Here is a 115,343-nt window from a genome sequence, read left to right as displayed (position 1 = left end):
AAAATGCTCTATATTGATTTGTGGAAATCAGGTGCGCTTGTAATTGGAGCATACATTTTAGCTTCTGCTATTTACTTTATGATCGCGCAAAGAGGATATTTAAAACACGTAAAAAGCTAGGGGAATCTCTAGCTTTTTGCCTATGTAGTAAGTTACAGGAGGACGATAGATGAACATTCGGCAACTAGCGCTGCAAAATATAAAAGGAAATTGGCGTAATTATAAAGTGTTTTTCTTAAGTAGTTGTTTTGCAATATTTGCTTCTTTTGCATATATGTCTGTCATTGTACATCCGTATATGCAAGAGACGATGTGGTATCAAAACGTACGCTGGGGACTTATCATATGTAATGTTATAATCATTTCTTTTTTCGTCATATTTATTTTGTACTCTACCTCTATTTTCATAGAAGCACGTAAGAAAGAATTAGGGTTATATATGTTAATGGGAGCAACGAAGTCTAACGTAATAGGAGTGATTATGACCGAGCAAATTTTAATCGGGGTCTTCGCGAATATTTTCGGTATTGGGCTTGGTATGATATTTTTAAAACTCTTTTTTATGGTATTTAGTATGTTACTTCGACTTCCGAAAGAACTTCCTGTTATATTTGACGTAAGTGCGATTGGTGTAACATTTATTACATATATGGTCGTTTTTATTCTGTTATCTTTTATAAGTGCTTTACGTATATGGAATATAAAAATCATTCGGTTATTGAAAGAATTTCGAACAGATAAAAAAGAGAAGAAAACATCAAAGTGGCTTTGTATATTCGGCTTTATTTGTTTAGGGATAGGATATGCGTTAGCGCTACAAGTGACGATGGCTACGATAGCAATATACTTTTTCCCTGTGTCTATACTTGTCTTTTTTGGAACGTATTTTTCTTTCGCGCATGGTGCTACCCAAGTGTTAGAGATGATAAAGCGAAATAAAAAGATTATGTATACATATCCGTATTTATTTATAGTGAATCAATTGTCACATCGAATGAAGGAAAATGGTCGCTTTTTCTTTCTGATGTCTATGGCAACGACGTTTGTAGTTACGGCAACAGGTACGGTGTTCTTGTATTTTTCTAGCATGCAAGATATGTGGCGAACTGGAGGGGTACACTCGTTTTCGTACATAGAAAAAGGTATTTCTACTTATGAAGTCTTTGAAGAAGGTGCGGTTGAAAAATTACTGAATCAATATGGGTATGATGATTTTCAATATATGAGTTTTGTTGGAGTGTATGCATCCTTTCAGTCTAATAAAGGAGAAACAACAATAGCACCGCTTATAAAAGAAAGTGATTATAACCAAGAAGCGAGGAAACAAAAACAGAAAACATATCATCCTAAAAAAGGTACAGTGACACTCGTTTATTATAATAAATACAATAATTCGAATGTATATAATCAAAAAGAGATTCAATTGCAAGTAATGAATCAACCATATCAATTCGTATTTAACGGTCAGAAAGAAGGGGTTCAATTTAACTATCACCCTTCGTACATTAATGGTCTGTTCTTCGTTATGAATGATGAAGACTTTGACAATATAGCAAATAAGGTTCCTGATTCTGAAAAGATGATATATAGAGGCTACACATTATCAAATATCGAAAAGACGAAGAAATTGAATGAAGATTTACGGAAACATATGAAACAAGATAATAATAATGCATTTCGAAGTAATATGGAGTTATATGTAAGTATGAAAGAAGGCGGTGATATTACTCTATTTATGGGCTCGTTTATTAGTATATTATTCTTTCTTACTTCATGTAGTATCGTGTATTTTAAATGGTTCCATAATATTGCATCGGACCGAAAGCAGTATGGTGCACTCTCTAAACTTGGAATGACGAAGGAAGAAGTATGGAAAATTTCTCGTTGGCAATTATGTATGCTATTTTTTGCGCCAATTATAGTAGGGAGTATGCATAGTGCAGTTGCGTTATATACGTTTCATAATACTTTCTTTATGGATGGATCATTAAAAAAAGTAGGTTTGTTCATTCTGTTTTATATCGTAGCATGTATCATTTATTTCTTCTTCGCTCAAAGAGAATATAAGAAACATTTAGACTAGCAAATGCTAGTCTTTTTTTAATATTCGAAATTTACATAGAAGAATATAAAAAAGTATGGTATAACAGTAAGAAAACGAAAAAGAGGGGAAAAGACGATGATTCGAGTAGGATATTTAGGACCAGAAGCAACATTTACAAATATGGCGGTGAGTCGTTTTTTTCCGGAAGCAGATCATGTACCGTATCGAACGATTCCAGATTGTATAGATGCAGCTGCAAATGAAAATGTAGACTTCGCAGTCGTACCGTTAGAAAATGCAATAGAAGGTTCAGTGAATATAACGGTTGATTATCTTGTACATGAGCAGCCGCTTTCTATTGTAGGAGAAATTACAGTACCAATTCAGCAGCATTTACTTGTACATCCGCAGTATGCAGAAGTGTGGGATGAAGTATATGCGGTGCATTCTCATCCGCATGCCATTGCACAGTGCCATAAATTTTTAAATGAAGAATTAAAAGGAGTAACTGTTCGAGATATGACATCCACAAGTGCCGCTGCGCAATATGTGAAAGAACATCCTGAAGAAAAAATTGCCGCTATTGCAAATGAAGCAGCTGCAGAAAAATACGGATTAACGATTGTAAGACGTAGCATTCATACGCATAAAAATAATCATACACGCTTCCTCGTGCTCCATAAGAAAAAGAAAGCGATACTTCCAAATAACGGAGAAAACCGCGGAGAGAAAACGACGCTTATGATAACGTTACCTGCTGATTATGCAGGGGCACTATACCAAGTGCTATCAGCTTTCGCATGGAGGAAATTAAATCTATCAAAAATCGAATCTCGCCCGATGAAAACAGGCCTTGGCAATTATTTTTTCTTAATCGATGTCGATAAAGCATACGATGATGTATTATTACCAGGCGTAACGATGGAACTTGAAGCACTCGGCTTTTCTGTTACTGTGCTGGGGAGTTATTCTTCTTATTGGTTGTAAGATGTAGACGGAATGTTGGTATTTGTCTAATCGTCAATATCATTTCATTGCCTAGTATATTTTTTAATAGATTAATAAAATCCCACCTGCAGAAGGTGGGATTCTTTATTTTAACTTCGCAAGACGATCTTCTAACTGACCACGCCAAATATCAGCTAGTTCTGGAAGAGCAAGAATTTTTTCTATGCCATCTTTATCTTTTCTATTATGAAAATAGATTTCGTTAGAGAACAACACAGAAATATTGCTCGGTTGACGTTCTAGTAATGTAATTTTAGAATCTTTACGTACAGTACCTTCTTGAAGAACACGGCATAGGTAGCCAGTAAATCCAGTTGCTACAATGCGCGGTAAAATGCCAGGAATACCGAGGCGTTTTGAAATAGTGCTACAAGGTACTCTTGCTTGTGTCACTTGAATGATTGCTTCACCTAGTTGATATGTATCTCCGATGCAAACATCACGCTCTAACATATTTGTTACGGTAATGTTTTCGCCAAATGTGGAAGCTGGAAGCGTAGTTTGAAATTCCTCTTCCCATAGTGCGTAATGCTCGTGTGGGTATACACAAACAGCGCGATCAGGACCGCCATGATGTTTTAAATCTGCTACGTCATCGCCGAGGAATCCATCTTTTGAGAGGAAAGCTTCTTCTGTAAGTTCCTTACATATACCAGTAATCATTTCTTTATCTTCGCTATATTTCATTTGTTTCGGTTTGCCAATGCTAAAGTGAACGAGTTCAATTCCCATAAGTGATCTCCTTTACGATTGATTACAATATTATAGCATTAAAAAAGCACAGAGAATTATAAAAACTCTGTGCTTTACATTAATAAACGAGAAATCCTGCTTTATCCAGTGCCTCGCAAGCAGCATCTAACTTTTCTTTAGAATCGGCCTCAATTGTATGTAAGTGAATACCATCTGTTAGTTGCGAAAGGTAAGAAGCATTTGTGTTTTCTATTTTTTGTAAATATTGTTCTACATCAAAGCGATTACTTACCATAATAGATGCTGTTAAATCGCCGTATACAGGATGCTCAACTTTTACGTCTTTAATCGTAACGCCGTGATCAACAAGCATTGTAAGTTCTTGACGTACTTCTGCTGGTTTGTGCTGGCATACGATTACGCGTTCAAAAGCTTGTTGTTTCTCTTGTGGCTTTAAATATAAATAGCCTTGAGCAGTCGCAATAATTGGTTCGTTTCGTGCTTTAAGCAAGGAAATATCTTGCACGATAACTTGCCTACTTACGTTTGTCTTCTTCGATAGTTCATTCCCAGATAACGGCTCATTTGCAGCGAGAAGCCACTGAAGGATAAGCTGTCGTCTTTCTTCACCTAAAATCTTTTTTTGTTCATTTTGTTTCATTATGATTTAACACCTCTATAAAATTGATTTCCAATTGTGTGTAGTGCATGAATAGTAGTATCAATTTGATCTTTCGTTGTTTGTTGTCCGAAAGAGAAGCGGACATATTGTTTGGCCTCTTCATACGTTTTTCCAATTGCAAGCATAGTTTTCGAAGGTTCTTGTTTACCGACTTGGCAAGCACTTCCGGTGGAAATGGCAATACCATGACGATTACATTCTAGCATAGTATATTGACCTTCGATTCCTTTTATTGTAACCCCAACAATATGTGGTAAACAAGAAGTAGAATGACCTTCTACTTCAATTTCTAGCGGAAGTGTTTGTATTTGCTCTAAAAAGTAGGATCGTAACTCTTTAAAACGTAAACTTTCTTCCCATTGAGTTTTTAATATATTTTCAGCAGCTGTTAAAAAAGATGCGATGCCGGGAACGTTCACTGTACCTGGGCGAAATCCTTTTTCGTGAGAAGTTCCTGGAAATACTTGTTCCCAGCGAGATTGCGGATTTATGTAGCAAGCGCCGACACCTTTTGGTCCGTATATTTTATGTGCTGAAACAGAAAGACTATCAATCCCCATCTCAAAAACATGGATAGGCAGTTTACCAAACGTTTGCACACAATCCGTATGAAATAAAACATTATATTTTTTCAAAATTGCCCCGATTTCTGTAATGTTTTGAACGGTTCCGATTTCAGAGTTTCCATGCTGTATACTTGCTAGCACAGTATCTTCTGTAATAGATGCCTCTAAATCTACTAAACAAATGAGTCCGCTTTTATCAACAGGAATTTCAGTGATCGTATAGCCTTTTGATTTTAGAGATTGAAAATAACTTCGAATGGATGCATGTTCCATAGGTGTCGTAATAATATGCTTCTTATTTCGGGCATTTAGAAGTGATTGGATCGCAAGATAGTTTGATTCTGAGCCACCGCTTGTGAAGAATACTCCTTGTTCTTTTCCACCAATCATTTCCGCGAATGTTTTTCGGCAAACTTGTAATAAAGAAGAAGCCGTTCCTCCAATGTCATGTAAACTTTGTTCATTTCCGAAGTATTGAGAAGCTGCTTTCATATATGTTTGTAACGCTTCCTCGCTCATAGGTGTAGTAGCTGCATAGTCAAGATATATCATCATGTAAGTTCCTCTCTCTAGTAAGAGTTACATTTCTTTTACTTTTTAAATGGTAGTGAAAATAAGAATTATAAAAAAACTCTTGTCATTATTTTAAAACTATGTAAATATAGGTGTCAAGACAGTTGAAAAGTGTAAAGTAGGAGGCAACAATTATGCCAAGTGCAGATGTCTTAATTATTGGAAGTGGCGTTGCGGCACTTCGTGTTGCAAAAGAGATTTGTCACGAAAAGAATGTGATTATTATCACAAAGGAGACGAAACGTAATAATAATACACATTTAGCTCAAGGTGGAATTGCCGCAGCGGTAGCTACATATGACAATCCTAATGATCATTTTGAAGATACGTTAGTAGCAGGGTGTCATTATAATAATGAAGAAGTGGTCCGTTATTTAGTCGAGGAAGGGCCGAAAGAAATTAATAACCTTATTGAAAGAGGAATGAAATTTGATGGAGATGAAACAGGTCCTCATCTTGGAAAAGAAGGAGCGCATCGAAAACGTCGTATTTTACATGCAGGTGGCGATGCAACAGGAAAGAATTTATTAGAGCATCTTATTCAAGAAGTAGCTCCATACGTTACGGTAGTGGAACAGGAAATGGTGCTCGATTTTATTATAGAAAAAGATAAATGTGTTGGGGCTTTAACTCGTAACAATAAAGGAGAACTGAAACGTTACAATGCAGTTTATACGGTGTTAGCTTCAGGCGGTATTGGCGGTTTATACGCCTTTACTTCTAATGATGAGACAATTACAGGCGATGGACTTGCAATGGTGTACCGTGCAGGCGGAGAACTTGTAGATTTAGAGTTTATACAATTTCATCCGACGATGTTATACGCGGGTGGGCGTTGTTCCGGCCTCGTGTCCGAAGCTGTTCGCGGAGAAGGAGCTGTCCTTATAAATGGCAAAGGGCAGCGTTTTATGATGGATATACATTCCGAACAGGATTTAGCGCCTCGTGATGTAGTCGCAAGGGCTATTCATGAACAGCTACTTGCGGGTGAAAAAGTGTACTTAAACATTGAAATGATTCAAAACTTTGAACAACGCTTTCCGACCGTGTCATCGATATGTAAAACAAATGGAGTCGATATAAATAAAAAGCTTATTCCAGTCGTGCCCGGTACTCATTTTCACATGGGCGGCGTGAAAACGAACTGTGATGGAGAGACGTCTATTCCGAACCTATACGCAGTCGGTGAAGTAGCTTGTAATGGGGTTCATGGTGCAAATAGATTAGCGAGTAATTCATTATTAGAAGGTCTTGTGTTTGGAAAAAGAATCGGACGACACATTTTATCTAGAGAGACAAAAGAAAAGGTGAACATGCTAGCCGAAAAGGAAGCGAAGTTTATCGTTCTGAATCATTTACCGACGAAAGAAGAAATACAAAAATGCATGATGAAATATGTTGGGATTGTGCGAACAGAGCAAAGTTTATCTTATGCGAAGAGATGGCTTAGTAAGTACGGTGTTCGAAATATGATATTACAACATGATGTTCTTACGAATGAAGAGATAACACTTATTAATATGTTAACGGTTTGTGAGCTTATAGTTGTGTCAGCCCTGCAAAGAGAAGAAAGTATTGGTGGGCATTACCGGAGTGATTATCCAGATAGAAATGTAGGAAAGAAAGAGATTGTTCGAGTAAAGAGAAAACTACAACTTGTGTGATGAGGGGAAGAGGGGCTTTATGAACACGATAAAAGTGAAAGAAGCATTAAATCGATTTTTTTTAGAAGATATAGGAGAAAGAGATGTAACATCTCAGCTTATTTTTCCAGATAACTTGCTTTCAAAAGGAACGTTTCTTTCGAAGGATACAGGGGTCTTTGCAGGACGTTTAGTAATTGAATCGGGATTTAAATTAATTGATGAGAGAATTGAAGTAGAGCTTCATAAAAAAGATGGGGATCTTGTAGAAAAAGGCGAAATCATTGCAACTGTGCAAGGTCCAATTGCATCGTTATTAACAGCAGAGCGCGTTATATTAAATGTTATCCAGCGTATGAGCGGAATAGCGACGATGACGCGTAAAGCGGTTCTTGCTTTAGATAGCAGCCATACACGTATTTGTGATACGCGAAAAACAATGCCGGGGCTACGTATGTTTGATAAGTATGCAGTCGTGTGCGGAGGAGGATTTAATCACCGTTTCGGTTTATATGATGGTGTCATGATCAAAGACAATCATATTGCCTTTGCTGGTTCTATTACGAAAGCTGTTACATCGCTGAAAGAAAAATTAGGACATATGGTGAAAGTAGAAGTGGAAACAGAAACGGAGGAGCAAGTGAGAGAGGCTGTAGCGGCTGGTGCGGATATTATTATGTTTGATAACCGTACGCCAGATGAGATTAGAGAGTTTTCAAAGATTGTACCAAGTGCCATCGTTACGGAAGCATCAGGAGGCATTACAATTGAAGATTTATCGAAATACGGAAAAACAGGGGTAGATTATATTTCACTTGGAGCGTTAACACATTCAGTGAAAGCACTTGATATTAGTTTCAATATTGAAGGGTAAGGAAAGTCGCTTAGAGGGGGAGAAAGGAATATGAGTATTTTAGAAAAAGTGCAACCAATTGAAACGATGTTACCGGAGCGTTATCACAAGATGTCAAAAGAAGATATGGAAAAGCGTGTTCATGAAATTAAAGAAAAAATGGGGAAAATGTTATTCATTCCAGGACATCATTACCAAAAAGATGAAGTGGTACAATTTTCAGATGCAGCAGGGGATTCACTTCAGCTTGCGCAAGTTGCAGCGAGCAATAAAGACGCAAAGTATATTGTGTTTTGCGGGGTGCACTTTATGGCGGAAACAGCAGATATGTTAACGACAGATGATCAAATCGTTATTTTGCCAGATATGCGTGCAGGATGTTCGATGGCAGATATGGCAGATATTGAACAAACAGAAAGAGCGTGGAAAGAGCTCACGAAATTATTTGGAGATACGATGATTCCGTTAACGTATGTGAACTCTACAGCTGCAATTAAAGCGTTTTGTGGTCGTAACGGAGGAGCAACAGTAACTTCTTCTAATGCAAAGCAAATGGTATCTTGGGCGTTTACACAAAAAGAACGTCTCGTCTTTTTACCGGATCAACATTTAGGAAGAAATACAGCGTACGACTTAGGTATCGCGTTAGATAAAATGGCAGTATGGGATCCGCATACTGATTCTTTAGAGTACGATGGAGATATAGAAGAAATTCAAGTGATTTTATGGAAAGGTCATTGTTCAGTTCATCAAAACTTTACAGTGAAAAACATAGAGAATGTACGAAAAAATCATCCGGATATGAATATTATTGTACATCCAGAATGTTGCTATGAAGTTGTAGCTGCTTCAGATTATGCAGGGTCAACGAAATATATTATTGATATGATTGAATCAGCGCCATCTGGTAGCAAATGGGCGATTGGTACAGAAATGAATTTAGTGAATCGAATTATTCAGCAACATCCAGATAAAGAAATTGTTTCGCTTAATCCATTTATGTGTCCATGTTTAACGATGAACCGAATTGATCTGCCTCACTTATTATGGGCACTTGAAACGATAGAAAGAGGAGAAGAAATTAATGTTATTAGTGTAGATAAACAAGTAACGGCAGAAGCGGTTCTTGCATTAAATCGTATGTTAGAGCGTGTGTAAAGCAACGGTATTCCCGTTGCTTTTTTTCATGCACATAATCATAACGAGAACGAAATGGGCATACATTGTTGTGAAGAAATCATTGCGATTTTTTTATGCTTATTCCACTTCAAATGATATTGAAAATCGAAGAAGTGATGAAAGTGAAAAGAAGTTAACGTTATTTAGAAAGAGTTACTTCATGAGATTTGTTACTTATAGATAAGTTATACAGGAGGGGGAAAATTTGAAAATTCATATCGTGCAAAAAGGGGATACCCTTTGGAAAATTGCGAAAAAGTACGGAGTGGATTTTGATACACTGAAACAAACAAATACACAACTTAGTAATCCTGATCTAATCATGCCAGGTATGAAAATTAAAGTGCCATCAAAGAGTGTTCATATGAAACAACAGGCTGGAGCAGGCTCAGCGCCTCCAAAGCAATACGTAAAAGAAGTGCAGCAAAAAGAATTTGCAGCAACACCAACTCCGCTTGGAATAGAAGATGAAGAAGAAGTTACGTATCAATCAGCACCAATTACACAGCAGCCAGCTATGCAACAAACACAAAAAGAAGTGCAAGTAAAACCGCAGAAGGAGATGCAAGTAAAGCCGCAAAAAGAAGTACAGGTGAAGCCACAGAAGGAGATGCAGGTAAAGCCGCAGAAAGAGGTGCAAAAAGAACAGCCAATTCAAAAAGAAAAACCAGTTGAAAAACCGTCTGTTATTCAAAAACCACCTGTGATAGAAAAACAAAAACCGGCGGAAAAAGAAAACACGAAGTTTTCGGTAAATGTATTACCGCAGCCGCCACAACCACCAATAAAACCCAAAAAAGAATATAAAATTTCAGATGTAATAAAAAAAGGAAGCGAGTTAATTGCTCCTCAAATTAGTAAAATGAAACCTAACAATATCATTTCTCCGCAAACGAAAAAAAACAATATAATATCGCCGCAAGTGAAGAAAGAGAATGTAGGGAATATAATATCGCCGCAAGTGAAAAAAGAAAATGTAGGGAATATAGTGTCACCGCAAGTGAAGAAAGAAAATGTAGGGAATATAGTGTCACCACAAGTGAAGAAAGAGAATGTAGGAAATATAGTGTCACCACAAGTGAAGAAAGAAAATGTAGGGAATATAGTGTCACCACAAGTGAAGAAAGAGAATGTAGGAAATATAGTGTCACCACAAGTGAAGAAAGAAAACGTAGGGAATATAGTATCGCCAAATGTATCGAAAGAAAATGTAGTTATTCCGCAAGTCATACCGCCAAATATTCAAATGCCAAATATAATGCCAATTATGGATAACAACCAACCACCAAATATGATGCCAATTATGGATAATAATCAAATGCCGAATATGATGCCAATTATGGATAACAACCAACCACCGAATATAATGCCAATTATGGATAACAACCAACCACCAAATATGATGCCAATTATGGATAACAACCAAATGCCGAATATGATGCCAATTATGGATAACAACCAAATGCCGAATATGATGCCAATTATGGATAACAATCAAATGCCGAATATGATGCCAATTATGGATAACAACCAAATGCCGAATATGATGCCAATTATGGATAACAATCAAATGCCGAATATAATGCCAATTATGGATAACAATCAAATGCCGAATATAATGCCAATTATGGATAACAATCAAATGCCGAATATGATGCCAATCATGGATAACAATCAAATGCCGAATATGATGCCAATCATGGATAACAATCAACCACCGAATATGATGCCATATCAAATGCCGTATCAACAGCCTATGATGCCGCCGAATCCGTATTATCAACAACCAAATCCATATCAAATGCCATATCAGCAAGGAGCGCCGTTTGGACCGCAATATACGTCTATGCCAAACCCGAATATGATGCCAATGGATAATAATATGCCGCCGCTTGTGCAGGGTGAGGAAGATTGTGGATGCGGAGGAGAAAGTAGACTATATAGTCCACAACCAGGCGGTCCGCAATATGCGAATCCTTTATATTATCAACCAACTCAATCTGCATATGCACCACAGCCAGGAACGATGTATTATCAACCAGATCCACCAAATGTATTTGGAGAGCCCATTTCAGAAGAAGAGGACGAAGAAGAAGTTTAAAAAGGCGGGAGTATTCCCGCCTTTTTTGCATGCGTGTTAATTAAGGAAATGAAGGGTTTTTATGAAGTGCTAGAAAATTCCCAGTGAAATATTAACAGTGTAAAAACCCTCTCTGTTACTCATCATAAGAGGGAGCTTTTCAGAAGAGAAGCTCATTCTAACAGAGGGGGTTTTTGTATTGAATACGAAAGTAAAAGTGATTGCTGCTTCTTTGTTAGTTACCAGTGCATTAGCTGCATGTGGTACACCAAAAGATAACAATGCAATGGATGGACGTAACTACAATTACGAGCGTACATCTTATAATGATACACACCAGTATCGTGATAATGTAACGCGTAATGATCGCTATACAGATTATGTAACATATAGAAATGGTCGTAACGATACAGGATATAACAATTATTACCGAGATGTAAATTACAACGGTCAAATTGCTAATCCGCATCCAACACGTAATATTACAATGAACAATTCATACATTAACAATGATGGTAAAACAGCAGAAAAAATTACAAATCGTGTGAAACGTATGAATAACGTGGACCGTGTGTCTACAGTTGTATATGGAAACGATGTGGCGATTGCGGTAAAACCGCGTAATACAGTGACAAATGAAACGGCGATGGCGAACGAAATTCGTCAAGCTGTTGTAAATGAAGTTGGAAACAGAAACGTATATGTTTCTGTAAGAAATGATATGTTTACTCGTGTCGATGCAATGAGCACACGTCTACGTAACGGTACAGTTACAAACGATTTTAATCGTGATATAGGAAATATGTTCCGAGACATTCGTTACGGTTTAACTGGTACTATGCGATAGCAAAACAAAAGAGGAAGGGATAGCCCTTCCTCTTCATTCATCGTTGTCTTGTAAACGACGTTTTTTAATAAAATAACTAACGGAGTAAGAAACTAAAAAGCATATGAGGAAAACACTACCTGTTAGAATAGCTTCAAATAGAGGTCTTTCAGGACTGAAAATGATATAAATAATAGTAATAATAATTCCAATAAGAAGAGAGCGTAAAACAAGCTTGTAATAAGGGGTTAATTTTATTTCCTTTTCGCCTTCTTCTACATCGATTGAAACACTTAACTGTAAATAAGCAAGTAAAATACTCGTAAGCATAAATAATAGCCATAATGGAGATTTCGTAATTTGATCAGTTCCTTCAGTGAATCCGATATAGCCTAAAATTCCAACTATCCCAATGTATTGAAAAAGAAAGGCAATACGTATGTTTTTTAACGTTTGAAGAATGAGACGTTCATCCTTTATTTTTTTCACAATATTCATCCCCTGCTTATTATGATTTCGCTTTTACATTAATTGTAACATATATATTACAATTATCAATTTATAATTTACATAAAATAATTTGGATGAAAGAGGAAATAAGATATTTTTATAAACATGTTGCACTTATACTTTATTAATGTTATATTAGCAAAGCGATGAGCTAATTTACGTAAGACGAGAGATATGCTTAAGTGCTAAACACGCGAATGTGGTCGCCTGGTCTCTCGCCGTAAACGCATCAAGACGCCTGCTTTGCAGGCGTCTTTCATTTTATATAAAAGTAAATGATACATGCAGATGAGGTAAATCCCTATCTGCATTTTTTATTTTTTCGAAAGAAATGTAATATGGATAAAACCCCCATTTCCGGAAAAACTACTAATGAAAGTTTGATTTTGCCTAGAAGAGGTGAACGGAAATGAAATGGATACTGATTGCGATGCAAGCTTTCGTTATGATGTTTTGTTTCGTTTATGAAACGAATGTGAAGGCGGAAGGGCCAGTACCAGAAGTAACGAAAAAAGAACCCGAAGTTACAATTTTATTAGAGCGTATGTATGTTGATGGAGAAGTAAGTGAGGAAATACTTACAGAAAAAGTGGTGGATTTAGAAAAGTTTTTACAGCAGTATAAAGAATGGCAGCTCGTTGATCGTGATGATGTACAAATTGTATTGCAAAAGAAAGTTGATGATATTTCTCCGTTATTGAAAACGAGCGGTTATTTTGGCGTGTCAGAGGAAGGGATATTACAAATTTTCAAAGGTGTACCGAAAAGTGATAATGCGATTCATTCCTTCTTCCAAATTGATATGAAAAAGCTTGAGAGTTATGAGCGTGCGAAATTGAAGCGTGGTATTCGGATTAAATCAAAAGAAGGTTTTGTAAAAACGATTGAAAAAATGAAGCAATACGCAGTGCAAAATAAGAAAAAAAGCAGCTCATGGTGAGCTGCTTTTTCTTACTTATTCTTAGCTAAAATTTCTTTTGCGATTTCATCGATTAGCATATCTTTTCCGATTGGATTGAATGCTTTCGTATTGAAGATTTCATTTGATACTTCATATACGTGATTGTTTTTAACCGCTTTATTGTCTTTCCAAACAGCACTGTTTTTGTAGTCTTCGTAAACTTTATCAGCTTCGCCGCCGAAGTTTACAATAAACATTTGGTCAGGCTGGAATGCAACTAGACCTTCTAATGATACTTGCGCCATCGTTTGTTTTAAATCCGTACCTTTTGTTGCTGGAAGCTTTAAGTCATTAAAGATGATGTCACCGTATCCGAAGCTGCCGTATACGCGGAAGTTTTGTGGTGTAACTGCAACGAACATAAAGTTCTCATCTTTTGTTTTGTCTTTAATTTTTTTAGATAAAGAGTCTGCTTTCTTATCGTAGTCTGCAATCCATTTGTCTGCTTTCTTCTCTTCGTCAAATAGCTTACCTACTTCTTTAAATTTACCACGCCAGTCTTCTAAGTTTGTTTCTAGAACAACTGTAGGTGCAACCTTTTCTAGTTGATCATAAATTTTTAATTGACGGTTGTTTAAAATAATTAAGTCTGGTTTTAAAGCAGTAACAGCTTCTAAATCAACTTTAGGTGCCCAGTACCAGCCTACTGCTTTTACTCCATCTAACTTATCTGTTAAGTGATTTTGGATTTTATCTTTATATGTATTTGCTGTACCAACAGGTTTGTGTCCAAGAAGTAATAGTTCTTCTGTTGATCCAGATAAGTCAACAATTCTCTTTGGATTTACTGGAATTGTTGCTTCACCTTTAGCATGTTTTACAACTTTAGTTTTCGGTTGTTCTTTTGCTTTCGATTCTTCTTTTTGAGAAGAGCAGCCAACGATAGAAAGAACAACAAGCATAATAGTAAATAAAATAAATAGCTTACGTTTCATCCTGATGTAACCCCTTTAATTAGTATTGATAATCATTATCGACCTCTGTATATTAAGGTGCTTTAACCTTTCTGTCAATGGAAAATAACAGAAGTTTCAAGTGGAGAACATTTGTTGGGGCAGTCTCGCTTTTCTATCATTAAATATGTTAAAATGGAATACATGATTTAAGAGGGAGAGATCGTATTTTGTTTGAATATGTTACAGGTTACGTGGAGTATGTAGGGCCGGAATATGTCGTAATTGATCATAATGGAATTGGTTATCAAATTTTCACACCGAATCCGTATGTATTTCAAAGAAGTAAGCAAGAAATCCGTGTCTATACATATCATTATGTGAGAGAAGATATTATGGCACTTTACGGGTTTAAAACACGTGAAGAGCGTTTATTATTTACAAAGTTGTTAGGCGTGTCTGGCATTGGGCCAAAAGGCGCTCTTGCAATTTTAGCTTCTGGTCAAACAGGACAGGTCGTTCAAGCGGTTGAGCATGAAGATGAGAAGTTTTTAGTGAAATTCCCAGGCGTCGGAAAGAAAACAGCACGCCAAATGATTTTAGATTTAAAAGGAAAACTAGCAGATGTCGTACCAGATGCATTTGTTGATTTATTCTCAGACACAGAACGTTTTGATGAGAAGAAAGGTTCATCAGCTGAGCTTGATGAGGCACTGGAAGCTCTGCGCGCACTTGGATACGCAGAACGCGAAGTTTCTCGCGTTGTACCAGAGTTATTAAAAGAATCATTAACGACGGATCAGTATATTAAAAAGGCACTTAGTCTTTTACTAAATGGTAAGAGGTGAGTATAATGGACGAACGTCTCCTTTCAGGGGAATCTGCATATGAAGATTCGGATTTAGAATATTCATTACGGCCACAGACGCTCCGTCAGTATATTGGCCAAGATAAAGCGAAACATAATTTAGAAGTATTTATTGAAGCGGCGAAAATGCGTGAAGAAACGTTAGATCATGTGCTTTTATATGGACCACCAGGTCTTGGTAAAACGACGCTTGCAAATATTATTGCAAATGAGATGGGCGTTAATGTTAGAACAACTTCAGGTCCGGCAATTGAAAGACCAGGAGATTTAGCTGCTGTATTAACAGCGCTTCAGCCAGGAGATGTATTATTTATTGATGAAATTCATCGTTTGCATAGATCAATTGAAGAAGTATTGTATCCTGCAATGGAAGACTTTTGCCTTGATATCGTAATTGGAAAAGGGCCTTCAGCACGTTCTGTACGGCTAGATTTACCGCCATTTACACTAGTTGGAGCAACGACCCGCGCCGGAGCATTATCGGCACCGCTTCGGGACCGATTCGGTGTACTTTCAAGGTTAGAGTATTACACAGTAGATCAGCTTTCTGCGATTGTTGAACGTACAGCAGAAGTATTCGAAGTTGAAATTGATTCGTTAGCTGCACTAGAAATTGCAAGGCGTGCTCGTGGTACACCTCGTATTGCAAATCGTCTTTTAAGACGTGTACGTGATTTCGCGCAAGTTCGTGGTAACGGAACGGTTACGATGGAAATTACACAAATGGCATTAGAGCTACTGCAAGTAGATAAATTAGGTTTAGATCATATTGATCATAAATTACTGCTTGGTATTATTGAGAAATTCCGTGGTGGTCCAGTTGGATTAGAAACGGTTTCAGCAACAATTGGAGAAGAATCTCATACGATTGAAGATGTGTATGAGCCGTATTTATTACAAATTGGCTTTTTACAACGAACGCCAAGGGGCCGAATTGTAACGCCGCTTGCGTATGAACATTTCGGAATGGAGATACCAAAAGTATGACGGAGATGCCAAAGCTACTTATTACAGCGGGGATCTTACTCATTGTTGTTGGATTAGCTTGGAAGTTCATTGGAAGGCTTCCAGGCGATATTTTTGTGAAAAAAGGAAACGTTACCTTTTATTTTCCTATCATTACATGTATTGTGTTAAGTATTGTATTATCTTTTATTATGTATATAATAAATCGATTCAAATAAGAAATAGGTGGATATAGCTATGGATATAAATCTGTTTGATTTTCATTTACCAGAAGAACTTATTGCACAAGTCCCGTTAGAAGATCGTGAAACATCAAGATTAATGGTGTTAGACCGTGAAACAGGTGATATTGAGCATAAACATTTTACGGACATTCTTTCCTACTTACATAAGGGGGATTGCTTAGTTTTAAATGAAACGAAAGTTATGCCTGCTCGTTTGCATGGTGTGAAAGAAGATACAGGCGCACACATTGAAGTACTTCTTTTAAAACAAGAAGAGGGCGATAAGTGGGAAACGCTTGTAAAGCCAGCGAAACGTGTAAAAGAAGGAACTGTTATCTCTTTTGGCGAAGGAAAATTAAAAGCAACTTGCACAGGAACTGCAGATCAAGGTGGACGTCAGCTTGAATTTTCATATGACGGCATCTTCTATGAAATTTTAGATGAACTTGGGGAAATGCCACTTCCTCCATATATTAAAGAGACGCTAGAAGATCGCGATCGCTATCAAACAGTATATGCGAAAGAAATCGGTTCAGCAGCAGCGCCGACTGCGGGACTTCACTTTACAGAAGAGTTACTTGAGAAGTTAAAGCAAAAAGGCGTTCAGTTAGCATTCATTACACTTCACGTAGGACTTGGAACATTTAGACCAGTTTCTGCAGACACGATTGAAGAACACCATATGCACGCAGAATATTACCATATGTCTGAAGAGACAGCAGCATTATTAAATCGTGTGAAAGAGAATGGTGGACGTATTATTACTGTAGGTACGACATCAACTCGTACGTTAGAAACAATTGCAACAGATCATGACGGTAAGCTTTGCGCCGCTTCTGGATGGACAGATATTTTCATGTATCCGGGATATGAATTTAAAGCAATTGATGGTTTAATTACAAACTTCCACTTGCCGAAATCAACATTAATCATGCTTGTAAGTGCATTTGCAAATAGAGATAATGTACTTCATGCTTACAATGAAGCAGTAAAAGAAAAATATCGTTTCTTTAGCTTCGGTGATGCAATGTTCGTTGCATCTCACGCTAAAATGAGAAACAAATAAAAGGAGTAAGTTATGACAGCAATTCGTTATGAATTTATTAAGACATGTAAACAAACGGGTGCCCGTTTAGGTCGTGTGCATACACCGCACGGTTCATTTGATACACCAACATTTATGCCAGTTGGTACACTTGCGACAGTTAAGACAATGTCACCAGAAGAATTAAAAGCAATGGATTCTGGCATTATTTTAAGTAATACGTATCATTTATGGCTACGTCCAGGTCATGAAATTATTCGTGAAGCAGGCGGCTTGCATAAATTTATGAACTGGGATCGTGCAATCTTAACAGACTCTGGTGGTTTCCAAGTATTCAGTTTAAGTGACTTCCGTCGTATTGAAGAGGAAGGCGTTCACTTCCGTAATCACTTAAATGGAGATAAATTATTCTTATCACCAGAAAAAGCGATGGAAATCCAAAATGCATTAGGTTCAGATATTATGATGGCATTTGATGAGTGTCCACCATTCCCGGCTACTTTTGAGTATATGAAGAAATCTGTAGAGCGTACAAGCCGCTGGGCAGAACGTTGCTTAAAAGCGCATGAACGTCCGCAAGATCAAGGTTTATTCGGTATTGTACAGGGTGGAGAGTACGAAGAGCTTCGTCGTCAAAGTGCTAAAGACCTTGTTTCAATGGACTTCCCTGGTTACGCTGTAGGTGGTTTATCTGTTGGTGAACCGAAAGATATTATGAACCGCGTGCTTGAGTTTACAACACCACTTCTTCCAGATAATAAGCCTCGTTACTTAATGGGTGTAGGTTCTCCTGACTCGTTAATCGATGGCGCAATTCGTGGTATTGATATGTTTGACTGCGTACTTCCAACTCGTATTGCTCGAAATGGTACATGTATGACAAGTGAAGGTCGCCTCGTTGTAAAAAATGCGAAATTCGCAAGAGACTTCGGTCCGCTTGACCCAAACTGTGATTGCTACACATGTAAAAATTACTCTCGTGCGTACATTCGTCACTTGATGAAATGTGATGAAACGTTCGGAATTCGTTTAACGTCTTATCACAATCTTCATTTTCTGTTAAACTTAATGGAGCAGGTGAGACAAGCTATTCGTGAAGACCGTCTTGGCGATTTCCGCGAAGAGTTCTTTGAACAGTATGGCTTTAATAAACCGAATGCTAAAAACTTCTAATACATAATTTAAAAGGAGGAACAAAAAATGAATGCAGGTATGATGAATATCGTTATGATTGTTGCGATGTTTGCGATTTTCTATTTCTTATTAATTCGCCCGCAACAAAAGCGTCAAAAAGCAGTTGCTCAAATGCAAAACGAATTAGCAAAAGGTGATGCTATCATAACAATTGGTGGCTTACACGGTACAATCGAATCAGTAGATGACACGAAAATTGTTATTAAATCTGGTGGTTCACACTTAACTTTCGATCGCAATGCGATTCGTGAAGTTGTGAAAAACTAATGTGGAAGGCCCTGCATGAAATGTGCAGGGCCTTTTTTAGTTACTTTGCTTTGACATATTTACACCGAAAATACCACCGAGTGTACTCGCACCCATTAATGCTAATTGATAAAGTAATTGTGAGTTCGATAAAGTTTGAGAAAAGCCTAAATAGTTAACTAGAAAAACGAGTATAGTGAACGTGAGACCTGTTGTGAGACCTACTAGCCACCCTTTCCCCTGTGCTTTTTTTCCAGCAATAAAACCAGACATAAGCATAGATAAAAGAGCGAGTATAAAAATAGTAACGGCTAATGTCCCTTCGTTTATATTCGTAAACTTTAATAAAAGAGCCATAATCATGCTAGTAAGAGATGCGAGAATTAATAGTGTAGTAATACCGAATCCGATTGCAGTGGATAATTTTTTCGTTCCATCCATTTATACATTCCCCCTTTTTAATACAAGCATATTTTCCTTTTGTCTAAGTTAGACTAGTTTCTTTTTTATAGGGGAGTCTATACGTAAAAAAGGAGATGTAGAAATGGAATGGATATCAATAATTGGACGGACAACGCTTTTGTATATCATCATCTTAATTATTTTTCGTCTTATGGGTAAACGTGAGATAGGAGAGCTAAGTGTATTAGATTTAGTCGTATTTATTATGCTTGGAGAAATGGCTGTAGTAGCAATTGAAAATACCGATAAATCACTTTGGCATCAATTAGTTCCGATGACTTTTCTTATGTGCATCCAAATTATTTTGTCAGTCATTTCCCTAAAGTATCAACGCTTTCGGCATTTAATAGAAGGTGAGCCGGCTATTCTTGTAAACGCGGGAAAGATTGATGAAAAGAAGATGAGAAAGCAACGTTATAATATAGATGATTTAATGATGCAATTAAGGGAGCAAGGAGTTGGAGATATTCGGGATGTAGAATATGCTATTTTGGAACCGTCTGGGAAGTTATCTGTCTTTCAAAAACAAAAAAATAAACAAGATGTATTGCAGTTTACTCTTCCTCTTATTATTGATGGAGAAATTCAATCTAGTCATTTACAAATGATTGAACATACAGATGAATGGCTTATTGAGAAATTAAAAAACTTAGGTTATAACGATGTAACACAAATTTTATACTGTAGTTTTCAAAACGGAAAATTTTTTGTTGATGTAAAAGAAAATTAGAGATTTATCCTTTGAAAGAGTAAGAATGATTAGTTTAACTAATAATCAGTGGAGATTACCCCACTGATTAAAGTTTCAACTTATTTCAAAAATGAAAGTTTCCGAATGATAGGGAGACGACTTAACTCTTCTTTTCGAATGAGTTTGAAAGTGAAGAGAAGTACGATATAAACAATTGTTGTTAAAGTGATTTCCCATAATGTTTGTATGCCAAGGGAATGAGAGAAAATAATATATTTATGAATATAAAAACCGAAGGCGCCTGCGATACCGATGGCAAGTCCGCCGAAAATATAGTCTTTTGCGTAAATGGTAAATGTAATCTTTTTTAAAACAGTAGCGTAGTGAAGAAATGTTACTGTTACAATATTTGCAGCGATAGCGAGAGCAACTCCCATCATTTGAAATTCTGGCCTTGAGGCTAGTACAAAAATAACAATTAATTTCACGATGGCGCCAATAAATGTATTCATCATTGCAGCTCTTGCTAAGTTTAAAGCTTGCAAAACAGAGGTCAGTGGACTTTGGAAATAATGAAATAAAAAGCAAGGTGCAAGAAGTTGAATGAATGCTGTTGCGCTGTCTGATCCGTACATAAGAGTTAAAACAGGAGAAGCGAATACATATAATATAACGACAGACCATCCGCCGGTAATTAATGAAATTCGAAGTGCTTGTTGTAAGCGGTGCTCCACTAATTTATGTTGTCTTTTTGCCATCGCTTCACTAATAGAAGGGACGAGCGCTGTAGAAAGAGCGTATGTAATAAAGGCGGGTAGTGATAGAAGCGGGAATGCATAACCGTTTAACATGCCGTATTGCTGGGTTGCAACAGAAGCAGCGACACCAGCGATTGCTAAGCTTTGCATAACGACAATAGGTTCAAAAAAATATGAAACGGAGCCGATTAAACGACTTCCTGTAGTGGGAAGAGCTATATCCATAAGGGAATAAAATGTTCCTTTGCTCTCCTTTACAGTAGTGAAAAATCCAGAGCGTATTGATAAATGTTTTTCGCGCTGAAATAACGTGAGTAAAAATAGTAAGGATGCAACTTCACCGAGAACAGCTGATAACATAGCACCGGCTGCAGCATATTCTACGCCGTAAGGTAAAAATAATTGAATGCATATAGCGATAATGGTAATGCGGACAACTTGTTCTAGAACTTGTGCATAAGCGCTAGGTTTCATATTTTGTTTCCCTTGAAAGTAACCGCGCAAAACAGAAGAAATAGCAATAACAGGAACGACGGGCAAAATGGCTATTAATGGATAGTACGTTCTTTCGTCGGTTAATAATGTTTTTGCTAAAATAGGTGTGAGGAACATAATTCCGATTGTTAATATGATACTAATAACGGATGTAACAGCTAGTGATACAGTTAATATTTTTTTAACTCTTTGTTTATCGTTCACAGCTTCCGCTTCTGCTACAAATTTTGCGATTGCGACAGGAAGACCGATTTGTGTTAATGTAATTGCTAAAATGAATGTAGGAACGGCCATCATATAAAGACCAACGCCTTCTTCACCTAAAATACGTGCCATTACTATACGATTGATGAAACCGAGTATTTTTGTAATAAATCCGGCTATCATTAAAATAAATGCGCCTTTTAAAAAGCTTTGTCTCGTCATGTTCTTCTCCTACCTTCTCAAAATCAATGGAATGATTTACAATAATTTATATGCACGTACGAGACAAGAATGACAAGCATTTAAGAGAGTGAACTATGATAGCGCTCTTGAAAGTAGTTATTGCTGTCCATTAGAGCGGGATTAAAGCGACTTTTTCGTGCTGAAATAAGAAGGAGATGTTATAGATGTTAGATAAAGAGGCTTTGGTAGAATCATACCGCGGACAGTTACAAGTCGTTTTAGAAAGTAAAGTAGAAGAGTTTCACATGTTCGGTTACGACCGAGTGACAGATGATGATATTTGGAAGTTTCTCAAAGTGAAAAAGTGGAAAAAGATAGACAGTGATGTTAGATTATATGAATTGGTAAATGATGTATTAAGAGTAAGTGCTAATGAGTATATGACATATTTAACTGTTGAAGCGTACCAAGCGCCACTTTGGTCATTTGATGAGTACGAAAATAAATAACCGACTGCAATTGGTTTGTTCTTCCTTTTGCAGTATAATGATAGGTATTGATAATGAGGAAATAATTATGTCTAAGATCATATATAAAGGGGGTAGTGAAGAGAGAAAATAAATAATGGAAGTGTAGGTATTGTGAAAAGCTTACCGACACAGCTAGTGAGGAGCTAGCAAAATTATAGAAAGGAAGTCTACTAACTAGGCGCATGCACACGTATAAAAGTGAATCGTAAGAGATTTATTTAAAGTGTTAGTAGCAGAAAGAGGGTACATATGGCAAAGCGTGGTACGAGAATTGCCGCCTTTTTCCTCATCGTCTTATTAATCGGTGGAGTAATTGGTGCGGCAGGAAAAGACATAGCAAAAGGAATTAGTCTAGGACTAGACCTTCGCGGTGGTTTTGAAATTCTGTATGAAGTAAAACCAGCCAAAAAAGGTGATAAAATCGATCGAGACGTACTTGTAAGTACAGTAGGTGCTCTTGAAAATCGTGTCAATGTTCTCGGTGTAAGTGAGCCGAACATTCAAATCGAAGGGCAAGATCGAATTCGTGTACAGCTTGCTGGTGTACAAGATCAGCAAAAAGCACGTGAAATGTTATCAACACAAGCGAAATTAACATTCCGTGATGTGGATGATAACCTTCTTATGGATGGAACGGATTTAAAAGGCGGCGGAGCGAAGCAAACATTTGATGAGCAAGGCCGTGCGAGCGTAAGTCTTACACTAAAAAGCGCTGAAAAATTCCGTGAAGTAACTGAAAAGATTTCAAAAATGCCACCACCAACGAATTTAATGGTGATTTGGCTTGACTTTGAAGAAGGAAAAGATTCATATAAAGCAGAATCTGCAAAACCGAATCCGAAGTTCTTATCAGCGGCAACAGTAAGCCAAGTATTTAACCAAGCTGAGGTATCTATTGTAGGTGGAAACTTCACAGTTGAAAGTGCGAAACAACTTTCATCTTTATTAAATGCAGGTGCACTTCCTGTTGATTTAAAAGAAATGTATTCAACATCTGTTGGAGCGAAATTTGGTCAACAAGCGTTAGAGCAAACGATTTTCGCTAGTGCGATTGGTATCGCTCTTATTTTCTTATTTATGCTTGTATTCTACCGTTTACCAGGACTTGTAGCGGTTATTATGTTAGGTCTATACATTTTCGTTACATTACTTGTCTTTAACTGGATGCATGCAGTTCTTACGTTGCCAGGTATTGCGGCGTTAGTGCTCGGGGTAGGTATCGCAGTTGATGCGAATATTATTACGTACGAGAGACTGAAAGAAGAGCTGAAAATTGGTAAGTCCATGATGTCGGCATTTCGTGCTGGTAACCATCGTTCATTAGCAACAATTCTAGATGCAAACGTTACGACTCTTGCAGCAGCTGGTGTATTATTCGTTTATGGTAATAGCTCTGTAAAAGGATTCGCAACAAGTTTAATCGTAAGTATTTTAGTTGGTTTTATTACCAACGTATTCGGTACTCGTTTCTTACTAGGTTTACTTGTAAAGAGCCGTTACTTTGATAAAAAACCAGGATATTTTGGTGTGAAACAAAAGGATATTATTCCATTAACAAAAGGTGTAGTACATCCGCCAACGAGATTTGATCGTATTAACTTCGTAAATATCGGTCATAAATTCCTTATCTTCTCGATTGTAGTTGTGATTGCGGGTGCAATTATCTTACCAATTTTTAAATTGAATCTTGGTATTGACTTTGCAAGTGGTACACGTATTGACTTGCAATCAAAACAAGCCGTTACGGTGTCTGATGTTCATAAAGATTTTAAAGAATTGAACATTGATGTGAAGGAAGAAAATATTGTACCGACTGGAGATGACAATAAAGGTTTCGCAGTTCGTACATTAGGTGTTTTATCAAAAGATGAAATTGCGAAAACAAAAACATTCTTCCACGATAAATATGGTACAGATCCAAACATAAGTACAGTTTCACCGACAATCGGGAAAGAAATTGCACGAAATGCATTTATCGCTGTACTGATTGCTTCTGCAGTTATCATTTTATACGTAAGTATTCGATTCCGATTTACGTATGCGTTATCTGCAGTGCTTGCGTTACTACATGACGCATTCGTTATGGTTGTTATGTTTAGTATTTTCCAATTGGAGGTAGACTTAACGTTTATCGCTGCAGTACTAACAATCATCGGTTATTCTATTAATGACTCGATTGTTACATTTGATAGAAATCGTGAATTATACAAACAGAAAAAACGAGTACGCGATATAAAAGATCTAGAAGAAATCGTAAATGCAAGTATTCGCCAAACGCTTGGTCGCTCGATTAACACCGTATTAACAGTGTTATTCCCAGTAATTGCACTGCTTATCTTCGGTAGTGAGTCACTACGTAACTTCTCGTTTGCGTTACTTGTTGGATTAATTGTAGGTACGTACTCTTCTGTTTTCGTTGCTTCTCAAATTTGGTTAATGCTTGAAAACCGTCGTTTGAAAAGAGGTAAAAACAAGAAGAAGGTTGAGAAAGTAGAATCTGAACCGCAAGTATAGAAAAGATGATGTCTCTTTATGAGGCATCTCTTTTTTCGTTTGTGGATACAATAAGATAGCAACTTTTTAACGGAAATAATATGGAAGAAAGTGGTGGTGTTATCGCTGTTTTTGTTAAAATAAAAAGATAGGTTAAGAAAAGAAGGGATTTTAATTATGGAAAAAGATGAACGTTTTAAACAGGCCGAGTTTGGTGCTATTGTCGGGATCGTTGGTAATATTATATTAGCAATTGTAAAGGCGGTAATTGGTTATATTGGGAACAGTAAAGCACTGTTAGCAGATGCGGTGCATTCTGCATCAGATGTAATTGGTTCGCTAGCTGTACTTTTTGGATTGCGAGCGGCAAAGCAGCCACCTGATGAAGATCATCCGTATGGTCATGGTAAAGCGGAATCGATTTCAGCGATTATTGTTGCGGTATTATTATTTATTGTGGGACTCGAGATAGCGATTTCGTCTATAAAAGCTTTTTCGCAGGAACTAGAACCACCGAAAGGAATTACGATTTTTGCTGTTGTTCTTTCGATTATCGTGAAAGAAGGAATGTTCCAATATAAATTCCGATTAGGGAAGAGGGTAAATAGTGATGCAATTATTGCAAATGCATATGAGCACCGTTCGGATGTATTTTCTTCAATTGCAGCTTTAATCGGTATTTGTGCAGCTATAATCGGTGGTAAGCTTGGTATAGACTGGCTTGTATACGCTGATCCGATTGCAGGATTAGCTGTTTCACTTCTTGTTGTAAAAATGGCATGGAGCATTGGAGCGGAAGCAATTCATGCAACGCTTGACCATGTTCTTCATGAGGAGGATGTTATTCCGCTTAGAGAAGCAGTTCTTCAAGTAGATGGTGTGAAAAAAATTGGTTCTTTATATGCACGGGAGCATGGTCATTATGTTATTGTCGATATTAAAGTGTCTGTAGATCCATACATTACTGTAGAAGAAGGACACCGCATTGGAAAACATGTGAAAGAAATACTTATGAAACAAGATAATGTACAAAATGTATTCGTACATATAAATCCGTATTCTCCAAATTAAACATTATTAACATTTTAGTATATAGATATTGCATCGTAGTTTGCATTATATTGTCACCCCTTAATCTGTCTTGTATAATGAACAGGTTAAGGGGTGATTTCGTGTTACAACCGAAGACGCGTTGGAAAGAAAAAGAATATAATGACGAGCGAGTGAGTGAATTAGCAAGTAAATTACAGTTATCGCCACTTGTCGTTTCATTATTCCTCGGTAGAGGACTAGATACAGAAGATAAGATTTTAGATTTTTTAAATACAGAAAATCAAGAATTTCATGATCCATTTTTATTAGAAGGAATGGATAGAACGGTAGAACGTGTAAATAAGGCGATTCAAAATGGAGAGCAAATATTAATATTTGGTGATTACGATGCGGACGGAGTAAGTAGTACGACGGTTTTATATCTTGCTCTTCAAGAATTAGGTGCAGAAGTAGAATTTTACATTCCAAATCGTTTTACAGAAGGGTATGGACCGAACGAAGAAGCGTTTCGTTGGGCGCATAGCGCAGGTTTCTCACTGATTATTACTGTCGACACTGGCATCGCAGCAGTACATGAAGCGAATGTAGCGAAGGAGCTTGGAATAGATCTAATTATTACAGATCACCATGAGCCACCGCCAGAATTGCCAGAAGCACTTGCCATTATACATCCGAAATTAGAAGGTGGCGTATATCCGTTTCACTATTTAGCTGGTGTAGGTGTTGCGTTTAAAGTTGCGCATGCACTATTAGGCCGTGTACCAGAACATTTATTAGAGATTGCAGTAATCGGTACAGTAGCCGATTTAGTATCACTTCATGGTGAAAATAGGTTGCTAGTGAAACGCGGTTTAAAACATATGCGTATGACGAAAAATATCGGACTAAAGGCGCTATTTAAAGTTGCTAACGTTTCGCAAAGTGAAATTACAGAAGAGAGTATTGGCTTCTCAATTGCACCGCGTATTAATGCGGTCGGACGTTTAGAAGATGCTACGCCGGCTGTACACCTTTTACTATCAGATGATCCAGAGGAAGCGAAAGAGTTGGCCGAAGAAATTGATGAGCTGAATAAACTGCGAAAAGATATTGTAAAGCAAATTACAGAAGAGGCTATCGCTGAAGTTGAAAATAACTTCCCACCAGAAGAAAACAAAGTATTAGTACTTGCAAAAGAAGGCTGGAACCCAGGGGTAATTGGAATTGTTGCTTCTAAATTAGTTGAACGTTTTTATCGTCCGACGATTGTATTAAGCATCGATCCTATAAAAGAAACAGCAAAAGGCTCAGCGCGTAGTATTGCAGGATTTGATTTGTTTGCAAACTTATCAGATTGTAGAGAGTTATTGCCACACTTCGGAGGGCATCCGATGGCAGCGGGAATGACGCTACATATGAATGATGTAGATGAATTACGTCGGCGCTTAAACGAACAAGCAGATGCAATTTTAACAGAAGAAGATTTTATTCCAATTACAGCAGTTGATGTTTTTTGCAAAGTAGAGGATGTAACGCTAGCGGCAATTGAAGATATGCAAAAACTAGCACCGTTTGGTATTGGAAATCCGAAACCACGTATTGCAGTGAAAGATGCAGAGTTAGAAAGTATTCGCGCAATCGGATCAGATGGTTCTCATTTAAAAATGGCTCTTCGTGATGGACAAGCAACACTGGATACAATTGGATTCGGTTTCGGTGCATATGCGAAAGAAATCTCTCCAGTTGCAAAGGTATCTGTAATAGGGGAAGCCTCCATCAATGAATGGAATAATTTTAAGAAGCCACAACTAATGGTACAAGATATTGCTGTAGAGGCGTGGCAATTATTTGATTGGCGTAGTATGCGTAATGCAGAAGCAAATTTAGCAGAACTTCCGAAAGAAAAAATAACAATGGTGTATTTTTCTGAAGAGGTATTGAATAAATTTTCTTTAGAGGACTATAAAGAAAAGCTTATGCATGCGTCAGAAGTAACGCATTTAGATGATCAATACATCGTGTTACTCGATTTGCCAAAAGGAACAGATGAATTACGTGAGTTATTTAAAGTAGGATTCCCAGCGCGAATTTATACGCTGTTTTATCAAGAGAATAACCATTTATTTAGTACAGTTCCTACGAGAGAACACTTTAAATGGTACTATTCTTTCTTAAACCAAAAAACACCATTTTCTTTAAGACAATATGGAGAACAACTATGTCGTCATAAAGGTTGGTCAAAAGATACAGTAAATTTCATGACACAGGTGTTTTTTGAGTTAGAATTTGTTACAATAAAAGATGGCGTCATTTTTATGGCAGACAAAAAACAAAAGCGTGATTTAATTGAATCGAACACATATCGTGAGAAAATGAACCACTTACAATTAGAAAAAGAATTGGTTTATAGCACATATCAGCAACTATATACATGGTTTGAAACGATTCGTAATCATAAAGAAGTAGAACAGTTAGGGTAAAGGATTTGTATTTACAAACCTTTTAGATCTGAGGAGGATTCAGAAATATGGATTTCAAGCAACATATCGCAATTGTACCGGATTATCCGAAAGAAGGTATTGTGTTCAAAGACATTACACCTTTAATGAATGACGGTAAAGCATACAAAGCAGCAACAGATGCAATCGTTGAGTACGCAAAAGAAAGAGATATCGATGTTGTAGTAGGACCAGAAGCTCGTGGTTTCATTATCGGTTGCCCAGTTTCTTATGCGTTAGAAGTAGGATTTGCACCAGTTCGTAAATTAGGAAAATTACCACGTGAAGTAATTACAGTTGACTACGGTAAAGAATATGGTAAAGATGTTTTAACAATCCATAAAGATGCAATTAAGCCAGGTCAACGCGTATTAATTACAGATGATCTATTAGCTACAGGTGGAACAATCGAAGCGACAATTAAGTTAGTTGAAGAGCTAGGCGGAGTTGTAGCAGGGATTGCATTCTTAGTAGAGCTTACTTACTTAGATGGTCGTAAAATGTTAGATGGTTACGATGTATTAGTATTAGAAAAATACTAATCACTATATAGGTAAAACTACGGTGATAAAAAGTACCCGTGAATCTCTTGGAGAGGAGCGGGTACTTTTGTATAATTGAACAAAAAATCATGGTGAAATGTCAGTAAAATCTTTTCCTTTTCACAATTCACAATCATTGGGTTATAATGATAGAATATAATTTATTCTATTAAATAAAGATAAAGTCAATTTTCAATAAAAGGTGATTCGATGGCAAATGAGCAGGTACTAACAGCTGAACAGGTACTCGAGAAAGCAAGTCAATATTTAGCGGATGAAGATATTGAGCTAGTGGCACGTGCCTATGAATATGCACGTGATGCGCATAGCGAACAATATAGAAAATCGGGTGAACCGTATATTATTCATCCGATTCAAGTTGCAGGTATTTTAGTTGATTTACACATGGATCCAGCTACGGTATCAGCAGGTTTCTTACATGATGTAGTGGAAGATACAGAGATTACGTTAGAAGATATTGAACGGGAATTTAACAAAGAAATTGCTATGCTTGTTGATGGTGTTACAAAGCTTGGGAAAATCAAATATAAATCTCACGAACAACAACAAGCAGAAAACCATCGCAAAATGTTTATTGCAATGGCTCAAGATATTCGAGTTATTTTAATTAAACTAGCTGATCGTCTTCATAACATGCGTACATTGAAACATTTGCCTCAAGAGAAGCAGCGTCGCATAGCGAATGAAACGTTAGAAATCTTTGCACCTTTAGCACATAGACTCGGAATTAGTACTATTAAATGGGAGCTAGAGGATACGTCACTTCGCTATTTAAATCCACAGCAATATTATCGTATTGTAAATTTAATGAAGCGTAAACGTGCAGAACGTGAAGAATACTTAGACGAAGTAATGACTGGTATTCGTGAGAAATTAAAAGAAGTTGCAATTCAACCTGAGATTTCTGGAAGACCGAAACATATTTACAGTATTTATCGTAAAATGGCACTGCAAAATAAGCAGTTCAATGAAATTTACGATTTATTAGCTGTACGTGTTGTTGTAAATAGTATTAAAGATTGTTATGCGGTGCTTGGAATTATTCATACGTGCTGGAAGCCGATGCCAGGTCGTTTTAAAGATTATATTGCAATGCCAAAAGCAAATCTATATCAATCTCTTCATACGACCGTAATTGGACCGAAAGGTGATCCACTTGAAGTGCAAATTCGTACGAAAGAAATGCACGAAATTGCAGAATTCGGGATCGCGGCACACTGGGCGTATAAAGAAGGAAAAACAGCAGAAACAACAGGTACATTAGAGAAGAAACTCACATGGTTCCGTCAAATATTAGAATGGCAAAATGAAGCTTCTAATGCAGAAGAATTTATGGAGTCATTAAAAATTGATTTATTCTCTGACATGGTATTCGTCTTTACACCGAAAGGCGATGTAATGGAATTACCACTTGGATCGGTTCCGATTGATTTCGCGTATCGTGTCCATTCGGAAATTGGGAATAAAACAATTGGTGCAAAAGTAAACGGTAAAATGGTGACGCTGGATTATAAATTAAAAACAGGCGACATCATTGAAATTTTAACGTCGAAACATTCGTATGGCCCAAGTCAAGATTGGGTAAAACTTGCTCAAACATCTCATGCAAAAAATAAAATTCGTCAATTCTTTAAGAAACAACGTAGAGACGAAAATATTGAAAAAGGCCGTGAACTTGTTGAAAAGGAAGTACGTGGTCTAGAGTATGAGATGAAAGAAGTATTAGCGCCTGATAACTTAAAACGCGTCGCTGAGAAATTTAACTTTGCAAATGAAGAAGATATGTTTGCAGCAGTTGGATATAGCGGAATTACAGCTTCGCAAATTGTTACGCGACTAACGGACAAGTTCCGCAAACAACGCGAAGAAGAAGAGATTGTTGAAGTTAAAGAAGTTCGTAAACCGATGAAAATTCGAAAATGGGATTCTGGTGTAAAGGTAAGCGGTGCTGATAATTTATTAATCCGTTTATCGAAATGCTGTAACCCAGTTCCGGGCGATGATATCGTTGGGTATATTACAAAAGGCCGAGGCGTATCGATTCACCGCCGTGATTGTGTAAATGTTCATACAGAAGAAGCTGTAGAACGATTATTAGAAGTAGAGTGGGAAGGTAGCCCTGAAAAAGAAATTGAGTATAACGTTGATATTGAAATTTCAGGTTACGATCGCCGTGGTTTATTAAATGAAGTACTGCAAGCTGTTACAGAGACGAAAACGTACATTTCAGCTGTTTCTGGTAGAAGTGACCGTAATAAGATGGCGACAATTAATATGTCAATCTCAATTCGTAACTTACAACATTTGAAAAAAGTAGTAGAACGCATTAAACGTGTTCCGGAAATTTATGCAGTACGACGCATGATGCATTAATAGGGAGTGTAGAAAGATGAGAGTTGTTTTACAACGATCAAAGAAAGCGTCTGTCACGGTAGACGGTGAGATCGTAGGACAAATTCCGTTCGGTTTAACATTACTAGTTGGCATTACGCACGAAGATACAGAAAAAGATGCAACTTACATTGCGGAAAAAATTGCAAACTTACGTATCTTTGAAGATGAGAGCGGAAAGATGAATCATTCTGTACTTGATGTAGAAGGACAAGTTCTATCTATTTCGCAATTCACATTATACGGAGATTGTCGCAAGGGGAGACGTCCAAACTTTATGGATGCTGCGAAACCTGACTATGCAGAGCGTTTATACGATTTCTTTAATGAAGAAGTTCGCAAACAAGGATTGCATGTAGAAACAGGGAAGTTCGGAGCAATGATGGACGTTTCTTTAATCAATGATGGTCCGGTGACCTTAATTGTAGAAAGTAAATAGTGTTGATAAAAAAGAGAGGATTATATAATCCTCTCTTTTTTATACATTGTTGTATGTTTTGTTCATTTATCATAGGATTAATTTGAAGGGGAATAAAAGGAAAAGAAGGTGTAGTATGCTTCAAGAATTTAATATAGCTTTACGTTTTATGCTAGAGTTATGTATTCTTGGGATTGTTGGATACTGGGGGGTTCGAGTAGGAACAACAACAGCTATAAAAATTACACTTGCTATTATTATTCCGATTGTTGTTGCTGCCATTTGGGGGTTATTTGGAGCTCCACATGCAGAATGGGAAATACAAGGTATATTACATGTATTATTAGAAATTATCGTATTTGGAGTAGGTGTTGCAGCGTTATATCATTTGAAGCATCATATGCTAGCAAGTGGACTGGCTATTGTTATTGTTGTAAATCGAATACTAATGTTTATTTGGAATCAATAGCTGTTTCAGTTATGTATAACTCTCTAATTAATATGGAACAATAAAAAGTAAAACATCTATATTGAATGTGAGGGATATACGTATGCGTATGAATGAAAAAGGGCATTCTGTTACAAATGGTGCAAATCAACTGTTTAACGTAAATTTTCATGATTTTATTTCAAAAGAGCAAAACAATACTTCAATGGAGCTTGCTTCTGAGTTTGGGATTTCTCTTCAAGATGTAAAGCGTCTAAAGAAGCAGATTGAACGCTCTTAGAGTACTTGACAATCCTACTCAACAAACGTATAGTAATTTTATATTTACATATGAATATAACCGTTGATAGAGAAGAGTAAATGAGACACACATGGAAAGAGAAGAAATGTCTTAGGCTGAAAACATTTCTGCATGATGACTGATTGAATGACACTCTAGAGGTTTCAACTTGAACGGCATATATGCTTAGTAGGGATGAACGCACATTTAAGCGTTATTAAAAAAGTGGAAGCATACGTGCTTCAATTAGGGTGGCACCACGGGTATAATACTCTCGTCCCTACTGTTCAAACAGTAGAGGCGGGAGTTTTTTTATTTTTATTAAGATTAAAACAATTTGAGGAGGAACTGAATATGTCTATTCAAATCCCACGCGGAACGCAAGATATTCTTCCAGGCACTGTTGAGTTATGGCAGTATATCGAAGGGCAAGCACGCGAAATTTGCCGTCGTTACAACTATAAAGAAATTCGTACACCAATTTTTGAACACACTGAGCTATTTTTACGTGGTGTTGGTGATACGACAGATATCGTACAAAAAGAAATGTACTCATTCCAAGATCGTGGAGAGCGCAGTTTAACATTACGTCCAGAAGGTACTGCACCTGTTGTACGTTCTTACGTTGAAAACAAAATGTTCGGTGATGCAACACAACCAACGAAATTATACTATATCGGTCAAATGTTCCGTTACGAAAGACCACAAGCAGGTCGCTATCGTCAATTCGTACAATTTGGTATTGAAGCAATCGGTAGTAACGATCCTGCAATTGATGCAGAAGTAATCGCACTTGCTGTAGAGTTTTACCGCGGCATGGGCTTGAAAAATATTAAAGTTGTATTAAACAGTTTAGGTGATGCAGCGAGCCGTCAAGCGCACCGTGATGCGTTAATCGCACACTTTGAGCCACGTATCGGCGAGTTCTGTTCTGACTGTCAATCTCGTTTAGAAAAGAACCCTCTTCGTATTTTAGATTGTAAGAAGGACCGTAACCATGAATTAATGGGAACAGCACCATCTATTACAGAATACTTAAACGAAGATTCAGCAGTATACTACGATAAAGTTCAAGAACTATTAACGATGATGGATGTTCCATTTGAAAAAGATCCGAACTTAGTACGTGGTTTAGACTACTATCAACACACTGTTTTTGAAATTATGAGTGAGGCAGAAGGTTTCGGTGCGATCACTACATTAAGCGGTGGTGGCCGTTATAACGGACTTGTACAAGAAATCGGTGGACCAGAAATGCCAGGTATCGGTTTTGCAATGAGTATTGAACGTTTAATTATGGCGCTAAAAGCTGAAAATATTGAATTACCACTTGAACATAGCATTGATTGTTACGTTGTAGCGCTCGGTGAAAAAGCGAAAGACCATGCTGCAAAAGTTGCGTTCAATCTTCGTAAAGCTGGATTGTCAGTTGAAAAAGATTATTTAGATCGCAAAATGAAAGCACAATTTAAATCAGCAGATCGTCTAAAGGCGAAATTTGTAGCTGTATTAGGAGAAGATGAGCTAGATAAAGGCATCATTAACTTAAAAGATATGGCAACAGGTGAACAAGAAGAAGTAGCGTTAGATGTATTTGCTTCATACGTAGCAGAGAAATTAATATAGGGGGAACTTACAGTGGCTGAAAGAACACATGCATGTGGAAAAGTAACAGTAGAAGCTGTTGGACAAACAGTTCAATTAAAAGGTTGGGTACAAAAACGCCGTGACTTAGGTGGATTAATCTTTATCGATTTACGTGACCGTACAGGTATCGTACAAGTTGTATTTAACCCAGAAACATCAAAAGAAGCGTTAGAAGTAGCAGAAACAATTCGTAGTGAATACGTATTACACGTAGAAGGTACAGTTGTTGAACGTGGTGAAGGCGCAATTAATGACAATATGGCAACTGGTCGTATTGAAGTACAAGCAACAAAAGTAAATGTACTAAATGCAGCGAAAACAACGCCAATTATCATTGCTGATGATACAGATGCATCAGAAGATGTGCGTTTAAAATATCGTTATTTAGACTTACGTCGTCCTGTAATGTTCAACACATTCAAAATGCGTCACGACGTAACAAAAACAATTCGTAATTTCTTAGATACAGAAGAGTTTTTAGAAGTCGAAACACCAATTTTAACGAAAAGCACGCCAGAAGGAGCTCGTGACTATTTAGTACCAAGTCGTGTACATGATGGTGAATTCTATGCATTACCACAGTCACCACAGTTATTTAAACAGCTTCTTATGGTCGGCGGATTTGAGCGTTACTATCAAGTAGCACGTTGTTTCCGTGACGAAGATTTACGTGCGGACCGTCAACCAGAATTCACGCAAATCGATATCGAAGCTTCATTCTTAACACAAGATGAAATTTTAGATATGATGGAGCGTATGATGACGAAAGTTATGAAGGATGCAAAAGGTGTAGAAGTTAGTGCACCATTCCCTCGTATGAAATATGCTGATGCAATGGCTCGCTACGGTTCTGATAAGCCAGATACACGCTTTGAAATGGAACTAACAGACTTATCTGAGTTTGCAGCAGGTTGTGGCTTTAAAGTGTTTACAAGTGCTGTAGAAAGCGGCGGACAAGTAAAAGCAATTAATGCAAAAGGTGCTGCAAGCAAATACTCTCGTAAAGACATCGATGCATTAACTGAATTCGTGAAAGTATACGGTGCAAAAGGTCTAGCTTGGCTTAAAGTTGAAGAAGACGGCCTAAAAGGACCGATTGCGAAATTCTTCGGTGAAGAAGATGCAAACGTGTTAATGAGTACATTAGAAGCTACTGCTGGTGACTTATTACTATTCGTAGCAGATAAGAAGAGCGTTGTTGCAGATAGCTTAGGCGCACTTCGTTTACGTCTAGGTAAAGAGCTTGAGTTAATTGACGAAAGTAAATTTAACTTCCTGTGGGTAACTGATTGGCCACTTCTTGAGTACGATGAAGATGCAGATCGTTACTTCGCAGCTCACCACCCATTCACAATGCCATTCCGTGAAGACGTTGAGCTACTAGAAACAGCACCAGAAAAAGCGCGTGCACAAGCATATGACCTTGTATTAAACGGTTATGAGCTTGGTGGCGGATCACTTCGTATTTACGAGCGTGACGTACAAGAAAAAATGTTCAAAGCACTTGGATTCTCACAAGAAGAAGCGCAAGAGCAATTCGGATTCTTATTAGAAGCATTCGAATACGGTACACCACCACACGGCGGAATCGCATTAGGTTTAGACCGTCTTGTTATGTTACTTGCAGGCCGTACGAACCTTCGTGATACAATTGCATTCCCGAAAACAGCAAGCGCAAGCTGCTTATTAACAGAAGCTCCAAGCCCAGTTGCAGAAGCGCAACTTGAAGAACTGAACTTAAAATTAAGCTTGAAAGAAGAGAAGTAAGAATAGGGTCTAGATGGTTATACTATAACCGTCTAGGCTTTTTTTGAGAGGAAGTTTAAAAAAGTCCGGTTCAGATGGAGGTCGCATTTCGTCGTTACTTATGCTAGTCCGGTGTACACTATGTTTTCATTTTCGAAATATGTATTTTTAGGAATTCTATAACTTTTTCTATACAAATAGTCGGAAAAACGCTAGAATACATGGTAGACCATTTTTGTAATAGGAGTGTAGAGCTGAATGTTACATCAATTTTCACGTAATGAATTAGCCTTCGGTAAAGAAGGACTTGAAATATTAAAAAATAGTACAGTTGGTATTTTAGGAATTGGCGGCGTAGGGTCATTTTCGGCAGAAGCGTTAGCACGTTCTGGCGTAGGGCGTCTCGTATTAGTTGATAAAGATGTTGTAGATATTACAAACGTAAACCGTCAAATTCATGCTTTAGTATCTACTGTTGGACGTTCAAAAGTAGAATTAATGAAAGAGCGTATTGCAGACATTAATCCAGAGTGTGAAGTAATTGGACTAGAAATGTTTTATACAGATGAAACATATGAAGAGTTCTTTAAACACGGTTTAGATTTCGTAGTAGATGCATCTGATACAATTACGTTCAAAATCCATTTAATTAAACAATGTTTACGTCGTAAAATTAAAATTATCTCTTGTATGGGTGCTGCAAATAAAATGGACCCAACTCGTTTCCGTATTGCGGATATCTCTAAAACACATACAGATCCAATTGCGAAAGTAATTCGTACGAAGCTTCGTAAAGAGGGTATTAAAAAAGGTGTAAAAGTTGTCTTCTCTGACGAAAATCCAATCGTAATTCGTGAAGAAGTACGTAAAGAGATCGTACCAGACGAAAATGCGAAAATTCGTAAAGCGAAATTACCACCTTCATCAAATGCATTCGTACCATCTGTGGCAGGCTTAATTATGGCAAGTCACGTTGTACGTGAACGTATTAAAAACGTAGAAGTGAAACGTGTGGGGCAAGAATAAAGTGAAAGCATATATCCATTTTGGATATATGCTTTTTTATATGTATTAAAGAAATATAGATATTTGCATTACTACTAGTTCAAATGTGAGCAAGGCTAGTAAGTAATGATTATATTTACCCAATCTATTTTGGGCGTTTCTTTGTATGACAGGGAGGAATGTTATTGTCAATCTTTGTTGTTAAATCGATATCCTTTGTCGAATCGTTGATATATTGCAAGTTGTGATAGATATATTCGAAAAATCGTTGGTATAATTTCATTTACCGATATATATGGTTCACCGAAAACAAACAAGGATGTCACTTAGTTAAAAAAGTGACATCCTTGTTTTTAATTCTCTGCAGAATAAATAATATCTAAATTCCCGTTTTGATCGGTTTTGAAAATCGGGGCAATTTGATCTTCTTGCTCTTCGACTGAAACAAGTTTTCGAGCACGATCCATAATTCTAACAAGCATTGCGTAATCTTCTTCGATTGCTTGTTGTTTTTTTGTGAGTACCGCTAATTTTGCTTCAAGTTCATTATTCGTTTTTTGTAGGGAAGTGAGCTGATCTTGTAATACATCATTTTCAGTTTGCAACTTTTCGATTGAAGGGTTATTATGTTCCATGTTTTGCAAAAATGAGATGACATTTTGCATTGTAAGTTCCTGTTTACTTGGCGTAATATCTTCTGAAAACTCAGCATCGATTACGAGTTGTTTCGTTTTCGTGAACTGATTTTTTTCTATTTTAGCTTCAGAACGCTTTAATTCTTTACGTTGTTTTTTTGCAATCTGCACTGCATCTTCGTAATTCGCTCGTACTTCAGCATTCCATCTAAAGCCACAAGCTGCTGAAGTGCGGTTCAACGCATCGCCGACTTCATCAAATGCTTTTATTTGTGTACTTCCGCTGCGAATATGTCGTAAAACAGTTTCTGCTAAAAGGAGATCATCTTCTTTTGTCCATGCATCTTGACGTGTTTTCATAAGCGAAGCCTCCATAATGGTGACGTTTTCGTTTATGTTACCCTTTATTTTTCGTTTTATTCGAAGTTTGTAATCTTTCATAAACAGTAGAAAGTGCTTGCTCAAATTTTCCTGTCGTTTTCGGTTTATAATATTGCTTGTTTTTTATTTTATCAGGTAAGTATTGTTGCCTTATCCAGCCGTTTGGATGGTCGTGTGGATATAAATATCCAATGCCTCTTCCAAGTGATTCTGCGCCTTTGTAATGACTATCTTTTAAATGGCTTGGAATGTCACCTGTTTGACCGTTACGTAAATCGTGTAATGCAGCATCAAGTGCTTTATAAGCTGAATTTGATTTTGGTGATAAGCATAGCTCGATAACGGCATTTGCAAGTGGGATGCGTGCTTCTGGGAATCCGACTCGTTCAGCTGATTCAATTGCAGCTAGTGTACGCGGTCCAGCTTGTGGGCTAGCAAGTCCAATATCTTCATAAGCCATAATAAGAAGGCGTCTGCCAATACTTTGTAAATCACCTGCTTCAATAAGGCGTGCTAAATAATGGAGCGCTGCATTTACATCACTTCCGCGCACTGATTTTTGAAATGCTGATAATACGTCATAATGAGCATCGCCGCCTTTGTCGTGAACGAAGCTCTTCTTTTGTAAGCATTCTTCTGCAATCTCGAGTGTGATTTCAGCCGCTTGATCGTCTGTAGTAAAGCTGGATAATACAGCAAGCTCAAGTGCGTTATAAGCGGAACGCATATCACCACCAGAGGCGTTTGCAAAGTGATGTAGTGCTTCATCCGTTACCGTTACAGCATATTTTCCAAGGCCTTTTTCTTTATCTTCTAAAGCTCTTTTTAACCCAATTAAAATATCATCTTCTGTTAGTGCGTGTAATTCGAAAATTTGACATCTGCTTCGAATAGCGGAGTTTATTGCATGGAATGGATTACTTGTCGTTGCACCAATTAAAGTAAGAAGTCCGCTTTCTAAATGAGGTAATAGAAAGTCTTGTTTTGCTTTATCTAGACGGTGAACTTCATCTAAAATTAAAACGAGGTGTCGATGCATCTTCGCTTCTTGTACGACAACTTCCATATCTTTTTTATTGTGAGTAACAGCGTTTAATAGACGAAACGGGGTACCGGTACTTCCTGCAATTGCACTGGCAATGGATGTTTTTCCTGTACCTGGAGGACCGTATAAAATCATAGATTGAAAATGATTTGCTTGGACCATTCGCCATAAAATCTTTCCTTCACCAACTAAATGCTGTTGCCCAATAATTTCTTGAATATTTTTAGGGCGCATTCGATGTGCGAGTGGTTGTTTCATTTAGACCGTCTCCCTTAATATATAATCTCGTTCTATCGTATCATTTTTTTCTACGGAGTTTGAAATAGGATGTTGTTTTATGGGAAAAATGAAGGTGAATATTTTCATTTTTCTTTCAATTGTAATAATTTCCGAGTTTTTCAATGTGATTTTATGTTATCATTTTGATACACAAGTTGAAATTTCTTATAATACTATATTATGCTATAATTTCATAGGATTTTAAATTGTGTTCTTTTTATAAATAAGATATAACCAATAGAAGTGAAAATTTGAAAAGAGGTGCAAAATAGATGAAGATTTCAACAAAGGGCCGCTATGGCTTAACAATTATGATCGATCTTGCAAAAAAGTTTGGTGAAGGTCCAATTTCATTAAAATCAATTGCGCAGGCGCATGACTTATCCGAGCATTACTTAGAGCAATTAATTTCACCACTTCGTAACGCTCGTCTTGTAAAGAGTACGCGAGGTGCATATGGTGGATATGTATTATCTGATCAACCAGCTAACATTACAGCTGGGGATGTAATCCGTGTATTAGAGGGACCGATTAGTGTTGTAGAAATGATAGAAGAAGAAGAGCCAGCACAGCGCCAGTTATGGATGCGTGTTCGTGATGCGGTGCAAGAAGTGTTAGATAGTACAACGTTAGAAGATTTAGTACGTTATGAGGAAGAAAATCACGGGGGCTATATGTTTTACATTTAATTCCTTGTGAAACGATTTGGAAAGAAGGAGATTTAATGGAACGCATTTACTTAGATCATGCTGCGACATCTCCGACTCACCCAGAAGTGGTCGAAAAGATGATTCCATATATGACAGAAATATTCGGGAACCCGTCTAGTATTCACTTTTACGGACGTCAAACTCGTCACACAGTAGATGAGGCGAGACGAGTGTGTGCACGCAGTATTCATGCGAATCCGAATGAAATTATATTTACGAGCGGTGGTACAGAAGCTGATAATTTAGCGCTTATAGGTGTAGCACGTGCGAACCGTCATAAAGGTAACCACATTATAACGACGCAAATTGAACATCATGCGATTTTGCATACGTGCGAATTGTTAGAGCGTGAAGGGTTTGAAGTGACATATTTACCTGTCGATGAAACAGGGCGCATTCAAGTTTCTGACATACAAAAGGCATTAACCGAAGAGACGATTCTTGTATCTGTTATGTTTGGGAATAATGAAGTAGGGACAATGCAACCAATTGTGGAAATAGGAAAGCTGCTGAAGGAGCATCAAGCTTATTTCCATACAGATGCGGTACAAGCTTACGGTTTGGTAGAAATTGATGTGAAAGAGTTTGGTATTGATTTATTATCCATTTCAGCCCATAAAATTAACGGACCAAAAGGTGTAGGGTTCTTATACGCTGGTGCAAATGTGAAATTTGAGCCGTTATTAATAGGCGGAGAGCAAGAAAGAAAACGCCGTGCTGGTACGGAAAATGTGCCTAGTATTGCTGGGCTTCAGCATGCAATTCTTATTGCTGAAAAAACTCGTGAGCAAAAAAATGCCCAATATGAAGAGTTTAAAGATATAATGGTATCTGTCTTCAAAAATGAAGGCATTACTTTCGAGGTAAACGGAAACTTAGAACATCACTTACCGCATGTGCTCAATGTAAGTTTTACAGGAATGAACATTGAACCGTTCCTTGTGAACTTAGACCTAGCTGGCATTGCAGTATCAAGTGGTTCTGCTTGTACAGCTGGTTCGATTGATCCATCACATGTATTAGTAGCGATGTTTGGAAAAGACTCCGATCAAATACGTTCATCCGTACGCTTTAGTTTTGGACTTGGAAATACGAAAGAGCAAATTGAAAAAGCGGCGTACGAAACAGTGAAAATCGTGAAGCGATTAACACAAAATTAGTATGGGAGGTGACATGATGAACAAACTACCTCACGAAACACGCGTTGTCATCGGTATGTCCGGTGGCGTCGATTCATCTGTAGCAGCACTTTTATTAAAAGAGCAAGGTTATGATGTAATCGGAATTTTTATGAAAAACTGGGATGATACAGATGAGAATGGTGTCTGTACAGCAACTGAAGATTACAATGATGTAATTGAAGTGTGTAACCAAATCGGTATTCCGTATTATGCAGTAAACTTTGAAAAACAATACTGGGATAAAGTATTTACGTACTTCTTGGATGAGTACCGAGCTGGTCGTACACCAAATCCAGATGTAATGTGTAATAAAGAAATTAAATTTAAAGCATTTTTAGAGCATGCAATTGCGCTTGGTGCTGATTATGTAGCAACAGGCCATTATGCACGCGTTGCTTATATGGACGGCGAATATAAAATGCTTCGCGGCGTTGATGACAATAAAGATCAAACGTACTTCTTAAATCAATTAAGCCAAGAGCAATTATCAAAAACAATGTTCCCGTTAGGTGAATTAAAGAAACCGCAAATTCGTGAAATGGCGAAAGAAGCTGGCTTAGCGACAGCGGCGAAAAAAGATAGTACAGGCATTTGCTTCATTGGTGAGCGTAACTTTAAAGATTTCTTAAGTAACTACTTACCAGCGCAACCAGGTGTGATGCAAACATTATCTGGTGAAGTGAAAGGGAAGCATGACGGTTTAATGTATTATACAATTGGACAACGTCATGGACTTGGAATTGGTGGTAACGGTGATCCATGGTTTGCTGTTGGGAAAAACCTAAAAGAAAACATTTTATATGTTGATCAAGGATTCCATAACGAACTTCTATATGGTGATGAAGTTATTGCTACCAATGTAGGATGGGTAAGTAACAAAGCAAAAGAAACAGAATTTAAGTGCACGGCGAAATTCCGTTATCGTCAAGAAGATAATAAAGTAACGGTTCAAATCGTTGATGAAAATACAGTTCGTATTCTTTGTGATGAGCCAATTCGTGCAATTACACCAGGACAAGCAGTTGTTTTCTATGATGGAGATGAGTGCTTAGGCGGTGCTACAATTGATGAAGTATACCGTAGTGCTAAGAAATTGGATTATTTAGGATAAATGAGAAGCCTCTGCCGATTAGCGGTTAGAGGTTTCTTTTACATAAAGCGAATTTTCGTTCGCTTGGAAAATACATTCTTTGTTATAATTTGTTGTAGAGGTGAAGGACATGTCAAACAAACTTGAAACAGGTATTCAATATATGCAAGAAGGAAATTGGGAAGAAGCAGCTAAAAATTTTACAGAAGCAATCGAAGAAAATCCGAAAGATGCGCTTGGATACATTAATTTTGCAAATTTATTAGACGTATTAGGTGATAGCGAGCGAGCGATTTTATTTTATAAACGTGCACTAGAGTTAGATGATAAATCTGCAGCTGCCTATTATGGTTTAGGAAATGTATATTATGGCCAAGAGCAATTTACTGAGGCGAAAGTTGTATTTGAACAAGCAATGCAAGCTGGATTACAATCAGCTGATGTAACATTTATGTTAGGTATCACACATGTACAGCTTGGAAATGATCGTCTTGCACTACCATTCTTACAAAGAGCAACAGAATTAGATGAAAACGATGTAGAAGCTGTATTCCAGTGCGGACTTTGCTTCGCGCGACTAGAACACATTCCAGAGGCGAAACCTTATTTTGAAAAGGTATTAGAAATGGATGAAGAGCATGCAGATGCGTATTACAATTTAGGTGTTGCGTACGTATTTGAGGAAAATAATGAGAAGGCTCTTGCTTTATTTAAGAGAGCAACTGAAATTCAGCCAGATCACTTTTTAGCTGGTAATGGTGTTCGTTTATTAGAGCAAGAAGTTGAATAAGGTGAAAATATAGTTAATGGGTAGTTATCTCTCATCTAAAGAGGTGGGGGATGTACTGCTCATTAAAGTGAAAATATCGGAAAGGAGAGGCAAGATGGGAAATCAACATGCAATGGATTTGTTTGAGGAAGAGAAAAAGTTTATAAAAGCGCAAGTTCTTCATACCATTTTCCACAACGAAGAAAACCTCTATTCCGTTGTCAGTATGAAAGTCATTGAAACGAATGAAACATATGACGAAAAGAAAGTAATGATAAACGGTCATTTTCCCCGCATGCATGAAGATGAAGTGTTTACATTGACAGGTCACTTTAAGGACCATCCAAAGTATGGAAAACAATATTTGGTTGAAACATTTAAAAAAGAATTGCCGCAAACAAAAGCAGGTATGGTGCAATATTTAGCGAGTGATTTATTTAAAGGGATAGGAAAGCGTACAGCTGAAAAAATTGTGGACCATCTCGGGGAACATGCTATTTCTAAAATTATGGATGACCCTGAGGCGCTAAATGGTGTTGTTAACAAACAAAAATCTCAGGAAATATATGAGACAATTGTTGAACATCAAGGATTAGAGAAAGTAATGAGCTTTTTAAATGGTTACGGTTTTGGAACGAAACTGTCTATTAAGATTTACCAGCAATATAAAGAGATGACATTAGAAGTGATTCGTAATAACCCATATCAGCTTATTGAAGAAGTGGACGGGATTGGATTTGGAAGAGCGGATGATATAGGACGTGCGTTAGGGATATCGGGTAATCATGATGATCGTGTACGTGCGGGATGTTTTTATACGTTAGAAAATGTATCATTACAACTTGGCCACGTTTATATGGGGAAGGATCAACTTGTAAGAGAAACGATGTCACTTTTGAATAACCAAGAAGGAAGAGTGACAGAGGAAGATATTATAGGTTGTATTGAAATGATGCAAAGTGAAGGGAAAGTTATCATAGAAGAAGAACGAGTATATTTGGCCTCGTTGTTCTACTCTGAAAAAGGCGTTGTAAAGTCCATTCGCAGGCTTATGAACCAAGAAGAAACACCTTCATTTCCTGAAGCCGAGGTGTTAAAAACATTAGGTGAAATTGAAGAACAGCTAAACGTGCAGTATGCACCGTTTCAGCAAGAAGCGATTCAAACGGCACTTCATAAGCCGATGATGTTATTAACAGGTGGACCAGGAACGGGGAAAACAACTGTTATTAAAGGGATTGTTGAAATGTATGCATCATTGCACGGATTATCGTTAAATCTGAATGAATATAGTGATGATAATCCATTTCCAATACTATTAACAGCTCCAACAGGAAGAGCAGCGAAGCGGATGAGTGAATCGACAGGACTTCCAGCTTGCACAATTCACCGTTTGCTTGGCTGGACGCCAGAAGGATCTTTCCAGCGTAATGAAACGGATCCTGTCCAAGGTAAGCTCCTTATTATTGATGAATTTTCAATGGTTGATATTTGGCTTGCAAATCAGCTATTTAAGTCGCTACCGACGAACATTCAAGTTATCGTTGTAGGTGATGAAGATCAGTTGCCATCTGTAGGACCTGGACAAGTATTAAAAGATTTATTAAATGCAGGCGCAGTTCCGACAGTGAAGCTTACTGAAATTTATCGTCAAGCAGAAGGCTCATCTGTTATTCAACTTGCCCATGCAATCAAAGACGGCACGCTCCCGCCAGATTTAGCACAAAATAAAAAAGATCGTTCATTTATCAGCTGTACAGGGGCTCAAATTGTTGAGGTTGTGAAAAAAGTTTGCGAAAATGCTAAAACAAAAGGATTTAGTGCAAGGGATGTCCAAGTATTAGCACCGATGTACCGCGGGCCTGCTGGTATTAATGTATTAAACGAAGCATTGCAACAAGTATTTAATCCGAAGAGGGAAAAGAGTAAAGAAATTGCTTACGGTGATGTTGTATACCGAAGAGGCGATAAAGTACTGCAACTCGTTAATCAGCCAGAGAGCCAAGTGTTTAATGGTGATATTGGAGAAATTGTTTCGGTGTTTTATGCGAAAGAAAACGTTGAGCAACAAGATATGATTATCGTTTCATTTGATGGAATTGAGGTAACGTATACAAAGCCCGATTTAAATCAAATTACGCATGCATATTGTTGTTCCATTCATAAATCACAAGGTAGTGAATTTCCGATTGTTATTATGCCGATCGTGAAAAGTTACAACCGTATGTTACGTCGTAATTTAATTTACACGGGCATTACAAGAAGTAAGAAGTTCCTTATTATTTGCGGGGAGGAAGCAGCTTTCAAATCTGGTGTAAATCGGCTTGATGATGCAATGCGTCAAACAACTTTGGCTAGTCGCTTGCAGGAATCACAAGGAGAAGTACAGATGGTCACAGTTAATGGCGAAGAAATGGACGTGGAAAACATTTCACCGTATGATTTCATGTAACAAGGTGAAATTATATAGTGAAACTTTCAAACGCATAGCGTTGAAAGGCTCCAGCAATGTATAAACGAATGCAGTTTGGACATAATGGCGAATAGAATCTGGGAGTCTGTAAGGAGATGAAAGCCATATGTTCATTTGTCCAAATTGCAAAGGGAAAGACATTGGAAAAATAGGTGTCAACCAATTTTATTGCTGGAATTGTTATATCGAATTATCGGTTTCAAAGGGGAAAATCCATACACATCAAGTTGAGGAAGATGGTTCATTAAGCTCTCTTGATGATTTATTTGATGAGAATGAAAGAACGATCGGATAACGAAAAGGGGGATTTACTTTGAATCTACGCAATTCATTAATCGCATTAGGTGTTGGAGCTGCAGCATATCAATATGCTCGTAAGCAAGATGTATTTTCAAAACGCAATATGAAAAAAGCACGTAAGATGATTAAGTCTTACTTATAATCATTTCGATAAAGTGAAAAACTCCCTTATTGACGAGGGAGTTTTTTTATGCGCTCATATGCAAATAAAAAAGTCCGATTTCTGAGAAAAGATAAGATAGACCGTAGCAGCCAACGCCGAGTATTCCATACTGCCATAATTGCTTCGCTTTTTCTTTACGTGAGGAACGAATAAAGAACCCCTTCCAAATACCAAACCCGATACAAATCCATTCAAGAATCATAAAAAGTGTTGATAATCCAAGCATAAACAAAACCATAATTAGCCCTCCTGATTATATTAATTCATGCTGTATTCTCAGGGGTGGTTGTCCTTATTATGTTATTTATATGTACGTCTTTAAAAAACAGTATGGTCCGTATGAAAAGATTTTAAAAGTTTCGCACATAACCTACCCCATTTATTTTCAAAATAAAGGTGGAGGAGGTTTTTCATGTGAAGAATCTTAAAATCATTTGGATATATCGTTTAGGATTATTGTTACTTGTTTTTCTTTGTTTGCTCGTCTTTTTAAAAATTAAGCCACTATGGGCACCGATTATTTTTGTATTTAAAGTAGCAATCACGCCATTTCTTATCGCTTGTTTTATTGCGTATTTATTGCACCCTTTAATTGAAAAAATCCATAAGGAAGGGATGCCCCGTACACTTGCCATTTTGCTCATTTATATCCTTTTCTTTGGCGGAATTGGTTATGGGATTTATAAAGGAACGCCAGTCGTTATTAAACAGCTACAAGAGATTAATGAACAATTTCCGCAGTTTACAAAAATGTACGATTCGTGGATGGATGGCGTTACAGAACAAACAGCGAATTTCCCTTCGTTCATTCATGAAAAGGTGAAACAACTTTTTGTGGGTGTGGAAACGAAGATTCAAGCGCTTTTAAATAAAGTGATGAGTACAGCTCGTGGTGTACTCGATTCATTGCTCATTATTTTCTTAATACCGTTCATTGTATTTTACATATTAAAAGATTATGGTGAGTTTTATCATATCTTTTGGAAACTAGTCCCAAGTAAATGGCGAGGTACGGGGCAAATGCTTGCGAAAGAAATTGATAAGTCACTTGGAAGTTATATTCGAGGACAGTTATTTGTTTGTTTAGTATTAGGGGGAGTATCAGCTCTTTCTTTTTGGTTTATCGGTATGAAATATCCATTATTGCTTGGCATTATTATTGGGGTAACGGATATAATCCCGTACTTCGGTCCTATTTTAGGAGCGATCCCGACGTTAATGATTGCAGCAACAGTATCAACGAGTTTACTTATTAAGGCGGGGATCACGATTGCTATTTTGCAATTTGTGGAGAGTAACATTTTATCGCCTTACATCGTTGGTAAGTCACTTCGTATGCATCCCGTTATTATTATGCTTGCCTTACTAGTTGGGGGAGAGGTAGCTGGGATTGTAGGATTACTAATATCGGTTCCCATTTTAGCAGTTATTCGCACCGTCATTGTTCATGTGAGGCCTCTCTTGAAAAAAGAAGATGTGTAAGTATAGAAGCCCTCTATGTAAGAAATAGAGGGCTAATCGTATATTTATTTAGAAATCTGCTCGTGTATCTTATGAACGAGGGAGCTCACATCATTTGTTTGAATATGTTTTATTTTTTTCCATTCGTTATCATACATAAATACAATTTGATTGTTGAAAAGACGCTTTTGTTCTTTTAAATTAGAAATTTTTGCGAAAGAGTACTCTTCAAATATTGGATTGTTACTTACATCTGGTCCATAAAAGAATAGCCTTTTGTCCGTTAAAATCAATAGGCCTGGTCTCGCGATGGAACGATAAATAAATATGTCTAATGAACATGCTGCGTAAAATAATATCGTTTCGTCAGTCGCTAATATGTTTTTAGCTTTGCTAAGTAAGGTTGTCATTGTGATCGCCCCTTTATTTTATTAACAATAATTTAATTATAGCAAAAAAGTAATATTTAGAAATTTTTAGAAATTATTCTTATAAGGAGATTCCGATTTGTTAATAAACGCATAATATATGAAAAGGCTGTTAAGAATGAATAGTAGAATACTTATGATTAATAAGCAATTAATACAATATAAATGATTATCTACATTGACAAACTTAAGAGAATTCTATTATATTTAGTCATATAATACATTAAATCAATGACGGAACAAGTACGTTACAGTCCATTTATAGAGAGAAGCTTCCATATGGCTGAAAGAAGCTTTAAATGAAGGGTAACAGAAAGCTAATCCTGAGAGCAGCTAATCACTGCCGTCTTGCCACGTTACGGCACCATGAGGTGATGAATTGATTGTTCTTGTAATCAATTCATAATTAGGGTGGTATCGCGAGTTAACTCTCGTCCCTTTTATAGGGACGGGAGTTTTTTATATTTAAGGAGGAAAATACAATGAAACAACTAACAGGCGCACAAATTCGTCAAATGTTTTTAGACTTTTTCCAAGAAAAAGGACATGCAGTAGAACCTAGTGCATCACTAGTTCCACATGAAGATCCATCTCTTCTATGGATTAATAGTGGTGTAGCTACATTAAAAAAATATTTTGATGGACGTGTAATCCCGCAAAATCCACGTATTACAAATGCTCAAAAATCAATTCGTACAAACGATATTGAAAACGTAGGGAAAACAGCTCGTCACCATACATTCTTTGAAATGTTAGGAAACTTCTCAATTGGTGATTACTTCAAAGAAGAAGCAATTACGTGGGCTTGGGAATTCTTAACGAGCGACAAATGGATCGGATTCGATAAAGAATTACTATCAGTTACAATCCATCCAGAAGATGAAGAAGCATTCACAATTTGGAATGAGAAAATGGGCGTTCCAAAAGAGCGTATTATCCGTTTAGAAGAAAACTTCTGGGATATTGGTGAAGGACCAAGTGGACCGAATACAGAGATTTTCTATGACCGCGGGGAAGCTTACGGTAATGACTTTAGTGACCCAGAATTATATCCAGGTGGAGAAAACGAGCGTTACTTAGAAGTATGGAACCTTGTATTCTCTCAATTTAACCATAATCCAGACGGTTCATATACACCACTTCCTAAGAAAAACATTGATACAGGGATGGGTCTAGAGCGTATGACATCTATCGTTCAAGATGTGCCTACGAACTTTGATACAGACTTATTCATGCCGATGATTGGTGCAACAGAATCAATTTCTGGTGAGAAATATCGTAATGGCGATTTAGAAAAAGATATGGCATTTAAAGTAATTGCTGACCATATCCGTACAGTAACATTCGCTGTTGGTGACGGTGCTCTTCCATCTAACGAAGGTCGTGGTTATGTATTACGTCGTTTATTACGCCGCGCTGTTCGTTATTCGAAGAAATTAAACATTAACCGTCCATTCATGTTTGAATTGGTACCGGTTGTTGGAGAAGTAATGAAAGACTTCTATCCAGAAGTACTTGAAAAGAAAGATTTCATTGCGAAAGTTGTGAAAAACGAAGAAGAGCGTTTCCATGAAACACTTCATGATGGTGAAGCAATTTTAGCTGAAGTTATTGCAAAAGCAAAAGAAGAAAAAACAACTGTTATTTCTGGAGTAGATGCGTTCCGTCTATATGACACATACGGTTTCCCAATCGAATTAACAGAAGAATATGCAGAAGAAGCTGGTATGACAGTTGACCAAGAAGGCTTCGAAAATGAAATGGAAAAACAACGTGAGCGTGCACGTGCTGCTCGTCAAGACGTTGACTCAATGCAAGTTCAAGGCGGTGTACTTGGAGAAGTTAAAGTAGCGAGTGAGTTCGTTGGTTACGGTACAGTTGCAACAGAAAGTAACGTTGTTGCACTTGTGAAAAACGGTGAATACACAGACAGCTTACAAGCTGGTGAAGAAGGACAATTAATGCTTGATGTAACACCATTCTATGCTGAGAGCGGTGGACAAATTGCAGACCGTGGTTACCTTCTTGCTGACGGCGTGAAAGTTCTTGTAAAAGACGTACAAAAAGCACCAAATGGTCAAAATTTACACAAAGTAGCTGTGGAAGAAGGCACGTTAACGAAAGATGCAGCTGTGAAAGCTGTTATCGATACGAAAAACCGTAGTAGCGTTGTGAAAAATCATACAGCAACTCACTTACTACACCAAGCATTAAAAGACGTACTTGGAACGCATGTTAATCAAGCAGGTTCTCTTGTAACTTCTGAACGTCTACGCTTTGACTTCTCTCACTTCGGTCAAGTGCAAGCTGACGAATTAGAAAAAATTGAGCGTATGGTAAACGAGAAAATTTGGGAAAGTATTAACGTTGAGATTTCTCAAAAATCAATCGGAGAAGCAAAAGAAATGGGCGCAATGGCATTATTCGGTGAAAAATACGGAGATGTTGTACGCGTTGTACAAGTTGGCGATTACAGCTTAGAGCTTTGCGGTGGTTGTCACGTTGATAATACAGCTTCTATCGGTATTTTCAAAATCGTTGCTGAGTCTGGTATCGGTGCAGGAACTCGTCGTATTGAGGCGGTAACTGGTAAGTCTGCATACGAATTAATGAACGATCAAGTAGGTTTATTAAAAGAAGCAGCAGGAAAAATGAAAACAAATCCGAAAGATATTTTAACAAGAGTTGATGGTCTATTTGCTGAAGTGAAACAACTTCAAAAAGAAAACGAATCTCTTGCTGCGAAATTAAGCAATATCGAAGCTGGAAACTTAACTGATTCTGTAATGACAGTTGATGGTGTGAATGTATTAGCAGCGAAAGTAAATGTTGCAGATATGAACAACTTACGTACGATGATGGATGATCTAAAAAATAAATTAGAGTCAGCAGTTGTTGTATTAGCATCTGTTAATGACGATAAAGTAAACATCCTAGCAGGTGTAACGAAAGACTTAATTAGCCAAGGTTACCATGCTGGTAAACTTGTGAAAGAAGTAGCTTCTCGTTGCGGCGGTGGCGGTGGTGGCCGTCCTGATATGGCACAAGCAGGCGGTAAAAACCCGGCTCAAGTCGAAGAAGCTTTAGCATTTGTACAAGAGTACGTTAAATCTGTTTCAAAATAAAGAGATAGTAGTGTACAATGGTAGGGAGAGGAGAAGTTCTTCTCCCTATACTTACTATATAAGTGAGGTGCTTGAAATGGACGGTTTTGATAAAACAATGAAGTTTAGCATTCAAGATGAAAAACAGAGTGTCCATGTAAATGATGTACTTTTAACTGTGTATGATGCACTTCAAGAAAAAGGCTATAATCCGATTAACCAAATCGTCGGTTATTTATTAAGTGGAGACCCAGCATACATACCTCGCCATAAAGATGCACGAAGCATCGTTCGTAAGCTTGAACGTGATGAAATTATTGAAGAGCTTGTGAAGTCTTACTTGAAACATCATCGTGAGGAGTAGTTTATGCGGATATTAGGTTTAGATGTAGGTACAAAAACAGTCGGAGTTGCAATGAGCGACGAAATGGGCTGGACAGCACAAGGATTAGAAACAATTAAGATTAACGAAGAACGAGGTCACTTTGGTTTTGATCGTATTTCTGAGTTAGTAAAGCAGTACAATGTGGACAAAATAGTAGTAGGTTTACCTAAAAATATGAATGGTACAATTGGCCCACGTGGTGAAGCGTGCCAACAATTTGCAGAAAACCTACGAGAGCTGTTACAATTAGACGTTGTAATGTGGGACGAGCGTTTGTCGACGATGGCAGCGGAACGTCTACTCATTTCAGCGGATGTAAGCCGTAAGAAGCGAAAACAAGTAATCGATAAGATGGCTGCAGTCGTAATCTTACAAGGATTTTTAGATAGTAAATAAGAGGTGACCAAAATGGAAGAAAATCAAATTACAATTGTAGACGAAAAAGGTAACGAACATTTATGTGAAATTATTTTCACTTTTGATGCTGAAAAATTTGGTAAAAAATCATACGTAGTCTTCTCTCCAATCGGTGAAGTAGACGAAGATGGAGACCCAATTTATGATGCAATGGCTTATGAGCAAAATGAAGAAGAGGGCGGAAGTTTACTTCCAATCGAATCTGAAGAAGAGTGGGAAATGGTACAAGAAATGTTCAACACTCTTGCTGATGAGCAAGAAGCTGAATAATAAGTACTGAAAAGATGGACGACATACAGTCCATCTTTTTTTGTATTTATATGTAAAATGAAAGATTTTTTGTCGAAACTGTGTAATCCTTTGTAGTATAATGAGACGGATTGTAGAAAAATAAAATGGATACTAAAAAAGATAGGCGAATTTGTTGTGGCTTTCCATCATGCTGTATAGAAACATATACATATGGTCTACAATTGAATAAGGAGGAAGAGTTTTGATAGAGAATCAAGTGAAAAAGAAGCGTAGACGCATCTTTTTATTTTCGATTATTGCACTGCTTTTAGTTTGTGGTTCAGTCTATGCGTATATTTCATCCGCATTAGGACCAGTTGATAGCGGGAATAAAAAAGAGATTGAAGTAGAAATTCCGAAAGGATCATCTACAAGTAAAATTGGAGAAATTTTAGAAGAAAAAGGCGCTGTGAAAAACGGTACAGTTTTTAGTTTTTATACAAAGGCTAAATCGAAAAGTTTACAAGCAGGTACATATTTATTAAATCCTTCGATGAATGCTAAAGATGTTATCGAACAAATGTCATCTGGCAACGTGCATCGTCCAGCTCTTTATAAAGTGACGATCAAAGAAGGAGCCCAAGTAACTGAAATTGCAGAAACGATTGCGGCAGAACTAAAGTGGAATAAAGATGATGTTACGCGTCAATTAAACGATAAAGCATTTATTCAAAAAATGCAGCAAAAGTATCCGAAGTTATTAACGGATAAAATCTTTGATAGTAATATTAAATACCCATTAGAAGGTTATTTATATCCTGCGACGTATTCATTTTATAAGAAAGATACGACGTTAGAAGAAATCGTAATTCCGATGCTTGAGAAAACAAATGCAATCATTGTTCAAAATGAGGCAAAAATGAAAGCGAAGAACTGGGATGTTCATCAGCTTTTAACATTATCTTCACTTATTGAAGAAGAGGCAACTGGTTTTACAGATCGTCAAAAGATCTCTAGTGTCTTTTATAATCGTTTAGCGAAAGGTATGCCGCTTCAAACGGATCCAACGGTATTATATGCACTTGGAAAGCATAAACAACGTGTATTATACGAAGATTTAAAGGTAAACTCACCGTACAATACGTATGTTGTAAAAGGATTGCCGGTAGGGCCGATCGCAAACTCTGGTAAACATTCAGTGGAAGCTGCGTTAGAACCTGTGCAAACAGATTATTATTATTTCTTAGCTGCACCAAGTGGTGAAGTGTACTATGCCAAAACATTAGAAGAGCATAATGCATTAAAGCAAAAATACATTACGAAAAAACAGTGAAATGGGGAGGGATAGCGAAAAAAGTCGCACATCCCTCTTTTTTGTGGTAAAATATATCGGGTTAAAAACTGGCAGAAGAATCGTTTTTAATATCAAAACGGGACATACAAGCTAAGGGTAAAACTGGCTTGTATTTTTATTGCATTCTATGTGGGAAAAGACGTCATAGAGGCACTTCTCCATGTAAATAAGGAGGACCATTTATGGAGGATGCAGTTAACGAGTACCTATTATCATTTATTGATCCGAAAGATAAATTAATTCTTGAAATGGAAGAATATGCAACAGAAAATCATGTGCCGATTATGGATCGACTTGGAATGGAATTTATGCTGCAATTTTTACGTTTAATTGGACCGAAAAGCATTTTAGAACTTGGAACAGCAATCGGTTATTCTAGTATTCGTATGATGCAAGCTATTCCAAATTCACGTATTGTGACAGTTGAGCGCAATCGTGAGCGATATGAAAAAGCACTTGAATATATAGAACGTTCCCCAGTAACAGATCGTATTTCAGTTATTTACGGTGATGCGTTAGAGACAGGTGAACAAGTAAAAGAACACGGGACATTTGACGTTATTTTTATTGATGCAGCAAAAGGACAGTATCGTCGCTTTTTTGACTTATATGAACCGTTATTAAATCCTGGTGGCGTAATTATTTCAGATAATGTTATGTACCATGGTCTTGTAACGACAAAAGAGAAAATTGAAAACAGACGTACACGTGGTTTAATCCGTCGTATTAAGACGTACAATGAGTGGCTTATGAACCATGAAGGATACGATACAACGATTTTCCCAATTGGTGATGGAGTAGCTGTTAGTAAAAAGAGAGGGTGACCAAGGTATGAAGAAACCTGAATTGTTAGTAACGCCAAGAGCGGTGGCGGATATCGAACTTCTTGCGAAAGCAGGAGCAGATGCGGTAATGATCGGTGAGCAAAAGTTTGGTTTACGTTTAGCAGGGGAGTTTTCACGTGAAGATGTAAAACAAACTGTGAAGATTGCACATGAAAATGGTGTGAAAGTATACGTAGCCATGAACGCTATGTTCCACAACGATAAGGTAGAAGAATTAACAGATTACGTTTCATTTTTAAATGAAGTAAATGTAGATGCAATTGTTTTCGGAGATCCAGCAGTATTAATGGCTGTTCGCGAAGTAGCGCCAAATATGCAGTTGCACTGGAATACAGAAACGACAGCAACAAACTGGTTCACTTGTAATTACTGGGGACAAAGAGGAGCGAAGCGCGCTGTATTAGCTCGTGAGCTGAGCTTAGATGAAATTGTTGATTTAAAAGAAAATGCTGAAGTGGAACTAGAAGTACAAATTCACGGTATGACTTGTATGTTCCAATCGAAGCGTTCATTAGTAGGAAACTACTTTGAGTATCAAGGACGTAATCTTGACATTGAAAAGAAAAAATATGAAGAGAATATGTTCTTATATGATCCAGAGCGTAACAATAAATATCCAATTTATGAAGATGAAAATGGTACTCACATTATGAGTCCGAACGATATTTGTTTCATCGATGAATTAGAGGAACTAATCGAAGCTGAAGTTGATAGCTTAAAAATCGAAGGTGTACTAAAAAGCTCTGAATACATTATTGAAGTAACGAAGAAATATCGTCAAGCGATTGATTTATGCGTAGAAAATCGTGATGCATATTATGACGTGAAAGATGATTTATATAAAGAAATAGAAGAAATGCAACCAGTAAATCGTCCGTTAGATACAGGATTCTTCTTTAAAGAAACGGTTTACTAAACGAGGAGGGTGTAGGAAATGACTGTACAAGAAATTTCACGAGTGATCGATGGCAAACGTGTTATTGTGAAGAAACCTGAACTGTTAATCCCTGCGGGTAACTTAGAAAAATTAAAAGTAGCTATCCATTACGGGGCAGATGCTGTATATTTAGGTGGACAAGAATTTGGTCTTCGTTCGAATGCAGGTAATTTTACGCTAGAAGAAATGGCAGAAGGCGTTGAGTTTGCAAAGAAGTATGGAGCAAAAATATACGTAACAACAAATATCTTTGCACATAATGAAAATATGGACGGGCTAGAGGAATATTTAAAAGGGATTGAAAAAGCTGGCGTAACGGGAATTATCGTTGCTGATCCGCTTATCATTGAGACTTGTAAACGTGTAGCGCCTTCTGTTGAGGTGCATTTAAGCACACAGCAATCACTATCCAACTGGAAAGCAGCACAGTATTGGAAAGAAGAGGGTTTACATCGTCTTGTATTAGCTCGTGAAGCAAGCTATGAAGAAATGAAAGAAATTAAAGAAAAAGTGGATATTGAAATTGAAGCATTCGTCCATGGTGCAATGTGTATCGCATATTCAGGAAGATGTACATTAAGTAACCATATGACAGCGCGTGACTCTAATCGTGGCGGTTGTTGCCAATCTTGCCGCTGGGATTATGATTTAGTTCAAACAGTATCACAACATAAAGATGCAAAAGAGCTTCCTCTATTCCAAGAAGAAGATGCTCACTTTGCGATGAGTCCAAAAGATTTAAATTTAATTTTATCAATTCCGAAAATGATTGAAATTGGAATCGATAGCTTAAAGGTAGAAGGACGTATGAAATCAATCCATTACGTAGCGACTGTAGCAACTGTATATCGTAAAGTAATTGATGCTTATTGTGCGGATCCAGATAACTTTGAGTTTAAACAAGAATGGTTAGATGAGCTTGATAAATGTGCAAATCGTGATACAGCTCCTGCATTCTTTGAAGGGGTTCCAGGACATCAAGAGCAAATGTTTGGAAATCATAGTAAGAAAACAACGTATGATTTTGCTGGTTTAGTGTTAGATTATAATGAAGAAACGGGCATCGTAACGATTGAGCAACGTAATCATTTCAAACCAGGACATGAAGTGGAGTTCTTTGGACCAGAAATAGAAAACTTTACGCAAACGGTGGAGAAAATTTGGGATGAGGATGGAAACGAATTAGATGCAGCGAGACATCCGTTGCAAATCGTGAAATTCAAAGTGGATCAACGAGTGTATGTGAATAATATGATGCGCAAAAGCATACTTCAATAAGAAAGAGTGATAGTCGAATGGGGACGAATAAGCCTGTTGTAATTGGAATTGCTGGTGGTTCGGGATCAGGTAAAACGAGTGTAACGAAAGCGATTTTTGACCATTTTAAAGGTCATTCTATTTTAATCTTAGAGCAAGATTATTATTACAAAGATCAAAGCCATTTACCAATGGAAGAGCGTTTAAAAACAAATTATGATCATCCGCTTGCGTTTGATAATGATCTGTTAATTGAACATTTGCAGCAGTTGCTTGCATATGAGCAAATTGATAAGCCTGTATATGACTATACATTGCATACACGTTCAGAAGAAATTATTCCAGTTGAGCCGAAAGATGTAATTATTTTAGAAGGAATTCTTATTTTAGAAGACCCACGTCTTTGCGAGTTAATGGACATTAAATTATTCGTTGATACGGATGCTGACCTTCGTATTCTGCGCCGCATGCAGCGTGATATTAAAGAGCGCGGTCGTACGATGGATTCAGTTATTGATCAGTACGTAAGTGTTGTACGTCCAATGCACAATCAATTTATTGAGCCTTCTAAGAAATTTGCGGATATTATTATCCCTGAAGGTGGACAAAACCATGTTGCAATTGATATTATGGTGACAAAAATTGCAACAATTCTTGAACAAAAAGTAAATTTGTAATAGCATAGTAAAAGATATACGGTAGGAAGGGATTTTTTCCCTTCCCATCGAATACAATGAAACATGCAACCTCATCTATATATAGGTGAGGGCATATTTATATCAACTTTCCATACATATCTTCTTTATATAAAGAAGAATTGGAAATACGGGGTTGTATGTGACAACTCCGCTAGTGCAAGGGTACTAGAAACCTCCGCTAACAATGGAAGCGGAGGAGTTTTCATATGGAACTCCTCTTTTTTTCGGGGGATTGGTATATAAAAGGAGTGGAAAATATGTCAACAGAAAAAACATACCCTATGACGCAAGAGGGTAAGCAAAAACTAGAGAACGAACTTGAGCAATTAAAAACAGTAAGACGTAAAGAAGTAGTAGAACGTATTAAAATCGCACGTAGCTTCGGGGACCTTTCTGAGAACTCTGAGTACGATGCAGCAAAAGATGAGCAAGCGTTCGTAGAAGGACGTATTACACAATTAGAAAATATGATTCGTAACGCAGTTATCATTAAAGATAATGGCGAAGTATCTACTGTTGTTACATTAGGTAAAACAGTAACATTTAAAGAATTACCAAACGGAGATGAAGAAGCGTACACAATCGTAGGTAGCGCGGAAGCTGACCCATTTGAAGGAAGAATTTCTAACGATTCTCCAATCGCAAAAAGCTTATTAGGTAAGCAAATTGGTGAGAAAGTAACAATCCAAACACCAGGCGGAGAAATGCAAGTAGAGATTGTCTCTGTAAAATAATAAAAAAATCACTCGTGTAAAAACGAGTGATTTTTTTATTTGTATAAAAGATGAAACACTCCGTCCAAACTATAATAGACGAGGTGTTTTTTTATGAAAATAAAACGGAGAATTACAATTGTTTTAATTTGTTTTATGGGCATTATGTTTTTATTGCTTTGTCGTTTAATTCAAATCCAAATTATAGATACAGAATCATTTACTAATCGTAAAATAAATTTAATTGAAAAAAGTGTTACGCAACGTACGCAATCCATTGCAGTAGACGATGGACGTGGGCAGTTTATAGATCGTAATGGTAAAGAAATAGGTGAGGAAAAGTATCCTGTTTTAATTGTTTTTCCATTTTTACAAATAAAAAATGACATGTTAGAGAAAATCGCGCATATCATTGGTGTGTCGAGACAAGAGATCAGAAGACAAATGAAAAATAAAAAAAATGCATTTATACTGCAAGGGGAAACTGCTCCATTTCGAGTGACACGAGAGCAGATGGAGAAGGTGAATCAATTACATGTACTAGGTATTGTAGCAGCTGAAGTGCGATTAAAACAAACTGGGGAGATAAATCATTTAATTGGTGATGTGGGGGAGAACGAAAGAGAATTTCAAAAGCGATATGGAGAAGTGAAAAAAATTTCAAAACAAACGCCGATAGGTATTTCAGGGTTACAGCAATCATTTGATGAATTTTTATTGACTGATGGAGAGGCAAAAGTATTGTATCAAGTAGATCGGCAAGGAGAACCAATTTTCGGAAAGCAAGCGAAATATACTTCACCAGGAAATCCATTTTACCCCGTTAGGATTCAAACTACTTTACATAAAGGGTTGCAGCAAAAAGCAGAAGAAGTGATTGAAGCAAATGAAATAAAGAAGGGGGGATTAGTATTACTTGATGTAAAGACAAATGAAATATTAGCGATGGTCAGTAAGCCGTCTTTACAAGTAAGAGATAAGAATTTATATAAGACTACACTTGAAAATCAAATGTTAACGCCGCATTTTCCAGGCTCTGTTTTTAAAACAGTAGTTGCAGCTGCAGTCATTGATCAAAAAGTAAATTTGTTTAATCGGACATTTAATTGTAATAAAGATTTATATGGTGAAAACGACCCACAAGTTATGATGGGTACACTTAACTTCAAAGAGAGCTTTGCTAGGAGCTGTAACAGGACATTTTCCGAGTTAGGTAACGAGCTATTACAAAAGGATAGGACGGTGCTAGAAACATACGTAGCAGCTTTAGGAGCAAATGAAAAGGTCGGATGGAAAGGTTCTGTATTTCATACACCTCATTTCGAGCAAATGCCAGAAGAAAAAGGCTCTACTATTTGGGGGAATGAAGAAAACAAAAATAGTAAAAAAGCGGTAGAGCAAACAGCGATTGGACAGAAAGATGTACGTATATCACCTCTAGCAATTGCTAATATGATGGCGACGATTGCGAGGAATGGAGAAAAGATGGAAGTGAAAGCTGTTGAAAAAATAGTATATAAAAATGGAGCGGATTTTTTTACATTTGAGAACCATACGTTACATGGAAAACAGCTTTCGTATGAAACAGTGAAAACATTACAAGAGTTATTAAGAGGCGTTGTAACAAGGGAGAAAGGAACAGGAACGGCATTCCGCTCGTTGCCGCTAAGTGTCGCTGGAAAATCCGGGACAGCGCAAACAGGGAAAGGGACGAGGGTGAATCGCTGGTTTGCAGGTTACTTTCCGTATGAGAATCCAAGATATGCTTTAGTTGTTGTTGATCTAGAGACTGATAACAAAGTGAATAAAGTCACACCTATTTTTAAAGATATGGTAAGAGAAATCTATCAATTGGAGAATGAAAAGTAATCTTGCAATTTATAGTGAATTGTTTTCATTTCATGAAAATATCATTGTAAATGTTCAACCTTTCTAGATTTAATGTTACAATAGCAATTAGGAAAAACTGCATGGAGGTTTGGAGAATGGCAGGAGGATCAAGATTCCAACAGAAACAACAAAAACGTCGTCAAAACGGTGTTTTAAATATTGCAATCGCTATTGTATTACTATTAGTAGCTATTGTAGCATATCAATTGTTCGTTCCTAGTACGAAAGAGCAAGCATCTTCTACTGATAAGAAAGTCTCTCAACAAACAACAAAGAATGAGAAAGCTGGAAAATCAGAAGATAAAGAATCTGCTAAGAAAAAAGAACAAGAGCAAGCAGAAGCTAAGCAAAAAGCTGAAGAAGAGAAGTTAAAGGCTGAGGAAGAAAAGAAAAAAGCTGAAGAAGAAGCGAAAGCTAACGAGAAAGTATCAGCTGAAAAAACTGTATCCAAGGCAAAAGAGGCTTACACAAAACCTTCTTGGAAAGCTGTAGGAACAGAACAAGGTTCATCACCAGCGATGACGTTTAAACAGGGGTCATCAGATTGGAATGAGATGCAAAATGCAATTGCTGCAGGTATTGAAGTACCGAAGGAGCAATTAGTATTCCATTTTGTTGGAAGAGACAAAACTGGAAAGAGCAAAGCTTATGGTGACGTTCAAGATAAGCAAAGTGGAAAAAGATATTACGTAAATATTGATTGGGTAGATAATGAGGGCTGGAAACCAGTACTTGTTCAAACTCTAAACTAAAAAAGAGAGGCTCCTTAGGAGCTTCTCTTTTTTAGTTAACGCAATTTCTTTAATTTAAAATGAACAACCGCGCTATAATACGGTCTTTTGCTTTCAGGATCCATAACCATTTGATGTGAGATGTGATGAACTTCAAGCATAAGTGCTTTATTATTATCGATTTGTTCACTAATTTTTCGTTCTAAAGAAGCTAAGTCTCCCGCTTCAAAAAATTCTACTTTATCTTCTAACATTTCAAAGGTAAATGACATGAAGACGGCCCCTCTCCTATGTAATCAACTATAGTGTAACAAAGAAAAGAAGGAAATACCATGTACATTTCAATTGACATTTTTAGAAAGAGGGAATATCATACTGATAAAACCGATAAGAAAAAGGGGAATTTTTATGGGCACAGAATTTAATGGTTTATTTGATGAGTGGGCTCATACGTACGACTCATTCGTACAAGGCGAAGATATACAATATAAAGAAGTTTTCGCCCATTATGAGAACATTCTAGAGGATGTAGTTAACAAGTCATTTGGTAATGTATTAGAATTTGGTGTCGGTACAGGTAATTTAACAAATAAATTATTACTTGCTGGCCGCACAGTTTACGGTATAGAACCGTCGCGTGAAATGCGTATGATTGCAAAAGAGAAATTGCCAAAAGAATTTTCGATTACAGAAGGTGATTTTCTTTCGTTTGAAGTCCCAAATTCAATTGATACCATTGTAAGCACCTATGCATTTCATCATTTAACAGATGATGAAAAAAATGTAGCGATTGCGAAGTATAGTCAATTGCTAAACAAAGGTGGTAAAATAGTGTTTGCTGATACGATATTTGCAGATCAAGATGCATATGATAAAACTGTTGAAACAGCAAAACAAAGAGGTTTCCATCAATTAGCAAACGATTTGCAAACGGAATACTATACACGTATTCCAGTTATGCAGACTATTTTTGAAAATAATGGCTTCCATGTAACGTTCACGAGATTAAATCATTTCGTTTGGGTAATGGAGGCAACTAAGCAATAGAAAGAGGGATTAGATTGAGAATTGCTGTAATTGGAGCAATGGAAGAAGAAGTACGTATTTTACGTGACAAATTAGAACAAGCAGAAACAGAAACGGTTGCAGGTTGTGAATTTACGAAAGGACTATTGGCAGGACATGAAGTAATCTTGTTAAAGTCTGGTATTGGTAAAGTAAACGCAGCGATGTCAACGACAATTTTATTAGAAAAATATAAGCCTGAAAAAGTAATTAATACTGGTTCAGCTGGTGGATTCCATCATTCTCTAAACGTTGGTGATGTAGTTATTTCGACTGAAGTTCGTCACCATGACGTAGATGTAACAGCATTTAACTATGAATATGGTCAAGTACCAGGAATGCCGCCTGGATTTAAAGCTGATGAGGCGTTAGTTGCATTAGCTGAGAAATGTATGCAAGCTGAAGAAAATATTCAAGTTGTAAAAGGTATGATTGCAACAGGCGATTCATTTATGAGTGATCCGAACCGCGTTGCAGCCATCCGTGATAAATTTGAAAATCTTTATGCGGTAGAAATGGAAGCAGCAGCTGTTGCACAAGTATGCCACCAATATGAAGTTCCGTTTGTTATCATTCGCGCACTTTCTGATATTGCTGGTAAAGAATCCAATGTTTCATTTGATCAGTTTTTAGATCAAGCAGCTCTTCATTCTACAAACTTTATCGTAAAAGTGTTAGAAGAGTTAAAGTAATGTAACAAAAAGGCAACTGTCTCATATAAAGAAAATACATACAGTTGCCTTTTCTTTATTGGCAAACAAGGGGGAGAACACGATGAATGTATATCGTGGAGTTCATGAGTTAATTGGTCATACACCAATTGTAGAAATTACTCGTTTTTCACTTCCGAAAGGGGTCCGCTTATTTGCAAAGCTTGAATTTTATAACCCAGGCGGAAGCGTTAAGGATCGTTTAGGAAGAGAATTAATCGAAGATGCGCTAGAAAAAGGGCTTGTTACCCAGGGTGGAACAATTATTGAACCGACTGCTGGGAATACTGGTATTGGACTGGCACTTGCAGCATTAGAACATGATTTACGTGTTATTGTTTGTGTACCAGAGAAATTTAGTATTGAAAAACAAGAATTAATGAAAGCACTAGGTGCAACGGTCGTGCATACACCGACTGAGCAAGGAATGACCGGTGCAATTGCAAAAGCAAAAGAATTAGTAAATGAAATACCGAATTCATACTCTCCAAGTCAATTTGCAAATGAGGCAAATCCTCGTGCATATTTTAAAACATTAGGTCCTGAACTGTGGGACGCATTGAATGGAGAGATTAACATATTTGTTGCTGGAGCAGGAACTGGCGGTACGTTTATGGGGACTGCATCTTATTTGAAAGAAAAAAATATAGATATTAAAACAGTTATCGTAGAGCCAGAAGGATCTATTTTAAATGGTGGTAAGGCTGGTTCACATGAGACCGAAGGAATTGGACTTGAATTTATCCCGCCATTTTTGAAGACATCTTATTTTGATGAAATTCATACGATTTCTGATCGAAATGCATTTTTACGAGTGAAAGAATTAGCGCAAAAAGAAGGACTTCTCGTTGGAAGCTCTTCAGGAGCAGCATTTCATGCGAGCTTACTTGAGGCAGAGAAGGCAGCGCCAGGTACAAATATTGTAACCATTTTTCCTGATAGCAGTGAGCGCTATTTAAGTAAAGACATATACAAAGGATGGGAATAAAAAATGAGAGCAAAGACAAAGTTAATTCATGGTATTCGCATAGGAGAACCTTCGACTGGATCTGTAAACGTACCGATCTATCAAACAAGTACGTACAAACAAGAAGCAGTTGGTAAGCATCAAGGATATGAATATTCACGTACAGGTAACCCAACACGTGCAGCTTTAGAAGAAATGATTGCCGTATTAGAAAACGGTCATGCTGGATTTGCATTTGGTTCTGGAATGGCTGCTATTACAGCAACAATTATGTTGTTCTCAAAAGGTGACCACGTTATTTTAACAGATGATGTTTATGGCGGAACGTACCGCGTTATTACGAAAGTATTAAACCGCTTCGGTATTGAGCATACATTTGTAGATACAACAAACTTAGAGGAAGTTGTAGAAGCGATTCGTCCAAATACGAAAGCAATTTATGTGGAAACACCAACGAACCCACTACTAAAAATTACTGATATTAAGAAAATATCTACTCTTGCTAAAGAGAAAGATTTATTAACAATTATTGATAACACATTCATGACGCCATATTGGCAGTCGCCGATTTCTTTAGGAGCAGACATTGTACTTCATAGTGCAACGAAATATTTAGGAGGTCATAGTGACGTAGTTGCAGGTCTAGTAGTTGTAAATAGCCCACAACTAGCAGAAGACCTTCACTTTGTACAAAACTCAACAGGAGGTATTCTTGGACCACAAGATAGCTTCTTACTACTTCGCGGTTTAAAAACATTAGGAATTCGTATGGAAGAACATGAAACGAATTCACGCGCTATTGCTGAATTTTTAAATAATCATCCAAAAGTAAATAAAGTATATTACCCAGGTCTTGAATCACATCAAAACCACGAATTAGCAACAGAACAAGCAAATGGATTTGGTGCTATTATCTCGTTTGATGTAGATAGTGAGGAAACATTAAATAAAGTACTTGAGAAACTGCAATACTTTACACTTGCTGAAAGCCTAGGAGCAGTAGAAAGTTTAATTTCTATCCCATCTCAAATGACACATGCATCAATCCCAGCAGATCGCCGTAAAGAATTAGGAATTACAGATACATTAATTCGTATTTCTGTCGGTATTGAAGATGGTGAAGATTTAATTGAAGATTTAGCACAAGCGCTAGCATAATAAAAATGCACTGCTAATGTGGAGCAGTGCATTTTTATTATGCTAATTTGTGAAACATTTCACAAATTAGACATACACAAACGAAATGAATTCATGTATATTGAATTCATGAAATGTTATTCATAAATAAACTTGTGAAATATTTCACAAACAATGAGATTCATGTAGGACGGTAACTCTATTTTTTTTCGCTAATCGGGACTTATTATGACCTATAAGGACTTATAAAGACCGTGATAACAGAATAGGAGGAAATTTACATGGTAGTCAAAGAGAAAGTTGTAAATGAAATGCAAGAGGTAAAAGAGATGATTGATACGTTAGTAAATAACGGTCAACAAGCTTTACAAGCATTAGAAAGTTTTACACAAGAGCAGATTGACAACATTGTTCATGAAATGGCACTAGCGGGTGTTGATCAACATATGCCGCTTGCAAAATTAGCTGTTGAAGAAACAGGCCGTGGTGTCTATGAAGACAAATGCATTAAAAATATTTTTGCCACTGAATATATTTGGCATAGTATAAAGCAAGATAAAACGGTAGGAATTATTCACGAAGACCCTCATGAAGAAATAATAGAAATTGCAGAACCTGTCGGTGTAGTAGCTGGGGTAACGCCAGTAACGAATCCAACGTCGACAACAATGTTTAAAGCGTTAATTGCGATAAAAACGAGAAATCCAATTATTTTCGCATTTCATCCTTCTGCACAAAATTGTTCTGTTGCAGCAGCGAAAACCGTATATGATGCAGCAATGAAAGCTGGTGCACCAAAACATTGTATTCAATGGATTGAGAGACCGTCTGTTGAAGCGACAAAACAATTAATGAACCATGATGGTGTGGCGCTCGTTCTAGCAACTGGAGGCGCTGGTATGGTGAAATCAGCTTACTCTACTGGAAAACCAGCGCTAGGCGTTGGTCCTGGTAATGTACCGTGTTATATAGAAAAATCAGCACATGTAAAACGAGCTGTGAATGATTTGATTTTATCGAAAACATTTGATAACGGTATGATTTGTGCATCAGAACAAGCAATCATTGTCGATAAAGAAATCTATGATGATGTTAAAACAGAAATGATCGAAAACAATTGTTACTTTGTAACAGAAGAAGAAAGAAAAAAATTAGAAAAGCTTGTTATAAATGAAAATACATGTGCAGTAAATAGTGATATTGTAGGGAAATCAGCACAGTATATTGCCGAATTAGTTGGGCTTACTATTCCTGAATATACAAAAATGCTTATAGCTGAAATTCAAGGTATCGGAGCAGCATATCCGTTATCTCGTGAGAAACTGAGCCCAGTATTAGCTTGTGTGAAGGCAAATTCATTAGAAGAAGGACTTACATATTGCGAAGACATGTTAGACCTCGGCGGTTTAGGACATTCAGCGGTTATTCATTCTACAAATAAAGAAGTGCAAAAGCAATTTGGATTACGTATGAAAGCTTGCCGTCTCATTGTAAATGCACCTTCATCACAAGGTGGAATAGGGGATATATATAACGGATTTATTCCGTCACTTACACTTGGTTGTGGTTCATACGGAAAGAATTCAGTTTCCAAAAATGTAACGGCGACTCATTTATTAAATATAAAAAGGCTGGCAGATAGAAAAAAGAATATGCAGTGGTTCAAATTGCCACCAAAGATTTATTTTGAAAAACATGCTACAGCGTATTTAGCAAATATGCCTAACATTTCACGCGCATTTATTGTAACGGATCCTGGAATGGTTGAACATGGCTATGTCGATACAGTCGCGCACTATTTACGCAAGCATGCAAATGATGTGAAAGTTGAAGTTTTCTATGAGGTCGAACCAGATCCATCAGATGAAACTGTCTTTAAAGGTGCGGAAATGATGAGAAGCTTTCAGCCAGATGTAATTATCGCACTTGGTGGTGGTTCAGCTATGGATGCAGCAAAAGGGATGTGGTTGTTCTATGAGTATCCAGAAACAACATTCTATGGCATTAAACAGAAGTTTTTAGATATAAGAAAACGCACATGTAAATACCCAGAATTAGGAAATAAGGCACAGTTTGTTGCGATTCCAACAACATCAGGAACAGGATCAGAAGTGACACCATTTGCGGTTATTACAGATAAGAAAAATAATATAAAGTATCCGCTCGCAGATTATGAATTAACACCAGATGTAGCAATTGTTGATCCACAATTTGTAATGACAGTACCACCACATGTAACAGCAGATACTGGTATGGATGTTTTAACACATGCAATTGAGGCGTATGTTTCTGTTGTGGCAAATGACTATACAGATGGATTAGCATTAAAAGCTATTGATCTCGTATTCAAATATTTACCAAGAGCATATAAAGATGGAAATGATGAAGAAGCACGAGAAAAAATGCATAACGCTTCTGCAATTGCAGGGATGGCATTTGCAAATGCTTTCCTCGGTATTAATCACAGCTTAGCACATAAGATTGGACCAGAATTCCATATTCCGCACGGACGCGCAAATGCCATTCTAATGCCGCACGTAGTCCGCTATAATGCTATTAAGCCAAGAAAACACGCATTGTTCCCAAAATATGAGCACTTTGTGGCAGATGAACGCTATGCACATATAGCGAGAATGCTCGGGCTTCCAGCAAGTTCGGTAGCAGAAGGGGTGGAATCACTCGTCCAAGCAATTATTGAGCTTGGAAAAAGCTTAAATATTAATATGAGTATTGCAGGACAAGGAGTAGATAAAGAGCAATTTGAAGAGGTTGTTGGAGTATTAGCAGAAAGAGCTTTTGAAGATCAATGTACAACTGCTAATCCAAAGTTACCGCTTATTTCAGAGCTGAAAGAAATTTATATGGAAGCATATAAATGTGAGTAATGGTTATGAAAGAGCCGCAGTAAAGCGGCTCTTTTTTTGTTGGAAAACATCTCCCTGAATGGCTGTATTTACTGGTCTTTCAGTTTCATAGAATATGATACAGTGAAATAGAGGAGTGAGAATATAATGAAAGAATTACAAGGAAAAATAGAAGATTATACTCGGTTCGGACAAATTCTTCTAGCTGTAAGTACATTGTTAATGGTTGGCTTTTTGATTCCGAATGGAGCAAAAGAGACAATCCAATTTTTTGTTATGATGGGGAGCATCGTTATATTTTTAAGTTTATCGTTCTTTTTCTTTCAGCGTGTGAAAGTGATGCGTGACCAGCTAGAGGAAAATGAATGTGAATAACATTATTAACTAGAGCGCGGCGAAAAGAAAGAATCTTTTTGTCGCGCTTTTTGTTTTTTGAAGAAAAATGTATGCGTTTCATGTTGACAATGATAATCCTTATCAATTAAAGTAGAATAGTAGTTAATGATTATCATTATCAATTAGAGGTGAAGAAATGAAAAAATCTATTACGCTATTTACAGCGATTTTATCTATTTTTTTCTTGTTAATAGGTTGCAGTGCCAAAGGGGAAGAAAAAGCGTCTGCAACCAAAACAGAAAAAGGAAAAGAAAAAATCGAAATTACCGATCTGTCAGGGAGAAAGGTAACATTCGATAAAGTACCAGAAAGTTTTGCAACATTAAGTATGGGGGACATGGATATTATTCATGCTTTAGGTGGAAAAGTAGTAGGTCGTCCGGATACGAAATTAACTCTTCCAGAGGAGTTAAAGAAGGCAAAAGTAATCGGGAATGCACATCAACCGAATTTTGAGCAAATTGCTAGTTTAAAGCCCGATGTACTTGTTGCTAACAATGGATTCCAAAAGAACGTGCCAACGGTTGAAGGACAAGGAACGAAAGTAATCATTTCTTCTGCGAATTCTGTACAAGATATTCAAAAGAATATTGAATTATATGGAACGGCAATGAAGAAAGAAGATAAAGCAAAAGAACTTAATCAAAAAATCAATAATCAAATGAAGAAATATGAGAAAAAGAGCGATGTGAAAGCATTGCTAGTGTATGGTGCACCAGGTACTTATTTAGCGGCATTACCAACATCTTTATCAGGTGATATTTTAGAAAAAACAGGCGGAAAAAATATTGCTTCTGATTTTCCAGAAATGAAAGAATATCCGCAATATGCACAGCTAAGTGTAGAACGTATTATTGAGGCGAATCCAGATGTGATTTATTTAATTACACACGGAGATCCAACAAGTGTGAAAAAAGCATTCGAAGGCGAAATGATGAAAAATGAAGCGTGGAAAAATTTAGATGCAGTAAAACAAAACCGCGTAGTTATTTTGCCACCTAATTTATTTGGATCTAATCCTGGGACAAAAGTTACAGAAGCAATGGACTTTATGTATAAAAGTATACAAGATGTAAGGAAATGATACGTATGGAAAGTAGTGAAGTAGTAAGAGAAAAGGAACATCCTTTTGCGAAAAAAAGATGGATAATAGCAGTTACTTTAGTTGTATTAACAATCCTAGGCCTCTTTTACGGTCTTTTCGCAGGAAGTTTATCCTTTTCTGTACGAGACATTCTAACAGGTATACAAGATGAGGGTTCGACAGTACATCGAATTGTATGGGATCTTCGCATACCGAGAGTGCTCGTTGGGTTTATAGTAGGAACATGTTTAGCTGCATCTGGTACACTTCTGCAAGGGGTTATGAGAAACCCTCTTGCAGATCCTGGTATTATCGGAGTTTCATCTGGGGCAGGCCTTGTAGCAATTGTCATCATGATTTTATTCCCACAGCATCTAGCTTTTTTACCACTAGGGGCGTTTTTAGGAGCTTTCATAACAGCGATGGTTATTTATGCTTTATCATGGCAAAAAGGGGCACCACCTTCAAGAATCGTCTTAGTAGGGGTGTCGATCAATGCATTAATTGGTGCAGCAACGTCAGCATTAATGTTATTACATAGTGACAAAGTACAATCCGTGTTACCGTGGCTAGCGGGTGGTATTGGTGGTGTAAGTTGGGCACATTTAAACATGATTATTTATTATGCAATATTCGCCATTATATTAGCTTTCTTTGGTATTAAGCATATTCGAGTGTTAATGCTTGGAGATGAAATGGCAAAGTTATTAGGACATAACGTGGAAAAAAGTCGGTTTTATTTAATCGTAGTAAGTACATTATTAGCTGGAATTGCAGTAAGTGTATCTGGTCTTATTGGATTTGTCGGTCTTGTCGTACCACATATGCTACGTTTATTAGTTGGAAATGATTATAGATATTTGCTACCTTTATCATGCCTTGGTGGCGGTGTATTACTTGTTTTTGCGGATGCAATAGCTCGAAGTTGGTTCGATCCAATCGAATTGCCTGTTGGTATTTTACTGTCCTTCTTAGGTGGTCCGTTCTTCTTATATTTAATTCATAGAGGAGGAAAACAACGTGATTTCCGTTAACAAAGTGTTTTACGCACACTCTGAAAGATTTCAAATGCAAAATATGAATGTACATATTAAGGCTGGAGAAATCGTTAGTTTAATTGGTCCGAATGGATCGGGAAAATCTACTTTGCTTCGTTTAATAGCAAGGCTACTGAAACAAAGCGAAGGGGACATCATTTTAGATGGGAAAAACATTCATATGATGAAGAGTGCTGATGTAGCGAAGCAATTAGCAATGTTACCACAAATGCATGATCATCAATTAGATTTAACAGTGAAAGAACTAATTGAGTTCGGAAGAGGTCCACATAAATCATGGAGTAGCCGCTTAAATAAAGAAGATGAAGAAATTGTTGATTGGGCATTGTCTGTTACAAATCTTGAAGGGTATGAATATCGTCTTTTACATTCTTTATCAGGAGGGGAACGGCAACGTGCTTGGATTGCCATGACGCTAGCGCAACGTACAAATGTCTTATTATTGGATGAACCAACAACCTTTTTAGATATCGTTCACCAGTTGGAAGTAATGGAACTTGTGAAACGATTAAATGAGGAGTTTGGAATGACAATTATAATGGTTTTACATGACATTAACCAAGCTGCTCAATATAGCGATCGTTTACTCGTATTAAAGCGAGGAAAGATTCAGTATGATGGTATACCAGAAGAAGTGCTATGCCATGAAATGTTTCAACATGTATTTGGCATAGATGTAGATATCTTTCAAGGAAGTGACAAGCCGTTTTTTACACCGAAACGAATTTCTAAAAGGGGAGAAGAGCGATGCAAACAGAAGAGCGTATTACCACTGAATTAGTAAGAGAATTTGTTATGGCAGCTCACGGGGATTTAGAGAAAGTACAAGAGCTATTGGTTGAATCGCCAAGCTTACTTCACGCCTCTTATAATTGGGGTGGATCAGATTGGGAAAGTGCGTTAGGGGCATCGGCACATGTAGGTCGTAAAGATATTGCTCTTTATTTACTAGAAAAGGGTGCTCGGATGGATATTTTTGCAGCAGCTATGCTTGGTGAATTAGAAGTTGTACAAGCTATTTTAGTAGCTCAACCAGAAGCATTGCGTGCATCTGGTCCTCATGGCATTTCTCTTCTTCAGCATGCACGAATGGGTGGAGAGAAATCTAAGCGTGTATATGATTATTTAGCAATACTATCTTAATGAACTAAGGAAGTTCTTATGTGCGGTAAACTTTTCACTTGACACAATTGAAAAGTTTACCGCCCGTTAGAACGGGATAAGTATCTAGTATATTTGAAAATCCTACACCCCCTCAACTGTAGTTTTCTTAATACTAGTTATGATATGGATGCAGTAGACAAAATTTGTCTACTGCTTTTTTTAGTCGTTGAGAATGAATATTCTGTATTTTATTGTGGGTTCATTTATCCCGCTATTTGCGGGCAGTAAGACTCCCGCCTCAAAATTCAGCTAGAGCAAAGAAGTTAGACGGGAGATCCACTGCCCGTAAACGCTCGATTGGTGAGGGCTGATAATCAGTGGGGGTGAATAAAATTCCCCACTGATTAAAGTTTCACTTTATAATTAATAGTAACATTTCGTATGCAAACAAAACATGATCGTGAAATTAAGAACAAATTAGTGGAAAGGAGTGCAGGCATGTTTCATACAGATCGTTTACAAATTCGCAAATATACAATGGATGATTTACAGTTCTATGCTTCACTATGGGGGAACGAGAAGGTAATGCGCTATATTGGAAATGGGACGTTAAAAACATATATACAGTGTAAAAAAAGTTTGGAGGAGTGGGTCATTCCTAGCTATAAAAACGGTCTCGGTTTATTTGTATTGACTGAAAAGGAAACGGGAACAAGAATTGGTCATGCAGGGCTGGTAAAGCAGCAGATTGATGGAAAAGAGGAAATTGAAATTGGTTATTGGTTACTTCCTCAGTATTGGGGAAAAGGGTATGCAAAAGAAGCGGCGGCAGCATTTCGAGACTACGGTTTCCAAGCATTACGAATGAATAAATTAATTTCTCTCATTAACCCGAATCATCCCGCCTCAATATTTGTTGCTAGAAAGACAGGGCTCAGCTATGAGAAAACAACTTTATTTCATGGGATGGATGTTCTTGTTTATTCCATTAAACGTGTCGGATGAAAAATTACTTTTTTAAAGGTAAATTGCATTTTTTGAAGAATGGTATATGAAAATAAAGGGGGGATTACATGTACATTTATCATAATGGACTTATTATTCGTGAGGGAACGAGTAGCGTACCAGCATATGCAATTAAAGCATTGTTTGAAGATGCCGGTTGGAGTAATGATAATATCCCTTCTTGGCAAATTGAAAAATTTACGATAGCATTTGAAAATTCAACATGGGCTTTCACAATTTGGGATGAAGAAGAGATGATTGCAATGGTTAGGGTCATTTCGGATGGAATTATGATCGCGAACATAGTAAATTTAGTTGTGAAGTGTGAATATAGAGGGAAGGGATTAGGTAAGAAGCTTGTAGCTCTTTGTTTGCAAAAACTTCCCCACGGTGACTGGTTTGCGCATACATCTGCGAACAATTTTGATTTTTATAGAAGTTGTGGATTTGAAGTTAGAGAGCTATCGAGAAATGGAACATGTGCGTACTATGGATATCAAGTCGCGAAAAGAGATGGTCACCGATAAATGAACGGAAAGTAAAAAAGTATAGCGAGGTAATTTTGAGACTTTTGATAATAGAGAATGGATTGAGGCTCTTTTTATGATAAAATGAAAGAAAATTCCGTTTATTATTAGGGGGATAAAAATGAGTATAAAAGTTGGGGATGTATTTAAATATGAAAGAAGATTTACTGAGGAGGAAGTTTTTGAATTTGCAAATATTACAGGTGATAAAGGTAGACACCATATGGAATACGATGAAAACGGAAGACTAATGGTTCATGGTTTATTGACTGCTAGTATCGGAACAAAGGTGGGCGAAGAGTTACATTACATAGCAAGAGAATTAGTAAGTGAGTTTATTAGACCAGTTTTTACAGGAGATACGATCACTTGTGAATTAACTTTAACAAATATTGAGCAAATGGAAGGTTATAAAAAAGTTTCAATCGAGTCAGTTTATCGCAATCAGCATGAAAAGACGGTACTAGTTGGGACAAGTTATGGAATTATAAGGGGATAAAAAAAGAAGCCTGTTAATCAGGCTTCTTTTTTATTATTTAGTAAACACGTTTTCGATTTTCCGCATAACTAGAGATAAGTAATAATGCAGTTTCTTCTCCTATATTACGAACAATATGAGGAACGCATGCATTCCATGAGAAAGAATCACCTTCTTCTACAATTGCAATATCTTCACAGTGCTGAACTTCTAGTTTTCCACGTAATACAAGGTGACATTCTTCCCCTTCATGGGCATTTGGTGAGTTTTCTTTCGGGAATCCAGTAGGGATTTCTACTAAAGATAGGCGAAGCCCCCCTTGCTCCGCAACATGCTCAATTCTTTGCTCATCTTTGCCGTATACACTGTATTTCCGTTCTTCTTTTTTGACAATTTTTAAGCGATCTTTTTGTTCTAATAATAAATAGGGAAGGGGAACATTTAAAAAATTGGAGATCGTTTCTAAAGTTGAGATAGATGGTGATGTCTTATTATTTTCAACCTGACTCATAAAGCCTTTAGAAAGACCTGTTCCCTCACAAATTTGTGCAATTGTTATGCCTCTACGTTGACGAATTTCACGTATTGCAGAACCAATATTCATAAAATCAAGCTCCTTTTTGTAAACAACTATTTGTATCATAGCAAAAAAAATATATTTTTTCCCAGTGAAAATGAATTGACGAATAAAAAAAATTAGTGTATGTTTTGTAATGTAAATAAAAGTTTTGTATAAGGAAACTATAAAGGAGAGAATGAAATGAATCAACATATTGGTAACTTAATTATTCGTATCGTGTTAGGGGTAACATTCTTCATGCACGGTTTAACAAAATTCCAATCAGGAATTGACAATATTGCAGGGTGGTTTACAAGCATTGGTTTACCAGGAGGACTTGCATACGGTGTAGCAACATTTGAATTAGTTGGAGGTCTATTATTAATTCTAGGTTTAGGTGTAAGATATATTGGATTATTATTTGCACTTGTTATGGTTGGAGCAATCGTAAAAGTGAAATGGTCAGCTGGTTTATTGGGAGATGGAAAAAATCCTGGTTTCGAATTAGAACTTGCATTATTAGCAATGGGTGCATACTTATTTGTTGCAAAAGCTGATGGTTTTGTAGATAATTTCTTAAAAGAAAAAATGTCAAAGAAGAACTAATTTAAATGGGGGGGCTAACAAGATGAGTTTTCAACTTCATCCCGATACAACACTTGATGTTGTTCATTTATACGTATCTAATGTAAAGAAATCACTAGAGTTTTATACGGAAGTACTAAGTATGAAGGTGCTAAAAGAAGAAGAAGCAGTTGTTACATTTGGGAATGAAAATGATGAACCACTTCTTATCATTGAAGAAAAGAAGGAAGCCTTTCCGAAGCAAAGAGGAAGAACAGGGTTATATCATTACGCAATTTTATTACCAAATAGACAGGATTTAGCGAATGTTCTTCGTCATCTTGTAGAAATGGTATATCCGCTACATGGCGGAGCCGATCATTACTTTAGTGAAGCCCTTTATTTAGCTGATCCAGATGGAAACGGAATTGAAATTTATCATGATCGACAAAAAGAAGTTTGGCGTGATGAGAATGGAGAACTCCCATTTGTTAGTAACCCGTTAGCTGGTGAAGAATTATTACAGCAAGGAAGTACATGGAGTGGATTTCCAGCTGGTACTGTGATGGGGCATATTCATTTCCATGTAGCTGATTTAGAGGAAGCGAAACGTTTCTATGTTGATGGTCTTGGTTTTGAAGTAACGATCCCAGCTCGTAATGGAGCGTTGTTCGTATCTGCAGGTGGTTATCATCACCATATCGGTTTAAATACATGGCAAGGTGAAGGGGTACCACCGCAAATGCCAGGTTCCATTGGTTTGAAATATTTCACAATTGTACTAGTGGATGAAAAACAAAAAGAGCAAGTATGTGAAAGCTTAAAAAATATTGGCAAGATTGCTACGTACAAAGATGGAATATTACAAGTCGAGGATCCATTTGGACATTGTATCCATTTCAAAATAAAAGGAGAAGCCTAAAAAGGCTTCTCTTTTTTATTTTCTTATAATTGCTTTTTCGTTTTGTAAAAATAGCTCATCAAATTGTTTTGCAAGCTCAAAATCTAGTTTCGTTAAACCTTTTGCATTCCAAGATGACAAAGTAATAATAACTGCTTTATACTGGATAAGGATAAATGGATGGTGATTATGTTCTTCTGATAGTTTGGCGGCTTCAGAGACAAATTCGACTCCTTTTAAGTAGTCGGAAAACATATATTTTCGTTCAATCCATTTCTCATCTTTTACCATCCATTTATCTACCTTCAATAATTCCTCGTGAACTTCTTCTTCAGTTAATCGTAGCATCATTTTTCACATCCTTTACTGGAAGTAACGCAAGACCATTGTTAATAAGGCGTGTTACAGCTTCGTCAGTTGTGAAAGTAGAAAGTTGTTGTAGTAATGCTGCTGATGTTTCATGCCCTTTGTTATGCTCTAAAAGTAACTCTAATACTTCAAGGCGCAGCAACCATTCTTTCGCATAAAATTTATTTAATACTTCTTGAATTGCTACTAATTGATCGATATGAGCGTCGTGTAAAATCCCCTCACTTCGAATATCTCGCACTGTTTGATACATACGTTCAAGTTCATTCAGTACAAGTGGAGCAGGAATTTCTTGAACTTCTTCATCCATTGGGAAAAATGCTGCGGCATCTGCGGCACCTGGGAATACTGAAGTGATTTGTGAGCCAACAGCCATATCAAATGCGCCCCATGAAGCATCAAATAAGACGCGGGCGTTATAAGTAACTGTGCAATCGATAAAGGAAATAAGAGCAATTTTCGTATCGTTTTTTACAATATCTGTTACTGTTCCTTTTACATGAATACCACTTGCAAAAGTAAACGCAGCGATATTTCCAATTGTAATTCCTAATGATTGTAGTTGTTCGTCTGTGCAATTTTCTAATGCAATATTTTCAGTGAGTAATCCAATCGGTGTTCCAAATCCGTCACTGTGTACAGAAGTAGAATGATTTGCTAACTGTTTATTATGAAGCGCTAATGCCGTTGGCGAATTTGTTCGCATGTAAATTAATTCACCTGCATCGTTTTTAATTGTCTCGCTAAATGTACCTGTAATTTGTAATCCACTATTTAGCTCAGCTGTTGCATAGTTCTCAGAGCGAATTGCTTTTTCTAAACCTTCTTTTCCACCTGTTTTAAAGGCCATTGTTTTAGAAAATGTTTCAAGCGCATCTGTTAGCTCTTCAAAGGATTCACAAACAAATAGTTGTGGTTGCATTTTTGTTACGTCATAAGTTGTCCCTGTACATGCTTCAATAGAAAATGGAACTTTTTCTACAGCGTCTGTTAAGCAATGTTTGCTTTCGCCAACAGAAGAAAGGAGACCAGCACCATATATTTTTGGATCATCTATGTTTCCAATCAATCCGTATTCTACTGTCCACCAGAAAAGACGTGAAATTTGTTCAGCTTCTGATAAACCAGAAACTAAGTTTTGTTTTTCAATTACAGCATTTTCAGCAGCCTTAACTTCATCAGGAGTAGAAGTAGGGCTTTCTTTTACTATTGTTAATGTACGAACAGCTTCAAATGCATCATGTTCTTCTTTTGTAGAGAAAGCTTTTGCACCAATTTGCCCAAAACGTTTCACATATTTTGCATATGTAGGATCAAGTAAAATCGGTGCGTGTCCTGCGGCTTCGTGTACGATATCTGGAGCTGGTGTGTACTCGATATTTTCTACTTTCCGAATATCTGTTGCGATCGGTAGTAGTCCGTGTCCTTGAAAATCGAAGAATGCTACGCCGGGAATAAGTCCGTCAATCGTTACAGCGCCCCAGCCACTTGGTGCCAAACACTCATTCATGTCTTCTACTTTTGGAATTGCATCTATATTAATACCAGATGATTGTAGTCCGTTCACATAGGCTGGATGAGCAACGTCTTTTAAGAAGCTATGATTTTGTCTCATAATATAACGCCACACAGCGTGATTCACCGGTGTGTATTGATCATAATGTTGTGTGGATACGAATGGTTTTAAATGCGATGGAATTTCTGTTTTCTTTGTCATTTAGACATCCTCCTTTTTTTCAATAAAATTGAATATTGATTTCGTATAGCTTGTATCACCTCCTTTCATTTTTTGTAAGCGCTTATAAAATTTTATCATAAGATTCGGAATTATTTAACATTTGTTTCTGTGAGAAATAGAAAAAGCCCCTATCGGAAAATCCGATAGGGGCGAAAGAATCGCGGTACCACCCTATTTGTAAGTGAAAATATACTTACATCTCAATTAATGATAACGGAAAAATTCCGTCTTTTCCTTCATGCAGAAAAGCACTACGAAAAAGAAGCTCCAGAATTGTAATTCATACTTATATATGTGCTAATTTCCACCGACCATTAGCTCTCTGTAACAGGGATATAAGATACTACTGCGATTCTTTCAACGCGTATATATGAAATTGTGTAAGAGGATGGACGCAAAAAAGTCCCTATCGGAAAATCCGATAGGGACGATAAAAATCGCGGTACCACCCTATTTGTAAACAACTAATTGTTTACCACTCACTTTAAGATAACGGAAAGATCCGTCTTTCTCTTCATGCATAAAAAGCATTACGGGAAAGAAGCTCCAGAATTGTAATTCACGCTTGTATATGTACTGATTCGCACCAACCATCAGTTCTCTGAGACAGTGATATAAGTCGCTACTAGTATTCCTTCAAAGCCGATATATAATTCGTTCAACTAAACTATGTTTTGTATTATAAAACTATATTTAAAAAATTGTCAACATAAATTTTTTATCCCATGTTAACGAGCAGTAAAACTCCTACCTCAGAATTCGGTGGGAGTAAAGAAGTTAGATAGTAGACTGACTGCTCGTAAACCCTGATTGGTGAAGGCTAATAATCAGTGGGGATGAACGAAATCTCCACTGATTAAAGTTTCACTTTATTTCACTTCTAAATTAACATTTAAATTAGAGGTATTGCCAGCTGCATCAGTTGCTACAATGTGAATAGTATTTTTTCCTTTTTGTAATTGAGTGCGATTGAAATAAATGTCATAGCTTTTCTCCCAAGGGTTCAGGAATGCCTGTTCCCATACACCATTTCCATTAATTTCATATTGCATTCTCACTGGAATACCAGGTGCTATCCAACCAGATTCTGACATCCAATCTAGTAGAATATCATCAACTTTTCCTCTAATTACGAGATTTTCTTGGTTAACCTCGTGTGTTAACTTAGGTGCAGTTCGATCAAGAAATACAGCAGCTGTTTGCTTTGTTTCTCCGCCAGAATTAGAAGCAACTGCTTCAATTTGATATAGCCCGTCAGCTAAAGGAGTGCCATCTGCTTTTGTACCATTCCATTTGAAAGGTTTATACCCAGGAGTTGCATTTTTAGCTTGATGGATAATTCCTTGATACGTTACACGTTCTTTCGTAACTAAATTTGCATGCAATGTGACATCATCCACAGGCGCAACTAAATAGTAGTTGATGAGATTATCATCTAGTACGTGGTCGCCATTTGGGCTAAAAGTAGAATTAATAATTTCAAGTCCATCGATACGTTTATAATCTTTAGGATCGATACTAAATGTGAATGGAATTCGAATTTCTTCTTTTGCCCCTTGTTCTTTTACATATACATTTCCAGTATACACACCTTGTTGTAGTGAGCTATCTACAGTGATAGTAAATGGTTTTTCGGTACTACTATTCGGTTGTATGCTAATCGATGAAGGGACAGAAGCTTTTACTTTTGTTTTTGTGTTTGCATCTAGTAATTCTACACGAGTTGAAAAACTTTTCTTTTTACTAGAAAGGTTTTGTAATGTAACATTTTGCGTCAGTTTTACTTTTCCGCTATTGGGCTTAATAAGACCAAAGCTGACATTGTTAGGTTTTACTAATATATTTGTTTGAGTTGCTTTCGGAATGTTAATTAAACCAGATCCTTGTGCCATAACAGGGTATGTATTTTCATTGACATCATGTAATGTTTTTGCATTGTTGGCAAGAGCCGCTTTCAATTGTTCTGTCGTCCAATTAGGATGCATTTGACGCAAGAGGGCAACCGCTCCAGCTACTTGCGGAGCAGCCATACTTGTTCCGTTATGCGATTCATAGCCGCCTCGCGGTACTGTACTAGTAATTTGTACTCCAGGTGCAACAACATCAGGCTTTATTAGCCAACTTCCTTGTGATGGTCCTCTTGAACTAAAGTTACCGATAAGTTCGGTTTGCTTTGGTTGTCCGATTTTTATATTTTTCTTTCGTTTTGTAATTAAAGTTTTTAATTCTTCCTCATTTGTATTGGATAATTGTATTACTGGGACAGCTAGATGTTCACGTGAAAAATATTCCGGCATCATATTAATTTCTTTTTCGCTAGAGATTAATAACACACCAAGTGCACCAGCTTGCTTCGCTTGTTCTGCTTTTACTAATGTACTAGAAGTACCTTGTAAAATAAGTGCGAATTTCCCTTTCACATCTTGTTTTGCATAATCACCTGAATTGCCATAACCAACATATACAAGAGGGGAATCATTTCCTATTGGAAAATCGGATTTTGATAACGGTAACCCTTGATATGTTTTGCTGGAACCAGCTACTTGGAATGTTGGAAACGGGATAGAAACTGTAGATGCTCCAACAGAAATGACACTACTTGCGTTACCGGGAGCATCAACAGACCAAGGTTTTGGTCCGTCATTTCCATTTGAAACGACAGCAGTAACACCAAGTTTCGCTGCTCGTTCTAACGTTAATGTTACAGGCTGATCAGGTACATTTAAATCCTGCCCAAGGGAGAGGTTTAACACATCCGCACCATCTTGAATCGCTCGCTCAATCCCTTGGATAATATCATCTGTTGTACCAGTTCCACCGTCATTCATTACACGATAGGCTAGAATAGAAGCGTTTGGAGCAACGCCTTTAATTTTTCCGTTACCCGCAATAATTCCAGCTACATGAGTACCATGTACGTTACCATCCATTGGATCGTTATCTTCATCAACCGTGTCATATCCACCGATATAATTTGCCTTTAAGTCAGGGTGTGTATAGTCTACGCCAGAGTCGATAATGGCTACTTTCATGCCTTTTCCATCAAGCGGTTTGCCAGATGGATCTTTTAAATTCCACGCTTCAGGTGCACCAATTGTCGGTCCACCGATATTTGGTGCTTCTTCGTTAGTAGCACTTTTTGATGTTTCATGCAATTTATATGTTAAGTTCGGATAGACTGCTTTTACTTCAGGTAAAGAGGCAAGAGAGGTAATTTGATCTCCAGGAACTGAAATAGAGAATCCGGAAAATAAGGTATTATACACTTCTTTAATTTTTGCACCAGGTGCTTTTTCTTTTATTTTCTTAGTCGTATCTTCTTGTGCTTTTTTTAGTTCAGCATGATAAGACTGCGCATTACTATTTTGTAAATCTGGAGCATGCTGAATATTACTTTGAGCAGCGAGAGGAGCATGTTGCAATTCTACAATTACTGATATTTCTTTTGTTGTTTTCGTTTCAACATTTTGAGCAATTTTATGTTCTCCCCACTGTTCAATCGTTGTTTTTAATTGTGGACTAAATTGCGTCTCCTTTTGTAGTGATTCAGCATGAGCGCTTAAAGCTCCAAAACTAGAAAAGACAAGCGCCATACTTAATAGTGTAGATGTAGTTTTTTTCATTGATACTCCCCCTAATAAAAAAGTGCCAATATTCAGAAGTGAAATCTTACATTGTAGTCGAAAATTATAAATGTAAATGTTGGCTGAACTATACTTTCGACATAATTCATACCAATCCTCTATGAATTGAAAATTGCTTGGGAAATTTTTTCTGATTATGTCGAATCGATATTTTTCACATATTGTAGGGAGAAAGTGAGGAATGCTATGAGGAAAATGGAGTGATGGTATGAAAAGGCTAATAGTAATTGGTAGTGTAGTGTTGTTTATGTTTTTATGTTCTATAACTATTACTAGTGCAGAAAGTAGTAGTGTGAAAGTTGCTTTTATTCGTCATCATAATCTTTTTATAAAAGTTGATGGAAAAGAAATACAAATTACAAAAGGAGAGTACATAACAGGGCCAAAGTGGTCACATGATGGAGAGTGGCTGGCATATGTAAAAGGAAAGAAACAAAGTATGCTTGAGTTATATCGGCTAAAAGATGGAAAAAAAGTTATACCGTCGCACTCAGAAATATCGAATTATAAATGGTCACCAACAGAAAATATAATTACATTTATATTTGCAGGTACATTAAATACATTTGACGTTGAAAAAAAGAATGCAGATTTTGAAAATGTATCAGCGGGTGTAGGCGATTATGCATGGTACCCTGATGGAAAGAAGTTTCTTGTATCCTCTGAAGCACATTTACTTCCAACAGGGTGGACAGGAGCTCAGCTATATGAAGTGCAAAAAGATGCAAATAAAAACCCGCACAAAATGAAGCATTTGTATGCATTACCAAATGAACATGATGATTTTCTAGCGCTAGTTGCAAGTGGGTTTAAGTGGTCACCAGACCAAAAGTGGATTTCATTTTTAGCGGTACCGACAGCTTCATGGTCAGCTGATAGTAATACACTTTGCTTAGTTCGAGCAGACGGTAGTCGGTTTGAAATAGTAGATCAAATGCTATTAAATACACAATGGTTCAAATGGGCGCCATCAAAAAATATATTGGCTTATATTGAAGGGAGCGGGAGAGTTGCATTAGAGAATAAACATTTAAAAATAAAAGAACTGCCAGCACTCCAGCAGCAAACATTTACGCCGAAAGGATATGTCGATTGGGATTTTACATGGAAGAACGATAATGTAATTATCGTTTCACGAGCAAAAGAGGGAGGGTTTGAAACTCTGCCAGAAAAAAGGCCATTCCCATCTTTATATGAGATAAATAGCACAAGCGATAAACAATATCAAATTACAAAGTCATCTAATAAGCAAGGCGATTATCATCCAATTTTCATGAAGAAGAGCAATCAATTAATATGGATACGTTCAAATCGTAAGAAAGCTGATATATGGCTAGCTCATAGCGATGGAAAATATGAAAAGAAATGGATTGAAAATGTAGATGTACCAGAGTGGTATTATGAGAAATGGAATTGGGAAAATATTATCTCGGTGAAAGAAGAATAAAAAAACTGCCTAAAAGATCATTTTAGGCAGTTTTTTTATTGTTATTTATGTGTTTTATTTGGCTTTTTTTTCGCTGGGTTTCCGTTCCCTTGGCGCTTTCTATTTTGTTCATCTTTTGCTTGTTTTTCATGTAGTGTATCTAAAAATTCATTCGAGTTACTCATGTTTATATCTCTCCTTTCATTTTGTCATGATTACTATAACCATTTAGGAGTATAATCATGAGTTAGAAATTAGGCACTTAATTTTCTTCGATAATGTAAGTAAAATATTCCATACATAACAAATAGCATGAGTAAAACTTGTATCTCTACATTTTCTTTTAAAAAAGCTGCGATAGGGTCTGGTAAGTACGGTGATTTATCGTTTGTGCTTAAACCTAACCATTTATTTAAGAGGCTAATGGTACAAAACATAAAAACACCGGACCAGCTTGCCGTAATTGCTTTTTGTTTAATTTTTGTTTCACGTTCATCATCTGTAATCCAAGGATTAGCAGTTTTATCACTACTAAAGAAGCCGTTTATATATCCCCATACAATCATTCCAATAAAGACAATTATCCATTTCATATATGTAATTCTCCTTTCGATGTAAAAAGTATTTTACATGTTATATTGTAATATTTTACGAATTTAGTGTCAAACCTTTTTTACATATCGGTTTTCATACAGCAGGAATAAAGAATGCAATAGGGAAGAAATATGTGTGAGGATTTTTATAGTAAGAGGAGGCTGAATATGAAACTTGTTTTTGTTCGGCATGGTGAAGGTGAACATACAACGGATTTACCGGAAAGCTTGCAAGTGTTTGACCCACCATTGACGAGGGTAGGAAAGGCTCAAGCTAAATTACTTCAACGTGATGTATCATTACAAGAAACGGATATATTAATTGTTAGCCCTACACTTCGAACTTTGCAAACAGCGACAATATGGAGTGCGAAATGTAGTTGTCAAAAAATCGTTCATCCATATGTATCCCCGCGTATTTTTCCTTATCGAGAAGGCGTGAAAACATTACCATGCGATCGCATAGTAGATCAGGATATGATAAAAAAGTTATTTCCACATTTTTCGATAGAGAAAAGCTCAAATAATCAGTTATGGAAGGAAGGTATAAACACTATTTCAGAGAATAGTTTTCAGCAAATAGTAGATGAATTTCTTCTTTGGTGTTATGGACTGGGTGCTGAAAGAATTTGCATTGTATCTCATGATGGAACAATTACAGCATATAGACAATATTTACAGAAAGTCGTTTTAACTAGATCAGATTTTTTGAAAGAAACAGGTATATATGAAATGGATTTATCCCATAAAAGTCTGATTGATAAGGGCTGATTATAGAATGGGGGTTGTATGTTGAATATTGCATTAGTAGTTGGTTTTAATTCGGATTTAGAGGCGCAATCAATCCGAGCATCTCTTGAATATTTTGGTGCAAGGGTTGTGACATATTGGATTGGTAGACCGAAAGATTTTGTGGAAGTTCTTTCTGGAAAGAACTTATTTAACGATATTAATTATATTATTTTTTGCTTTCATGGTGAAGAAGGGAAGTTTGTCATGGAAGAGTTAGGCGAAGAAGTATATGAACAAGATGAACCGAGAGGGTATTTTGGTGCAGCAGAAATTTATAAATATGCAAAATTGCATAATACATATATTGTAAATAGCGGGTGCACGTTAGGGGAGCAAAATCTAGCAAAATCTTTTTTACATAGTGGTGTGAAATCATATATTGGATCGATTAATTATGTAGATGGAAATGCAGCACTTATGTTTACTATACGCTTATTTTATGGGGTTATTAATCATGGGAAAACGTTAGAAGAAGCGTTTCAAGAAGCGAGTTTAATTGATGAGGAGACACATACATTTCGATTCTATAATTAGTGTGAAACACGTTTATTCTATATTCGAATAAACGTGTTTCACATTTAACTCACAATTTTTTTACATTTTTTTCAATGAAAATGATTATCACCTGTGGTATGATATGTTCAAGTTTTTACAGGTAATAAAAGTTACTATATAAACGTTAGTTTTTAATGTTTCATACACATGTCATGAATTATTCATAATTAACGTTTTAAAAATAAGTAACTAATGTTATTATATTAACTGTAACTAACTTAATTACAACTTTAGGAGGAAGATATGGTTATTCAATTTTTAAGAGAAAACAAAGCAGTTTCTTTTGTATTAGCAGTAATTCGAGTATATCTTGGTTACACATGGTTAATGGCTGGAATCGGTAAACTACAAGGAAAAGGATTCGATGCAACAGGTTATTTGCAAGGCGCAATTGAAAAATCTAAAGGCGCACAACCGGCTGTTCAATCTTGGTGGGCATCATTCTTACAAGAGTTTGCAATTCCAAATGTAGATTTGTTTAATACGCTTGTAACATGGGGAGAAATTTTAGTCGGAATTGGTTTAATTGTAGGCTGTTTAACAAAAACAGCGGTCTTTTTTGGTCTTGTAATGAACTTTTCCTATATGTTTAGTGGGTCAATTGGTGTGAACCCTGAGATGGTTATCTTATCTATGTTTGTTCTTGTTGCCGGTATGAACGCTGGGAAATTTGGAATGGATGGCTTCGTTATCCCGAAAGTATTAGGATCAAAAACTCAAAAACGCCAAAAGCAAGCTGCTTAATATATGAAAACGGGTATCTCACAATGAGATACCCGTTTATGTTATTTTTCAACTTTGATCGGATTGTTCTTAAAGAAGTCTTGTACATACCCGACAAATTCTTGTGGTTCTTGGCGAAATGGTGCATGATAACCTTTTTCAATAATATGTAAAGTGCTATTTTTTAAGAATTGATGATACGTTTCTCCTTCTTTCCAAGAAACGCTACTATCATTTCTGCCCCATATAATTAAAGTTGGCTGTTTCATTTCATTCGCATTAATTTTAAGACGTCTAGGCCATAGTTTCATTTTGTTATAATGTTCTTCATCATTACGTTTGAATTTCACTTTGCTCTCATCATAATCTGTAATAGAAGAAACGGCATTTAAATCAGTCGACAATTGTGGTTTTGGTGAGCCTTGTTTATTAACGAATGTATGAGGGCCACCTGTAGCATCAGTTAAAATAAGGTGAGTAACTGCTTCAGGATATAAATATGTTAAATTTAGAGAAATTTCTCCCCCCATGGAATGCCCCAGTATTGCGAATGAATCATATCCTAGTTTTTTCATTAATTTATAATACAAATTTGCATGAGTTGGAAAAGAATAATAAAAATCCATTGGCTTAGATGAGCGCCCGAATCCTAAAGCGTCTACAGAAATAATTGTATGATCTTTTGCTAAATCGGAGTAAATCTTTTGAAAACCATCTGATGACCCTCCAAAGCCATGAATCATAAGTAAAGGTGGTTTTTCATTACCAATCTTTTTAAAGTAAATGGTTTGACCATCTATTTCTACCATTTTTTCCTCGGTAGCTAGTTTCGCTGTAATTGTATTTTTAACTTGCTTTACTTGTTCTACTGGCTTTTCTGCTGCACTACATCCTACTAATAGTGTAAGAGTAAGACAACCTACCATAAAATAGCTAAATCGCTTCAATTAGGTGTCTCCTTTCTAACATAACGCTGTATCTATCATAGCAAATAGCATATTACGATTTCCAGGAAGTTGGCTACCATTTTTTATCATAAGAGGTGAAAGGAGCGTTTCTTGGAAATTTTCTGCTTGAAGAAATTTACGAAATGTAAATTGTGAGTGTGGGACATCAATTCGTACTATACCATTCCAACATTCACATATCTTTTTTAATAATTGAATAGCATCTTCTTCTTGCTTGGCGATAAGTGGATTGATACATAATATATTGCCCTTTTGTATGCATAATGAAAAAGCTTCTATACAGTTATTTCTTTCAATTTTAAAAGAGTGTACGGCCCTTGGTAATAGCAAAGAGTAAAGTAGAGAACGATTCATACCAGTTGCAATTTGATCCAGAGAAGTAAGAGATATAAGGTCTTCTTCTTGTACTTGTTGTAAGTGAGAAGGGTACGTCTTAATAGTTTGCTTTTCAAAACGATGAATCGTTGTTGCTGTTTGAAATCCGCATGATGTGTATAGAGGTTCGCCAGCTTTTGTCGCAATAAGTGCAATTGGTTGTTTTGGATGAATTTGTTCCAAGCAATGATTTAGCAACATGCGCCCTATTCCACGTCCTTGAAAATTAGGGTGAACGATTAACATACCAATGGAAGCGAAGTTACTTGTAAAGGGAAATACTCCTCCAGTCGCAATGAGTTTGTTTTCATGAATGTAACCTACAAGTGTGCCGATAGAAAGATACATTTCGAATTGTTTTTTCATAAAAATTTCATCGTGTAACCATCCAACAGATTTGCAAAGATTAAGTAATTCAAAAATAAAAGATTCATTTAGCTTTACTATTTTCATAAAGGCTCACCGCATTTCTATTTATTTTCATAAAAATAGAGTCAAAATGTAAAAAAAGAGATTTACGTTAAATGAAATCCAACTTGTTTATATTTAAATTGTAAAGGGAAGGATGATTGATACAAAAAGACAAACTTATACAAATTATAACTGATATTTACATAAGTTAACAAAAAATTTACATACAGCTAATTTTCTCTTAATAGTCTTCCATTAAATTTGATAGTGGGAAATGAATAACCTAATTAGGGGGACAAGACAGTGAAAAAATTTGTGAAAAAAGCATGGCCATTTGCAGTTGTGGCATCATTAGCAGTTACTTCGGTAGCAACATGGAATTTTACTCGTTCTAGTGAGGTTAATGCAGATGAGAACGGAAGCAATGCAAAGATTAAAAATGTTATCGTATTAATTGGGGATGGTATGGGCCCTTCATATATGACGGCTCACCGTTATATGAAAGATAATCCAAAAACCTTTGAAATGGAATCTACAGAATTTGATAAGCATCTTGTAGGAACACAAAAAACATACCCAGAAGATGAACATGAAAATATTACAGACTCTGCATCGGCAGCAACAGCTATGTCAGCAGGGATTAAAACATATAATGCTGCAATTGCAGTTGATAATGATAAAGCGGAAGTGAAAACGGTTCTTGAGCAAGCGAAAGAAAAAGGGAAATCAACGGGACTCGTTGCAACTTCTGAAATTACACATGCAACACCAGCTGCTTTCGGTGCGCATGACATTAGCCGTAAAAATATGGACGCAATTGCAAATGATTATTTTGATGAGAAAATTAAAGGGAAGCATAAAGTAGATGTTATGCTTGGCGGCGGCGTAAAGAACTTTGTTAGAAAAGATCGTAATCTTACAGAAGAGTTTAAGAAATCTGGTTATAGCTATGTAACGGATCGAGATCAATTGTTAAATGATAAAAATGATCAAATTCTTGGTTTATTTGCACCAGGTGGATTAGATAAAATGATTGACCGCAATGAGAAAACACCTTCATTAGAAGAAATGACTAATGCAGCGATTGAGCGTTTGAACAAAAATAAAAATGGTTTCTTCTTAATGGTGGAAGGAAGTCAAATCGACTGGGCTGGACATGATAATGATATTGTTGGTGCAATGAGTGAAATGGAAGACTTCGAAAAAGCTTTCAAAGCAGCGATTGAGTTTGCGAAAAAAGATAAAAATACGTTAGTTATTGCAACGGCAGATCACGCTACTGGTGGATTATCTTTAGGTGCCAATGGCGAGTATAACTTTAAAGTAGATCCAATTAAAGCTGCAAAACGCACACCAGACTTTATGGCAAATGAGATTGCAAAAGGTGCAAATGTAGAAGAAACATTGAAAAAGTATATTGATTTACAATTAACTCCAGAAGAAATTCAAGCTGTAAATGATATAGCTCCGTCAAAAGATGTAACAAAGATTGATAATGCAATTGAAGATATTTTCAATAAGCGCTCGGTTACAGGCTGGACAACAGGTGGACATACAGGGGAAGATGTGAACGTGTATGCATTTGGTCCAGGTAAATACTTGTTCTCTGGCGTTCAAGAGAATACAAATATAGCGAAACGTGTCTTTGATATTGTTGGTGGCGGTGATCCGAATAAAGGAAGACGATAATTAAGAGCGAAAGTGAGGCGAACTGCCTCGCTTTTCTTTTTAGGAGTTGGAAATATGAAAAAAATATTTGCGAAATTAAGATTCCTTCTAGCATTTGTAGTATTACTAGTTGGATGTCAACAAGAAGAGAATAATGTAGCACAAAAATCTACTACTAAAAAAACTGAGGAAAAGGTACAAATAACAAAAGAAGAAGAGAAATCTATTCAAGATATTATTAATACATTTGTGCGAACGAAGAATGAAAAGAATCTTGCAGAACATATGGAGTTATTTTCAAAGAAGATGCCTAGTGCTGAAGACTTAAAAACACAAAAAGAAGCCGCGTTTCAAAAGGGAAATAAGAAAATTGAATTGGAACATATAGATATGAAAGTTAGTAAAGTAGGGTATGTTATTGTTGAAACGAAAGAAAAGGAAGTAGACGACAGTATCACTCTTCAAAAGAAAGTACAGTATGCTCTTGGAAAAGAAGATGATAAATGGAAGATTGAAGAGGTTCGAACGATAGAGAAAAAATAACGTGAAACTTTAATAAGTGTGGAGTCGTACTTCCCAAAAATTATAGAAAAAAGGTTCTCATTGGTGAGAACCTTTTTTTTATAGTGGTAGCATAATTTGATTTGAGCATGCCTCAATATCATCAATATCTTGACGAATTGTGGCCATTTTATTATCAAGATCTTCAGCTTTCATTGCTGCATCATGTAGTTCATCTTTTAAATACTCCGGTATTTTCCCTTCATATTTATAATAAAGTTTATGTTCTAAACTTGCCCAAAAGTCCATTGCCAGTGTACGTAACTGAATTTCTGCAAATACATCTTTTGTACCAGAATTTAGTGATAAAGGGTATTTAATAATCATGTGTAAACTTTTATATCCGTTTCGTTTTGGGTTAGCGATATAATCTTTTACTTCAATGACTTCCATATCTTCGCGTTTTTGAATGACTTCTTTCAAATGATAGATATCTTCTACGAAGCAACATGTAATACGAATACCAATAATATCTTGTAAATGTGTTTGAGCGTTTTCAACTGTTGGTAATAAGCTTTTGCGTTCTAGCTTTTTAATAATACTTTCAGGTTGTTTTAGTCTTGTTTTTATATGTTCAAACGGGTTGTAATCCTCTAGAAATTGAGCTTCCCGGTTCATAATTTCAAATTTAGTTTTTAACTCTTCTAAAGCAAATGTATATGGTAATACAAAAGCTTTCCAGTAGTTAACTGTTGATTGATTATATTCCATTTATATACACACCTTTTCCTATTTACAAGTGAGGTCGTTATTATACTAAATACCAAATCATATAAGCACAAGCAGCAAATGATGAGATCATAAAGCGATATTTAGTTTTCATACTTTCAACTCCTTTCGAGTAAGATTCTATATAAATAAACGTGATTGTTAATAAGTTCACTATGTACAATTTCTATAGTAATAGATTCGTGTGAATTTCGTATGAACTAATTGTTTCAGCTTTTTGTCTTTTTTGCTGTGAATCTTAATTATGATTCAGATGTAAAGTGTTTTTATTTGATTTATTCATTTGTATAAATTAATGTATATTTAAATTTATGGTTATTAAGGAGGATATATGGTGAACTTTGAAGAATTAGCAATTGCTAGACGTTCTGCGATGAAATTTATACAAGGTATAGAAATCCCTGATGAGGATTTTAAAAAAATATTTGAGTTAACTAAGCTTTCTCCATCTTGCTATAATTTGCAGCACACACATTATGTTGTAATTCGTGATCAAGAGCGAAAAGAAAGATTAAAAGAATTAGCATTCGGTCAATATAAAGTATCGAGTGCATCAGCGGTAGTGCTCGTTTGTGGTGATAAGAGAGCATACCAAAATGTCGAAAATATTTACTTCGGTATGAAAGTTTTAAAAATGATTGATGAATGCGAATATGAAGATACAATTAGGCAAACGAAAGGCTTATATGAAGGAAAAGGAGAACGTTTCATGGAGGATGAAGCGCTTAGAAACGCTTCATTAAGCGCGATGACTTTTATGTACGCAGCTAAATATTATGGCTATGATACATGTCCAATGATTGGTTTCGATGAAAAAGCAGTACAAGATGAGTTAAATATGCCAGAGCATGTAATACCTGTTTTAATGATTACGATAGGGAAAAGTGATACGGCTAAAGTTCGTCCAAGAGGATATCGAAAGCCAATTAGTGAGTTTGTTACATACGAATCGTTTTAATAAAATTTATTTAACTATAAAAACAAGGGGATTCTAAATGGAATCTTCTTGTTTTTGCAATTGACAAATAGAATGAAGTTTTATAATATATAAATCGTAATCATTACGTTTTAGTTGCGATCTTTGAAAGAAAGGAGAATTGCATATGCGTGTAAATATAACATTAGCTTGTACGGAGTGTGGTGATCGTAATTACATTTCTAAAAAAAATAAGCGAAACAACCCAGAGCGCATCGAACTTAAAAAATATTGTCCACGATTAAAGCGAGTAACGTTACATCGTGAAACGAAGTAGAAGACTAGAGATATCTCTAGTCTTTTTGGTTAATAAATTTGGTTTTGTTTGTTATAATTACCTTAAATTGTAATGTTGAGGAGGGGAATAATGAATCAAAAAGATAAAGAGAGAAAAGAGCAAGTGGCTCATATTATAGAAATTCCGGATGAATATAGTCTTGTTGTAGATGATCAAGAAGGGGTTGATGACCCGTACCATCTATTGTGGTGGGGACATAAAGATGATGAGGAGAAACAGATACAAATTACATTAAATAGACATACTGATAATTTAATTGAATTTAGGATAGATGATGGAAATTATTTTTCAAGTGGTAAGGAAGCGATAGAGGAGAATAAGGCAAGAGAGATTGCAAATACATTCTTGAAAAAATATACAAAAGAAGGATATGAATTCTATACATATGTAACGGTTAAGGACGACAGGCGCGGTTGGAAAGAAGTAAATTATATGCAAGCAGTGAATAGCTATCCCTTGCCGAATACAGGGTGTGTTGTGCGAGTGCACCCTTCAGGTAATGTTGTGCATTTTCATTACAATGGAAAAAAAGCTATAGAGAAAAAACCGTTATGGCCAAGTGAGATTGTTGAGGCGAATATCGTTTTAGACAACTTAAAGGCCAAACAAGATATGAGGCTTGTATTTGTAGATTTAACACATTCTTTATGTAAATATGAAAATGGAGAAGAAGTAAAAGGGTACCACCTTATGTATGTACCAGAACCTAGTCATGTATTTATTGATGCAAGTACAGGTAAAGATTTATTTGGACCAGATCATTATAAATTACCGCCAACAGTGGCTGTTGGAAAACAAGAAAAGGGTAGCCAACAAGATGATGTATTCGATTTATTTGACTGGGATAAGGAAAGGTTTACAAAAGTAGCTGAGACGGAAAATGAAGATGGAATAAGGATGAAATTTGTACCGAAAGAGGAATTACAAACACAGAAAGAGGAAAATAATCCATATTTAATGAATGAATTCTTTAAAAAGCATTTACCAATGTTAAAATATAATAATTTAGTTGGCATTACCATTGATAAATCAACCAATGAATTAATTGGTTTTATAAAACTGACAGATGATAAAGAAGCAAAACAAATACTGTCTAGAGAAGAATGTTTACAAAAAGCACTTCAATTTTTAGAACATGTTATTCCAGATGTTACACAATATCTTCGACTTTGGAAGGAACATGAAGAAGCAGAAGATGGGATTGAAAGATTTATCTTTTCCATATATGTGAATGGTATTCTGGCAGAGTATAACCAATTTATGATTAACATCAATGCAGAAAATGGTGCTGTGATGCACTACTCGGGAGAGTCTAGCAACTTTATAAAAGAATTACTTACATATGAAACAACACCAAAAGTAACAAAAGAAAAAGCGTTAGAAATATACAGAGAGGCTATCCGAGTTAAATTAGAATGGTTTTTAGATCATGATGCAGAGGAAACCAAGTACAAACTACTGTACAAACAAACGACAGATGAAAAACATAAAGAACCTTTTGATTGTAGTCGGGAAATTCGTTATATTGATGCTCAAACTGGGAGAAAGATTTGGAGTAAGTAAAATAAAAAGAGTTATTTTCAAAGAATATAAAAATAACTCTTTTTATTTTTATAATTTGCCTGTTCGTTTTTCAAAAGTAAATGTGATAGGAAGATCGGAATGAGAACTATCATTTTTAAATGTTACTTTCCATTCTTTAGTATGGGCTTTAATTTCAAAATTAAGAAGATTCATCGCTCTACGTTTATCTATTTCTAAAAACATATTATGAATTTCTGGTTCTTGCTGTAAATTAAGAGCCTTTAGTGTGACTGTAAATGTGAAAAAATTCTGCCCTTCATATACTATCCTTGCTATTTTTGTTTTTGGTGTATTTAACAGTACATAAAAACGGTCTGATTGAGTTAATTGTACAGAGTCATCAGTAATTTCATTCTCGTTAGTTTGAAGTTCAACTAAGAAAGATGTACTACGGGAAGAATCTGTTTTGCTTGTAATATGTAATTCAGTAGGAATCATGGGTATTTCATAAAACTCATTTTTTATTATAGTATTGTAGTCTTCTGAAAATTTACGAACTTCTTTTGGAAAAGAGTCTTCTTCTTGTGTATTTAAAAAGGTTTTATGTTGCTTTGGAAATTTTTTATTAAACTTTAATGTTTCTTTAAAGTAATAATTGGATCCAGTCAAAAATAAACAACTACAAATTAATAAAAAAATTCGATACGGATTTTGAAAGTGAAAGAAAAATAGTATACATGTAATAATTCCAATTACATAGAGAATAAAGATAAGTAGTTCTAGTTTTGAGTGAAAGGAAAAACCATAGTTATGAAAAAATTTCATTCCAGTTATAATTTGAGCTCCAAAAAATAAAGAAATTCCAAATTGAAAAAATAATAAATCAGGCCCTCTTTTAATAACAAAAGTAATGAACGAAATGAAAAGTAAAAATCCCCCTAAATAAATTGTTACATTTAATAATCGATCTAATGTAATCATGAATAGTGTCCCCTTTAATAGCATATTCATATATAAATAACAATTTCTTTTAATTATAATATAACAATAAAATATTTTAAATGTTAGAAGTGTTGAGTTTTATAAATAAACTGTACAGACACAAACAACCTCACGCCTACATACACATAATAAAGACCACTATTTTGGCGGAGGTGAAAGGTTTGAGTCTATTCGCCGCAATTGGATATATGGTTCGAGAAGTGTTTGTCTTTGTTTCTTATGTAAAGAATAATGCGTTCCCGCAGCCGTTATCATCAGATGATGAGAGAAAGTACTTAGAGTTAATGGAGCAAGGTGATGCTCAAGCGAGAAATCTTTTAATTGAACATAATTTACGGCTTGTAGCTCATATCGTTAAAAAATTTGAGAACACAGGAGAAGATGCAGAAGATTTAATTTCAATTGGTACGATCGGGCTCATTAAAGCGATCGAGAGCTATTCTGCAGGAAAGGGAACAAAGCTTGCGACGTATGCAGCACGCTGTATTGAAAATGAAATTTTGATGCATTTACGTGTACTAAAGAAAACGAAAAAAGATGTTTCACTTCATGATCCGATCGGGCAAGATAAAGAGGGCAATGAAATATCGCTTATTGATATATTAAAATCAGAGTCTGAAGATGTAATTGATATGATTCAGCTTAGTATGGAGTTAGAAAAAATTAAAGAGTATATCGATATTTTAGACGAAAGAGAAAAAGAAGTGATTGTGAAACGTTTTGGACTTGGGCTAGATAAGGAGAAAACACAGCGGGAAATCGCTAAGGCGCTTGGTATTTCTAGAAGCTACGTATCAAGGATTGAAAAGCGTGCTTTAATGAAGATGTTCCACGAGTTTGTAAGGGCAGAGAAAGAGAAAAAAGCGAAAGAGTAAAGTGTATTAGAAGCAGCCATATTTTAAAAGGGGCTGCTTTTCTTATTGTAAATAAGAAAAGAAAACGCGTTATGCTAAGAAGAAATACATGTTCACTGTTGAAAATGATGGATTCTATCTGTAATATTAGAAGGTGCTAAATAATTTAAGAATAATACCATACTTAGTTTTCTGTATGTATAATAAGGCTGCTTTATATGATATGTGGGAATAAGAACCAATTTTACATATGATATAGAAAGAAAAGAAGGGAAAACTAAAGTTATAGACTGATTAGGGGGTTTCGCAATTTGCGACGTACATTATATCGACTTATGATAGAACTTACAAATGGTCGCTTTACTTCTTATATATTACGTAAATTTGCACAATCTCGTTTGAGTTCTATCATTATTCCATCGTATGCGAAAGTTTTTCAAATTAATCAAGATGAGATGGAAAAGGGCTTGAAGGAATATAGAACATTGCATGAATTATTTACGCGTAAGCTAAAAGAAGGAAAGCGTAGTATTGATACAGATGCATCGAGTATCGTTAGTCCTGTTGATGGTGTTTTTGCAGATCATGGTCCTATTGAGGATACAAAAACATTTGATATTAAAGGAAAGCGCTATTCAATTGTGGATATGCTAGGTAATGAAGAACGTGCAACGCGATATGCAGGCGGTACATATATGGTAATTTATTTGAGTCCAAGTCACTATCATCGCATTCATAGTCCGCTTTCTGGTTCTGTGACTGAAAGATTTGTACTCGGTAGAAAATCATATCCGGTAAATGCAGCTGGTATGGAATACGGGAAAGAACCGCTGTCAAAAAATTATCGTTCTGTTACAGAAATAAGCAGTGATGGTGAGCATATGGCTCTTGTAAAAGTAGGTGCCATGTTTGTTAATAGTATCGAGCTTTTGCATGAGAGAGACACTGTTCAAAAAGGTGAAGAAATGGCATACTTTACATTTGGTTCAACAGTTGTGTTATTGTTTGAAAAAGATATGATAGAAGTAGTGCAGGAATTAAAGAGTGGACAAGAGCTTCGTCTTGGTGAAAAAATAGCTACTCGATTAGCTCATAAATAAAGAAAAGCTTTTATAACCGTAAGTAAGAGTTATGGGCAAAGATACTTAATGATGAAATCCCCTAGATGGGAGTACTTGTTTATTCGAGAGCCATCGTAGGATGGCTCTTTTTACAGGGCATCCAATAATTTATCCTGTAACTGTTTGATTGGTACGGGCTGATTAAACTTTCACTTTATATGTAATCAAGAAGATTTGACAAGCTTGTCCTCTAATGAGCGTCTAATGATTTCTTGTTTTATAAGTAAAATGAAGTCGGGATTTAATTTTAGTTCTTTTGCTTTATAATAAGACTCAGTGAGTAACTCAGTGGATAACTGTTCCATATGTTTTGTTTTCAAGGTGAGTCACCTCCTAATAATATAAGGATTGATTCGTTGATGCATTTAATGTACCAAAAAAATATAACAGTCACAAACGGGTGGTTATCCACATACCTAGGTGGATAACGTGTGTATAGTTTGTTAGTAAATTCCAAATTAACTGAAAAATTAATGTGGAAAATGTGTACAATTTTATCCACAGGTTATATATCGAAAAATGTTGTCGAAAAATTTTATGAAAAATCCTCAAAGAGGTGAAAGAAATTGAAACTATTTTTACCAAATGAATATGTGAAAAATGTATATCATGTTCAACCAGAAGATTTAAAAAAACGTGGGATTAAAGGTGTTATTACTGATTTAGATAACACTTTAATTGAATGGGATCGTCCAAATGCAACCCCGCAACTTGAAAAATGGTTCTTGAAAATGAAAGAGCACGGCATCCAAGTAACGGTTGTTTCAAATAATAATGAGCAACGTGTAAAAGATTTTGCTGACCCATTAGGCATTCCATTTATTCATAGTGCACGTAAACCATTTGTTCGAGCGTTTAAGCGTGCGATACAAGAGATGCGTTTACAGGCAGAGGAAGTTGTAGTAATTGGAGATCAGTTACTGACTGACGTGCTTGGTGGAAACCGAGTAGGGCTTCATACAATTTTAGTTGTACCGGTAGCACAAACGGACGGATTAGTGACGCGCTTTAATCGAAAAATTGAACGAAGAATTATGAAAAATATGAAGAAAAAAGGTTTAATTAACTGGGAGGAATAAAGTTTGACTGAAACAATTAAATGTATTGGTTGCGGTGTAGAAATTCAAACAGAAAATAAAAACGAAGTAGGGTATGCTCCTACCTCATCTTTAGAGAAAGAACAAGTTATTTGTCAACGTTGTTTTCGCTTGAAGCATTACAATGAAATTCAAGATGTATCGTTAACAGATGATGATTTCCTACGCATTTTAAATGGAATTGGAAAATCAGATGCATTAGTAGTCAAAATTGTAGATATTTTTGATTTTAATGGTAGCTGGTTACCTGGCTTACATCGTTTCGTAGGAAATAATAAAGTATTACTTGTTGGAAATAAAGCTGATTTAATTCCAAAGTCAGTAAAACATGATAAAGTAAAGCATTGGATGCGCTATAGTGCAAAGCAACTAGGATTAAAACCAGAAGATGTCTTTTTAATTAGTGCAGCGAAGGGACAAGGAATTGCTGAACTAGCAGATGCTATTGAGTATTATCGCGGCGGCAAAGATGTTTACGTTGTTGGATGTACGAATGTAGGGAAATCGACATTTATTAATCGTATGATTAAAGAATTTAGTGATGAGACTGAAAATGTAATTACAACATCTCATTTCCCAGGAACAACCCTTGATTTAATTGATATTCCATTAGACGAAGAATCTTCTTTATATGATACGCCAGGTATTATTAACCACCACCAAATGGCCCATTATGTTGGAAAGCAAAGCTTAAAGCTTATTACACCAACAAAAGAAATTAAGCCGATGGTATTCCAATTAAACGAAGAACAAACGTTATTCTTTAGTGGATTGGCACGTTTTGATTATGTAAGTGGTGGTCGTCGTGCGTTTACTTGTCACTTCTCGAATCGCTTAACAATTCATCGTACAAAGCTTGAGAAAGCAGATGAATTATATAAAAATCATGCTGGGGATTTACTAAGCCCACCAACGCCAGAAGAATTAGCGAATATGCCTGAGCTAGTGAAATACGAATTTAATATTCGTGAACCTAAAACGGATGTTGTATTCTCTGGATTAGGATGGGTTACTGTGAACGAACCAGGAGCAAAAATTGTTGCACACGTACCAAAAGGAGTAAGTGTTTCACTACGTAAATCTTTAATTTAATATGGAGAGGGATTTATGAAACAATTATATGGTGTAATCGGAAATCCAATTGGACATTCATTATCACCCGTTATGCATAACAATGCATTTGAACACTTGAATATGGATGCCCATTATCATGCGTTTCTTGTTGAAGAGGAAGTGCTAGGGGAAGCAGTAAGAGGTTTGAAAGCATTAGGTATTTCAGGATTTAATGTAACAACTCCGCACAAGGTTGCTATTATGGAGTATTTGGATGAGATTGACCCATTGGCAAGGAAAATCGGTGCAGTAAATACAGTGGTGCATAAGAATGGAAGGTTAATTGGCTACAACACAGATGGGATTGGTTTTGTTCGAGCGTTGCAGTCAATTAGTCATGAACCACTTCAAGGGAAACGTATTTTATTACTTGGTGCAGGTGGTGCTAGCCGAGCTATTTATTTTTCTCTTGCTGATGTAGGTGTAAAAGAGATTGATGTAGCCAATCGTACAGTAGATAAGGCGAAAGAACTTATTGCTGCACGTACGGCCGATGTTAATTCTGTTGCTTTGTCGTTAGAAAAAGCGACAGAAGAACAAGGGAATTATGATATTATCATTCAGACGACAACAATAGGTATGCATCCACACGTCGAACATACGCCATTACAAATTTGTTCGTTAAAAAAAGGAACGATTGTATCAGATATAATTTATAATCCATTTGAAACGAAAATTTTATGTGAGGCAAAAGAGCAAGGTGCAATCATTCAAAATGGTATTGATATGTTTGTGTATCAAGGAGCACTTGCATTTGAAATGTGGACAGGACGTGTACCGAATATCGGGAGAATGAAACAATTAGTTATAGAAAAGCTTGGAGGCTAACATATATGTTAACAGGAAAACAAAAAAGATTTTTACGTGCACAAGCACATCATTTAACACCAATTTTTCAAGTAGGAAAAGGCGGAGTAAATGAAAATATGATTAAACAAATCGCAGATACTTTAGAAGCTCGTGAGTTATTTAAAGTAAGTGTATTACAAAACTGTGAATTTGATCGCCGTGAGGTTGCGGAAGAACTTGCAAAAGGTGCACGTGCTGAAATCGTTCAAGTAATTGGAAGCACAATTGTTTTATACAAAGAATCAAGAGAAAATAAACAAATTAAGCTTCCTCGATAAAAAGATTAGCATGCGCTATTTTTATCGCTGATGCGTAATGATGTAGAGAGCGAAACCAATTGAACTTTTATTAATAGCAACTCTCTTCATTCCTAACAAAGGAGAGTTGCTGTATGTAAAAGGAAGGGGCGTTTCTTTTGAGGAAAATTGGCATCATTGGCGGTACATTTGATCCGCCTCACTATGGACATTTGCTAATTGCAAATGAAGTATATCACGCTTTGGATTTGGAAGAAGTATGGTTCTTGCCAAACCAGATTCCGCCACATAAACAAGGACGTAATATTACAAGTATAGAAAGTCGTTTACATATGTTAGAGCTCGCGACTGAGGCAGAAGAACACTTTTCTATTTGTTTAGAAGAGTTAAGCAGGAAGGGCCCATCTTATACGTATGACACTATGATGCAATTGACGAAGAAGTATCCGGATGTGCAGTTTCACTTTATTATTGGTGGGGATATGGTTGAGTATTTACCGAAGTGGTATAACATTGAAGCTTTGCTGAATCTTGTAACGTTTGTTGGAGTTGCGAGACCTGGGTACACATTGCATACGCCGTATCAGATTACTACAGTGGAAATTCCGGAATTTGCAGTTTCTTCATCTTTATTACGTGAGAGATATAAGGAGAAGAAAACGTGTAAATATTTACTTCCTGAAAAAGTACAGGTATATATCGAGAGGAATGGGTTGTATGAATCGTGAGAATGCACTTCATATTGTCAAACAACAAATGCATGAAAAACGTTATATACACACAATTGGTGTAATGGAGACAGCGATTGAGCTGGCTAAGTTATACGGTGTGGACGAGAAAAAAGCAGAGATGGCAGCTATATTCCATGATTATGCGAAATGTAGAGCGATTTCAGAGATGGAAGAGATTATTAAACGTGAAGATTTGCCGAAAGATTTACTTTGCTATAATAAAGAGTTGTGGCATGCGCCTGTTGGGGCATACTTAGTAGAAAAAGAGGTAGGCATTACGGATCCTGAAATTTTACAAGCTATTACATATCATACAAGTGGTCATGAGAACATGACGATGTTAGATAAAGTGATTTATGTAGCTGATTACATTGAGCCAGGGCGAAAGTTTCCAGGTGTGGAAGAGGCTCGTAAACTCGCATATACGGATATAAATCAAGCTTTATTATTTGCGTTAAAGAAAACAATTCAATTTTTAATGGGAAAAAATCAGACGATTTATCCATTAACATTCCAAACATACAATGCAGTTATCAAGGAGGAAATGAGTAAATGAACGATAAAGATTTATTAGTATTAGCGGCAAAAGCAGCTGATGATAAAAGAGCAGAAGATATGGTTGTCCTAAATATGCAAGGTATTTCACCAATTGCAGATTATTTCATTATTTGTCACGGTAATTCAGATAAACAAGTGCAAGCAATTGCACGTGAAATTAAATCAAAAGCACATGAGTTCCAAATCGACGTACAACGTATGGAAGGTTTTGACGAAGCACGTTGGGTATTAGTTGATCTTGGAGATGTAGTTGCTCATGTATTCCATAAAGATGAGCGTAATCACTATAATTTAGAGCGTCTATGGGGCGATGTGCCACGTGAAGATATTACAGAAGAGCTAGGCCAATGAAATACGAACAATTTGCATTGTTGTACGACGAACTAATGAATGATGTCCCTTATGATAAATGGGTGGAATTCACAGAGGAAAGCCTGCAGCAAGCAGATATGAAAGAGGCAAAAATTCTTGATGTAGCATGCGGTACGGGTAATGTAACCCTTCCGCTTGTGCAAAAGGGTTACGATTTAATAGGTGTCGATCTTTCAGAAGAAATGTTAACAGTCGCTCAGCAAAAACTGGGAGCAGAGGGATACTTTATTCCTTTTTATCAACAAGACATGCGAGAGCTTGATGTTCCAGGTGAGTTTGATTGTGTAACCATCTTTTGTGATTCATTAAATTATGTATTGCAAGAAGATGGAGTGCAAGAAACATTTAGAAGAGTATTTCACCATTTACGCCAAGATGGCTTGTTTTTATTTGATGTACATTCTTTATATAAAATACATCATGTATTTCAAGATGAAACGTATACAGTGAATGGAGAAGAAATATCTCTTATTTGGAATTGCTTCCCTGGTGAAGAATCAAATAGTGTAGAGCATGATTTAACATTCTTTGTTCAAGATCCGGAAGAAGATGTGTACCATCGGTTTGACGAATGTCACGTGCAACGTGCATATCAAGTGGAAGAGTTAACGAAATGGCTTCAAGAAGCAGGTTTTACAGTGCTTCGTGTAACAGGTGATTTTGAGCGACTTGAAGTTACAGAACAAACAGAGCGTATTTTCTTCATGGCGAAGAAAAACGGATAAAGTGAAACTTTAATCAGCGGGGTGCGAAGCTTCCCGCTGATTATTAGTTGAACCAATCGGGCTTTTACGGGCAGCCCGACCCCCTCCTAACTTCTTTGCTTTCGCTGAGTTTTAAGGTGGGGATCTTACTGGCCGTTAATGCGGGATAAAACAAAAGCAACCGAGAAGGTTGCTTTTGTTTTATAAAGAAGATGTATTTTTAGTTCTGGCATAATCTGAAGATCGTATGCGTAAAGTGTGGGAATAGTAGTTGAAGTGAAAATGTATTGTAAAAAAGTAATTATTTATAAAAAGGATTTGGAATGAAAATGACGTATTTATTATGTGTGTTTATTGAATTGCTGATCAACGCATTCTAAATCTTCATCAAATTTTTCATGTGTTCGCTCGATTAACTTATGGAACATATCTCCAACGTGTTCTTCTAAAACCCGAATGCCTTCCCCAGTAACGCCGCCTTTCACGCAAACCTTTTCTTGTAAGGTAGGTAATGTGAAGATTTCTTTTTCAAGTAATTTCCCCATCCCCACGACCATTTCACTTACTAAAGTAGTAGCCTCTTCGTGTGTAATATTTGTTTTATCTACAGCAGCGTTAATGAAGCATTGTAGTAAATAACTAAAGAAAGCAGGACCGCAACTTGCTATATCAGATGAAACGCGCGTTATATCTTCTTCTATTACAAGAGGTGTAGAAATGTTTTTGAATAGACGAAGTAGTTTTTGTTGCCATTCTTCAGAGCAATTATCTCCAAATGTAAATAGTGAGGCGCCAGAGAGGGCGCGGTTTGTGATACTTGGAATGATACGCGCGACGTGGCAAGGTACGAGAGTCTCTAATTGTGATGGAGATATTGGACTCGTAATAGAAACTAAGCACGTTTCATCAGAAAAATGTTCAGCGTATTTTTTTAGGATAGGGTATATATCTATCGGCTTAACACAAATAAAAATAAGTTGTGATTGTTCGATTACTTCCGGGATTGTTTTTGCTATATGAACAGAAGGGTATTTTTCTTTTATATGATATGCTTTGGCAGGCGTCCGATTAATGATTGTAAGGCACGAAGGCTTGACAGCACGGGTTTCTAAAAATGCATCAATTAGTATATTCCCCATGTTTCCTGTCCCTATAATTCCTATGTTCAAAGTTTCATCCCTCCTTCGTAACAGCTTTCTCCTAAACAATATGAATGATGTTATAAATTTATGATTAGAGGTGTAAAATGATGTGGGATTTTCCGAAAAAGTCGTTAGGTTTAGTAGTTATTATTGGAACTTTACTTTTTCTTGTTTTTTGGAAAACGAACCAGAGTGTAGAACGAACGCCTACTACAATGAATGTGCAGGAGAAGGAGATAGAAAAAAAGGGTAAACCAAAAATATCGGATACAAAGGAACAGAAAAGAACAATTATAATTGATGTGAAAGGAGCGGTTAGTAAAGAAGGGGTATATGAAATGAAGGAAGGAGATCGCGTAAAGGATGCAGTTCAAAAGGCTGGTGGTTTTTTATCAGAAGTAGATATCAAAAAAGTGAATTTAGCACAAATTGTACAAGATCAAATGCTTCTTTATATACCGAGTAAAAATGAGTCAGAACAAGGGATGTTTACTTCTTCTAAGGAAGATGGCAAGATTCGAATAAATACAGCGGCGAAAGAGCAATTGGAAAAAATTACGGGGATTGGCTCTCGAAAGGCAGAAAGTATTTTGAAATATCGAGAAGAACATGGTCCGTTTCAGAAAATAGAAGACTTATTAGAGATTGATGGGATTGGTACGAAGTCTCTTGAAAAGATAAAAGATCAAATTATTATTCCGTAAAAGATTGACGAAGTTTTTCTTCTTTCGCTACACTACAAGTAGACAAAAAAGTAGGTGAAAAATATGGAACGAATTTCATGGGATCAATATTTTATGACGCAAAGCCATCTACTATCGTTACGTAGTACATGTACAAGGCTTGCGGTAGGAGCGACAATCGTTCGCGATAAACGAATTATTGCTGGTGGATATAATGGTTCGATTAAAGGTGGCGTACATTGTATAGATGATGGTTGTTACGTAATCGATAATCATTGTGTTCGGACAATTCATGCTGAAATGAATGCTTTATTACAATGTGCCAAGTTTGGTGCGAAAACAGAGGAAGCAGAAATTTACGTTACGCATTTCCCTTGTTTACAATGTTGTAAGGCAATTATTCAAAGTGGTATTACAGCGGTTTATTATGCGCAGGATTATAAAAATCATCCATACGCCATAGAGTTATTTGAACAAGCGAATGTAACAGTGAAGCACGTTCCGCTAGAATATGATATTGCTGCATTGGAGGAGCAAAAACGTTATACGGAGTTAAAAGAATTATTTGCGTCTTTAGAAAAAGATAGTTTATCAATGGAAGAATTACAGCATGTATTCACGAAAGCAAAAATGATGCTATAAGGAGTGAGTATAAGTTGCAGGAACAATGGAGGTATGTTGCAATCTCGTTTATAATAGGGATTGCAATTGCCTTTTCCTCGTCACTTTTATTGATGGTTTTTTGCCTCTTTTTAAATGTTTTCTTCTGTTTATATCGCACTTCGCGTAAAACCTTCGTTTTTTGCATTGTAGCGTGCTTTAGTAGCGCTGTATACACTTCCTATATTCAAGGGTGGAATAAGTCTCTAGGAGAGTCCTATGGAGTTACAAGAGGGGTTGTACAAAATACACCGCTTGTTAATGGGGATCGCCTATCTTTTCAATTTGAAGATCACAATAAAAATATAGTGCAGTTAAGTTATAGAATAAAATCAGCCTTGGAAAAGGAAAAAATGCAACAATTATACGCAGGGATATCATGTGTATTCGAGGGTGAGAGGAAAGAACCACAAACAGCTCGGAATTTTCATGGTTTTAATTACCGTGATTATTTATACAAGCAACATATTCATTTCGCATTTGAGGCTACATATATTTCTGAATGCTATAAAACATCACTGTCGCTCATGCAACGGATTCTCCTTTTGAGGCAACAAGCAATCTCGAAAGTTACAGAAATGTTTCCAGAGCAATCAGGTGCTTTTATGAATGCGTTACTATTTGGTGATAGACAACAAATGACGTTTGAAGTGGAAGAGCAATATCAACAGTTTGGTCTTATACATTTGTTAGCAATTTCAGGTTCGCACATTGTATTGTTAATGGGGATAGTATATTTTATTTTGCTAAGAAGTGGTGCGACGAGGGAGGTAGCAACAATTTGCCTTATCGTCTGTATTCCTTTGTATATGGTTTTAGCAGGGGCGTCACCATCTGTTATAAGGGCTTCTATAGCAGGAGTGTTGATGTTGATTGCTTTTATGTGCTCGATTCGTTTATCTAGTTTAGATGCTTTAAGTGTAACAGCTATATGTATGCTTATATATGACCCTTATCTTGTTTTTAATATTGGATTTCAGTTTTCTTTTGTAGGTAGCTTCGCTTTACTTTTGTCTGCTCCGTTATTATTAGGGAGTAGCAACGGAGTAATCCGAAATTCTATTTATATTTCTATCATTTCACAGCTCGTTAGTACTCCGATTTTGTTATATCACTTTGGTTATTTTTCTCCATATAGCATTTTCCTCAATCTCTTATACGTTCCGTTTTTATCTATCATTGTATTACCATGTAGCATTATTATTTTACTGTGTATGCCAATTGTCCCGTTTCTCGCAAAAGGATTTGCGAATGTATTATCAATAGGCTTGAGTATGTCTAATGATTTTCTAAGTTATTGTGAAAGTTTACCATTTACCCAGCTTATTTTTGGGAAAACGCCCTTTAATCTTGTAGCTGTATATTGCGCGAGTATTGTCAGTATACTGATGGTTTGGGAAAGGAGAGCGCCGAAAAAAATGGTGTGTATAGTTGTAAGTGTATTTCTTTTTATTAGCACGTGTCATTATGTATATCCATATTTTAGAGGAAGCGGAAGTGTAACATTTATTGATGTTGGACAAGGTGATGCAATATTAATTCGCCTTCCGTATGATAAAGGGGTTTATCTTATTGATACAGGTGGAACGCTTCGTGTGAATAAGGAAGAATGGCAACAAAAAAAGCATGAATTTTCTGTTGGAAATGATGTTTTAATACCCTATTTACAAAAAGAAGGTATTAAAACAATTGATAAATTAATCATAACGCATGGAGATGCAGATCATATAGGTGCTGCGCAAGAATTATTATCATATATACCTGTAAAAGAAGTGGTATTTGGCCGAAAGGGAAAAGATGCAGTATTAGAAAAAGCAGTAAAGAAACAGGCATTAGAAAAGGAAATGAAAATAACTGAAGTGGGGGAAGGGGAGAGTTGGAGTGTAAATGAAGCTGAATTTTTCGTTTTAGCTCCAAAAGGAAAAGAAAAAAGTGAAAATAATGCTTCAATTGTAATATGGGCAAAATTTGGAGGGTTGACGTGGCTATTTACAGGCGATTTAGAAGAAGAAGGCGAGAAGTTTTTAGTATCTGCGTATCCAGATTTGCGAGTGGATGTTTTAAAAGTTGCTCATCATGGAAGTAATACGTCATCTATAGAGTCTTTTTTGAACGTTATACAGCCCCGTGTAGCGATTATATCTGTTGGTAAGCAGAATAGATATGGACACCCGCATAAAGAAGTGATAGAACGTTTGGAGAAGATGGGGAGTGCGATATGGCGCACGGACAAGCAAGGTGCTATTTCCTATGTTTTTAAAGGGGAAAATGGAACCTTTCAAAGTAAAATCACATATGATAAGACATATAATAGGTGAAAAAGAGAAGACTGCCATGAAGTGGCAGTCTTTAAGAACCGATAAATTTAATAACAGTTGCAATGATGAAAAGTGTTGCGAAAAAACCAAATGAGACGATAAATCCTACCCCTGAATCAATAGCGTCATTGCGTTTACTTTGAACGTTTTGTTCAAAATCATTCATTTAGAATCCCTCCCCAACATTCCACTTTAGTATAAAATATTGTCAGAAAAAAATCTACAATTTCAATATGAAGAGAAAATGAGCTTTTTGCAACTTTTAGATTATGAAGTAACGTGAGTTTTTTGTTTCCAAGCATGTTAACAGTTGGCACTTATACTCGAATTTTTATTGTGAATAATAAAGGGAAGGTGATTACCGCACACCAATAAGAAACCCGGGGCTTATTGCGTGGCGTTTAATATAAATAAAGGAACGGGTTATAAAGCCTGTTCCTTTGTACTTGTAAAACAAAAGCTAGGGCATTAGTATAAATATATATTGCCAAGTTAGGGAGTAGGAAAAAGTATGAGTGATATACATAAAAAAATTAAAAAGAAACAGTTTGCTCCGTTATATTTACTATATGGGACGGAAGCTTTTTTTATAAATGAAACGATAAAGCTTATTACGACAGAAGCACTTGAAGAAGAAGATCGAGAGTTTAATGTTGTGACATACGATTTGGAAGAAGCGTATTTAGAAGATGTGGTTGAGGATGCGCGTACGCTTCCTTTCTTTGGAGAGCGGAAAGTACTGTTAATAAAATCACCGCTATTTTTGACTTCGCAAAAAGAAAAGTTAGAGCAAAATATAAAAATTTTAGAAGAATACATTGGTGAACCTTCTCCATTTTCTATTCTTGTTTTTGTTGCGCCTTACGAAAAACTTGATGAGCGAAAAAAAATTACAAAACTATTAAAGAAAACAGCGGATGTAGTAGAAGCAAATGCGATGCAAGTGCAGGATGTTCAGAAGTGGATTGTTGCTCGTGCAGATGAAGTGCATGTGCATATTGATAATGCGGCTGTTAGTTTGTTGTTAGAGCTGGTGGGAAGTAATGTAACGATGTTGGCGAAGGAAATGGACAAGTTAACGTTATACGTTGGTATGGGCGGAGAGATTACAACGCAACTTGTTGCAGAGCTTGTGCCAAAATCAGTTGAGCAAAATGTATTTGCTTTGACAGAAAAAGTGGTGAAAAAAGATATTGCAGGTGCGATGCAAATTTTGGATGGATTATTTACGCAGCAGGAAGAACCGATTAAATTGCTTGCATTATTAGTGAGTCAATTCCGTTTGTTGTATCAAGTGAAAGAGTTACAGCAACGTGGTTATGGGCAAAATCAAATTGCATCTCATATTGGTGTACATCCGTATCGTGTAAAATTGGCAATGAATCAAACGAAATTTTTCTCTTTTGAAGAATTAAAAAAAGTGATTATAGAATTAGCGGAAGCTGATTATAGTATGAAGACGGGAAAGATGGATAAGAAACTTGTGCTCGAGTTTTTCTTAATGCGATTAAATCATATGTGATGACACAAAAAAAGTTCATGTACTTAGTGCATGAACTTTTTTGTATATAAAAAAACGACCCAAATGGATCGTTTTTTAAACGCCTTACGCGTTTACTTGTTTCGCTAAGCGAGATTTTTGACGAGATGCAGCGTTTTGGTGGATAAGACCTTTACGAGCTGCTTTGTCAAGTTTTTTAGAAGCAGTTTTGAAAGCTTCTTTAGCATTTTCAAGATCGTTATTAGTAACTAAAGCTTCTACAGTTTTAACAGCAGAACGCATGTCAGACTTGATAGAAGCGTTATGTGCACGACGCTCTTCGCTAAGTTTAGCGCGTTTGATAGCAGATTTGATGTTTGCCATACTTTTCACCTCCCTGGTGCAATCGAATGACTCGATTCTTACATAGAACAAGTGATATTCTATCAAACGGTGAAGAGAATTGCAATAGTATATCCATGAAATTTCACGTAAAGGAAAGAATGACCTTATATAACTTTGGGAAATCTAACGATATTTACTATGAATTACGGAGGAGATACGATGAAAGAACCATTGGATTTAAGTAAATATAGCGTTAGAACTGACCTTGCTGTAGAAGCTCATCAAATGTTGCAAGAAAGCCAAGAAGAACAAAAAGGGATACAGGGGGTAATTGTAAAAGAGAGGGAAGAAGAAGGTACTATAATTACAAAAGTAACAATTGATGAAGCTGCCTCTGAAGCGATGGGTAAAAAACCTGGAAATTATTTAACGCTTGAAGTACAAGGTATACGTCAGCAAGATACAGAACTTCAACAAAAAGTGGAGCGTATTTTCGCAAAAGAATTTTCTTATTTTTTAGAAGAGGTTGGTGTTACAAAAGAAGCGAGCTGTTTAATTGTAGGCCTTGGGAATTGGAATGTAACACCGGATGCTCTTGGGCCAATAGTTGTAGAAAATGTATTAGTAACGAGACATTTGTTTCAATTGCAGCCTGAAAGTGTAGAAGAAGGGTTTAGACCTGTTAGTGCAATCCGGCCGGGGGTAATGGGGATTACAGGCATCGAAACGAGCGATGTTATTTATGGGATTATTGAGAAGACAAATCCAGACTTTGTAATTGCGATTGACGCATTAGCTGCCCGTTCTATTGAACGAGTAAATAGCACGATACAAATTTCTGATACTGGAATCCATCCTGGATCAGGGGTTGGGAATAAACGTAAGGAACTAAGTAAAGAGACATTAGGTATCCCTGTTATCGCAATTGGTGTTCCGACTGTGGTCGATGCCGTTTCGATTACAAGTGATACGATTGATTATATTTTGAAACATTTTGGTCGAGAGATGAAAGAAGGAAACAAACCTTCACGATCTTTGTTACCAGCGGGATTTTCATTTGGAGAAAAGAAAAAATTAACAGAAGAAGATATGCCAGATGAAAAGAGCCGAAATATGTTTTTAGGTGCTGTTGGTACGTTAGAAGAAGAAGAAAAAAGAAGGCTCATTTATGAAGTGCTATCGCCTCTTGGTCATAACTTAATGGTGACCCCAAAAGAAGTAGATACTTTTATTGAGGATATGGCGAATGTAATAGCGAGTGGTTTAAATGCAGCGCTGCATCATCAAATTGATCAAGATAATACGGGAGCGTATACACATTGAGGGAGAAAGATGATAATAGTTTGAGTCGTTTTGCGCTTTTGTGTATATGTAGTGTAGCTTTATGTTTACTTATGATGATAGCAGGAGTGTCACTTGCTAATCATGGTTTGAAAAGTATGAAAGGTTATCGGCAATTGTCGTATGAACAAATAGCTCATATGACAGGGACAGAGAGTACAGGTGCTGAATCAGAAATTTTGGGTAGTTCGTTTTCAGCTTCAGAAAAACAACAACAATTAGAACGTTTAAGAAGTTTTAATGTTGTAGAAGGAATTGGGATGGCGGTAGCAAGTGTAGCTTATGAAATGACGAAGTTCGGAACGGATATAGTTGTTGGGAAAATAAAGGGGATTTTTAGCTAAGAGTAACATGGGAGGCGGTTGTTTTACTGATTTGTAAGACAACCGTTTTAAAATTTGAAAAGGGTTTGTCTCTTATGGTTTATTCGCATAAGATATAGATAGAATGATTTGTATCGTAAGCAGCACGAGTTTTCATTGAATCTTTGTTGCTCTATTGATATAATCAGTGCTAGTGTATATTGGCGAGACTATTAGGAGTTGAGAACATAGATGAACAAAGAAGAAAGAGCAAAAAGACAGTCCAAAATTCGTAATTTCTCTATTATTGCTCATATTGATCACGGAAAATCAACGTTAGCAGACCGTATTTTAGAGAAAACAAATGCGTTAACACAACGCGAAATGAAAGCTCAGTTGCTTGACTCTATGGATTTAGAGCGTGAGCGTGGTATTACAATCAAATTAAACGCAGTACAATTAAACTATAAAGCAAAAGATGGTGAAGAGTATATTCTTCATTTAATTGATACACCAGGACACGTCGACTTTACGTACGAAGTATCTCGTAGTTTAGCGGCTTGTGAAGGCGCGATTCTTGTAGTAGATGCAGCGCAAGGTATTGAAGCGCAAACGTTAGCGAACGTATACTTAGCGCTTGATAACAACTTAGAAATTTTACCAGTTATCAATAAAATCGACTTACCAAGTGCGGATCCAGAACGTGTACGTCAAGAGGTAGAAGATGTAATTGGTTTAGATGCATCAGAAGCGGTACTTGCTTCTGCGAAAGCTGGAATTGGTATTGAAGAAATTTTAGAACAAATTGTTGAAAAAGTACCAGCTCCGGCAGGTGATTCAGAAGAGCCGTTACAATGTATGATTTTTGACTCTTTATATGATCCGTACCGTGGTGTAATTGCTTATATCCGTGTTGTAAATGGAACGGTAAAAGTTGGCGATAAAGTACGTATGATGGCAACGGGTAAAGAATTTGAAGTAACAGAAGTAGGTGTATTTACACCGAAAACTACGCAACGTGACGAGTTAACAGTAGGTGATGTAGGTTTCTTAGCAGCATCTATTAAAAATGTAGGTGATACACGTGTAGGTGATACGATTACACATGCGAAACGTCCAGCTGCAGAGGCGTTACCAGGTTACCGTAAATTAAACCCGATGGTATTCTGTGGGCTGTATCCAATTGATTCTGCTCGTTATAACGATTTACGTGATGCGTTAGAAAAATTAGAGTTAAACGATTCTGCTCTTGAGTTTGAGCCAGAAACATCTCAAGCGTTAGGGTTTGGTTTCCGTTGTGGATTCTTAGGACTTCTTCACATGGAAATCATTCAAGAACGTATTGAACGTGAATTTAAGATTGACTTAATTACAACAGCGCCAAGCGTTATTTATAAGGTTTATTTAACAAACGGTGAAGATGTTATTGTTGATAATCCATCTAATATGCCAGACCCACAGTCTATCGATCGTGTAGAAGAGCCGTTTGTGAAGGCTTCAATTATGGTTCCGAATGACTATGTTGGAGCTGTAATGGAAATTTGCCAAGGTAAACGTGGAACGTTTATTGATATGCAATATTTAGATGAAACGCGTGTTACATTAACATATGAAATCCCGTTATCAGAAATCGTATATGACTTCTTCGATCAATTGAAATCAAATACGAAAGGGTATGCATCATTTGACTACGAGTTAATTGGTTATAAACCATCTAAACTTGTGAAAATGGATATTCTTTTAAATAATGAACAAGTGGATGCTTTATCATTTATCGTACACCGTGATTCAGCGTATGACCGTGGTAAAGTAATTGTAGAGAAATTAAAAGAATTAATTCCGAGACAACAGTTCGAAGTGCCAATTCAGGCGACTATCGGAAATAAAGTTGTAGCACGTTCTACAATTAAGGCGATGCGTAAAAACGTACTTGCAAAATGTTACGGCGGTGACATTTCTCGTAAGCGTAAACTTCTTGATAAGCAAAAAGAAGGTAAAAAACGTATGAAGTCTGTTGGTTCTGTAGAAGTGCCGCAAGAGGCATTCATGGCTGTACTGAAAATGGATGACAACTAATATTTGAAATAAAAAAGAAGTCGTTTGTGCGGCTTCTTTTTTCTGTATAATTACTTTTTAGACATCTGAGCAGCTCTCATTTACAATAATGAGAGAGCTTTTTAGTTCATATAGAGTTAGGAGATTGTTAATGTCCGAAAATATTCGAAAAGATATTCAAGATAAAATACAAAATGGCAATTTTAATTGTGAAAAGGAATTGACGCTTTCTATTATTAGTGGAAAGTGGAAAGTTGTGATACTGTGGCATCTTGGTGTGGAAGGGCCTCATCGTTTTAGTGAATTACAACGGTTATTCCCAAGCATTTCTCATAAAGTTTTGTCGAACCAATTAAAAGAGTTAATGGAAGATGGGATTGTTGATCGAACAGTATATCCCGAAATTCCTCCTCGTGTTGAGTATTATATGACGGAACTAGGCATGTCACTTTTACCGATCGTTGAAATGATGTATGATTGGGGAAAAATGCGAATGGAACAAATTCGTAATACGTTAGAGAAGTAGAGAATCCTCCGGAGTGCGGAGGTTTTCTTTTTAGAAAGGTAGGAGTTATATTTGGTACAAGCTGCATATATTCATATTCCGTTTTGTCAGCACATTTGTCACTATTGTGATTTTAATAAAGTGTTTATTGAACGCCAACCGGTTGATCAATATTTAGATTATTTAGAGAAGGAAATAATAAATACGGTTCAAAAAGTTCCGTTTGATAGTATGAAAACGATTTTTGTGGGCGGTGGAACTCCGACAGCGTTAAATATGGAACAGACAAAAAAATTACTCGAGATTATTAATCGTCATTTGCGTCCGTTTGCTCCGAATTGTGAATTGACATTTGAAGCGAATCCAGGAGATCTACCGAAAGAGAAGTTGAATGTACTACTAGAAGGTGGAGTGAATCGAATTAGTTTTGGTGTGCAAACGTTCCGTGATGAACTGCTTGAGAAAATCGGGCGCAAGCATACGAGGGAAGATGCATTCCTAGCGATTCGAGAAGCTCAGGAAGTAGGCTTTAAAAATATTAATGTAGATATTATTTATGCTTTGCCAGGACAAACGATAGAAGATGTGAAGGAAACATTAGATATTGCTTTTACGCTTGGTGTACAACATTTCTCGGCATATTCATTAATTGTGGAACCTAAAACAGTGTTTTATAACTTAATGAATAAAGGGAAATTGCGTCTTCCGGGTGAAGACCATGAAGCGAAAATGTATGAAATGGTAATGGATGAAATGGAGAAACACGGTTATAACCAGTATGAAATTAGTAATTTCTCAAAAGGTGACAATAAAAGTAGACATAATCTCACATACTGGAATAATGAAGAGTATTATGGCTTTGGAGCTGGAGCTCATAGTTATGTGAATGGGGAACGTATTCAAAATGTAGGTCCGCTGAAGCAATATTTTAATAAAATTGATGAAACAGGATTTCCGTATTTAAATGTTCACGTGGTGACGGAGAAAGAAAAGATGGAAGAAGAGTTGTTCTTAGGACTTCGAAAAACAAAAGGTGTATCTAAAATAGCGTTTCAAAAGAAATTTAATATGGAGATGGATCAAGTTTTCGCGAAGCAGTTACAAAACAACCAAGAACAAGGATTGCTTGAAGAGAGCGATGGAGGTGGATATGTACGTTTAACGCGAAAAGGAAAATTATTAGGGAATGAAGTATTCCAATCATTTTTAATTGACTAATTAAATGTTCCATTAACGTGAAAAAATTTCATTATTTCGTGACGTTTCCGTTGACAATTGAATGTCAATTTTGGTAAGTTATTAATAGATTTAGCACTCGAAGAGAAAGAGTGCTAACAGAGGTGATGATGAGATGCTTACGGAACGTCAGCTCTTAATTTTACAAACAATTATTGATGACTTTATTGGATCAGCGCAACCTGTTGGGTCTAGGACGTTGGCTAAGAAAGATGAAATTACGTTTAGTTCAGCTACTATTCGAAATGAAATGGCTGATTTAGAGGAGCTAGGATTTATTGAGAAAACGCATAGTTCTTCTGGACGTGTTCCTTCTGAGAAAGGATACCGATTTTATGTAGACCATCTTTTAGCGCCGCAAAACTTACCGAACGATGAAATTGTACAAATTAAAGATTTATTTGCTGAAAGAATTTTTGAAGCAGAAAAGATTGCACAGCAATCGGCTCAAATTTTATCAGAGCTTACAAATTATACGGCCATTGTTCTCGGACCGAAGTTAAGCACAAATAAACTTAAAAACGTACAAATTGTGCCGCTTGATCGTCAAACTGCAGTCGCTATTATTGTAACGGATACAGGGCATGTACAAAGCAAAACGATTACCGTTCCGGAATCTGTTGATTTATCAGATTTAGAAAAAATGGTTAATATTTTAAATGAAAAGCTATCAGGCGTACCAATGGCAGAACTGCATAACAAAATCTTTAAAGAGATTGTTACAGTTTTACGTGGGTATGTTCATAATTACGATAGTGCAATAAGAATGTTAGATGGTACATTTCAAGTTCCTTTATCGGAAAAGATATACTTTGGAGGAAAAGCAAATATGCTTTCGCAACCAGAGTTCCATGACATTCACAAAGTAAGGTCCTTATTGACGATGATCGATAATGAAGCCGAGTTTTATGACATTTTGCGTCATAAACAAGTAGGTATTCAAGTGAAAATTGGTAGGGAAAACTCTGCGACGGCTATGGAGGATTGCAGTTTAATTTCTGCAACATATTCGATTGGAGAAGAACAGCTTGGAACAATTGCTATTTTAGGTCCGACAAGAATGCAATACTCTCGGGTAATTAGTTTGTTACAGTTATTTACGAGACAATTTACAGATGGACTTAAAAAGTAAATGAGAGTAATACATTCGCTCAAGTGATGAAATTTTCATTGCTGTGTGTAATATATAATCTTAGGTAATCATGCTATACATGATACCTAATACCTTTTAAGGAGGTGAATATTGTGGAAGAGCGTAACGAACAAGTGGTAGAAGAAGTAAAAGAAGCGCAAGTTGAAGAAGCTGTCACGCCAGAAAACAGTGAAGAAACTGTAGAAGAAAAAAGTGAGGCTGCTCTTTTACAAGAAAAAGTAGATGAGTTACAAGCGAAACTAACGGAAACGGAAGGTCGCACATTACGTCTACAAGCTGATTTTGAAAATTATAAGCGCCGCGTCCAAATGGATAAACAGGCTGCTGAAAAATATAGAGCACAAAGTCTAGTTTCAGACATTTTGCCAGCTCTTGATAATTTTGAAAGAGCGATGCAAGTGGAAGCAACTGATGAGCAAACGAAATCCTTATTACAAGGTATGGAAATGGTGCATCGTCAATTGTTAGAAGCGTTGACTAAAGAAGGTGTGGAAGTGATTGGAGCTGTTGGTAAACAGTTTGATCCTAATGAACACCAAGCTATTATGCAAGTGGAAGACAGTGAATTTGAATCAAACGCGGTTGTGGAAGAATTCCAAAAAGGTTATAAACTAAAAGATCGTGTAATTCGCCCATCAATGGTAAAAGTAAATCAATAATTTACATAAAAGTAGGAGGATTAGCCATGAGTAAAATTATCGGTATTGACTTAGGTACAACAAACTCTTGTGTAGCTGTTATGGAAGGTGGAGAACCAAAGGTTATCCCAAATCCAGAAGGAAACCGTACAACACCTTCTGTTGTAGCTTTCAAAAATGAAGAACGTCAAGTTGGGGAAGTTGCAAAGCGTCAAGCAATTACAAACCCAAATACAATCATGTCTGTTAAACGTCATATGGGTACAGACTACAAAGTAGAAGTTGAAGGTAAAGATTACACACCTCAAGAAATTTCTGCAATCATTTTACAAAACTTAAAAGCTTCTGCTGAAGCATACTTAGGTGAAACAGTAACGAAAGCTGTTATTACAGTACCTGCATACTTCAACGATGCAGAGCGTCAAGCAACGAAAGATGCTGGTCGTATCGCTGGTTTAGAAGTTGAGCGTATCATTAACGAGCCAACAGCAGCAGCACTTGCTTACGGTTTAGAAAAACAAGATGAAGAACAAAAAATCTTAGTGTATGACTTAGGTGGCGGTACATTTGACGTATCTATCCTTGAGTTAGCAGACGGCACATTCGAAGTTATTTCAACTGCTGGTGACAACCGTCTTGGTGGCGATGACTTTGACCAAGTTATCATCGATCACTTAGTAGCT

At 36.5% G+C, this 115,343-nt stretch carries 120 protein-coding genes, 1 pseudogene and 4 other annotated features (2 of these 125 cut by a window edge); of the genes and pseudogenes, 95 read left to right on the top strand and 26 right to left on the bottom strand.

Going from position 1 to position 115,343, the window contains the following annotated elements:
- The 3 genes from MHI26_RS22820 to pheA form a co-directional block, all read left to right on the top strand.
- Positions 1–120: the end of an ABC transporter permease gene (locus tag MHI26_RS22820; RefSeq protein WP_061666260.1), read on the top strand. 1,803 nt of this gene lie to the left of the window's left edge; only the last 120 of its 1,923 coding nucleotides appear in the window; the start codon falls outside the window, past its left edge; the stop codon is at positions 118–120.
- Between the two features lie 49 nt (positions 121–169).
- On the top strand, positions 170–2,083 hold the full coding sequence (locus MHI26_RS22815; protein WP_061666261.1) for an ABC transporter permease: 1,914 nt from the start codon (positions 170–172) through the stop codon (positions 2,081–2,083).
- Positions 2,084–2,179: 96 nt separating this feature from the next.
- Positions 2,180–3,031 (top strand): prephenate dehydratase, encoded by an 852-nt coding sequence (gene pheA / locus MHI26_RS22810; RefSeq protein WP_000621693.1) that lies wholly within the window; start codon positions 2,180–2,182, stop codon positions 3,029–3,031.
- 105 nt (positions 3,032–3,136) lie between these two features.
- On the opposite strand, the gene MHI26_RS22805 is transcribed toward pheA, so the two are convergent.
- The 3 genes from MHI26_RS22805 to MHI26_RS22795 form a co-directional block, all read right to left on the bottom strand.
- Complete coding sequence (locus MHI26_RS22805) at positions 3,137–3,784, bottom strand: MOSC domain-containing protein (protein WP_000510689.1); 648 nt, start codon at positions 3,782–3,784, stop codon at positions 3,137–3,139.
- A gap of 79 nt (positions 3,785–3,863) precedes the next feature.
- Positions 3,864–4,406: a transcription repressor NadR gene (locus tag MHI26_RS22800; protein ID WP_000812272.1), complete on the bottom strand. Its 543-nt coding sequence runs from the start codon at positions 4,404–4,406 to the stop codon at positions 3,864–3,866.
- Positions 4,406–5,548, bottom strand: coding sequence for an IscS subfamily cysteine desulfurase (locus tag MHI26_RS22795; protein ID WP_000973781.1), 1,143 nt, complete (start codon positions 5,546–5,548; stop codon positions 4,406–4,408). The genes MHI26_RS22800 and MHI26_RS22795 overlap by 1 nt, the downstream gene beginning before the upstream one ends.
- A gap of 152 nt (positions 5,549–5,700) precedes the next feature.
- Between MHI26_RS22795 and nadB the strand changes: the two genes are divergently transcribed.
- The 6 genes and pseudogenes from nadB (at position 5,701) to MHI26_RS22765 (ending at position 12,168) form a co-directional block, all read left to right on the top strand.
- Positions 5,701–7,230 carry an L-aspartate oxidase gene (gene nadB, locus MHI26_RS22790; protein WP_061666262.1) on the top strand — a complete coding sequence of 510 codons (1,530 nt, stop codon included), beginning with the start codon at positions 5,701–5,703 and terminating at the stop codon, positions 7,228–7,230.
- 19 nt (positions 7,231–7,249) lie between these two features.
- Complete coding sequence (nadC, locus tag MHI26_RS22785) at positions 7,250–8,083, top strand: carboxylating nicotinate-nucleotide diphosphorylase (protein ID WP_001092241.1); 834 nt, start codon at positions 7,250–7,252, stop codon at positions 8,081–8,083.
- Positions 8,084–8,113: 30 nt separating this feature from the next.
- On the top strand, positions 8,114–9,220 hold the full coding sequence (nadA, locus tag MHI26_RS22780) for a quinolinate synthase NadA (protein WP_061666263.1): 1,107 nt from the start codon (positions 8,114–8,116) through the stop codon (positions 9,218–9,220).
- A 28-nt stretch (positions 9,221–9,248) separates the two neighbouring features.
- Positions 9,249–9,425 (top strand): hypothetical protein, encoded by a 177-nt coding sequence (locus MHI26_RS22775; RefSeq protein ID WP_153578016.1) that lies wholly within the window; start codon positions 9,249–9,251, stop codon positions 9,423–9,425.
- A gap of 21 nt (positions 9,426–9,446) precedes the next feature.
- A pseudogene (gene safA / locus MHI26_RS31620) lies at positions 9,447–9,603 on the top strand (SafA/ExsA family spore coat assembly protein); the annotation flags it as partial.
- Between the two features lie 1,917 nt (positions 9,604–11,520).
- Entirely contained in the window at positions 11,521–12,168 is a 648-nt protein-coding gene (locus MHI26_RS22765; RefSeq protein ID WP_001093530.1) for a YhcN/YlaJ family sporulation lipoprotein, read from the top strand.
- A gap of 33 nt (positions 12,169–12,201) precedes the next feature.
- Here MHI26_RS22765 and MHI26_RS22760 read toward each other — a convergent pair whose 3' ends face one another.
- Positions 12,202–12,645, bottom strand: coding sequence for a hypothetical protein (locus tag MHI26_RS22760; protein ID WP_003307870.1), 444 nt, complete (start codon positions 12,643–12,645; stop codon positions 12,202–12,204).
- A 421-nt stretch (positions 12,646–13,066) separates the two neighbouring features.
- Between MHI26_RS22760 and MHI26_RS22755 the strand changes: the two genes are divergently transcribed.
- The gene (locus MHI26_RS22755; protein WP_000871176.1) at positions 13,067–13,597 is read left to right on the top strand and encodes a BofC C-terminal domain-containing protein; all 531 of its coding nucleotides are present in this window, start codon (positions 13,067–13,069) and stop codon (positions 13,595–13,597) included.
- An 11-nt stretch (positions 13,598–13,608) separates the two neighbouring features.
- On the opposite strand, the gene MHI26_RS22750 is transcribed toward MHI26_RS22755, so the two are convergent.
- Positions 13,609–14,553, bottom strand: a complete 945-nt coding sequence (locus tag MHI26_RS22750) for an iron-hydroxamate ABC transporter substrate-binding protein (protein WP_061666265.1) — start codon at positions 14,551–14,553, stop codon at positions 13,609–13,611.
- A 188-nt stretch (positions 14,554–14,741) separates the two neighbouring features.
- Between MHI26_RS22750 and ruvA the strand changes: the two genes are divergently transcribed.
- Genes ruvA through yajC form a run of 6 tightly spaced genes read left to right on the top strand, consistent with a single transcriptional unit; the run spans position 14,742 to position 19,075 of the window.
- Positions 14,742–15,359 (top strand): Holliday junction DNA helicase RuvA, encoded by a 618-nt coding sequence (gene ruvA / locus MHI26_RS22745; protein ID WP_000464517.1) that lies wholly within the window; start codon positions 14,742–14,744, stop codon positions 15,357–15,359.
- A 5-nt stretch (positions 15,360–15,364) separates the two neighbouring features.
- Positions 15,365–16,366, top strand: coding sequence for a Holliday junction branch migration DNA helicase RuvB (ruvB, locus tag MHI26_RS22740; protein ID WP_000344464.1), 1,002 nt, complete (start codon positions 15,365–15,367; stop codon positions 16,364–16,366).
- A complete protein-coding gene (locus MHI26_RS22735; RefSeq protein ID WP_000138162.1) occupies positions 16,363–16,563 on the top strand; it encodes a DUF2905 domain-containing protein in 201 nt (66 codons plus the stop codon). Before ruvB ends, MHI26_RS22735 begins: the two co-directional genes overlap by 4 nt.
- 19 nt (positions 16,564–16,582) lie before the next feature.
- Positions 16,583–17,635 (top strand): tRNA preQ1(34) S-adenosylmethionine ribosyltransferase-isomerase QueA, encoded by a 1,053-nt coding sequence (gene queA, locus MHI26_RS22730; protein ID WP_061666266.1) that lies wholly within the window; start codon positions 16,583–16,585, stop codon positions 17,633–17,635.
- A 12-nt stretch (positions 17,636–17,647) separates the two neighbouring features.
- Positions 17,648–18,787, top strand: a complete 1,140-nt coding sequence (gene tgt / locus MHI26_RS22725) for a tRNA guanosine(34) transglycosylase Tgt (protein WP_000125365.1) — start codon at positions 17,648–17,650, stop codon at positions 18,785–18,787.
- A 27-nt stretch (positions 18,788–18,814) separates the two neighbouring features.
- Positions 18,815–19,075, top strand: a complete 261-nt coding sequence (gene yajC, locus MHI26_RS22720) for a preprotein translocase subunit YajC (protein ID WP_000991113.1) — start codon at positions 18,815–18,817, stop codon at positions 19,073–19,075.
- A gap of 36 nt (positions 19,076–19,111) precedes the next feature.
- Here the strand turns inward: yajC and MHI26_RS22715 are convergent, their stop codons facing one another.
- Complete coding sequence (locus MHI26_RS22715) at positions 19,112–19,495, bottom strand: TIGR04086 family membrane protein (RefSeq protein WP_000349144.1); 384 nt, start codon at positions 19,493–19,495, stop codon at positions 19,112–19,114.
- A 103-nt stretch (positions 19,496–19,598) separates the two neighbouring features.
- Between MHI26_RS22715 and MHI26_RS22710 the strand changes: the two genes are divergently transcribed.
- Entirely contained in the window at positions 19,599–20,246 is a 648-nt protein-coding gene (locus MHI26_RS22710; RefSeq protein WP_061666267.1) for a DUF421 domain-containing protein, read from the top strand.
- Positions 20,247–20,326: 80 nt separating this feature from the next.
- Here the strand turns inward: MHI26_RS22710 and spoVB are convergent, their stop codons facing one another.
- Positions 20,327–21,886, bottom strand: a complete 1,560-nt coding sequence (spoVB, locus tag MHI26_RS22705; protein ID WP_061666268.1) for a stage V sporulation protein B — start codon at positions 21,884–21,886, stop codon at positions 20,327–20,329.
- A 185-nt stretch (positions 21,887–22,071) separates the two neighbouring features.
- On the opposite strand from spoVB, the gene MHI26_RS22700 reads away from it, so the two are divergent.
- From MHI26_RS22700 to MHI26_RS22645, 12 genes are all read left to right on the top strand, one after another.
- Complete coding sequence (locus MHI26_RS22700; protein ID WP_000884549.1) at positions 22,072–22,356, top strand: post-transcriptional regulator; 285 nt, start codon at positions 22,072–22,074, stop codon at positions 22,354–22,356.
- 270 nt (positions 22,357–22,626) lie between these two features.
- Positions 22,627–24,891 (top strand): protein translocase subunit SecDF, encoded by a 2,265-nt coding sequence (secDF, locus tag MHI26_RS22695; protein ID WP_001119082.1) that lies wholly within the window; start codon positions 22,627–22,629, stop codon positions 24,889–24,891.
- Between the two features lie 156 nt (positions 24,892–25,047).
- A complete protein-coding gene (locus tag MHI26_RS22690) occupies positions 25,048–25,941 on the top strand; it encodes a cation diffusion facilitator family transporter (protein WP_000409737.1) in 894 nt (297 codons plus the stop codon).
- Positions 25,942–26,042: 101 nt separating this feature from the next.
- Positions 26,043–28,382, top strand: coding sequence for a single-stranded-DNA-specific exonuclease RecJ (gene recJ, locus MHI26_RS22685; RefSeq protein ID WP_000941235.1), 2,340 nt, complete (start codon positions 26,043–26,045; stop codon positions 28,380–28,382).
- A 47-nt stretch (positions 28,383–28,429) separates the two neighbouring features.
- Complete coding sequence (locus MHI26_RS22680) at positions 28,430–28,942, top strand: adenine phosphoribosyltransferase (RefSeq protein WP_000346215.1); 513 nt, start codon at positions 28,430–28,432, stop codon at positions 28,940–28,942.
- 210 nt (positions 28,943–29,152) lie between these two features.
- A complete protein-coding gene (relA, locus tag MHI26_RS22675; protein WP_001262795.1) occupies positions 29,153–31,336 on the top strand; it encodes a GTP diphosphokinase in 2,184 nt (727 codons plus the stop codon).
- Positions 31,337–31,352: 16 nt separating this feature from the next.
- Positions 31,353–31,793, top strand: a complete 441-nt coding sequence (locus MHI26_RS22670; protein WP_001266965.1) for a D-tyrosyl-tRNA(Tyr) deacylase — start codon at positions 31,353–31,355, stop codon at positions 31,791–31,793.
- A gap of 115 nt (positions 31,794–31,908) precedes the next feature.
- Positions 31,909–32,241: a YrdB family protein gene (locus MHI26_RS22665; RefSeq protein WP_000938753.1), complete on the top strand. Its 333-nt coding sequence runs from the start codon at positions 31,909–31,911 to the stop codon at positions 32,239–32,241.
- Between the two features lie 82 nt (positions 32,242–32,323).
- Positions 32,324–32,500 carry a hypothetical protein gene (locus tag MHI26_RS22660; RefSeq protein ID WP_001242605.1) on the top strand — a complete coding sequence of 59 codons (177 nt, stop codon included), beginning with the start codon at positions 32,324–32,326 and terminating at the stop codon, positions 32,498–32,500.
- Between the two features lie 54 nt (positions 32,501–32,554).
- Positions 32,555–32,785, top strand: a binding site (T-box leader).
- 69 nt (positions 32,786–32,854) lie between these two features.
- On the top strand, positions 32,855–34,126 hold the full coding sequence (gene hisS / locus MHI26_RS22655; protein ID WP_000027086.1) for a histidine--tRNA ligase: 1,272 nt from the start codon (positions 32,855–32,857) through the stop codon (positions 34,124–34,126).
- A 12-nt stretch (positions 34,127–34,138) separates the two neighbouring features.
- Positions 34,139–35,914: an aspartate--tRNA ligase gene (gene aspS, locus MHI26_RS22650; protein ID WP_000840898.1), complete on the top strand. Its 1,776-nt coding sequence runs from the start codon at positions 34,139–34,141 to the stop codon at positions 35,912–35,914.
- A gap of 237 nt (positions 35,915–36,151) precedes the next feature.
- The gene (locus MHI26_RS22645; protein WP_000903182.1) at positions 36,152–36,919 is read left to right on the top strand and encodes a tRNA threonylcarbamoyladenosine dehydratase; all 768 of its coding nucleotides are present in this window, start codon (positions 36,152–36,154) and stop codon (positions 36,917–36,919) included.
- A 332-nt stretch (positions 36,920–37,251) separates the two neighbouring features.
- Here the strand turns inward: MHI26_RS22645 and MHI26_RS22640 are convergent, their stop codons facing one another.
- On the bottom strand, positions 37,252–37,893 hold the full coding sequence (locus MHI26_RS22640) for an RsfA family transcriptional regulator (protein WP_000857698.1): 642 nt from the start codon (positions 37,891–37,893) through the stop codon (positions 37,252–37,254).
- 37 nt (positions 37,894–37,930) lie between these two features.
- A complete protein-coding gene (locus MHI26_RS22635; RefSeq protein ID WP_061666269.1) occupies positions 37,931–39,217 on the bottom strand; it encodes a replication-associated recombination protein A in 1,287 nt (428 codons plus the stop codon).
- A 293-nt stretch (positions 39,218–39,510) separates the two neighbouring features.
- On the opposite strand from MHI26_RS22635, the gene cymR reads away from it, so the two are divergent.
- The 7 genes from cymR to MHI26_RS22600 all read left to right on the top strand — a co-directional run bounded on the left by cymR (position 39,511) and on the right by MHI26_RS22600 (position 45,903).
- A complete protein-coding gene (gene cymR, locus MHI26_RS22630) occupies positions 39,511–39,927 on the top strand; it encodes a cysteine metabolism transcriptional regulator CymR (protein ID WP_000704116.1) in 417 nt (138 codons plus the stop codon).
- Between the two features lie 35 nt (positions 39,928–39,962).
- Complete coding sequence (locus MHI26_RS22625; protein ID WP_000439890.1) at positions 39,963–41,108, top strand: cysteine desulfurase family protein; 1,146 nt, start codon at positions 39,963–39,965, stop codon at positions 41,106–41,108.
- 16 nt (positions 41,109–41,124) lie between these two features.
- Complete coding sequence (gene mnmA, locus MHI26_RS22620; protein WP_001038009.1) at positions 41,125–42,240, top strand: tRNA 2-thiouridine(34) synthase MnmA; 1,116 nt, start codon at positions 41,125–41,127, stop codon at positions 42,238–42,240.
- 109 nt (positions 42,241–42,349) lie between these two features.
- Complete coding sequence (locus MHI26_RS22615) at positions 42,350–43,009, top strand: tetratricopeptide repeat protein (protein ID WP_000066410.1); 660 nt, start codon at positions 42,350–42,352, stop codon at positions 43,007–43,009.
- A gap of 94 nt (positions 43,010–43,103) precedes the next feature.
- The gene (gene recD2, locus MHI26_RS22610; RefSeq protein WP_061666270.1) at positions 43,104–45,440 is read left to right on the top strand and encodes an SF1B family DNA helicase RecD2; all 2,337 of its coding nucleotides are present in this window, start codon (positions 43,104–43,106) and stop codon (positions 45,438–45,440) included.
- A 127-nt stretch (positions 45,441–45,567) separates the two neighbouring features.
- Positions 45,568–45,756: a hypothetical protein gene (locus MHI26_RS22605; RefSeq protein WP_000469281.1), complete on the top strand. Its 189-nt coding sequence runs from the start codon at positions 45,568–45,570 to the stop codon at positions 45,754–45,756.
- Positions 45,757–45,774: 18 nt separating this feature from the next.
- Positions 45,775–45,903, top strand: coding sequence for a YrzQ family protein (locus MHI26_RS22600; protein WP_001053553.1), 129 nt, complete (start codon positions 45,775–45,777; stop codon positions 45,901–45,903).
- A 46-nt stretch (positions 45,904–45,949) separates the two neighbouring features.
- Here the strand turns inward: MHI26_RS22600 and MHI26_RS22595 are convergent, their stop codons facing one another.
- Positions 45,950–46,162, bottom strand: coding sequence for a hypothetical protein (locus MHI26_RS22595; RefSeq protein ID WP_000242540.1), 213 nt, complete (start codon positions 46,160–46,162; stop codon positions 45,950–45,952).
- Positions 46,163–46,338: 176 nt separating this feature from the next.
- Between MHI26_RS22595 and MHI26_RS22590 the strand changes: the two genes are divergently transcribed.
- Positions 46,339–47,406 carry an AI-2E family transporter gene (locus tag MHI26_RS22590; RefSeq protein ID WP_000793128.1) on the top strand — a complete coding sequence of 356 codons (1,068 nt, stop codon included), beginning with the start codon at positions 46,339–46,341 and terminating at the stop codon, positions 47,404–47,406.
- A 44-nt stretch (positions 47,407–47,450) separates the two neighbouring features.
- Here MHI26_RS22590 and MHI26_RS22585 read toward each other — a convergent pair whose 3' ends face one another.
- Positions 47,451–47,795: a PH domain-containing protein gene (locus MHI26_RS22585; RefSeq protein ID WP_061666271.1), complete on the bottom strand. Its 345-nt coding sequence runs from the start codon at positions 47,793–47,795 to the stop codon at positions 47,451–47,453.
- A gap of 240 nt (positions 47,796–48,035) precedes the next feature.
- Positions 48,036–48,255 (top strand) — a binding site (T-box leader).
- A 40-nt stretch (positions 48,256–48,295) separates the two neighbouring features.
- Between MHI26_RS22585 and alaS the strand changes: the two genes are divergently transcribed.
- The 12 genes from alaS (at position 48,296) to MHI26_RS22525 (ending at position 60,396) form a co-directional block, all read left to right on the top strand.
- Positions 48,296–50,938 carry an alanine--tRNA ligase gene (gene alaS / locus MHI26_RS22580; RefSeq protein WP_000811810.1) on the top strand — a complete coding sequence of 881 codons (2,643 nt, stop codon included), beginning with the start codon at positions 48,296–48,298 and terminating at the stop codon, positions 50,936–50,938.
- A gap of 76 nt (positions 50,939–51,014) precedes the next feature.
- Positions 51,015–51,281, top strand: a complete 267-nt coding sequence (locus MHI26_RS22575; protein WP_000348591.1) for an IreB family regulatory phosphoprotein — start codon at positions 51,015–51,017, stop codon at positions 51,279–51,281.
- Positions 51,282–51,284: 3 nt separating this feature from the next.
- A complete protein-coding gene (ruvX, locus tag MHI26_RS22570) occupies positions 51,285–51,698 on the top strand; it encodes a Holliday junction resolvase RuvX (RefSeq protein ID WP_001221202.1) in 414 nt (137 codons plus the stop codon).
- A 12-nt stretch (positions 51,699–51,710) separates the two neighbouring features.
- Entirely contained in the window at positions 51,711–51,989 is a 279-nt protein-coding gene (locus MHI26_RS22565; RefSeq protein ID WP_000392245.1) for a DUF1292 domain-containing protein, read from the top strand.
- Positions 51,990–52,212: 223 nt separating this feature from the next.
- The gene (gene mltG, locus MHI26_RS22560) at positions 52,213–53,283 is read left to right on the top strand and encodes an endolytic transglycosylase MltG (protein WP_000572140.1); all 1,071 of its coding nucleotides are present in this window, start codon (positions 52,213–52,215) and stop codon (positions 53,281–53,283) included.
- Positions 53,284–53,486: 203 nt separating this feature from the next.
- On the top strand, positions 53,487–54,128 hold the full coding sequence (locus MHI26_RS22555) for an O-methyltransferase (protein WP_000389102.1): 642 nt from the start codon (positions 53,487–53,489) through the stop codon (positions 54,126–54,128).
- 7 nt (positions 54,129–54,135) lie between these two features.
- A complete protein-coding gene (locus MHI26_RS22550; RefSeq protein WP_000742794.1) occupies positions 54,136–55,065 on the top strand; it encodes a peptidase U32 family protein in 930 nt (309 codons plus the stop codon).
- Between the two features lie 18 nt (positions 55,066–55,083).
- Positions 55,084–56,364, top strand: coding sequence for a peptidase U32 family protein (locus MHI26_RS22545; protein ID WP_000217970.1), 1,281 nt, complete (start codon positions 55,084–55,086; stop codon positions 56,362–56,364).
- A gap of 17 nt (positions 56,365–56,381) precedes the next feature.
- Positions 56,382–57,020 (top strand): uridine kinase, encoded by a 639-nt coding sequence (gene udk / locus MHI26_RS22540; RefSeq protein ID WP_000537079.1) that lies wholly within the window; start codon positions 56,382–56,384, stop codon positions 57,018–57,020.
- 278 nt (positions 57,021–57,298) lie between these two features.
- The gene (gene greA / locus MHI26_RS22535; protein WP_014894880.1) at positions 57,299–57,775 is read left to right on the top strand and encodes a transcription elongation factor GreA; all 477 of its coding nucleotides are present in this window, start codon (positions 57,299–57,301) and stop codon (positions 57,773–57,775) included.
- Between the two features lie 93 nt (positions 57,776–57,868).
- Positions 57,869–59,623 carry a peptidoglycan D,D-transpeptidase FtsI family protein gene (locus MHI26_RS22530; RefSeq protein WP_061666272.1) on the top strand — a complete coding sequence of 585 codons (1,755 nt, stop codon included), beginning with the start codon at positions 57,869–57,871 and terminating at the stop codon, positions 59,621–59,623.
- A 116-nt stretch (positions 59,624–59,739) separates the two neighbouring features.
- Positions 59,740–60,396 (top strand): YrrS family protein, encoded by a 657-nt coding sequence (locus tag MHI26_RS22525; RefSeq protein ID WP_061666273.1) that lies wholly within the window; start codon positions 59,740–59,742, stop codon positions 60,394–60,396.
- A gap of 35 nt (positions 60,397–60,431) precedes the next feature.
- Here MHI26_RS22525 and MHI26_RS22520 read toward each other — a convergent pair whose 3' ends face one another.
- On the bottom strand, positions 60,432–60,647 hold the full coding sequence (locus MHI26_RS22520) for a YrzA family protein (protein WP_000010984.1): 216 nt from the start codon (positions 60,645–60,647) through the stop codon (positions 60,432–60,434).
- A gap of 136 nt (positions 60,648–60,783) precedes the next feature.
- Between MHI26_RS22520 and MHI26_RS22515 the strand changes: the two genes are divergently transcribed.
- From MHI26_RS22515 to MHI26_RS22455, 13 genes are all read left to right on the top strand, one after another.
- Positions 60,784–61,422: a class I SAM-dependent DNA methyltransferase gene (locus MHI26_RS22515; protein ID WP_000536331.1), complete on the top strand. Its 639-nt coding sequence runs from the start codon at positions 60,784–60,786 to the stop codon at positions 61,420–61,422.
- 14 nt (positions 61,423–61,436) lie between these two features.
- Positions 61,437–62,132, top strand: coding sequence for a 5'-methylthioadenosine/S-adenosylhomocysteine nucleosidase (gene mtnN / locus MHI26_RS22510; protein WP_001217025.1), 696 nt, complete (start codon positions 61,437–61,439; stop codon positions 62,130–62,132).
- Between the two features lie 82 nt (positions 62,133–62,214).
- Entirely contained in the window at positions 62,215–63,138 is a 924-nt protein-coding gene (locus MHI26_RS22505; RefSeq protein ID WP_001103877.1) for an O-acetylserine dependent cystathionine beta-synthase, read from the top strand.
- A 3-nt stretch (positions 63,139–63,141) separates the two neighbouring features.
- Complete coding sequence (locus tag MHI26_RS22500; protein WP_001201921.1) at positions 63,142–64,275, top strand: bifunctional cystathionine gamma-lyase/homocysteine desulfhydrase; 1,134 nt, start codon at positions 63,142–63,144, stop codon at positions 64,273–64,275.
- Positions 64,276–64,535: 260 nt separating this feature from the next.
- Positions 64,536–67,139 (top strand): bifunctional acetaldehyde-CoA/alcohol dehydrogenase, encoded by a 2,604-nt coding sequence (adhE, locus tag MHI26_RS22495; RefSeq protein ID WP_061666274.1) that lies wholly within the window; start codon positions 64,536–64,538, stop codon positions 67,137–67,139.
- 126 nt (positions 67,140–67,265) lie between these two features.
- Positions 67,266–67,493 (top strand): YrhC family protein, encoded by a 228-nt coding sequence (locus tag MHI26_RS22490; protein WP_000661453.1) that lies wholly within the window; start codon positions 67,266–67,268, stop codon positions 67,491–67,493.
- A 157-nt stretch (positions 67,494–67,650) separates the two neighbouring features.
- Positions 67,651–68,598 carry an ABC transporter substrate-binding protein gene (locus MHI26_RS22485; RefSeq protein ID WP_000748479.1) on the top strand — a complete coding sequence of 316 codons (948 nt, stop codon included), beginning with the start codon at positions 67,651–67,653 and terminating at the stop codon, positions 68,596–68,598.
- 5 nt (positions 68,599–68,603) lie between these two features.
- A complete protein-coding gene (locus tag MHI26_RS22480) occupies positions 68,604–69,632 on the top strand; it encodes a FecCD family ABC transporter permease (protein WP_002082127.1) in 1,029 nt (342 codons plus the stop codon).
- The gene (locus tag MHI26_RS22475) at positions 69,619–70,437 is read left to right on the top strand and encodes an ABC transporter ATP-binding protein (RefSeq protein ID WP_000626530.1); all 819 of its coding nucleotides are present in this window, start codon (positions 69,619–69,621) and stop codon (positions 70,435–70,437) included. The genes MHI26_RS22480 and MHI26_RS22475 overlap by 14 nt, the downstream gene beginning before the upstream one ends.
- Positions 70,404–70,799 carry an ankyrin repeat domain-containing protein gene (locus MHI26_RS22470; protein WP_001192766.1) on the top strand — a complete coding sequence of 132 codons (396 nt, stop codon included), beginning with the start codon at positions 70,404–70,406 and terminating at the stop codon, positions 70,797–70,799. Before MHI26_RS22475 ends, MHI26_RS22470 begins: the two co-directional genes overlap by 34 nt.
- Before the next feature lie 402 nt (positions 70,800–71,201).
- Positions 71,202–71,765 (top strand): GNAT family N-acetyltransferase, encoded by a 564-nt coding sequence (locus tag MHI26_RS22465; protein WP_141535808.1) that lies wholly within the window; start codon positions 71,202–71,204, stop codon positions 71,763–71,765.
- A 68-nt stretch (positions 71,766–71,833) separates the two neighbouring features.
- Positions 71,834–72,292: a GNAT family N-acetyltransferase gene (locus MHI26_RS22460; protein ID WP_000276126.1), complete on the top strand. Its 459-nt coding sequence runs from the start codon at positions 71,834–71,836 to the stop codon at positions 72,290–72,292.
- 121 nt (positions 72,293–72,413) lie between these two features.
- A complete protein-coding gene (locus MHI26_RS22455; protein ID WP_000025008.1) occupies positions 72,414–72,791 on the top strand; it encodes a MaoC/PaaZ C-terminal domain-containing protein in 378 nt (125 codons plus the stop codon).
- Between the two features lie 37 nt (positions 72,792–72,828).
- On the opposite strand, the gene MHI26_RS22450 is transcribed toward MHI26_RS22455, so the two are convergent.
- Entirely contained in the window at positions 72,829–73,374 is a 546-nt protein-coding gene (locus MHI26_RS22450; protein WP_061666276.1) for a helix-turn-helix domain-containing protein, read from the bottom strand.
- 156 nt (positions 73,375–73,530) lie between these two features.
- Here MHI26_RS22450 and MHI26_RS22445 point away from each other — a divergent pair, with 156 nt between their 5' ends.
- Positions 73,531–73,935, top strand: coding sequence for a DoxX family protein (locus MHI26_RS22445; RefSeq protein WP_001071553.1), 405 nt, complete (start codon positions 73,531–73,533; stop codon positions 73,933–73,935).
- Positions 73,936–73,957: 22 nt separating this feature from the next.
- Positions 73,958–74,815 (top strand): VOC family protein, encoded by an 858-nt coding sequence (locus tag MHI26_RS22440; RefSeq protein ID WP_000009837.1) that lies wholly within the window; start codon positions 73,958–73,960, stop codon positions 74,813–74,815.
- A 15-nt stretch (positions 74,816–74,830) separates the two neighbouring features.
- Here MHI26_RS22440 and MHI26_RS22435 read toward each other — a convergent pair whose 3' ends face one another.
- From MHI26_RS22435 to MHI26_RS22425, 3 genes are all read right to left on the bottom strand, one after another.
- A complete protein-coding gene (locus MHI26_RS22435; protein ID WP_000979537.1) occupies positions 74,831–75,145 on the bottom strand; it encodes a 4a-hydroxytetrahydrobiopterin dehydratase in 315 nt (104 codons plus the stop codon).
- On the bottom strand, positions 75,126–76,880 hold the full coding sequence (locus MHI26_RS22430) for an aromatic amino acid hydroxylase (RefSeq protein ID WP_061666277.1): 1,755 nt from the start codon (positions 76,878–76,880) through the stop codon (positions 75,126–75,128). Before MHI26_RS22430 ends, MHI26_RS22435 begins: the two co-directional genes overlap by 20 nt.
- 163 nt (positions 76,881–77,043) lie before the next feature.
- Positions 77,044–77,271: a binding site (T-box leader), on the bottom strand.
- A 50-nt stretch (positions 77,272–77,321) separates the two neighbouring features.
- Positions 77,322–77,550, bottom strand: a binding site (T-box leader).
- A gap of 220 nt (positions 77,551–77,770) precedes the next feature.
- The gene (locus tag MHI26_RS22425) at positions 77,771–80,524 is read right to left on the bottom strand and encodes a S8 family peptidase (RefSeq protein WP_061666278.1); all 2,754 of its coding nucleotides are present in this window, start codon (positions 80,522–80,524) and stop codon (positions 77,771–77,773) included.
- 229 nt (positions 80,525–80,753) lie between these two features.
- Between MHI26_RS22425 and MHI26_RS22420 the strand changes: the two genes are divergently transcribed.
- Complete coding sequence (locus tag MHI26_RS22420) at positions 80,754–81,992, top strand: TolB family protein (protein WP_061666279.1); 1,239 nt, start codon at positions 80,754–80,756, stop codon at positions 81,990–81,992.
- Positions 81,993–82,033: 41 nt separating this feature from the next.
- Here the strand turns inward: MHI26_RS22420 and MHI26_RS22415 are convergent, their stop codons facing one another.
- Positions 82,034–82,156, bottom strand: a complete 123-nt coding sequence (locus tag MHI26_RS22415) for a DUF4023 domain-containing protein (protein WP_000071866.1) — start codon at positions 82,154–82,156, stop codon at positions 82,034–82,036.
- 69 nt (positions 82,157–82,225) lie between these two features.
- Positions 82,226–82,564, bottom strand: coding sequence for a hypothetical protein (locus MHI26_RS22410; RefSeq protein ID WP_061666280.1), 339 nt, complete (start codon positions 82,562–82,564; stop codon positions 82,226–82,228).
- 168 nt (positions 82,565–82,732) lie between these two features.
- Here MHI26_RS22410 and MHI26_RS22405 point away from each other — a divergent pair, with 168 nt between their 5' ends.
- From MHI26_RS22405 to MHI26_RS22395, 3 genes are all read left to right on the top strand, one after another.
- A complete protein-coding gene (locus MHI26_RS22405) occupies positions 82,733–83,335 on the top strand; it encodes a phosphoglycerate mutase family protein (protein WP_061666281.1) in 603 nt (200 codons plus the stop codon).
- A gap of 18 nt (positions 83,336–83,353) precedes the next feature.
- Positions 83,354–83,890: a hypothetical protein gene (locus MHI26_RS22400; protein ID WP_003307850.1), complete on the top strand. Its 537-nt coding sequence runs from the start codon at positions 83,354–83,356 to the stop codon at positions 83,888–83,890.
- Between the two features lie 264 nt (positions 83,891–84,154).
- Complete coding sequence (locus MHI26_RS22395) at positions 84,155–84,655, top strand: DoxX family protein (RefSeq protein ID WP_000236608.1); 501 nt, start codon at positions 84,155–84,157, stop codon at positions 84,653–84,655.
- Between the two features lie 41 nt (positions 84,656–84,696).
- Here MHI26_RS22395 and MHI26_RS22390 read toward each other — a convergent pair whose 3' ends face one another.
- Both MHI26_RS22390 and MHI26_RS22385 read right to left on the bottom strand, forming a co-directional pair.
- Positions 84,697–85,581 (bottom strand): alpha/beta fold hydrolase, encoded by an 885-nt coding sequence (locus tag MHI26_RS22390; protein WP_000819812.1) that lies wholly within the window; start codon positions 85,579–85,581, stop codon positions 84,697–84,699.
- Between the two features lie 15 nt (positions 85,582–85,596).
- A complete protein-coding gene (locus MHI26_RS22385; protein WP_000706694.1) occupies positions 85,597–86,430 on the bottom strand; it encodes a GNAT family N-acetyltransferase in 834 nt (277 codons plus the stop codon).
- A 261-nt stretch (positions 86,431–86,691) separates the two neighbouring features.
- Between MHI26_RS22385 and MHI26_RS22380 the strand changes: the two genes are divergently transcribed.
- The gene (locus tag MHI26_RS22380) at positions 86,692–88,077 is read left to right on the top strand and encodes an alkaline phosphatase (RefSeq protein WP_061666282.1); all 1,386 of its coding nucleotides are present in this window, start codon (positions 86,692–86,694) and stop codon (positions 88,075–88,077) included.
- A gap of 54 nt (positions 88,078–88,131) precedes the next feature.
- Complete coding sequence (locus MHI26_RS22375) at positions 88,132–88,599, top strand: hypothetical protein (RefSeq protein ID WP_000717904.1); 468 nt, start codon at positions 88,132–88,134, stop codon at positions 88,597–88,599.
- A gap of 78 nt (positions 88,600–88,677) precedes the next feature.
- Here the strand turns inward: MHI26_RS22375 and MHI26_RS22370 are convergent, their stop codons facing one another.
- Positions 88,678–89,328, bottom strand: coding sequence for a GTP pyrophosphokinase (locus MHI26_RS22370; protein ID WP_000456230.1), 651 nt, complete (start codon positions 89,326–89,328; stop codon positions 88,678–88,680).
- A gap of 349 nt (positions 89,329–89,677) precedes the next feature.
- Between MHI26_RS22370 and MHI26_RS22365 the strand changes: the two genes are divergently transcribed.
- The 3 genes from MHI26_RS22365 (at position 89,678) to MHI26_RS22355 (ending at position 92,183) form a co-directional block, all read left to right on the top strand.
- Entirely contained in the window at positions 89,678–90,304 is a 627-nt protein-coding gene (locus tag MHI26_RS22365; protein WP_000245981.1) for a nitroreductase family protein, read from the top strand.
- 145 nt (positions 90,305–90,449) lie between these two features.
- Positions 90,450–90,599 (top strand): 50S ribosomal protein L33, encoded by a 150-nt coding sequence (gene rpmG, locus MHI26_RS22360; RefSeq protein ID WP_001265617.1) that lies wholly within the window; start codon positions 90,450–90,452, stop codon positions 90,597–90,599.
- 90 nt (positions 90,600–90,689) lie between these two features.
- Positions 90,690–92,183, top strand: a complete 1,494-nt coding sequence (locus MHI26_RS22355; RefSeq protein ID WP_001072064.1) for a YcdB/YcdC domain-containing protein — start codon at positions 90,690–90,692, stop codon at positions 92,181–92,183.
- 48 nt (positions 92,184–92,231) lie between these two features.
- Here the strand turns inward: MHI26_RS22355 and MHI26_RS22350 are convergent, their stop codons facing one another.
- On the bottom strand, positions 92,232–93,125 hold the full coding sequence (locus MHI26_RS22350; protein WP_000631113.1) for a hypothetical protein: 894 nt from the start codon (positions 93,123–93,125) through the stop codon (positions 92,232–92,234).
- Positions 93,126–93,307: 182 nt separating this feature from the next.
- On the opposite strand from MHI26_RS22350, the gene sigK reads away from it, so the two are divergent.
- Complete coding sequence (sigK, locus tag MHI26_RS22345; protein ID WP_000051382.1) at positions 93,308–94,021, top strand: RNA polymerase sporulation sigma factor SigK; 714 nt, start codon at positions 93,308–93,310, stop codon at positions 94,019–94,021.
- A gap of 290 nt (positions 94,022–94,311) precedes the next feature.
- Positions 94,312–95,100 (top strand): phosphatidylserine decarboxylase, encoded by a 789-nt coding sequence (locus tag MHI26_RS22340; RefSeq protein WP_001254999.1) that lies wholly within the window; start codon positions 94,312–94,314, stop codon positions 95,098–95,100.
- Positions 95,101–95,285: 185 nt separating this feature from the next.
- Here MHI26_RS22340 and MHI26_RS22335 read toward each other — a convergent pair whose 3' ends face one another.
- Complete coding sequence (locus MHI26_RS22335) at positions 95,286–95,441, bottom strand: sporulation histidine kinase inhibitor Sda (protein WP_000850094.1); 156 nt, start codon at positions 95,439–95,441, stop codon at positions 95,286–95,288.
- 246 nt (positions 95,442–95,687) lie between these two features.
- On the opposite strand from MHI26_RS22335, the gene MHI26_RS22330 reads away from it, so the two are divergent.
- The 8 genes from MHI26_RS22330 (at position 95,688) to MHI26_RS22295 (ending at position 100,823) form a co-directional block, all read left to right on the top strand.
- Positions 95,688–96,200 carry a YqeG family HAD IIIA-type phosphatase gene (locus tag MHI26_RS22330; RefSeq protein WP_000765316.1) on the top strand — a complete coding sequence of 171 codons (513 nt, stop codon included), beginning with the start codon at positions 95,688–95,690 and terminating at the stop codon, positions 96,198–96,200.
- A gap of 3 nt (positions 96,201–96,203) precedes the next feature.
- The gene (gene yqeH / locus MHI26_RS22325; protein ID WP_000140807.1) at positions 96,204–97,310 is read left to right on the top strand and encodes a ribosome biogenesis GTPase YqeH; all 1,107 of its coding nucleotides are present in this window, start codon (positions 96,204–96,206) and stop codon (positions 97,308–97,310) included.
- 15 nt (positions 97,311–97,325) lie between these two features.
- The gene (gene aroE / locus MHI26_RS22320) at positions 97,326–98,159 is read left to right on the top strand and encodes a shikimate dehydrogenase (RefSeq protein WP_000812104.1); all 834 of its coding nucleotides are present in this window, start codon (positions 97,326–97,328) and stop codon (positions 98,157–98,159) included.
- A 5-nt stretch (positions 98,160–98,164) separates the two neighbouring features.
- Positions 98,165–98,458: a ribosome assembly RNA-binding protein YhbY gene (yhbY, locus tag MHI26_RS22315; protein WP_000955224.1), complete on the top strand. Its 294-nt coding sequence runs from the start codon at positions 98,165–98,167 to the stop codon at positions 98,456–98,458.
- 137 nt (positions 98,459–98,595) lie between these two features.
- Positions 98,596–99,165, top strand: a complete 570-nt coding sequence (nadD, locus tag MHI26_RS22310; RefSeq protein WP_001226032.1) for a nicotinate-nucleotide adenylyltransferase — start codon at positions 98,596–98,598, stop codon at positions 99,163–99,165.
- Complete coding sequence (gene yqeK, locus MHI26_RS22305; protein WP_001078472.1) at positions 99,155–99,724, top strand: bis(5'-nucleosyl)-tetraphosphatase (symmetrical) YqeK; 570 nt, start codon at positions 99,155–99,157, stop codon at positions 99,722–99,724. Before nadD ends, yqeK begins: the two co-directional genes overlap by 11 nt.
- Positions 99,721–100,077: a ribosome silencing factor gene (gene rsfS / locus MHI26_RS22300; RefSeq protein WP_000998173.1), complete on the top strand. Its 357-nt coding sequence runs from the start codon at positions 99,721–99,723 to the stop codon at positions 100,075–100,077. The genes yqeK and rsfS overlap by 4 nt, the downstream gene beginning before the upstream one ends.
- Positions 100,074–100,823, top strand: coding sequence for a class I SAM-dependent methyltransferase (locus tag MHI26_RS22295; protein ID WP_000873063.1), 750 nt, complete (start codon positions 100,074–100,076; stop codon positions 100,821–100,823). Before rsfS ends, MHI26_RS22295 begins: the two co-directional genes overlap by 4 nt.
- 320 nt (positions 100,824–101,143) lie before the next feature.
- On the opposite strand, the gene comER is transcribed toward MHI26_RS22295, so the two are convergent.
- A complete protein-coding gene (gene comER / locus MHI26_RS22290) occupies positions 101,144–101,971 on the bottom strand; it encodes a late competence protein ComER (RefSeq protein ID WP_001020554.1) in 828 nt (275 codons plus the stop codon).
- 77 nt (positions 101,972–102,048) lie between these two features.
- On the opposite strand from comER, the gene MHI26_RS22285 reads away from it, so the two are divergent.
- The 3 genes from MHI26_RS22285 (at position 102,049) to MHI26_RS22275 (ending at position 105,605) form a co-directional block, all read left to right on the top strand.
- Positions 102,049–102,648: a helix-hairpin-helix domain-containing protein gene (locus tag MHI26_RS22285; protein WP_000989920.1), complete on the top strand. Its 600-nt coding sequence runs from the start codon at positions 102,049–102,051 to the stop codon at positions 102,646–102,648.
- 63 nt (positions 102,649–102,711) lie between these two features.
- Positions 102,712–103,269, top strand: a complete 558-nt coding sequence (locus MHI26_RS22280; RefSeq protein WP_000439775.1) for a ComE operon protein 2 — start codon at positions 102,712–102,714, stop codon at positions 103,267–103,269.
- A gap of 14 nt (positions 103,270–103,283) precedes the next feature.
- On the top strand, positions 103,284–105,605 hold the full coding sequence (locus MHI26_RS22275; protein WP_061666283.1) for a DNA internalization-related competence protein ComEC/Rec2: 2,322 nt from the start codon (positions 103,284–103,286) through the stop codon (positions 105,603–105,605).
- 31 nt (positions 105,606–105,636) lie between these two features.
- Here the strand turns inward: MHI26_RS22275 and MHI26_RS22270 are convergent, their stop codons facing one another.
- Positions 105,637–105,771, bottom strand: coding sequence for a YqzM family protein (locus tag MHI26_RS22270; RefSeq protein ID WP_000997609.1), 135 nt, complete (start codon positions 105,769–105,771; stop codon positions 105,637–105,639).
- Positions 105,772–106,116: 345 nt separating this feature from the next.
- On the opposite strand from MHI26_RS22270, the gene holA reads away from it, so the two are divergent.
- Positions 106,117–107,127 (top strand): DNA polymerase III subunit delta, encoded by a 1,011-nt coding sequence (holA, locus tag MHI26_RS22265; RefSeq protein ID WP_001279925.1) that lies wholly within the window; start codon positions 106,117–106,119, stop codon positions 107,125–107,127.
- Between the two features lie 84 nt (positions 107,128–107,211).
- Here the strand turns inward: holA and rpsT are convergent, their stop codons facing one another.
- Positions 107,212–107,469 (bottom strand): 30S ribosomal protein S20, encoded by a 258-nt coding sequence (gene rpsT, locus MHI26_RS22260; RefSeq protein ID WP_001274012.1) that lies wholly within the window; start codon positions 107,467–107,469, stop codon positions 107,212–107,214.
- 180 nt (positions 107,470–107,649) lie between these two features.
- Here rpsT and gpr point away from each other — a divergent pair, with 180 nt between their 5' ends.
- The 8 genes from gpr to dnaK all read left to right on the top strand — a co-directional run.
- Positions 107,650–108,753 carry a GPR endopeptidase gene (gpr, locus tag MHI26_RS22255; protein WP_000662645.1) on the top strand — a complete coding sequence of 368 codons (1,104 nt, stop codon included), beginning with the start codon at positions 107,650–107,652 and terminating at the stop codon, positions 108,751–108,753.
- Positions 108,750–109,115: a YqxA family protein gene (locus MHI26_RS22250; protein WP_001207094.1), complete on the top strand. Its 366-nt coding sequence runs from the start codon at positions 108,750–108,752 to the stop codon at positions 109,113–109,115. Before gpr ends, MHI26_RS22250 begins: the two co-directional genes overlap by 4 nt.
- A gap of 210 nt (positions 109,116–109,325) precedes the next feature.
- Positions 109,326–111,149: an elongation factor 4 gene (lepA, locus tag MHI26_RS22245; protein ID WP_001030948.1), complete on the top strand. Its 1,824-nt coding sequence runs from the start codon at positions 109,326–109,328 to the stop codon at positions 111,147–111,149.
- Positions 111,150–111,279: 130 nt separating this feature from the next.
- Positions 111,280–111,654 carry a winged helix-turn-helix transcriptional regulator gene (locus MHI26_RS22240; RefSeq protein ID WP_001293539.1) on the top strand — a complete coding sequence of 125 codons (375 nt, stop codon included), beginning with the start codon at positions 111,280–111,282 and terminating at the stop codon, positions 111,652–111,654.
- Between the two features lie 51 nt (positions 111,655–111,705).
- Positions 111,706–112,851 carry a radical SAM family heme chaperone HemW gene (gene hemW, locus MHI26_RS22235; RefSeq protein WP_061666284.1) on the top strand — a complete coding sequence of 382 codons (1,146 nt, stop codon included), beginning with the start codon at positions 111,706–111,708 and terminating at the stop codon, positions 112,849–112,851.
- A gap of 133 nt (positions 112,852–112,984) precedes the next feature.
- On the top strand, positions 112,985–114,001 hold the full coding sequence (hrcA, locus tag MHI26_RS22230) for a heat-inducible transcriptional repressor HrcA (RefSeq protein ID WP_000954948.1): 1,017 nt from the start codon (positions 112,985–112,987) through the stop codon (positions 113,999–114,001).
- Between the two features lie 113 nt (positions 114,002–114,114).
- The gene (grpE, locus tag MHI26_RS22225) at positions 114,115–114,681 is read left to right on the top strand and encodes a nucleotide exchange factor GrpE (RefSeq protein ID WP_000392712.1); all 567 of its coding nucleotides are present in this window, start codon (positions 114,115–114,117) and stop codon (positions 114,679–114,681) included.
- A gap of 26 nt (positions 114,682–114,707) precedes the next feature.
- Positions 114,708–115,343: the 5' portion of a chaperone protein DnaK gene (gene dnaK / locus MHI26_RS22220; protein WP_000034700.1), read on the top strand. 1,200 nt of this gene lie beyond the right edge of the window; the window shows 636 of its 1,836 coding nt (coding positions 1–636); it begins with the start codon at positions 114,708–114,710; the stop codon falls past the right edge of the window.

It is taken from the genome of Bacillus sp. FSL K6-1218 (assembly GCF_038006445.1).
Taxonomy (GTDB): domain Bacteria; phylum Bacillota; class Bacilli; order Bacillales; family Bacillaceae_G; genus Bacillus_A; species Bacillus_A thuringiensis_S.
Note: the sequence above shows the minus strand (reverse complement) of the source record. Positions and strands in the feature narration are given on the sequence as shown.

Coding starts and splice junctions, on each gene's coding strand:
- MHI26_RS22815 (WP_061666261.1), top strand. CDS start 170: ATGAACATTCGGCAACTAGCGCTGCAAAATATAAAAGGAAATTGGCGT.
- pheA (WP_000621693.1), top strand. CDS start 2,180: ATGATTCGAGTAGGATATTTAGGACCAGAAGCAACATTTACAAATATG.
- MHI26_RS22805 (WP_000510689.1), bottom strand. CDS start 3,784: ATGGGAATTGAACTCGTTCACTTTAGCATTGGCAAACCGAAACAAATG.
- MHI26_RS22800 (WP_000812272.1), bottom strand. CDS start 4,406: ATGAAACAAAATGAACAAAAAAAGATTTTAGGTGAAGAAAGACGACAG.
- MHI26_RS22795 (WP_000973781.1), bottom strand. CDS start 5,548: ATGATGATATATCTTGACTATGCAGCTACTACACCTATGAGCGAGGAA.
- nadB (WP_061666262.1), top strand. CDS start 5,701: ATGCCAAGTGCAGATGTCTTAATTATTGGAAGTGGCGTTGCGGCACTT.
- nadC (WP_001092241.1), top strand. CDS start 7,250: ATGAACACGATAAAAGTGAAAGAAGCATTAAATCGATTTTTTTTAGAA.
- nadA (WP_061666263.1), top strand. CDS start 8,114: ATGAGTATTTTAGAAAAAGTGCAACCAATTGAAACGATGTTACCGGAG.
- MHI26_RS22775 (WP_153578016.1), top strand. CDS start 9,249: ATGCACATAATCATAACGAGAACGAAATGGGCATACATTGTTGTGAAG.
- MHI26_RS22760 (WP_003307870.1), bottom strand. CDS start 12,645: ATGAATATTGTGAAAAAAATAAAGGATGAACGTCTCATTCTTCAAACG.
- MHI26_RS22755 (WP_000871176.1), top strand. CDS start 13,067: ATGAAATGGATACTGATTGCGATGCAAGCTTTCGTTATGATGTTTTGT.
- MHI26_RS22750 (WP_061666265.1), bottom strand. CDS start 14,553: ATGAAACGTAAGCTATTTATTTTATTTACTATTATGCTTGTTGTTCTT.
- ruvB (WP_000344464.1), top strand. CDS start 15,365: ATGGACGAACGTCTCCTTTCAGGGGAATCTGCATATGAAGATTCGGAT.
- MHI26_RS22735 (WP_000138162.1), top strand. CDS start 16,363: ATGACGGAGATGCCAAAGCTACTTATTACAGCGGGGATCTTACTCATT.
- queA (WP_061666266.1), top strand. CDS start 16,583: ATGGATATAAATCTGTTTGATTTTCATTTACCAGAAGAACTTATTGCA.
- tgt (WP_000125365.1), top strand. CDS start 17,648: ATGACAGCAATTCGTTATGAATTTATTAAGACATGTAAACAAACGGGT.
- yajC (WP_000991113.1), top strand. CDS start 18,815: ATGAATGCAGGTATGATGAATATCGTTATGATTGTTGCGATGTTTGCG.
- MHI26_RS22715 (WP_000349144.1), bottom strand. CDS start 19,495: ATGGATGGAACGAAAAAATTATCCACTGCAATCGGATTCGGTATTACT.
- MHI26_RS22710 (WP_061666267.1), top strand. CDS start 19,599: ATGGAATGGATATCAATAATTGGACGGACAACGCTTTTGTATATCATC.
- spoVB (WP_061666268.1), bottom strand. CDS start 21,886: ATGACGAGACAAAGCTTTTTAAAAGGCGCATTTATTTTAATGATAGCC.
- MHI26_RS22700 (WP_000884549.1), top strand. CDS start 22,072: ATGTTAGATAAAGAGGCTTTGGTAGAATCATACCGCGGACAGTTACAA.
- secDF (WP_001119082.1), top strand. CDS start 22,627: ATGGCAAAGCGTGGTACGAGAATTGCCGCCTTTTTCCTCATCGTCTTA.
- MHI26_RS22690 (WP_000409737.1), top strand. CDS start 25,048: ATGGAAAAAGATGAACGTTTTAAACAGGCCGAGTTTGGTGCTATTGTC.
- MHI26_RS22680 (WP_000346215.1), top strand. CDS start 28,430: ATGGATTTCAAGCAACATATCGCAATTGTACCGGATTATCCGAAAGAA.
- relA (WP_001262795.1), top strand. CDS start 29,153: ATGGCAAATGAGCAGGTACTAACAGCTGAACAGGTACTCGAGAAAGCA.
- MHI26_RS22670 (WP_001266965.1), top strand. CDS start 31,353: ATGAGAGTTGTTTTACAACGATCAAAGAAAGCGTCTGTCACGGTAGAC.
- MHI26_RS22665 (WP_000938753.1), top strand. CDS start 31,909: ATGCTTCAAGAATTTAATATAGCTTTACGTTTTATGCTAGAGTTATGT.
- MHI26_RS22660 (WP_001242605.1), top strand. CDS start 32,324: ATGCGTATGAATGAAAAAGGGCATTCTGTTACAAATGGTGCAAATCAA.
- hisS (WP_000027086.1), top strand. CDS start 32,855: ATGTCTATTCAAATCCCACGCGGAACGCAAGATATTCTTCCAGGCACT.
- MHI26_RS22645 (WP_000903182.1), top strand. CDS start 36,152: ATGTTACATCAATTTTCACGTAATGAATTAGCCTTCGGTAAAGAAGGA.
- MHI26_RS22640 (WP_000857698.1), bottom strand. CDS start 37,893: ATGAAAACACGTCAAGATGCATGGACAAAAGAAGATGATCTCCTTTTA.
- MHI26_RS22635 (WP_061666269.1), bottom strand. CDS start 39,217: ATGAAACAACCACTCGCACATCGAATGCGCCCTAAAAATATTCAAGAA.
- cymR (WP_000704116.1), top strand. CDS start 39,511: ATGAAGATTTCAACAAAGGGCCGCTATGGCTTAACAATTATGATCGAT.
- MHI26_RS22625 (WP_000439890.1), top strand. CDS start 39,963: ATGGAACGCATTTACTTAGATCATGCTGCGACATCTCCGACTCACCCA.
- mnmA (WP_001038009.1), top strand. CDS start 41,125: ATGAACAAACTACCTCACGAAACACGCGTTGTCATCGGTATGTCCGGT.
- MHI26_RS22615 (WP_000066410.1), top strand. CDS start 42,350: ATGTCAAACAAACTTGAAACAGGTATTCAATATATGCAAGAAGGAAAT.
- recD2 (WP_061666270.1), top strand. CDS start 43,104: ATGGGAAATCAACATGCAATGGATTTGTTTGAGGAAGAGAAAAAGTTT.
- MHI26_RS22605 (WP_000469281.1), top strand. CDS start 45,568: ATGTTCATTTGTCCAAATTGCAAAGGGAAAGACATTGGAAAAATAGGT.
- MHI26_RS22595 (WP_000242540.1), bottom strand. CDS start 46,162: ATGGTTTTGTTTATGCTTGGATTATCAACACTTTTTATGATTCTTGAA.
- MHI26_RS22585 (WP_061666271.1), bottom strand. CDS start 47,795: ATGACAACCTTACTTAGCAAAGCTAAAAACATATTAGCGACTGACGAA.
- alaS (WP_000811810.1), top strand. CDS start 48,296: ATGAAACAACTAACAGGCGCACAAATTCGTCAAATGTTTTTAGACTTT.
- MHI26_RS22575 (WP_000348591.1), top strand. CDS start 51,015: ATGGACGGTTTTGATAAAACAATGAAGTTTAGCATTCAAGATGAAAAA.
- ruvX (WP_001221202.1), top strand. CDS start 51,285: ATGCGGATATTAGGTTTAGATGTAGGTACAAAAACAGTCGGAGTTGCA.
- MHI26_RS22565 (WP_000392245.1), top strand. CDS start 51,711: ATGGAAGAAAATCAAATTACAATTGTAGACGAAAAAGGTAACGAACAT.
- MHI26_RS22555 (WP_000389102.1), top strand. CDS start 53,487: ATGGAGGATGCAGTTAACGAGTACCTATTATCATTTATTGATCCGAAA.
- MHI26_RS22550 (WP_000742794.1), top strand. CDS start 54,136: ATGAAGAAACCTGAATTGTTAGTAACGCCAAGAGCGGTGGCGGATATC.
- MHI26_RS22545 (WP_000217970.1), top strand. CDS start 55,084: ATGACTGTACAAGAAATTTCACGAGTGATCGATGGCAAACGTGTTATT.
- udk (WP_000537079.1), top strand. CDS start 56,382: ATGGGGACGAATAAGCCTGTTGTAATTGGAATTGCTGGTGGTTCGGGA.
- greA (WP_014894880.1), top strand. CDS start 57,299: ATGTCAACAGAAAAAACATACCCTATGACGCAAGAGGGTAAGCAAAAA.
- MHI26_RS22530 (WP_061666272.1), top strand. CDS start 57,869: ATGAAAATAAAACGGAGAATTACAATTGTTTTAATTTGTTTTATGGGC.
- MHI26_RS22525 (WP_061666273.1), top strand. CDS start 59,740: ATGGCAGGAGGATCAAGATTCCAACAGAAACAACAAAAACGTCGTCAA.
- MHI26_RS22520 (WP_000010984.1), bottom strand. CDS start 60,647: ATGTCATTTACCTTTGAAATGTTAGAAGATAAAGTAGAATTTTTTGAA.
- MHI26_RS22515 (WP_000536331.1), top strand. CDS start 60,784: ATGGGCACAGAATTTAATGGTTTATTTGATGAGTGGGCTCATACGTAC.
- MHI26_RS22505 (WP_001103877.1), top strand. CDS start 62,215: ATGAATGTATATCGTGGAGTTCATGAGTTAATTGGTCATACACCAATT.
- MHI26_RS22500 (WP_001201921.1), top strand. CDS start 63,142: ATGAGAGCAAAGACAAAGTTAATTCATGGTATTCGCATAGGAGAACCT.
- adhE (WP_061666274.1), top strand. CDS start 64,536: ATGGTAGTCAAAGAGAAAGTTGTAAATGAAATGCAAGAGGTAAAAGAG.
- MHI26_RS22490 (WP_000661453.1), top strand. CDS start 67,266: ATGAAAGAATTACAAGGAAAAATAGAAGATTATACTCGGTTCGGACAA.
- MHI26_RS22485 (WP_000748479.1), top strand. CDS start 67,651: ATGAAAAAATCTATTACGCTATTTACAGCGATTTTATCTATTTTTTTC.
- MHI26_RS22480 (WP_002082127.1), top strand. CDS start 68,604: ATGGAAAGTAGTGAAGTAGTAAGAGAAAAGGAACATCCTTTTGCGAAA.
- MHI26_RS22470 (WP_001192766.1), top strand. CDS start 70,404: ATGCAAACAGAAGAGCGTATTACCACTGAATTAGTAAGAGAATTTGTT.
- MHI26_RS22465 (WP_141535808.1), top strand. CDS start 71,202: ATGCAAACAAAACATGATCGTGAAATTAAGAACAAATTAGTGGAAAGG.
- MHI26_RS22460 (WP_000276126.1), top strand. CDS start 71,834: ATGTACATTTATCATAATGGACTTATTATTCGTGAGGGAACGAGTAGC.
- MHI26_RS22455 (WP_000025008.1), top strand. CDS start 72,414: ATGAGTATAAAAGTTGGGGATGTATTTAAATATGAAAGAAGATTTACT.
- MHI26_RS22450 (WP_061666276.1), bottom strand. CDS start 73,374: ATGAATATTGGTTCTGCAATACGTGAAATTCGTCAACGTAGAGGCATA.
- MHI26_RS22445 (WP_001071553.1), top strand. CDS start 73,531: ATGAATCAACATATTGGTAACTTAATTATTCGTATCGTGTTAGGGGTA.
- MHI26_RS22440 (WP_000009837.1), top strand. CDS start 73,958: ATGAGTTTTCAACTTCATCCCGATACAACACTTGATGTTGTTCATTTA.
- MHI26_RS22435 (WP_000979537.1), bottom strand. CDS start 75,145: ATGATGCTACGATTAACTGAAGAAGAAGTTCACGAGGAATTATTGAAG.
- MHI26_RS22430 (WP_061666277.1), bottom strand. CDS start 76,880: ATGACAAAGAAAACAGAAATTCCATCGCATTTAAAACCATTCGTATCC.
- MHI26_RS22425 (WP_061666278.1), bottom strand. CDS start 80,524: ATGAAAAAAACTACATCTACACTATTAAGTATGGCGCTTGTCTTTTCT.
- MHI26_RS22420 (WP_061666279.1), top strand. CDS start 80,754: ATGAAAAGGCTAATAGTAATTGGTAGTGTAGTGTTGTTTATGTTTTTA.
- MHI26_RS22415 (WP_000071866.1), bottom strand. CDS start 82,156: ATGAGTAACTCGAATGAATTTTTAGATACACTACATGAAAAACAAGCA.
- MHI26_RS22410 (WP_061666280.1), bottom strand. CDS start 82,564: ATGAAATGGATAATTGTCTTTATTGGAATGATTGTATGGGGATATATA.
- MHI26_RS22405 (WP_061666281.1), top strand. CDS start 82,733: ATGAAACTTGTTTTTGTTCGGCATGGTGAAGGTGAACATACAACGGAT.
- MHI26_RS22400 (WP_003307850.1), top strand. CDS start 83,354: ATGTTGAATATTGCATTAGTAGTTGGTTTTAATTCGGATTTAGAGGCG.
- MHI26_RS22395 (WP_000236608.1), top strand. CDS start 84,155: ATGGTTATTCAATTTTTAAGAGAAAACAAAGCAGTTTCTTTTGTATTA.
- MHI26_RS22385 (WP_000706694.1), bottom strand. CDS start 86,430: ATGAAAATAGTAAAGCTAAATGAATCTTTTATTTTTGAATTACTTAAT.
- MHI26_RS22375 (WP_000717904.1), top strand. CDS start 88,132: ATGAAAAAAATATTTGCGAAATTAAGATTCCTTCTAGCATTTGTAGTA.
- MHI26_RS22370 (WP_000456230.1), bottom strand. CDS start 89,328: ATGGAATATAATCAATCAACAGTTAACTACTGGAAAGCTTTTGTATTA.
- MHI26_RS22365 (WP_000245981.1), top strand. CDS start 89,678: ATGGTGAACTTTGAAGAATTAGCAATTGCTAGACGTTCTGCGATGAAA.
- rpmG (WP_001265617.1), top strand. CDS start 90,450: ATGCGTGTAAATATAACATTAGCTTGTACGGAGTGTGGTGATCGTAAT.
- MHI26_RS22355 (WP_001072064.1), top strand. CDS start 90,690: ATGAATCAAAAAGATAAAGAGAGAAAAGAGCAAGTGGCTCATATTATA.
- MHI26_RS22350 (WP_000631113.1), bottom strand. CDS start 93,125: ATGATTACATTAGATCGATTATTAAATGTAACAATTTATTTAGGGGGA.
- aroE (WP_000812104.1), top strand. CDS start 97,326: ATGAAACAATTATATGGTGTAATCGGAAATCCAATTGGACATTCATTA.
- yhbY (WP_000955224.1), top strand. CDS start 98,165: ATGTTAACAGGAAAACAAAAAAGATTTTTACGTGCACAAGCACATCAT.
- yqeK (WP_001078472.1), top strand. CDS start 99,155: ATGAATCGTGAGAATGCACTTCATATTGTCAAACAACAAATGCATGAA.
- rsfS (WP_000998173.1), top strand. CDS start 99,721: ATGAACGATAAAGATTTATTAGTATTAGCGGCAAAAGCAGCTGATGAT.
- MHI26_RS22295 (WP_000873063.1), top strand. CDS start 100,074: ATGAAATACGAACAATTTGCATTGTTGTACGACGAACTAATGAATGAT.
- MHI26_RS22285 (WP_000989920.1), top strand. CDS start 102,049: ATGATGTGGGATTTTCCGAAAAAGTCGTTAGGTTTAGTAGTTATTATT.
- MHI26_RS22280 (WP_000439775.1), top strand. CDS start 102,712: ATGGAACGAATTTCATGGGATCAATATTTTATGACGCAAAGCCATCTA.
- MHI26_RS22270 (WP_000997609.1), bottom strand. CDS start 105,771: ATGAATGATTTTGAACAAAACGTTCAAAGTAAACGCAATGACGCTATT.
- holA (WP_001279925.1), top strand. CDS start 106,117: ATGAGTGATATACATAAAAAAATTAAAAAGAAACAGTTTGCTCCGTTA.
- rpsT (WP_001274012.1), bottom strand. CDS start 107,469: ATGGCAAACATCAAATCTGCTATCAAACGCGCTAAACTTAGCGAAGAG.
- gpr (WP_000662645.1), top strand. CDS start 107,650: ATGAAAGAACCATTGGATTTAAGTAAATATAGCGTTAGAACTGACCTT.
- lepA (WP_001030948.1), top strand. CDS start 109,326: ATGAACAAAGAAGAAAGAGCAAAAAGACAGTCCAAAATTCGTAATTTC.
- MHI26_RS22240 (WP_001293539.1), top strand. CDS start 111,280: ATGTCCGAAAATATTCGAAAAGATATTCAAGATAAAATACAAAATGGC.
- hrcA (WP_000954948.1), top strand. CDS start 112,985: ATGCTTACGGAACGTCAGCTCTTAATTTTACAAACAATTATTGATGAC.